The 115,343-nt window shown below is 47.4% G+C and carries 108 protein-coding genes and 1 tRNA gene (1 of these 109 running past the window's edge); 51 read left to right on the top strand and 58 right to left on the bottom strand.

Going from position 1 to position 115,343, the window contains the following annotated elements; genetic code table 11:
• Positions 1 to 908: 908 nt before the first annotated feature.
• The 15 genes from ON05_RS28360 (at position 909) to ON05_RS28430 (ending at position 17,538) form a co-directional block, all read left to right on the top strand.
• Positions 909 to 1,142: a CTB family bacteriocin gene (locus ON05_RS28360; protein WP_010467893.1), complete on the top strand. Its 234-nt coding sequence runs from the start codon at positions 909 to 911 to the stop codon at positions 1,140 to 1,142.
• A 273-nt stretch (positions 1,143 to 1,415) separates the two neighbouring features.
• Positions 1,416 to 1,649 carry a CTB family bacteriocin gene (locus tag ON05_RS28365; RefSeq protein WP_010467895.1) on the top strand — a complete coding sequence of 78 codons (234 nt, stop codon included), beginning with the start codon at positions 1,416 to 1,418 and terminating at the stop codon, positions 1,647 to 1,649.
• Positions 1,650 to 1,818: 169 nt separating this feature from the next.
• Positions 1,819 to 2,052, top strand: a complete 234-nt coding sequence (locus ON05_RS28370; RefSeq protein WP_010467897.1) for a CTB family bacteriocin — start codon at positions 1,819 to 1,821, stop codon at positions 2,050 to 2,052.
• 97 nt (positions 2,053 to 2,149) lie between these two features.
• On the top strand, positions 2,150 to 2,455 hold the full coding sequence (locus tag ON05_RS28375) for a CTB family bacteriocin (protein ID WP_262562452.1): 306 nt from the start codon (positions 2,150 to 2,152) through the stop codon (positions 2,453 to 2,455).
• A 226-nt stretch (positions 2,456 to 2,681) separates the two neighbouring features.
• Positions 2,682 to 3,986, top strand: a complete 1,305-nt coding sequence (locus ON05_RS28380; RefSeq protein WP_010467901.1) for an HlyD family secretion protein — start codon at positions 2,682 to 2,684, stop codon at positions 3,984 to 3,986.
• Positions 3,987 to 4,020: 34 nt separating this feature from the next.
• Positions 4,021 to 6,210, top strand: a complete 2,190-nt coding sequence (locus tag ON05_RS28385) for a peptidase domain-containing ABC transporter (RefSeq protein WP_010467902.1) — start codon at positions 4,021 to 4,023, stop codon at positions 6,208 to 6,210.
• Between the two features lie 24 nt (positions 6,211 to 6,234).
• The gene (locus ON05_RS28390) at positions 6,235 to 6,552 is read left to right on the top strand and encodes a hypothetical protein (RefSeq protein ID WP_010467904.1); all 318 of its coding nucleotides are present in this window, start codon (positions 6,235 to 6,237) and stop codon (positions 6,550 to 6,552) included.
• Between the two features lie 81 nt (positions 6,553 to 6,633).
• Positions 6,634 to 7,974 carry a hypothetical protein gene (locus ON05_RS28395; protein WP_029314922.1) on the top strand — a complete coding sequence of 447 codons (1,341 nt, stop codon included), beginning with the start codon at positions 6,634 to 6,636 and terminating at the stop codon, positions 7,972 to 7,974.
• Between the two features lie 154 nt (positions 7,975 to 8,128).
• Positions 8,129 to 9,496, top strand: coding sequence for a c-type cytochrome biogenesis protein (locus tag ON05_RS28400; RefSeq protein WP_010467909.1), 1,368 nt, complete (start codon positions 8,129 to 8,131; stop codon positions 9,494 to 9,496).
• A 363-nt stretch (positions 9,497 to 9,859) separates the two neighbouring features.
• Entirely contained in the window at positions 9,860 to 10,204 is a 345-nt protein-coding gene (locus ON05_RS28405; RefSeq protein WP_010467911.1) for a hypothetical protein, read from the top strand.
• A 108-nt stretch (positions 10,205 to 10,312) separates the two neighbouring features.
• Complete coding sequence (locus ON05_RS28410; protein WP_010467913.1) at positions 10,313 to 10,690, top strand: hypothetical protein; 378 nt, start codon at positions 10,313 to 10,315, stop codon at positions 10,688 to 10,690.
• A 2-nt stretch (positions 10,691 to 10,692) separates the two neighbouring features.
• On the top strand, positions 10,693 to 12,246 hold the full coding sequence (locus ON05_RS28415; protein WP_010467915.1) for a YcjF family protein: 1,554 nt from the start codon (positions 10,693 to 10,695) through the stop codon (positions 12,244 to 12,246).
• Positions 12,247 to 12,441: 195 nt separating this feature from the next.
• The gene (locus tag ON05_RS28420) at positions 12,442 to 13,809 is read left to right on the top strand and encodes an efflux RND transporter periplasmic adaptor subunit (RefSeq protein WP_010467917.1); all 1,368 of its coding nucleotides are present in this window, start codon (positions 12,442 to 12,444) and stop codon (positions 13,807 to 13,809) included.
• 113 nt (positions 13,810 to 13,922) lie between these two features.
• Complete coding sequence (locus ON05_RS28425; RefSeq protein WP_010467919.1) at positions 13,923 to 17,099, top strand: efflux RND transporter permease subunit; 3,177 nt, start codon at positions 13,923 to 13,925, stop codon at positions 17,097 to 17,099.
• Between the two features lie 274 nt (positions 17,100 to 17,373).
• A complete protein-coding gene (locus tag ON05_RS28430) occupies positions 17,374 to 17,538 on the top strand; it encodes a hypothetical protein (RefSeq protein WP_010467921.1) in 165 nt (54 codons plus the stop codon).
• Between the two features lie 237 nt (positions 17,539 to 17,775).
• Here the strand turns inward: ON05_RS28430 and ON05_RS28435 are convergent, their stop codons facing one another.
• Positions 17,776 to 18,264: a hypothetical protein gene (locus ON05_RS28435; protein ID WP_010467922.1), complete on the bottom strand. Its 489-nt coding sequence runs from the start codon at positions 18,262 to 18,264 to the stop codon at positions 17,776 to 17,778.
• Between the two features lie 919 nt (positions 18,265 to 19,183).
• Positions 19,184 to 21,481 (bottom strand): molybdopterin-dependent oxidoreductase, encoded by a 2,298-nt coding sequence (locus ON05_RS28440; RefSeq protein WP_262562453.1) that lies wholly within the window; start codon positions 21,479 to 21,481, stop codon positions 19,184 to 19,186.
• Positions 21,482 to 21,679: 198 nt separating this feature from the next.
• On the opposite strand from ON05_RS28440, the gene ON05_RS28445 reads away from it, so the two are divergent.
• Positions 21,680 to 22,939, top strand: coding sequence for a DUF2808 domain-containing protein (locus ON05_RS28445; protein WP_010467930.1), 1,260 nt, complete (start codon positions 21,680 to 21,682; stop codon positions 22,937 to 22,939).
• A 317-nt stretch (positions 22,940 to 23,256) separates the two neighbouring features.
• Here the strand turns inward: ON05_RS28445 and ON05_RS28450 are convergent, their stop codons facing one another.
• Complete coding sequence (locus tag ON05_RS28450; protein ID WP_010467932.1) at positions 23,257 to 24,894, bottom strand: GUN4 domain-containing protein; 1,638 nt, start codon at positions 24,892 to 24,894, stop codon at positions 23,257 to 23,259.
• 8 nt (positions 24,895 to 24,902) lie between these two features.
• Positions 24,903 to 25,262, bottom strand: coding sequence for a hypothetical protein (locus ON05_RS28455; RefSeq protein ID WP_029314924.1), 360 nt, complete (start codon positions 25,260 to 25,262; stop codon positions 24,903 to 24,905).
• A gap of 441 nt (positions 25,263 to 25,703) precedes the next feature.
• Here ON05_RS28455 and ON05_RS28460 point away from each other — a divergent pair, with 441 nt between their 5' ends.
• Positions 25,704 to 27,923 carry an SPFH domain-containing protein gene (locus ON05_RS28460; protein WP_262562454.1) on the top strand — a complete coding sequence of 740 codons (2,220 nt, stop codon included), beginning with the start codon at positions 25,704 to 25,706 and terminating at the stop codon, positions 27,921 to 27,923.
• 130 nt (positions 27,924 to 28,053) lie between these two features.
• Here ON05_RS28460 and ON05_RS28465 read toward each other — a convergent pair whose 3' ends face one another.
• From ON05_RS28465 to ON05_RS28495, 7 genes are all read right to left on the bottom strand, one after another.
• Positions 28,054 to 28,620: a Uma2 family endonuclease gene (locus ON05_RS28465; RefSeq protein WP_029314925.1), complete on the bottom strand. Its 567-nt coding sequence runs from the start codon at positions 28,618 to 28,620 to the stop codon at positions 28,054 to 28,056.
• A gap of 182 nt (positions 28,621 to 28,802) precedes the next feature.
• Positions 28,803 to 29,873, bottom strand: coding sequence for a RuBisCO accumulation factor 1 (locus tag ON05_RS28470; protein WP_010467939.1), 1,071 nt, complete (start codon positions 29,871 to 29,873; stop codon positions 28,803 to 28,805).
• A gap of 24 nt (positions 29,874 to 29,897) precedes the next feature.
• Entirely contained in the window at positions 29,898 to 31,148 is a 1,251-nt protein-coding gene (locus ON05_RS28475) for an AAA family ATPase (RefSeq protein WP_010467941.1), read from the bottom strand.
• 116 nt (positions 31,149 to 31,264) lie between these two features.
• The gene (locus tag ON05_RS28480; RefSeq protein ID WP_010467943.1) at positions 31,265 to 31,891 is read right to left on the bottom strand and encodes a GDSL-type esterase/lipase family protein; all 627 of its coding nucleotides are present in this window, start codon (positions 31,889 to 31,891) and stop codon (positions 31,265 to 31,267) included.
• A 215-nt stretch (positions 31,892 to 32,106) separates the two neighbouring features.
• On the bottom strand, positions 32,107 to 32,454 hold the full coding sequence (locus ON05_RS28485; protein ID WP_010467945.1) for a ribulose bisphosphate carboxylase small subunit: 348 nt from the start codon (positions 32,452 to 32,454) through the stop codon (positions 32,107 to 32,109).
• Between the two features lie 52 nt (positions 32,455 to 32,506).
• On the bottom strand, positions 32,507 to 32,908 hold the full coding sequence (gene rcbX / locus ON05_RS28490; RefSeq protein ID WP_010467947.1) for a RuBisCO chaperone RbcX: 402 nt from the start codon (positions 32,906 to 32,908) through the stop codon (positions 32,507 to 32,509).
• Positions 32,909 to 33,040: 132 nt separating this feature from the next.
• The gene (locus ON05_RS28495) at positions 33,041 to 34,471 is read right to left on the bottom strand and encodes a form I ribulose bisphosphate carboxylase large subunit (RefSeq protein ID WP_010467950.1); all 1,431 of its coding nucleotides are present in this window, start codon (positions 34,469 to 34,471) and stop codon (positions 33,041 to 33,043) included.
• Positions 34,472 to 35,115: 644 nt separating this feature from the next.
• Here ON05_RS28495 and ON05_RS28500 point away from each other — a divergent pair.
• A complete protein-coding gene (locus tag ON05_RS28500) occupies positions 35,116 to 35,667 on the top strand; it encodes a GNAT family N-acetyltransferase (protein WP_010467952.1) in 552 nt (183 codons plus the stop codon).
• A gap of 72 nt (positions 35,668 to 35,739) precedes the next feature.
• Here ON05_RS28500 and ON05_RS28505 read toward each other — a convergent pair whose 3' ends face one another.
• The 3 genes from ON05_RS28505 to lnt form a co-directional block, all read right to left on the bottom strand.
• A complete protein-coding gene (locus tag ON05_RS28505; protein WP_010467954.1) occupies positions 35,740 to 36,642 on the bottom strand; it encodes a tetratricopeptide repeat protein in 903 nt (300 codons plus the stop codon).
• A 5-nt stretch (positions 36,643 to 36,647) separates the two neighbouring features.
• A complete protein-coding gene (locus tag ON05_RS28510; RefSeq protein WP_010467955.1) occupies positions 36,648 to 37,334 on the bottom strand; it encodes a molecular chaperone DnaJ in 687 nt (228 codons plus the stop codon).
• 129 nt (positions 37,335 to 37,463) lie between these two features.
• Positions 37,464 to 38,924, bottom strand: coding sequence for an apolipoprotein N-acyltransferase (gene lnt / locus ON05_RS28515; protein ID WP_050857413.1), 1,461 nt, complete (start codon positions 38,922 to 38,924; stop codon positions 37,464 to 37,466).
• 300 nt (positions 38,925 to 39,224) lie between these two features.
• Here lnt and ON05_RS28520 point away from each other — a divergent pair, with 300 nt between their 5' ends.
• Together ON05_RS28520 and ON05_RS28525 are read left to right on the top strand one after the other, a co-directional pair.
• Positions 39,225 to 39,548, top strand: a complete 324-nt coding sequence (locus ON05_RS28520) for a phasin family protein (RefSeq protein ID WP_010467959.1) — start codon at positions 39,225 to 39,227, stop codon at positions 39,546 to 39,548.
• 61 nt (positions 39,549 to 39,609) lie between these two features.
• The gene (locus ON05_RS28525; RefSeq protein ID WP_010467961.1) at positions 39,610 to 40,143 is read left to right on the top strand and encodes an FKBP-type peptidyl-prolyl cis-trans isomerase; all 534 of its coding nucleotides are present in this window, start codon (positions 39,610 to 39,612) and stop codon (positions 40,141 to 40,143) included.
• A gap of 207 nt (positions 40,144 to 40,350) precedes the next feature.
• On the opposite strand, the gene ON05_RS28530 is transcribed toward ON05_RS28525, so the two are convergent.
• The 9 genes from ON05_RS28530 to murC form a co-directional block, all read right to left on the bottom strand.
• Positions 40,351 to 41,001 carry an LON peptidase substrate-binding domain-containing protein gene (locus ON05_RS28530; RefSeq protein WP_010467963.1) on the bottom strand — a complete coding sequence of 217 codons (651 nt, stop codon included), beginning with the start codon at positions 40,999 to 41,001 and terminating at the stop codon, positions 40,351 to 40,353.
• A 106-nt stretch (positions 41,002 to 41,107) separates the two neighbouring features.
• Positions 41,108 to 41,425 (bottom strand): 30S ribosomal protein S10, encoded by a 318-nt coding sequence (gene rpsJ, locus ON05_RS28535; RefSeq protein ID WP_010467965.1) that lies wholly within the window; start codon positions 41,423 to 41,425, stop codon positions 41,108 to 41,110.
• Positions 41,426 to 41,570: 145 nt separating this feature from the next.
• Entirely contained in the window at positions 41,571 to 42,800 is a 1,230-nt protein-coding gene (tuf, locus tag ON05_RS28540; protein WP_010467967.1) for an elongation factor Tu, read from the bottom strand.
• 25 nt (positions 42,801 to 42,825) lie between these two features.
• Complete coding sequence (gene fusA / locus ON05_RS28545; protein ID WP_010467969.1) at positions 42,826 to 44,901, bottom strand: elongation factor G; 2,076 nt, start codon at positions 44,899 to 44,901, stop codon at positions 42,826 to 42,828.
• A gap of 97 nt (positions 44,902 to 44,998) precedes the next feature.
• Positions 44,999 to 45,469: a 30S ribosomal protein S7 gene (rpsG, locus tag ON05_RS28550; protein ID WP_010467971.1), complete on the bottom strand. Its 471-nt coding sequence runs from the start codon at positions 45,467 to 45,469 to the stop codon at positions 44,999 to 45,001.
• 209 nt (positions 45,470 to 45,678) lie between these two features.
• On the bottom strand, positions 45,679 to 46,053 hold the full coding sequence (gene rpsL, locus ON05_RS28555; protein ID WP_010467973.1) for a 30S ribosomal protein S12: 375 nt from the start codon (positions 46,051 to 46,053) through the stop codon (positions 45,679 to 45,681).
• Positions 46,054 to 46,134: 81 nt separating this feature from the next.
• Positions 46,135 to 46,491 (bottom strand): YbaB/EbfC family nucleoid-associated protein, encoded by a 357-nt coding sequence (locus ON05_RS28560; RefSeq protein ID WP_010467975.1) that lies wholly within the window; start codon positions 46,489 to 46,491, stop codon positions 46,135 to 46,137.
• Between the two features lie 131 nt (positions 46,492 to 46,622).
• The gene (gene murB / locus ON05_RS28565; protein WP_010467976.1) at positions 46,623 to 47,549 is read right to left on the bottom strand and encodes a UDP-N-acetylmuramate dehydrogenase; all 927 of its coding nucleotides are present in this window, start codon (positions 47,547 to 47,549) and stop codon (positions 46,623 to 46,625) included.
• Complete coding sequence (gene murC / locus ON05_RS28570) at positions 47,546 to 49,009, bottom strand: UDP-N-acetylmuramate--L-alanine ligase (protein ID WP_010467977.1); 1,464 nt, start codon at positions 49,007 to 49,009, stop codon at positions 47,546 to 47,548. The genes murB and murC overlap by 4 nt, the downstream gene beginning before the upstream one ends.
• Before the next feature lie 437 nt (positions 49,010 to 49,446).
• On the opposite strand from murC, the gene ON05_RS28575 reads away from it, so the two are divergent.
• The 5 genes from ON05_RS28575 to ON05_RS28595 all read left to right on the top strand — a co-directional run bounded on the left by ON05_RS28575 (position 49,447) and on the right by ON05_RS28595 (position 54,089).
• Complete coding sequence (locus tag ON05_RS28575; RefSeq protein ID WP_010467978.1) at positions 49,447 to 50,199, top strand: RNA methyltransferase; 753 nt, start codon at positions 49,447 to 49,449, stop codon at positions 50,197 to 50,199.
• Positions 50,200 to 50,350: 151 nt separating this feature from the next.
• Entirely contained in the window at positions 50,351 to 51,712 is a 1,362-nt protein-coding gene (locus ON05_RS28580; RefSeq protein WP_236618799.1) for a serine hydrolase, read from the top strand.
• Positions 51,713 to 51,750: 38 nt separating this feature from the next.
• Complete coding sequence (locus ON05_RS28585) at positions 51,751 to 52,125, top strand: Hpt domain-containing protein (RefSeq protein WP_010467981.1); 375 nt, start codon at positions 51,751 to 51,753, stop codon at positions 52,123 to 52,125.
• Positions 52,126 to 52,240: 115 nt separating this feature from the next.
• A complete protein-coding gene (gene obgE / locus ON05_RS28590; RefSeq protein ID WP_010467984.1) occupies positions 52,241 to 53,293 on the top strand; it encodes a GTPase ObgE in 1,053 nt (350 codons plus the stop codon).
• 148 nt (positions 53,294 to 53,441) lie between these two features.
• A complete protein-coding gene (locus tag ON05_RS28595) occupies positions 53,442 to 54,089 on the top strand; it encodes a response regulator transcription factor (protein ID WP_010467986.1) in 648 nt (215 codons plus the stop codon).
• On the opposite strand, the gene ON05_RS28600 is transcribed toward ON05_RS28595, so the two are convergent.
• The 5 genes from ON05_RS28600 to ON05_RS28620 all read right to left on the bottom strand — a co-directional run bounded on the left by ON05_RS28600 (position 54,086) and on the right by ON05_RS28620 (position 58,688).
• On the bottom strand, positions 54,086 to 54,364 hold the full coding sequence (locus ON05_RS28600; RefSeq protein ID WP_010467988.1) for a DUF3493 domain-containing protein: 279 nt from the start codon (positions 54,362 to 54,364) through the stop codon (positions 54,086 to 54,088). The genes ON05_RS28595 and ON05_RS28600 overlap by 4 nt on opposite strands.
• A gap of 81 nt (positions 54,365 to 54,445) precedes the next feature.
• Positions 54,446 to 55,813, bottom strand: a complete 1,368-nt coding sequence (locus ON05_RS28605; RefSeq protein ID WP_010467990.1) for a cytochrome c biogenesis protein — start codon at positions 55,811 to 55,813, stop codon at positions 54,446 to 54,448.
• Positions 55,814 to 55,846: 33 nt separating this feature from the next.
• On the bottom strand, positions 55,847 to 56,584 hold the full coding sequence (locus ON05_RS28610; protein WP_010467992.1) for a cytochrome c biogenesis protein CcdA: 738 nt from the start codon (positions 56,582 to 56,584) through the stop codon (positions 55,847 to 55,849).
• Between the two features lie 50 nt (positions 56,585 to 56,634).
• Complete coding sequence (locus ON05_RS28615; protein ID WP_010467995.1) at positions 56,635 to 58,086, bottom strand: FtsW/RodA/SpoVE family cell cycle protein; 1,452 nt, start codon at positions 58,084 to 58,086, stop codon at positions 56,635 to 56,637.
• Positions 58,087 to 58,196: 110 nt separating this feature from the next.
• The gene (locus ON05_RS28620) at positions 58,197 to 58,688 is read right to left on the bottom strand and encodes a GNAT family N-acetyltransferase (RefSeq protein ID WP_010467997.1); all 492 of its coding nucleotides are present in this window, start codon (positions 58,686 to 58,688) and stop codon (positions 58,197 to 58,199) included.
• A gap of 257 nt (positions 58,689 to 58,945) precedes the next feature.
• Here ON05_RS28620 and ON05_RS28625 point away from each other — a divergent pair, with 257 nt between their 5' ends.
• Positions 58,946 to 59,164 carry a hypothetical protein gene (locus ON05_RS28625; protein ID WP_010467999.1) on the top strand — a complete coding sequence of 73 codons (219 nt, stop codon included), beginning with the start codon at positions 58,946 to 58,948 and terminating at the stop codon, positions 59,162 to 59,164.
• Positions 59,165 to 59,321: 157 nt separating this feature from the next.
• Here ON05_RS28625 and ON05_RS28630 read toward each other — a convergent pair whose 3' ends face one another.
• From ON05_RS28630 to ON05_RS28660, 8 genes are all read right to left on the bottom strand, one after another.
• On the bottom strand, positions 59,322 to 61,145 hold the full coding sequence (locus ON05_RS28630) for an iron uptake porin (RefSeq protein ID WP_010468001.1): 1,824 nt from the start codon (positions 61,143 to 61,145) through the stop codon (positions 59,322 to 59,324).
• 145 nt (positions 61,146 to 61,290) lie between these two features.
• Positions 61,291 to 61,758, bottom strand: coding sequence for a (2Fe-2S) ferredoxin domain-containing protein (locus ON05_RS28635; protein ID WP_236618800.1), 468 nt, complete (start codon positions 61,756 to 61,758; stop codon positions 61,291 to 61,293).
• Positions 61,759 to 61,843: 85 nt separating this feature from the next.
• Positions 61,844 to 62,236: a hypothetical protein gene (locus ON05_RS28640; protein WP_010468005.1), complete on the bottom strand. Its 393-nt coding sequence runs from the start codon at positions 62,234 to 62,236 to the stop codon at positions 61,844 to 61,846.
• A complete protein-coding gene (locus tag ON05_RS38760) occupies positions 62,142 to 62,492 on the bottom strand; it encodes an Asr1405/Asl0597 family protein (protein WP_396150333.1) in 351 nt (116 codons plus the stop codon). The genes ON05_RS28640 and ON05_RS38760 overlap by 95 nt, the downstream gene beginning before the upstream one ends.
• Complete coding sequence (locus ON05_RS28645; RefSeq protein ID WP_010468007.1) at positions 62,461 to 62,922, bottom strand: hypothetical protein; 462 nt, start codon at positions 62,920 to 62,922, stop codon at positions 62,461 to 62,463. Before ON05_RS28645 ends, ON05_RS38760 begins: the two co-directional genes overlap by 32 nt.
• A 414-nt stretch (positions 62,923 to 63,336) precedes the next feature.
• A complete protein-coding gene (locus tag ON05_RS28650) occupies positions 63,337 to 64,056 on the bottom strand; it encodes a DevA family ABC transporter ATP-binding protein (protein WP_010468009.1) in 720 nt (239 codons plus the stop codon).
• Between the two features lie 2 nt (positions 64,057 to 64,058).
• Positions 64,059 to 65,213, bottom strand: a complete 1,155-nt coding sequence (gene devC, locus ON05_RS28655) for an ABC transporter permease DevC (protein ID WP_010468011.1) — start codon at positions 65,211 to 65,213, stop codon at positions 64,059 to 64,061.
• Between the two features lie 9 nt (positions 65,214 to 65,222).
• Positions 65,223 to 66,407 carry an HlyD family efflux transporter periplasmic adaptor subunit gene (locus tag ON05_RS28660; RefSeq protein WP_010468013.1) on the bottom strand — a complete coding sequence of 395 codons (1,185 nt, stop codon included), beginning with the start codon at positions 66,405 to 66,407 and terminating at the stop codon, positions 65,223 to 65,225.
• A gap of 218 nt (positions 66,408 to 66,625) precedes the next feature.
• On the opposite strand from ON05_RS28660, the gene ON05_RS28665 reads away from it, so the two are divergent.
• Entirely contained in the window at positions 66,626 to 67,024 is a 399-nt protein-coding gene (locus ON05_RS28665) for a pentapeptide repeat-containing protein (protein WP_236618801.1), read from the top strand.
• Between the two features lie 158 nt (positions 67,025 to 67,182).
• Positions 67,183 to 67,572 (top strand): hypothetical protein, encoded by a 390-nt coding sequence (locus tag ON05_RS28670; protein ID WP_010468019.1) that lies wholly within the window; start codon positions 67,183 to 67,185, stop codon positions 67,570 to 67,572.
• 2 nt (positions 67,573 to 67,574) lie between these two features.
• On the opposite strand, the gene ON05_RS28675 is transcribed toward ON05_RS28670, so the two are convergent.
• From ON05_RS28675 to ON05_RS28685, 3 genes are all read right to left on the bottom strand, one after another.
• Positions 67,575 to 68,924 carry a GTP-binding protein gene (locus ON05_RS28675; RefSeq protein WP_010468021.1) on the bottom strand — a complete coding sequence of 450 codons (1,350 nt, stop codon included), beginning with the start codon at positions 68,922 to 68,924 and terminating at the stop codon, positions 67,575 to 67,577.
• 4 nt (positions 68,925 to 68,928) lie between these two features.
• Entirely contained in the window at positions 68,929 to 70,530 is a 1,602-nt protein-coding gene (locus tag ON05_RS28680; RefSeq protein ID WP_236618802.1) for a YcjF family protein, read from the bottom strand.
• A tRNA-Met gene (locus ON05_RS28685) sits at positions 70,504 to 70,580 on the bottom strand. Before ON05_RS28685 ends, ON05_RS28680 begins: the two co-directional genes overlap by 27 nt.
• A gap of 374 nt (positions 70,581 to 70,954) precedes the next feature.
• Between ON05_RS28685 and ON05_RS28690 the strand changes: the two genes are divergently transcribed.
• Positions 70,955 to 72,670, top strand: coding sequence for a SulP family inorganic anion transporter (locus tag ON05_RS28690; RefSeq protein WP_010468025.1), 1,716 nt, complete (start codon positions 70,955 to 70,957; stop codon positions 72,668 to 72,670).
• An 87-nt stretch (positions 72,671 to 72,757) separates the two neighbouring features.
• Here ON05_RS28690 and rpoD read toward each other — a convergent pair whose 3' ends face one another.
• The 3 genes from rpoD to dacB form a co-directional block, all read right to left on the bottom strand.
• On the bottom strand, positions 72,758 to 73,873 hold the full coding sequence (gene rpoD / locus ON05_RS28695; protein WP_010468027.1) for an RNA polymerase sigma factor RpoD: 1,116 nt from the start codon (positions 73,871 to 73,873) through the stop codon (positions 72,758 to 72,760).
• 656 nt (positions 73,874 to 74,529) lie between these two features.
• Positions 74,530 to 76,893: a cation-translocating P-type ATPase gene (locus ON05_RS28700; RefSeq protein ID WP_010468029.1), complete on the bottom strand. Its 2,364-nt coding sequence runs from the start codon at positions 76,891 to 76,893 to the stop codon at positions 74,530 to 74,532.
• On the bottom strand, positions 76,890 to 78,356 hold the full coding sequence (gene dacB / locus ON05_RS28705; protein ID WP_010468030.1) for a D-alanyl-D-alanine carboxypeptidase/D-alanyl-D-alanine-endopeptidase: 1,467 nt from the start codon (positions 78,354 to 78,356) through the stop codon (positions 76,890 to 76,892). Before dacB ends, ON05_RS28700 begins: the two co-directional genes overlap by 4 nt.
• 145 nt (positions 78,357 to 78,501) lie before the next feature.
• On the opposite strand from dacB, the gene ON05_RS28710 reads away from it, so the two are divergent.
• The 4 genes from ON05_RS28710 (at position 78,502) to ON05_RS28725 (ending at position 82,738) form a co-directional block, all read left to right on the top strand.
• Positions 78,502 to 80,091 carry a bifunctional aminoglycoside phosphotransferase/ATP-binding protein gene (locus tag ON05_RS28710; protein WP_010468032.1) on the top strand — a complete coding sequence of 530 codons (1,590 nt, stop codon included), beginning with the start codon at positions 78,502 to 78,504 and terminating at the stop codon, positions 80,089 to 80,091.
• Between the two features lie 137 nt (positions 80,092 to 80,228).
• The gene (locus ON05_RS28715; protein WP_010468034.1) at positions 80,229 to 81,734 is read left to right on the top strand and encodes a pentapeptide repeat-containing protein; all 1,506 of its coding nucleotides are present in this window, start codon (positions 80,229 to 80,231) and stop codon (positions 81,732 to 81,734) included.
• 34 nt (positions 81,735 to 81,768) lie between these two features.
• A complete protein-coding gene (locus tag ON05_RS28720; protein ID WP_175307169.1) occupies positions 81,769 to 81,912 on the top strand; it encodes a hypothetical protein in 144 nt (47 codons plus the stop codon).
• Positions 81,884 to 82,738 carry a neutral zinc metallopeptidase gene (locus ON05_RS28725; RefSeq protein WP_029314926.1) on the top strand — a complete coding sequence of 285 codons (855 nt, stop codon included), beginning with the start codon at positions 81,884 to 81,886 and terminating at the stop codon, positions 82,736 to 82,738. Before ON05_RS28720 ends, ON05_RS28725 begins: the two co-directional genes overlap by 29 nt.
• A gap of 30 nt (positions 82,739 to 82,768) precedes the next feature.
• Here the strand turns inward: ON05_RS28725 and ON05_RS28730 are convergent, their stop codons facing one another.
• The gene (locus ON05_RS28730) at positions 82,769 to 83,260 is read right to left on the bottom strand and encodes a hypothetical protein (protein WP_010468038.1); all 492 of its coding nucleotides are present in this window, start codon (positions 83,258 to 83,260) and stop codon (positions 82,769 to 82,771) included.
• A 390-nt stretch (positions 83,261 to 83,650) separates the two neighbouring features.
• Here ON05_RS28730 and ON05_RS28735 point away from each other — a divergent pair, with 390 nt between their 5' ends.
• On the top strand, positions 83,651 to 84,571 hold the full coding sequence (locus ON05_RS28735; protein WP_010468040.1) for an FHA domain-containing protein: 921 nt from the start codon (positions 83,651 to 83,653) through the stop codon (positions 84,569 to 84,571).
• Here the strand turns inward: ON05_RS28735 and ON05_RS28740 are convergent.
• Positions 84,545 to 85,813, bottom strand: coding sequence for an ATP-binding protein (locus tag ON05_RS28740; RefSeq protein ID WP_039778509.1), 1,269 nt, complete (start codon positions 85,811 to 85,813; stop codon positions 84,545 to 84,547). The genes ON05_RS28735 and ON05_RS28740 overlap by 27 nt on opposite strands.
• Before the next feature lie 158 nt (positions 85,814 to 85,971).
• On the bottom strand, positions 85,972 to 86,856 hold the full coding sequence (gene pheA / locus ON05_RS28745; RefSeq protein ID WP_010468044.1) for a prephenate dehydratase: 885 nt from the start codon (positions 86,854 to 86,856) through the stop codon (positions 85,972 to 85,974).
• Between the two features lie 121 nt (positions 86,857 to 86,977).
• Between pheA and ON05_RS28750 the strand changes: the two genes are divergently transcribed.
• Entirely contained in the window at positions 86,978 to 87,562 is a 585-nt protein-coding gene (locus tag ON05_RS28750; protein ID WP_010468046.1) for a DUF1997 domain-containing protein, read from the top strand.
• Between the two features lie 13 nt (positions 87,563 to 87,575).
• On the opposite strand, the gene ON05_RS28755 is transcribed toward ON05_RS28750, so the two are convergent.
• The 3 genes from ON05_RS28755 to ON05_RS28765 form a co-directional block, all read right to left on the bottom strand.
• Entirely contained in the window at positions 87,576 to 89,474 is a 1,899-nt protein-coding gene (locus ON05_RS28755) for a sensor domain-containing diguanylate cyclase (RefSeq protein WP_262562458.1), read from the bottom strand.
• Between the two features lie 18 nt (positions 89,475 to 89,492).
• A protein-coding gene (locus ON05_RS28760) for an ISAs1 family transposase (RefSeq protein ID WP_262561039.1) occupies positions 89,493 to 90,582 on the bottom strand; the annotation gives its coding sequence in 2 pieces (ribosomal slippage) (positions 89,493 to 90,041 and positions 90,043 to 90,582; 1,089 coding nt in all).
• Positions 90,583 to 91,313: 731 nt separating this feature from the next.
• Positions 91,314 to 92,054, bottom strand: a complete 741-nt coding sequence (locus ON05_RS28765; protein ID WP_175307202.1) for a precorrin-2 C(20)-methyltransferase — start codon at positions 92,052 to 92,054, stop codon at positions 91,314 to 91,316.
• A 176-nt stretch (positions 92,055 to 92,230) separates the two neighbouring features.
• Here ON05_RS28765 and ON05_RS28770 point away from each other — a divergent pair, with 176 nt between their 5' ends.
• Positions 92,231 to 92,881, top strand: a complete 651-nt coding sequence (locus ON05_RS28770; protein ID WP_010472408.1) for an ABC transporter permease — start codon at positions 92,231 to 92,233, stop codon at positions 92,879 to 92,881.
• Here ON05_RS28770 and ON05_RS28775 read toward each other — a convergent pair.
• The 3 genes from ON05_RS28775 to ON05_RS28785 all read right to left on the bottom strand — a co-directional run bounded on the left by ON05_RS28775 (position 92,878) and on the right by ON05_RS28785 (position 94,821).
• Complete coding sequence (locus tag ON05_RS28775) at positions 92,878 to 93,534, bottom strand: pentapeptide repeat-containing protein (RefSeq protein ID WP_010472409.1); 657 nt, start codon at positions 93,532 to 93,534, stop codon at positions 92,878 to 92,880. The genes ON05_RS28770 and ON05_RS28775 overlap by 4 nt on opposite strands.
• 53 nt (positions 93,535 to 93,587) lie before the next feature.
• A complete protein-coding gene (locus tag ON05_RS28780; RefSeq protein ID WP_010472411.1) occupies positions 93,588 to 93,854 on the bottom strand; it encodes a hypothetical protein in 267 nt (88 codons plus the stop codon).
• A gap of 205 nt (positions 93,855 to 94,059) precedes the next feature.
• Complete coding sequence (locus ON05_RS28785) at positions 94,060 to 94,821, bottom strand: YebC/PmpR family DNA-binding transcriptional regulator (protein WP_010472413.1); 762 nt, start codon at positions 94,819 to 94,821, stop codon at positions 94,060 to 94,062.
• A gap of 366 nt (positions 94,822 to 95,187) precedes the next feature.
• Here ON05_RS28785 and ON05_RS28790 point away from each other — a divergent pair, with 366 nt between their 5' ends.
• From ON05_RS28790 to ON05_RS28800, 3 genes are read left to right on the top strand one after another with little or no spacing between them, the layout of a single operon-like run.
• Positions 95,188 to 95,928, top strand: a complete 741-nt coding sequence (locus tag ON05_RS28790) for a WecB/TagA/CpsF family glycosyltransferase (protein ID WP_010472416.1) — start codon at positions 95,188 to 95,190, stop codon at positions 95,926 to 95,928.
• A gap of 2 nt (positions 95,929 to 95,930) precedes the next feature.
• Complete coding sequence (gene ftsE, locus ON05_RS28795; protein WP_010472418.1) at positions 95,931 to 96,695, top strand: cell division ATP-binding protein FtsE; 765 nt, start codon at positions 95,931 to 95,933, stop codon at positions 96,693 to 96,695.
• Positions 96,695 to 97,630: an ABC transporter permease gene (locus tag ON05_RS28800; RefSeq protein ID WP_010472420.1), complete on the top strand. Its 936-nt coding sequence runs from the start codon at positions 96,695 to 96,697 to the stop codon at positions 97,628 to 97,630. The genes ftsE and ON05_RS28800 overlap by 1 nt, the downstream gene beginning before the upstream one ends.
• A gap of 4 nt (positions 97,631 to 97,634) precedes the next feature.
• Here ON05_RS28800 and ON05_RS28805 read toward each other — a convergent pair whose 3' ends face one another.
• The 4 genes from ON05_RS28805 to ON05_RS28820 all read right to left on the bottom strand — a co-directional run bounded on the left by ON05_RS28805 (position 97,635) and on the right by ON05_RS28820 (position 101,321).
• Entirely contained in the window at positions 97,635 to 97,967 is a 333-nt protein-coding gene (locus ON05_RS28805; RefSeq protein WP_010472422.1) for a hypothetical protein, read from the bottom strand.
• Positions 97,968 to 98,119: 152 nt separating this feature from the next.
• A complete protein-coding gene (locus ON05_RS28810; RefSeq protein ID WP_010472424.1) occupies positions 98,120 to 98,857 on the bottom strand; it encodes an HpsJ family protein in 738 nt (245 codons plus the stop codon).
• Between the two features lie 45 nt (positions 98,858 to 98,902).
• Positions 98,903 to 99,736 (bottom strand): cyanoexosortase A, encoded by an 834-nt coding sequence (crtA, locus tag ON05_RS28815; protein WP_010472426.1) that lies wholly within the window; start codon positions 99,734 to 99,736, stop codon positions 98,903 to 98,905.
• A 121-nt stretch (positions 99,737 to 99,857) separates the two neighbouring features.
• Positions 99,858 to 101,321 carry a serine/threonine-protein kinase gene (locus ON05_RS28820; protein WP_010472428.1) on the bottom strand — a complete coding sequence of 488 codons (1,464 nt, stop codon included), beginning with the start codon at positions 101,319 to 101,321 and terminating at the stop codon, positions 99,858 to 99,860.
• Positions 101,322 to 101,408: 87 nt separating this feature from the next.
• On the opposite strand from ON05_RS28820, the gene ON05_RS28825 reads away from it, so the two are divergent.
• On the top strand, positions 101,409 to 102,074 hold the full coding sequence (locus tag ON05_RS28825; protein WP_010472430.1) for an SDR family oxidoreductase: 666 nt from the start codon (positions 101,409 to 101,411) through the stop codon (positions 102,072 to 102,074).
• An 18-nt stretch (positions 102,075 to 102,092) separates the two neighbouring features.
• Here ON05_RS28825 and ON05_RS28830 read toward each other — a convergent pair whose 3' ends face one another.
• On the bottom strand, positions 102,093 to 102,560 hold the full coding sequence (locus ON05_RS28830) for a DUF3565 domain-containing protein (RefSeq protein ID WP_010472431.1): 468 nt from the start codon (positions 102,558 to 102,560) through the stop codon (positions 102,093 to 102,095).
• 179 nt (positions 102,561 to 102,739) lie between these two features.
• On the opposite strand from ON05_RS28830, the gene ON05_RS28835 reads away from it, so the two are divergent.
• The 4 genes from ON05_RS28835 to yidD all read left to right on the top strand — a co-directional run bounded on the left by ON05_RS28835 (position 102,740) and on the right by yidD (position 105,093).
• Positions 102,740 to 102,883 (top strand): hypothetical protein, encoded by a 144-nt coding sequence (locus tag ON05_RS28835; RefSeq protein ID WP_175307203.1) that lies wholly within the window; start codon positions 102,740 to 102,742, stop codon positions 102,881 to 102,883.
• Positions 102,867 to 103,919, top strand: coding sequence for an NAD(P)/FAD-dependent oxidoreductase (locus tag ON05_RS28840; protein WP_010472433.1), 1,053 nt, complete (start codon positions 102,867 to 102,869; stop codon positions 103,917 to 103,919). The genes ON05_RS28835 and ON05_RS28840 overlap by 17 nt, the downstream gene beginning before the upstream one ends.
• A 109-nt stretch (positions 103,920 to 104,028) precedes the next feature.
• Positions 104,029 to 104,505 (top strand): hypothetical protein, encoded by a 477-nt coding sequence (locus ON05_RS28845; protein WP_236618927.1) that lies wholly within the window; start codon positions 104,029 to 104,031, stop codon positions 104,503 to 104,505.
• Positions 104,506 to 104,610: 105 nt separating this feature from the next.
• A complete protein-coding gene (yidD, locus tag ON05_RS28850) occupies positions 104,611 to 105,093 on the top strand; it encodes a membrane protein insertion efficiency factor YidD (protein ID WP_010472436.1) in 483 nt (160 codons plus the stop codon).
• 212 nt (positions 105,094 to 105,305) lie between these two features.
• On the opposite strand, the gene ON05_RS28855 is transcribed toward yidD, so the two are convergent.
• The gene (locus ON05_RS28855; protein WP_010472437.1) at positions 105,306 to 105,857 is read right to left on the bottom strand and encodes a DUF2854 domain-containing protein; all 552 of its coding nucleotides are present in this window, start codon (positions 105,855 to 105,857) and stop codon (positions 105,306 to 105,308) included.
• Between the two features lie 51 nt (positions 105,858 to 105,908).
• Positions 105,909 to 106,400: a YajQ family cyclic di-GMP-binding protein gene (locus tag ON05_RS28860; RefSeq protein ID WP_010472438.1), complete on the bottom strand. Its 492-nt coding sequence runs from the start codon at positions 106,398 to 106,400 to the stop codon at positions 105,909 to 105,911.
• A 293-nt stretch (positions 106,401 to 106,693) separates the two neighbouring features.
• On the opposite strand from ON05_RS28860, the gene ON05_RS28865 reads away from it, so the two are divergent.
• From ON05_RS28865 to ON05_RS28895, 7 genes are all read left to right on the top strand, one after another.
• The gene (locus ON05_RS28865) at positions 106,694 to 108,067 is read left to right on the top strand and encodes an NAD-dependent succinate-semialdehyde dehydrogenase (protein ID WP_010472439.1); all 1,374 of its coding nucleotides are present in this window, start codon (positions 106,694 to 106,696) and stop codon (positions 108,065 to 108,067) included.
• Positions 108,068 to 108,077: 10 nt separating this feature from the next.
• Complete coding sequence (locus tag ON05_RS28870; RefSeq protein ID WP_010472441.1) at positions 108,078 to 109,715, top strand: acetolactate synthase large subunit; 1,638 nt, start codon at positions 108,078 to 108,080, stop codon at positions 109,713 to 109,715.
• Between the two features lie 160 nt (positions 109,716 to 109,875).
• On the top strand, positions 109,876 to 110,865 hold the full coding sequence (locus ON05_RS28875) for a hypothetical protein (RefSeq protein WP_029315141.1): 990 nt from the start codon (positions 109,876 to 109,878) through the stop codon (positions 110,863 to 110,865).
• 179 nt (positions 110,866 to 111,044) lie between these two features.
• Positions 111,045 to 112,208 carry a GuaB3 family IMP dehydrogenase-related protein gene (locus ON05_RS28880; protein WP_010472446.1) on the top strand — a complete coding sequence of 388 codons (1,164 nt, stop codon included), beginning with the start codon at positions 111,045 to 111,047 and terminating at the stop codon, positions 112,206 to 112,208.
• A 275-nt stretch (positions 112,209 to 112,483) separates the two neighbouring features.
• Positions 112,484 to 112,807, top strand: a complete 324-nt coding sequence (trxA, locus tag ON05_RS28885; protein ID WP_010472447.1) for a thioredoxin — start codon at positions 112,484 to 112,486, stop codon at positions 112,805 to 112,807.
• Positions 112,808 to 112,964: 157 nt separating this feature from the next.
• Positions 112,965 to 114,062: an LOG family protein gene (locus ON05_RS28890; RefSeq protein ID WP_010472451.1), complete on the top strand. Its 1,098-nt coding sequence runs from the start codon at positions 112,965 to 112,967 to the stop codon at positions 114,060 to 114,062.
• Positions 114,063 to 114,371: 309 nt separating this feature from the next.
• A protein-coding gene (locus ON05_RS28895; RefSeq protein ID WP_010472454.1) for a GAF domain-containing protein crosses the window boundary here: on the top strand, positions 114,372 to 115,343 show its 5' end (the start). The gene runs 3,573 nt beyond the window's last position; 972 of the gene's 4,545 nt are visible here — the first part of the coding sequence; it begins with the start codon at positions 114,372 to 114,374; its stop codon lies beyond the right edge, outside the window.

The following is a 115,343-nucleotide window of genomic DNA, read 5'->3' on the forward strand; positions in this document are numbered from 1 at the left end:
GAACAAAGAATACAGAAGTCAGAATAATTGTTTTCCTTATCAGCAAGCAGAAGAGTTTCTGTCTTGCCAAAAAGGTGCTGGATTTTTTTAAGATCTAAAAGACTCATTATCAGATCTTGCGAAAAATTGGCAACCAACCTATACCACTTAAGAATATTTCCAGTATCTAGATAGCTTTCTCCAATAGTCCTTGTGTTATGGAATCAAACCTAGATTCTGGGCATATATTTGCACCAATTTACTTAAAGGCCAGCACTGTAAGACGGAGACTCTGAACGGAGACAGCTCTGTCCTAACTGCCCAGTGAGTCAGGAGTTAAAGCTGAGCTATCATAAGCTATTCACTGCATTTTAATCCTCATAGCTTTGTCAATGCATCAACAGCAATGAAAAAAAATCAGATATAAAGAAAATATTTAGAAGAAAAATAATAACGCATCTAGATGTGTATCATCAATTTAGATACGCATACTGTAGGAATAAAATATATCTCCTATATACACTTCTAAAAACTAAAAAACTAAATATCCATAGATAGTGCAGTTGCAATAATCCACTATCTACACAATTCAAACCTGAATATAGTCCAAGAATACCAAGATTCAAAGCGATCAAAAAAATCTTAGTATTCCTGGACTTTTATATTTTATATTCACATCAATATAGATTTAAAATAAAGCTCTCATATATCACTTGCAGACAATATTTCAATATTAATTTTTTTTCACAAAAAAAGCTTGACTTGAAATAATTACTACTGTATTAATATAACAAGCGATGAAAAGTATCCAACGGGAGCAAAATTAAATACTTTTCCAAACTCTAAACAAACAGACTTTATTTTCAATCCAAAAACAAAGTCTGTTCAACGTAAACGATTAAATACCTTAGTGCAAGTGAGGTCATATCATGTCTGAATTATTTACTGACTTGTCTGATCAACAGCAAGAACTCGTTGCTGGTGGTTCAGTCACTCTACTCAACGTCAACGCGACCAACTTCTACTCAAATACTGAAATCCTTGGGGCTGCTGGAGCTGCTGGCTCTACTCCAGGTGGATCAGTTGCTGTTGGTGAAATTGCTGGTGCGAACCAAGAAATTTATACCAATGCTCTTGGTGTTCAATTTGGTAATGTTTCCTAGGTACAGACTAACTCTAGTTTAATCATTACCAACATTCCGTTGTATTGAGAACAACCAAGAGCTGGTCTTAATTGTGAACCTAGTACTCCACCACATAGAAGACGACAGGTTCCTAAAAGCTAAGATGCATTGACATCAAGCATTTTGCTTGCGGTGATTTTATCGAAATCACTGTGGCACAGTCCTAGGATATTCACAATTGTTTTGATCCCAGCTTTTGGTTAGTTCCAAGCATTATTCACATTCATTTTTTTGTGCAAGTGAGGTTACATCATGTCTGAATTATTTACTGAATTGTCTGATCAACAGCAAGAGCTTGTAGCTGGTGGTTCAGTCACTCTACTCAACGTCAACGCGACCAACTTCTACTCCAATACTGAGATCCTTGGGGCTGCTGGGGCTGCTGGCTCCACACCAGGTGGATCAGTTGCTGTTGGCGAAATTGCTGGTGCGAACCAAGAAATTGATACTAAAGCACTTAGTGTTCAATTCGGTAACGTTGCTTAGGCATCATTTTTTGCCCTAACAACATAGTTCTATTTTGTAAGACTACTGAAAGCAAGTGTATACAATACCGAACAAACTAACAATAATTCTTTTTTAGTTTGAAATTAAGCTTTTCAGCAGTACTTACATCTAATTCCATTAATCTCTTAAGTGCAAGTGAGGTCATATCATGTCTGAATTATTTACTGAATTATCTGATCAACAGCAAGAACTCGTTGCTGGTGGTTCAATCACATTGATCAACGCCAATCTAACCAGCTTTAAATCCAATACTGAAGTCCTTGGGGCTGCAGGTGGAGCTGCTTCTGGCCCTGGTGGATCTGCCGCAGTTGGTGAAATTGCTGGTGCCAACCAAGAACTTCATACCACTGCCATTAACTTTCAGTATGGCAACGTACTATAGTCATCCATTTGACTGAGTTTTAAGTTTCAAAACCACACGATTAGGGCTGTATAAATTGCATGAATTCTTTGAGTGAACAATGCTTGTCAAGTTCATTATGGAATCACAATTTCATTCAGCCCTATTCCAGTTTGTCCCAACGTTCCAATCACCCATTATGTCTGGTCAATCCTCTGAGTTATTTATAGAGCTATCTGAACATGAGCAAGAAGGTGTTGCAGGGGGCACAACAACACTATTCAACTTAAATCAGACGGAATTCTTCTCTCAGTTAAACCTATATCAAGCGAGTGGCGTAGCCACTGCTGGCCCCAGCGGTGCTAGCGCATCTGGGTCAATCACCCACATGAACCAAACCATAGACACTAAGGCATTCAACTTCGCCTTCGGCCAGATTGATTGATACAAAAAATCGGGAAGGCAGGTATCTCAATCATCCCAGTGCAAGTGAGGTTTTTGGATATATCCTGCTTTCCCTTAAGTGGCTAAAACATTGAGATTCCAGTGTTTTAGCTATTCAGAGAGCTTTTAGCTTCTCAAGGATTTAATTATAACAGGCATTAAAGATTAGCCCGTTTCTTGACCTAACCCCTTATCAATCTCCTTAATGCATAGCCCCATAAGATTCCATGAATACCCTCCAACCTGATCAACTTCACTTTGTTCAGGAAGATGAATTTTTACCCTCCATTAGCCCGTGGATTTCAATGGGGGGAATGGTTTTGGTGCTGGTATTCGGTGCCGCTGTTGCCATTTCCTCTACCCTCAAATTCAGCATTACTGTCAAAGCCCCTGCAGCCATTCGGCCTGCAGGTGGCCTGAGTATCGTCCAAAGTGGCATTGACGGCACCATTACTCATATCAACGTGGAGGAAAACCAGGTCGTCAAAAAAGGCGATCTGTTTGCACAGCTAGACGATTCAGGGTTGCAAACCCGCAAAAGCCAACTGCAAGGAGATATCCAATCTATTACTCTGCAGAGATATCAGATCAATGCTCAACTCAGAGCGTTAGACCATCAAATTATTGCTGAAACCCGGTTAGTCAGCCGTTCCATCGCCGCCGCAGAAGCCAACTTAACCTCACACCGTCGTCGCTACCAAGATCTTAAAATCAGTACCGAAGCAGACCTAGAAGAAGCCCAAGCCGGGTACCACCTGGCTTCTGAAGAGTATCTACGCTTCAAAGAACTCGAGGAATCAGGAGCCATTGCCAAGCTGCAGGTCAAAGAGAAAGAAGCCTCTTTGAAAGCAGCATCCGCCAGGATTAAGCGTCTCAAGGCTGCAACCAATCCGTCAGACGCCACTATTGATCAAGCCTTAGAACAAATTGCCCAGGAGAAAGCCAGAGGTAGTGTCACCCTTGCAGGCCTCAATCAACAAAAAGAACAGCTGATGCGCACCCGCATCGAAGCCCAAAAGCAGCTCCAACGGACTCAAAAAGAGCTACAGCAAATCGATAACGAACTCAAAGGCACTAAAATCCGGGCTCCCATTGATGGCACCGTTTTACAGCTCAATCTGCGCAATCCCGGCCAAGTGGTGCAGCCTGGAATCCCCATCGCTCAAATTGCCCCCCGCAACGCTCCTTTGATTATCAAGGCTAGGGTCAACGCCCAAGATATCAACCAGGTGAAAACAGGGCAGATGGTTCAAATGCGCGTTTCAGCCTGCCCCTACACGGACTACGGCACCTTACAAGGAACCGTTATGAAGGTGTCACCGGATGCCATTCCGGTGAATGATGCTAGCGGTCCAGCCACCAGTCCAGCTTTTTATGAAGTTACCGTTCAACCTCGAACCTTATATATGGGCAATCAACAGCGCTGGTGCCGCCTGCAATTCGGGATGGAGGGTCGAGCCGATATTGTGTCACGCCAAGAAACCGTTCTCCAATTTGTATTGAAAAAAGCCCGCTTAATGTCCAACTTTTAAACTTGCCTGATCAAACGATAAAGGCACCTTGTCCATGCCCTCTTTAATGCTCCTCAATCCCCTACTCAAATCACGCAAAAGCTACCAGTGTGTCAAGCAATGGAGCGAAGAAGATTGTGGAGCCGCCTGCCTAGCCTCAATCTGCAAGTATTATGGCCGTCTACTAAGCATTACCCGTAGTCGGGAAGTGGTGGGAACAGGACAACTTGGCACCACCCTTTTAGGTCTAAAAAGAGGCGCTGAAGCTTTAGGGTTCAATGCCCGTTCTGTGAAAGCATCAGAAGCTTTGATTGATCGGCTGCAGGAAATCCTACTGCCAGCCATTATCCACTGGAAAGGCTATCACTGGGTCATTCTCTATGGCAAACGCGGTCGCAAGTATGTTGTGGCCGATCCAGGCGTGGGGATTCGGTATCTCACCAAACAGGAACTTCTCGAATCATGGAATGGCATCATGCTCTTACTGGAGCCTGATATCGATCGGTTTCATGATCGAGGCGAAGACGAGGAAAAGTCCGGTGGATTTTCTCGCTTCCTGGGTCGAATTTGGCCCTATCGTACGATTCTGAGCCAAGCCCTTTTGATCAATATTGTCCTGGGATTATTGGCCCTCTCCAGTCCTTTCCTCATCCAGATTCTAACCGATGATGTCTTGGTCCGTCAGGATATGGAGTTGCTGACGGTCGTAGTAGTGGGGGTTGTCATCTCCCAAGTGTTCAGTAGTAGCCTACAAATCATGCAGTCGAACTTGATAGCTCACTTTAGCCAGCGGCTGCAGCTAGGTTTAGTCTTAGAATTTGGTCGCAAAATCCTGCAACTCCCCTTGAACTACTATGAATCGCGCAGAAGCGGGGAGATTGTCAGCCGTTTGCGCGATATTAACGAAGTCAATCAACTCATATCGCAAATCGTCGTTCGGGTGCCCAGTCAAGTTTTTGTTGCCTTGATTTCCATTGGCTTCATGCTATTTTACAGCGCAAGTTTAACCCTTGTTGCTGCAGTGATTGCCATGATCATGGCAATCTCAACCTTGCCATTTTTGCCGATATTGCGAAAGAAAACTCGCAATTTACTGATTCTATCTTCTGAAAATCAAGGGGTCTTAGTTGAGACGTTCAAAGGAGCGTTAGTCCTGAAAACGACTAACGCAGCGCCCCAGTTTTGGGAAGAGTTTCAATCTCGATTTGGCCGACTAACCCACCTCACCTTCAGCACCATCCAACTGAGTGTCCTCAACGGTACCTTTACTCAGTTGATTTCTAGTATTGGCAGTGTCGCCCTTTTAGCCACGGGTAGTTTGCTAGTCATCAGGGAAGAAATCAGTATTGGCCAGTTGCTGGCCTTTAACACCATGCAAGGCAATCTGCTGGCCTTGATGACGACCATCATTGGCCTAACGGATGAATATTTTCGGGCTCAAACGGCAATTGGCCGTATTTTAGAGGTCATTGATGCCACACCAGAATCCGTCGGAGAGGCTAACAAACCCTTTGCCCAGCTCTCTGGAGACCATGATATTACCTGCTCCCATTTAAACTTTCACCATGCCGGGCGAGTCGTTCTCCTGGATGATTTTTCCTTGACACTACCTGGGGGGAAGGTAACCGTCATCATTGGGAAATCCGGCTGTGGTAAAAGCACCCTGGCCAAGGTGATCGCAGGCCTTTATCAAACCCAGTCTGGAACCGTCAGAATCGGTCCCTATAATTTACAGGATTTATCTATCGTCGCTCTCCGGCAGCAAGTCTCGTTTGTCCCCCAAGAACCTCATTTTTGGAGTCGCTCCATTATCGAGAACTTTCAGCTAGGCAACCCGCAAGTCTCGTTTGAACAAATCGTAAAGGCCTGCCAAATTGCGGATGCTGACAGCTTTATCAGCGAATTACCCAATACGTACCAGACCGTTTTAGGTGAGTTTGGTGCCAACTTATCGGGTGGGCAGCGGCAGCGGTTAGCCATTGCTCGGGCCATTGTTAACGATCCACCCATCTTGATTTTGGATGAATCCACTGCAGGCTTAGATCCCGTGAGCGAGGCCGAAGTCCTAGATAAGTTACTGGCCTATCGCCAAGGCAAAACGACCATCATGATTTCCCACCGCCCCAGCACCATTAAACGAGCAGAGTGGTTGATTCAAATGGAAAAAGGCCAGCTGCTTTTGGAAGGAGACTTTGCCTCCCTAGCTACTCAACCTGGAGAACATCAGAAGTTTTTAAACCACTAATCAATCATCATTAGGAGAAAGATCATGGCTCAATTACAAAACAGTCCGCAACTTCCGCAAATCATCGATCCACCATCAGACTTATTTGTTGAATTATCTGATCCAGAACAGGAGACCATTTCAGCTGGATTTGGCTTAACCTATCTCTATTTTGAGCAGGAAATCATTTCGTCGTCATCGTCCAATACGACGGAAATTGACAATCTATCTCCTGGCTCCGGTAGCGGTCGTACCTCTCAGCAAGCCAACTATGATTCGAAACGCACCACGTTTGCCTTCGGCGGATTAATTCCCATTCGTTCGGTTTCTTCGTTTATTGCCTCCATTCTCAAATTGTTTTAGCGGGGTCGCGCTGAAGCTGCATCATTGCGTAAATTGGCTATTCCGGTTGCAAGACTACTTCCCTATGAGATTGAGTTCAACATGACTAAGACGCTGGTGACAAATACTGTTTTAAGGCAGGATAGTGGAGAGAGTGACGTTTCATCTCATCAGGTGATCCGATTGGATCGCTCCCTGAGTTCTTTGAGCACAGGTGAAGCGTCTGTATCATTAGGCCCCATCATGTTGCAGTCTCTTGGACAACTTGTTTACACCAGTTTTCCTAACGTCGGGTTTAGGCACTTATCGAGTCCCCACATCCCGCAAGAGATTCAACATGCATTTGTTCATCAAGTCGTCTACTTACGCTGGAACTCGTACAATCCCCCAGCTGCTGACTATCGGGCGGCCTACCTCTATCAAATTAATACAGACAATACCTTATTCGGGTGGTTGTATGGCGATGCCACCGATGATGTTGGTCGTCATGTTCCCTATTTTATTGGCTACCACCTGGCAGAACCGTTGACGGAAGATTATCTAAATAGTATCTATATCTGCCTACAGCGAGGACCAACAGCGATTTCTAGCAAGGAAGAGCTGAGTCAGGGGGTTTTAGAAAATATCTCTATTCCCGATATTCGCGGTTATCCCCCTGCTCGGATTGGCGTTGATATCCCCGATGATATTCGCAACTACAGCTGCACGTTTTTGCAAATGCAAGAGTTGCTGAATATCTTTGTGCCAGCCAGTGAACGTCAGTCCAGACTTTCCTCCCCGGCTGTCCCCTCTGAAGAAGTAGACCTCACCCAATCCCTCTCCAAGCAAAAAACCGTTATTCAGCCCCAGAAAAATCAGCCTGGGACGACGCTTCAACCCCGCCAATCTCAGCCGGCCCAACCTCAGTCGGCCCAGCTTCAACCGGCCCAGCCTCAGCCGGCCCCCATGAACTATCTAGAGCAAATTCTCTATGAATTAATTGCCAAACCCATTGGGATTCAAAGCGCATTTTTAGTGTCCATAGAAGGACTACCCATCACCTCTCCCATTGGTATTAGCGAAAATAGCGCCCTGATTATTGCTGGTACTATGCTGTATCTCGCTAGAAGTACTCACGAAGAATTGCAGTGGCAAGGCATTGAGAAAATTTCAGTCCAGGCCCAAGAAGGATACGTCATTTTAGCGAACTGTACATCAGATATTTTTCTGCTGGTCAAAGCAGCTAAGGCTTTAACGGGCTTACTAGATGGCGAGATCAACCGCACGATCAAGCGTCTCCAAACCGCCCTCCAAATTGAACATTTGGATAAAGATACTGAGTTATCTCCAGAAGCCCAGCATGAGTTAGTGACCCAACTTAATTTAGATCAGGCCGCCTCAGACTTCTTAGAGGAATCCACCGATAACTTTGACATGCAATATCGGGGCAACTCTATCCAATAGAGACTCGCTTTAGCCCTCCATGGGTATCGGTTTTCCCATGACTCTTCTATCATCCATGTCGAATCGTAGCCTCTTTAGGCTTCTATTTTTGGCATTTCATCACATTCAATTTTCTAGTCCCCCCTTAATTTCTAGTCGTTAAATCGTTAAGACCATGAGCTTATTATTTGGAGATGATCCTAAAACCCTGAATTTGCTGAGCATTGGTGAGCGGGGCGTCGGTAAAACTGTTTTTTTAGTCGGTAGCTATACCGAGTCAAACCATCGCTACGAAGGAGATCAGCCCAAAAAACGATGGTTTGACTGTGACGATCACGGTGCTCATAAAAATATCCAAGGGGTCTTGAACTATATTGCGCAAACGGGCCATTATCCCCCTCCCACCATGAAGATCGCTGACTTCACCTTTAGCTTGAAGCAGAAACGGCTGTGGGGGACACAAACCCTCTGTCACTTCCGGTGGTGGGATATGCCCGGAGAAATCTGTGATTTGAACAACCGTCAATTTCAATCGATGGTGTTGAGTTCCCAGGGTTGTTGCGTCTTTATCAATGCTTATTCCCTGATTCACGAACCGGCCTATTTAGAATCGGTCAAAGACATGATCGAATTGGTGACTGCGATCTCATCTTTGATCAAACATCACAACCTGCAGTATCCGATGGCCCTGATCTTCACCCAATGCGATCGTTTAGAGGCAGGCCCCTTAGGCCAATTGCAAATTGAGAAATGTCTAGAACCCCTGATTATTCGCCTAGAGAATGCCCGCACCAACTATCGACGGTTTTACTCCTCTATCCCGATTGTGCGCATCGACGGCACCCCCGTTCTACGGGCCAGTGGCTCTGCCGATGGCCTGGTGTGGGTCACCTCTGAACTGTGTAAAGCTCGGTCAGTCCAATCTGGACAAGATTTGGCCACGAGTTTATCCCAAAGTACCTCCCTCGATCATCAATTTGTCCCTACAGTGCGACGCCCCGGCTTTACTCTGGGACTTATTTCAGCTGGCGTGGTTGGCTTCTTAACCGTGGGGTTTGCCCTGACATCCCTCTGGTCCACCCAACCTCCCCAACAGGCACAAGCGACCCAAAGAACGCTCCAAGATCACCACAATGTGTTGACCCGAGATCCGAATAATTTAGACTCCCTGATTTCGGTCTACGACCATTATGTAGAGGTGGGTCAACTGGCTAAAGCGGTGCCGTTATTAGAGAAAATTGTGGCTCAAAAGCCGACCCATCTCGATTTAAAATTTAACTTGGCCGACCTCTATGAATTAACCGGAGAAAAGCAAAAAGCCGAAGCGACCTATGATGGGATTCTGACAGCCCAGCCCCAGGATGTTAAAGCCATTGTGGGGAAAGCAATTCTCAGGGGCGAAGCAGGCGATTTATCCACCGCTCAATCCCTATTTCAGCAGGCCGAAAACATCGCAGCGACTCAAGAGGCCAAAGGCAAAATCAAAGAGATTGCAGCCCAAACGCTGCAGACACAAGCGCCCGTCAACCCCAAAACGGAATAATGTTCTCACCGTCTCCATTCGGCGTTGAGGATAAGGGGCTATCCATCGCCCTGCAAACACAACATATTGCCGATGGGACTGCTTAACCCTGCATCACTTGTTTAATTCCTACGATTTTTGGTACACACTAAAAAAGCAAAGATTCATCATCTTTTCTGTTGATGATAATCACAGCGTTTGATAATCACAGCGTTTGTCATCAAGACAAGCTATCTTAGTGGCGTTTGGCCTTTCAGGTGATTCAATCTAAGTGGTTAACCCTTCGGATTGTAGCTCAGACTGAGCGGTCCCCAAGGGTAAAGCCCCCACCCTCTTGAGTTCTCAAGCCAACTATCCTCAAAATAATCGTGGAGAAAGCATCTTATGTCCTGGAGAAAAATTGTTGAGATCCTAGCTGGTGGACTCGCAGGATATTTGTTAGGGAAATATGCCAGTCTAGCCTTATACACCACCGTTGTTGGCCCGATCAAACTCGGCAATACAGGTCTCTTTCCAATTCTTATCTCTACGGTACTCGGATTAATTTTTTGTCTTATTCCTTTACTCCTCGGCAATGGCTTATTGCTGTCGTTCCTACCGAAGGTAGGGCTCTGGTCAACGGGAATCTCGGTGGTGATGAGTTTATATACGTTGGCCCTGGTGATCATTGCCATCGCCTTTGGCGTTTTTGGTAATAATTCGCCTTTGCCTTTGCCATTCTGGTTATAATTCTCTTCAATTTAGGGCTGGGGCTCAGCCCTTGCTGTAACCCCCGAGTATCAGGCGCTGAACATCAATGTTTTAGGATAGGGGTATCAACACGCCAGCGCTAACGCTATGGAAGATTCTCGCGACGTTTTAGAAAATAGAACTTTAAAGCGTCTTTTTCTATTCATTTATTTGGTCCCTGTGTTTGGCGTCGTCCCGGCCCTCTGGACCCTCAGTCGACGAGATAGCGATCGCAAGCAGCGAGAAGTGAGCCGAGTAGCCACCCTGATCGGCTTGGCCTGGCTGATCGGCACCCTACTTCTGACATCCGGTGTCGCCATTACTAGCGGTGAGAATGCCCAGAGTATGGGGATTTCGCAATTATTGTTCAACAGCTTATTTACATCCAGCTATTTTCTCAGCAACCTCTGGCTGATGGTGCGAGTTTGGCGACGTCAGTCCCTCGACCTTCCAGGGCTAAAACGCATTACTAAATATTTACCCTAACGATGGCCTGGCCCCGCCTCCTTATTCTGCTATTAGGCCTCGCTATTATTTTGGGGCTGATGCTCTGGCTGATCAGCTCACTGCAATGGCTATACGCCCAAGTGGCCCTGACCTCGCCTTTTTTAGCCAACTTACTGGTGTTCTGCCTGATTGCCTTAATGGCCGTTCTGATCGGGGTTTTTATCTATTACGGTTGGCAGTTTCGAGGCCGAAAAAAGCCCAAGCAACAGCGTCCGCCTCAAGTCCCCACGGATAAGGTCGATGCCGCTGCCTCCAATCTCCGTGCCGTGCATCGTCAGATCCAGCAGATCCAAGACGAAGTCACCCGCCAAGCCCTACTGAAAGAAACGCGGCAAATGGCGAAGACCTTTACCCGCCGGGAACTCAAAATCGTCGTCTTTGGCACGGGGTCCGCAGGCAAGACCTCTTTGGTCAATGGGATTGTGGGACAAATGGTGGGGGAAGTCGGCGCAACCATCGGCACCACGGCGATAGGACAAACCTTTCGCTGTCAGCTACGCAGTGTTGATCAGGCGTTACTGGTTACGGATACCCCAGGATTATCTGAACCGGGCGTTGCCGGTACCGAGCGAGAACAGGCTGCCCGGAAGCTAGCAACAGAAGCCGATTTACTGCTGTTTGTGGTTGATGGTGATTTAACCCAGTCTGAATATCAGCCCCTAAGGGCCTTGGGCCGAATGGGTAAACGGTCTCTGTTAGTGTTCAATAAAACAGATTGCTATACCCAAACCGACCAAGACCTGATTCAGAAACGCCTGCATGAGCGTGTCCAGAACTGGATTCAGCCGGAAGACGTGGTTGCGATCGCAGCCCGTCCCCAACCCATCCGATTAGCCTCTGGGGAGATCCTAGAACCGGAGCCAGACCTCAAAGCGCTTCTCCAACGCATCTCTCGAATTCTGCGGCAAGAGGGAGAGGACTTATTTGCCGATAATATTCTGCTTCAATCCCAACGTTTAGGGGCAGAAGCTCGACAGCAGATCGATCAAGAACGTCGTCAGCAAGCCGACCAAATTGTCGATCGGTTTCAATGGATCGGCGCTGGCGTGATTTGGGTCACCCCGGTCCCCGTCATTGATTTGCTAGCAACCGCTGCCGTCAACACCCAAATGGTGATTGAGATTGCCAAAATTTATGGCTGCGATCTGACCCTCGATCGAGCCAAAGACTTGGCCCTCTCCCTCGCGAAGACCATGGTCAGTTTGGGCATAGTCAAAGGTGCGATTGAAGTATTTGCCCGGGCCTTGCAGTTTAGTGTGGTGGGATTTGTCGTCGGTAAAACCATTCAAAGCGTGGGAGCCGCCTATCTAACGCGAATCGCGGGTAAGAGCTTTATTGAATATTTTCGCAACGATCAAGAGTGGGGAGATGGCGGTATGACAGAAGTCGTCCAGCGCCAGTTTCAACTCCATCGCCGTGATCGGTTCGTCAAAGCCTTTATCCAAGAGGCGATCACCAAACTTCCAGCCGAATTCGGCCGTCGCGTCCAGGAGCAGTTAAGCCCGACTCGTTCTGAGCCGACCGACCATCCTTAACCTACTGCGCTCAAATTAAACAGGACAAGGTTATCCAGCTTACCCCCCATCCTGGGAAATCCACATTAGAATGGATTTTATATTCTCTTTATATTCTCCAGTGGATCAAGAATTGGGTAATGAGTGCCTCAATGTGAATGCATTTAGATCTAAGTCAGAGTTCCACCTCCTGTCCCGCCACAGTAGCGTCGCCTTATGGAAACATCTGAAACCTCAAATTTACAAGAACCCGTTGAAGCACAAATTGCAGTCGCGGAACGATCGTTCAACTCCACCATCAAATCCTTGAAACAACGTAGCAGTCGGAATTGGATCATTGCCGGTGTCGCCCTTGTGGGGACGGGACTCGTGGTCTGGCAGTTTTGGCCCAAAGGGGCACAACCCACGGCTCCCCAAGGACCACCACCGACGCTGGTCAAAGTTCAGACCGTCCAAACCAGTCCAGTCAAGCAAACCTCCGCCTTCCTTGGCACTTTAGAAGCCAAGCAGGGAGTGGTACTACGCCCCGAAACAGAAGGGCGAGTCACTCAGATTTTTGTCTCATCGGGGTCGAGGGTGTCCCCTGGCCAGCCTATTGTTCAACTCAGTCCAGAGAAATCTCAAGCAGACTTCGGCGCAGCGGTGGCCAATATCAACGTAGCCACCGCCGCCAGCAGTAATGCCCAAGCCCAACTTCGAGCCGTCCAAGCCGATCGCGCTAGGGCAGTTGCTGAGTTGGAGTTGCAAAATACAGAGTTTCAGCGCACCCAGACCTTGGTCAAACAAGGGGCACTGGCCAAGCAAGTATTGGATCAAGTCCGCCGCGACCGCGCCTCTGCCCAAGCGGCTCTCAGAGCAGTAGATGAGCAAATTCGTGCGGCTAAAGCCAACTTAACCCAATCTAGAGCCAGCCTCAATCAAGCCAAAGCCAGCGCCTTATCGGCTAGAGAGGATGTACAAGATACACGCATCACAGCTCCCATTGCGGGGATGGTGGGGGATATTCCCATTAAGTTGGGTTCCTTTGTACAGGCCGGTGACACCCTTACCACCATTATTCAAAATCAAACCTTAGAGATCAATCTCAATATTCCAATTGAGAAGCGCGAGCAGCTCGCAGTGGGATTACCAGTCGAACTCAGCCAAGCCCAATCCCAAGACATCCTGGCCCAGGGACGCATTAGTTTCGTCTCACCCACGGTCAATAACGAGAGTCAATCCGTCTTAGCCAAGGCCACCTTCGCCAACCCCAAAGGCACATTACGGGATGGTCAACGGGTCGAAGCTAACGTGGTTTGGCAAACCCGTCCGGGGGTATTAGTGCCCACCACCGCTGTGACACGATTGGGAGGTAAAGCCTTTGTCTTTATCGCCGATCAGCCACAACAACCAGACGGTCAAGTACCTGGGATGGTGGCTCGCCAGCAACCCGTTGAGCTAGGCAGCATCCAGGGCAACGACTACCAAGTGTTGGAGGGTATCCAAGCCGGTGAAACCATCGTTGTTTCTGGCCTGCAAACCATCAGGGATGGGGCCCAACTGCGCCTCGACACCGGCAAACCCAGCGGCAAACCGCCCCAGTAAGCTGTTTGCACTCCTGATTGCCTGATTCGATAGTCTCTCCCATTTAGCCTCTCTCCTTGGCCGTGCCTGTTGATTCCTAGCCTCCCCCCTCGCAACCGTCCTTCCCCCCTCTTATGCTTGTCAATTTTTTCATTAAGCGGCCCGTCCTGACGACCGTTTGTGCCCTCCTTATCCTGCTGATGGGCCTTGTTTGTCTCCCCACCTTACCCATTGCCCAATATCCAGATATCAGCCCAAAACAGGTCAGTATTCAGGCCAACTTTATTGGTGCCGATGCCGCCACTGTCGAAGATGGCGTGACGAGCATTCTGGAACGGGAGATTAACGGGGTCGAAGGTCTCCGCTACATGACCTCAAGCAGCAGCAACAGCGGCTCTAGCTCTATCACCGCCACCTTTGAGAATAATCGTGACCAAGATTTAGCAGCGGTGGATGTGCAGAATCGCGTCTCCAGTGTGGAGTCCCAGTTACCTGCGGCCGTCCAACAGACCGGGGTTCGGGTAACGAAACAATCCAGCAGCATTCTCATGGGCTTTGGCCTCTTCAGCGAGGATGACGAGTACGACAGTATTTTCCTGAGTAACTATGCGGACCTATATCTAACCAATGCCCTGAAGCGAGTTAATGGCGTCGGCAATGTCACTATTTTCGGGGAACGGAAATATGCCATGCGCCTTTGGCTCGACCCTGAGCGGTTAGCCAAGCGCAATCTAACCGGACAAGATGTGGTGGATGCCCTACAAGAACAAAATATTCAAGTGGGGGCGGGGCAAATTGGTCAACCGCCAGCCCCAGAAGGTCAGCAGTTCCAAATTGATATTCGCGCCGAAAGCCGATTAAATACGATTGAAGAATTTGAAGCGTTAGTCGTTGACTCCACCGACGGTAATCTGATTAAGCTCCAAGATGTCGGGCGGGTTGAATTGGGGGCTGAAAATTATGGTTCATTCTTACGGTTTCGCGGTAAAGAAGCCGTCGGTCTCGGGATTTCCCAAATCCCTGGGAGTAACGCCCTAGACGTTGCCCGAGGCGTCAAAGAAACCATGGCAGCCCTGTCTGAAGACTTCCCCCCAGGGATGACCTATGACATCGGTTTTGACACCACAGATTATGTGGAGCAGTCCCTAACGGAAGTGATCTGGACCTTAATTCAAGCCGTTGGTTTGGTGGTCCTGGTGATCTTCGTCTTTCTACAAGATTGGCGCACCACCATTATTCCCGCCGTCACCATTCCCATTTCCCTAATCGGGACGTTTGTCTTTGTAAAGCTGTTTGGCTTTTCCATCAATAGCTTGACCCTATTTGGTCTCACCCTGGCCACAGGCATGGTGGTGGATGATGCCATTGTGGTGGTCGAAAATGTCGCCGCCAAAATTCAGAATGAGGGCATCGAGCCTCGCCAAGCTGCCATTGTTGCCATGGAAGAGTTAACGGGAGCGGTCATCGCCACCTCCCTAGTATTGATGGCGGTGTTTGTACCTGTAGCCTTTTTCCCCGGTACAACCGGGGCACTATATCAACAGTTTGCCTTAACGATTGCATTTGCGATCGCACTCTCCACCTTCAACGCCCTCACCCTGACTCCCACCCTATCCGGATTACTCCTCCGTCAAAATCCCAGCATTCCTGGCTGGATAGCACCAGCCTTCAATTGGTTTAACCGCCAACAAGATCGGCTGAGTCAGAGTTACGGCAACATTTTGGACTGGATGAATCGGTTTAAATATTTCATCTTGGCGATTTTTGCGGCCCTGCTAACCTTTACTGCCTGGATTTATACCACCGTTCCTTCAGCCTTTCTACCGGAAGAAGACCAAGGGTATTTCCTCACCATTGTCGGCGCCCCCGATGGCGTATCTCTGGAATACACCAGCGATGTCATGAAAAAAATCGAAGAGGTCATGCTTCCTCTACCTGAAGTGCGGGCAACCTTTGCGGTAGGTGGATTCAGCTTTGGGGGCAATGCGTCCAATAAAGGGATTGTGTTTACCACCCTCAAACCTTGGTCAGAGCGGCGTAGTGCCGAACAATCTGCTCCAGCCATTATTAATCGAGTTCGCGGTCAATTATTCCAAATTCCCGAAGCCCGCATTCTAGCCATCAACCCACCCGCTATTCGGGGTCTTGGTAGCTATGGGGGATTCACCTTCCAACTCCAAGACCGCTCAGAGAATTTAAGCCTCGATGAGTTTGTCAGCAACTTGGGACCAATCTTGGGAGCCGCTAACAGCAATGACGCCCTCGAAGGGGCATTCACCACCTATGGGGCCAATACACCGCAACTCAAGGTCGAAGTCAATCGTCAGCGAGCCAAAGCCTTACAAGTCGATGTGGACGAAATTTTCAATACCCTGCAAATCTATTTAGGGTCTCGGTATGTCAACGATTTCAATCTAGGTCGCCGCACCTATCGGGTCTATGTGCAAGCCGATCAGCAGTTTCGCTCCAATCCCGATGACATTGGCAAGCTATACGTGCGCTCTGGCACGGACCAAATGATTCCCCTCAGTAACTTAGTCACCATTACGTCCGTAACGGGTGCTCAAACGATTAATCACTATAATCAATTCCGGTCCATTGAGATTAACGGAGCCGCCAAGGCAGGCGTAAGTTCGGGGCAAGCCTTGCAAGCCATGGAAGAAATTGCCGCTAAAGTTCTCCCACCTGGGCTAGGGTTTGAATGGTCCGGTATCTCCCTAGAAGAAATCGAGTCTGGGGGTCAAGCAACGATTATTTTCAGTTTGGGTTTGGTACTCGTTTTCCTAGTTCTGGCTGCCCAGTACGAGAGTTATGTGGACCCAGTTATCATCATGCTCTCCGTTCCCCTAGCAGTGTTAGGGGCGTTGGGAGCTCAAGTCTTACGGGGCTTTTCCAACGATATTTACTGCCAAATTGGTCTCGTAATGTTGATTGGTCTCGCGAGTAAAAACTCAATTCTGATCGTTGAGTTTGCCAACCAACTCCGCGAGGAAGGACTCCCCATTCCTAAAGCCGCCCTGCAAGCAGCCCAACAACGACTCCGACCCATTTTAATGACCGCTATTTCCACCCTCAGCAGTATTTTCCCCCTCGTGGTGGCGTCTGGAGCTGGGGCTGGCAGTCGGCAATCCTTGGGAACAGCCGTCTTTGGCGGCATGTTTGTGGCCACATTTCTAAGTCTCTTTGTTGTGCCTATCCTGTACATCATCATTAAGGGCTTTAGCGATCGTATCTCTCCCAAAACAGCCGAACTAACGCCAACAACAGAGGTGCTAGGGGCAGAAGAAAATCTAACCGTCATTCGCAAATAAAACCGCTAACTGCCAGGTCAAATCGTCAAAAAGTGGGCTCACCCTAGTTTTATTGACATTGGTATTGCCATCAAAAAATTCTGTTTTATTTGTATTTCATGACACAAGGGATTCCAGCCGCCTAGATCTACTGGACCATCACTCATTTTTAGAGGCATTAAGCAGATTTCTCTCATTAAAGTCTTGAAAAAATGCACAACATGTGATCCATAGAAGAAAACATTGGGAACATTCAGTAGTATTCCAATGCTGTTCGTAATTTCAAGGAGAAATTATGCCGCAACGATATCGAGAGGAAGTTGAAGCATTAGCTAAAGCTTTATTAAGTAGTCACGAAAAAGATGGCCTGATTTATAGTGGGATTGCAACGCTACTTATGGTTGCCTTAACCATTTATTGGGTGGATGGACTCATTAGGCTAGGATTGATTGGTGGATAGGGTTTGAGAGTGCAAGATGATCAATTACGAAGCCCTGAGAGATCTTTCTTAAAGGGCTTTTATACACTTATTTATATCGATTTATATATAAAAAATTCAGGTCAGCAAGAAATCATTAGCTACCCTTCATCAACGGGAATCAATCAATTATTTTTTTAGCTCAGATTGTCCACAGTACTCTCCAATTTTTCTCTCGCTGTGGAATGAGTAAAGCTATCAATCTCTCCCTAAGAGTTGTTAGAGTACCCCTTGATCATAGGTTGAGTACTCTAATCCTAAAATATTGCGCAAGGCGGGTAGTTGATGAGTTTGTAGAAACTCAAAGTTAGAATAATTCAAGCTCTTAAAAGGGACTTGCCGCCCATGTTCAACACCTGCACTAAATTCTTCTAGTTCCCTTTGACTTAAACAATAGGGGCTAGGGTAAAGAAACCGAGCGACAAACTGGAAGAGCACAAGATGAAACCAATGGGTATTAGGGTCATTACCCATGGCAAATCCAAGGACATAGGCTTCACCAAAGGAGTCGAATCCTTTTTTCAACAAGAGGTGTAGACAGTCATGCTGGTACAAGTCAATTTTGCCGGGTAGCGCCAAGGGACTCCTAGGATTTTCAAAAAGCCACACGAAGAATGGGATCTTCGAAGGGGGATCTCCAGCTAACGTTAAATATGCATCATGCAGAGTTAATACTTCAAGTTCTTCTGGATAGATATCCCAAAGCATTGACTCCTCCTATTTGAAATGTCAAAAATTTACTCATGTTAATTGAGAATCCAGCGAAAAATTCCTAAACAGTCCACACACAGAAAAAGGGACGCCGAATAAAGCACCATCGACTGGTCTCGAAGCAACATGCTAGAGACCAGCATTTGGCTTGAGCTAACAGCCAGAAAGAGAAAGCCATAACCACTGATCTCAGTATTCGAGGCAAGGATAATTCCTCCCGTTATGGCAAAAGCTGTACTAGAGAATTTTAATCGCCGAGCCCACCTCAAATGATTCCGAAGTAACACCATTCGTCATTCTCTAAATAGACAATATCCATGCCAGTATGAACAGTTAAAAATATGCATTGTTTTTATCTGATTTTACAAAAAACAACTCAATCCTCTATTCACAAAAACACTAGTACAGCTATCACCTAATAGAATAAACATAGCCAGAATAGCTTTCTCAGAAATCATTTCTGATAATCTTACTATTCGGAATAAAAACTATTCACTCACACAAAAATATAATATTCAGCAAAGAAATTCGTCTGTAACACCACAATATTTTCATAAATCAATATTATGTGGGTGTATCTAATTTTAGGCTAATCACTTTGTATCATAATTTACAAAATTTTTCTCCGCTTTTTTTAGATTTTCCAGTTCAATCCCAACAAAATAGTCTGTTTTTCTAGCTCAATATTATTGAAGCCATTCCTATGAACATAAGTCCTGAACTATTTTTCGCAATCAAGACAAGAACAGCCACAATATTTTTATTAACTTTATTTACATAAATATCTATTTTTTTAGAGAAAAATTCAATAATCATCACTAGATAAAATCCCTGGCACAAAATCTAGAACTTCAGACAAAAAAGAGATCCAAGATAATCCATAAAAAACCTGATAAGTCAATACTCTAGAACTAATTCACGGCAAACTTTCTTCCAAGCTTGCTGCCCTCGCCATATCAATGGGCCTTAATCTCACAGGTACATTTTTATGGAAAGGGGTGGCACTGATGGTGTCGCAATGTTGGGCGTCGGTCAACAAATTTAAGAGTGGGCCGTAGCGGGTGCGCTTTCCATTCGCATCGGGATAGTCCAATCCATAGCCGTGGGGCAAACTGACCACCCCCGGACGGAGGGTATCGCAAAGTTTGACCTGTACCGTCACCTGTCCCCAGGGGGATTCACAAACTGCCTTTTCGTCTTCAGCTAGCGCTAACGCTTTAGCATCAACGGGATGGATCTTGAGTACCCCTTCAGCGTCATTTCGCCGCCATTGGGGATTGCGGTAGATGGTGTTGGCGTTATACATGCGGCGCTCACCTGCTATCAGCATCAAGGGATACTCTGGCCAGGAATGGTGGGAGGGGAGTGTCCGTAACTCTGCCAGTAATTCAGGAATCGCTAGCCGCACTTTTTGATCTTTGTAGCCCATCAATGACCAGGTCTCTTCATAGCGATGTTGGCTAATAGTTGTGCCACTATGGCCATGCAAAATCCGCTGAAATAATGCTTCTGCCAATTGCCCCCCTCGTCCGGGCAACCCCGTCCGAGCCACTGCTTCGCCATGGTGCTGGACATAAAGCTGGCTCACCCCCCAAAACGGTGCAGTGCTAGCATCGGGTAAGGTTTTACCTAAGGATCCTTGCAAGGCAAAAGCAACGGTACGCCGCAGTTTGGGGTTTAGAGCCATAGCTGTCACCAAAGCTAACCTAAACAGACCGAGCTGAGGCCACCGCCCATGCCAACGGGCCACCTGTTCCAACACTGGATAGCGTTCAGGAATCGCCCCAATCGCAACCGCTAATCGCCGATAGATTTCTGACTCTGGCAGAGTATCGGCTAAAGGAGCAAACAGAGGCTTTCGTAAATGAAAGGCATTGGTGGGAAACTCCAAATTAAAAAAGGCGGCTTCCCATTTTTCAAACTGCGACGCAGCGGGCAGGATATAGTCGGCATAGCGAGCCGTCTCCGTCATCGCCACATCTACAACCACCAGCAGATCCAGCTGGGGAAAGGCCCGCTGATAGGCTTGGGTATCTGCCCCTGACACTACTGGATTAGCGCTATCGACGATTAAACCCCGAAGCCGCTGGGGATGATCGGATTCAATTTCAGCGGGCAACACATTGGGGGGAAATAGCTGGGCAATTTCTGTGATACCCGTGGCCTTCGTTTGGCATAGCGGTTTAGCCTCGGCATCGGAATGACCGACCCAGGGCAGGAAAAAAGTATGGAAGTTGTTGCCACCAGGTTTGCCTAAATTGCCCGTTAGCAGCAAGAGCAGTTTCTCTAGATATGAATTGAGGGTACTGTTGAGGCTTTGCTGTAATCCTAAATCCACCCGGACCGTGGCAGACTTCGCGGTGGCAAAACGGCGCACAGCCTCATGGACCTGCTCAGCATCTACCCCAGCCCGTTCAATATGGTCCGCAATGGGAATGGTTTGGAGACAAGCCCGTACATCTGCAAATCCAACGGTATGCTCCTGGAGAAAGGCTCGGTCTTCCCAACCTTCCTGCACCAAAATTGCCAGCATGGCTGATAGTAAAAACGCATCGGTTCCAGGCCGCAATTGCAGATGGATATCCGCCAACTCCGCCGTTTCGGTCCGGCGCGGATCGATCACAATCATGGTTCGTTGATCGTCCTGGGCCAGCTGTTTGAGGGTGGGGCGGGCATTGCGGATGCCGTGGGCCTGCCAGGGATTGGTGCCAATAAATAGCACGCACTCTGCCTGTTCAATATCTTCGGTGGTATGGCAGTTTTGGCGGCCAAACAGCTTGCCATTGACCCAGAAGTCCCCCGGTTTTTCCTGGGCTAGGGCGGAATAGTAGTAGGGAATCTCCAAGGCATCGCGAAAGGTACTGCTATACATGGAGCCAAGGTGATTGCCTTGACCGCCCCCACCATAAAAGGCGAGACATTCTTTGCCATAGGTCTGCTTTAGATCCAGCAAGCGATCGGCAATTTCAGTAATGGCGGTTTGCCAGTCAATGAGCTGATAAGATCCATCCTCCTGACGTTTAAGGGGTTGGGTAAGGCGATCGGCATTGTTTTGATAGTGATCGAGTTGGGCGGCTTTTTGGCAAATATAGCCTGCACTAACGGGGTGATTTTTGTCACCTCGAATCTTGGTGAGATGGCCGTCTGCGACTTGGACCTGGAGGCCACAGTTTCGGGAACATAAAATACAAGCCGTTGGCTGCCAATCGGTCATGATTCAGGTCAAGTAGAGGAGAACTACTGCCAGCATAGGGGCCTTTGGGCTGCAATCCAATGCCCTGTGATAAGCCTCTTGCCGGGTCACCGAGACAGATCACAGTGGCGCTTATGGTAACGATGATTCAATGGAACTGAAGTCGTCATCTGAATAAACTTCGCCGATAATGAATTCAAGTGAGTGAGGGTTATCCCCATGCAGCGATTTAACGTTCTATTGCCTGCTTTAACCGTGGGTACTGCTTTGGTCATGGTGCAGCCAGCCCAGGCATTGTCTGGGGCTGAGGTGAATCAAATTGCCAAGGAGTCCACCATTTTGGTGAAAGGTCAAAATCCTGGCTCTGGGGTGCTGGTGGGGAAAAAGGAAAATACCTACTATGCCCTGACAGCAGAACATGTGGTCGCCACGCCGGATGAGTATGACATTGTAGCTCCCGATGGGACGGAATATGCCTTGAATTATCAATCGGTGCAGAAGCTGCCGAATGTGGATTTAGCATTGGTGAGTTTTACCAGCCAGAAGTCGTATCAGTTAGCAAAACTCGGCAACTCGGATCAGTTAACGGAAGGCGATAAGGTTTTTATTGCAGGTTGGCCGTCTTCGGGGGTTGCGCTCCCTCATATCTATCAGTTCACTTCTGGCGAAATTTCCGGTCTGCCGCCCCAATCCATCGGCAAGGGCTACAAGATGGTCTATACCAACGTCACCCGCGCAGGGATGAGTGGCGGACCTGTGTTTAATGATGATGGCAAAGTAGTGGGGATTCACGGTTTAGCCGAAGGCAGAGAGGTGGTTTTACCGGGCTATCAAGGGGACCGCAGCGTGATTAAGGCTGGGTTCAATTTGGGCATTCCCATCAATACGTTTGTGCGGCTCTCTAAAAAGATGGAGGCCAAGCCCCAGGCGACTCCACAGCCAACGCCTAAGCCGATTCAAGAGTCAACGGCGGTGGCACAAGTGATTGATGCCCCCGCTCTTCCAGCTCTCCCCAGAGGTCCAAAGGTTACCTTTGATCGCCCGCCTCAACTTGTCGGTACTTCTACAACAAATCGAGATGCCCGATCTTTAGGAGCCACGTACTTCTTTACGATTGATATTCCACAAGATGCAGCTCAACCATTGCAAAAAGTGGAGTTTATTCTGAAGCAAGGGGTGCAATATCCCCGTTTTAAGGCAACCTCTGTGAAGGCGTTTGAGGGGACAAAGCGGGATAAGGGTGAGGCATTGCCGATTAATATTGTGGTCAGTGACCCATCAATTCGGACATTGACAGTCACATTTGATCAACCTGTTGCCCCAGGACGGACGATTACAATGGCCGTTCGCCCGGTGCGGAATCCTTCAGTGGGAACCTATATGTTTGAGGTACGGGGAACGCCTGCTGGCTCAACTGCTGAAGGTCAATATTTAGGGATTGGTCGTTTAGATTTTTCACGCAGCTCCTTGGGCAAATAAATCGTGTCTAGTACAGCACAAAGAGTTGAGGGGTTAAAGCCATGATCATCGAGGCAGAATGCCCTCAGAAGGTGATTAACTTCTACCAAATAGTTGGTAACTTCGTCATTACCGAGTCTTCATGGTTATCCAGGAGCTACAAAAAAATTGTTCTGGTAGGGATCAGACCGTCTTAATTTAGGATTTTTGGGTGATTTTGAGTTGCTATCTTGCAAACATAATGGACATAGAAAGTTTGCACTGTTTCATTTATAGGTCGATATCAGACAGTAAAAATTATTCAGAATCTAATTGTATGGTAGTTAGGTGGGATTATCTCATCTCCTATTCAGAAAACAGGTACAAATATATGGAAATAAATTGTGAAAGCTATCTCTCCAATTATCCCATCTCTGTAGCGCATACCCACAAGTTGGAAGATGTCCCGCTGGAGCTTTTACACTGAAATTGAAGTCATCATATCCTGACAACCAATTGTCGTTTTTTCGCCATCCTACATGGTCGCTAAATTTTCGGAACACTGAATTGCTAAATTTGCCTGCCTGTCCACCTACATCATTACTGCACCATATTTTCTGCTGTACGCAAAAGCCAAATTTCTGTTCGCTATTGTCAAACCACAATTGGTTAATCGCAAAGATAACTGCGCAAGGCAACTGCAACTGATCACTAGCAGTAAAACAAGATTCTGAATCCTTCCCAACTGCCTCGAGGATTAACTGATATGTTACGGAATCAGCTTCTCTCCAATTTGAATTTTTAAACGCACGCTTTAAGTCGTTATAATCAAGTACTTCTTGTATAACAGTTCTTTCACCAGTGGAAAGAGTTTGATCAGGATTTAGATCTCTTTCAGGTAAAGAACAAGAAATATTACCTGACTGAAAACTACTCGGATTTTTTAAGCTTTTACAATTATTTTTAGAGGTCTGATTTATATGACTTAAAAAATCATTTAATCTATATTTTTCACTATATTTCAATGATTCATCTTTTTTCAATTCCATCATTTTAATTCCCAGCCGTTGAATCGCCTTTATTGCATCATTATCTTGACCTGCAGTAACAGCATTCACTTGAAGCCAGCATTGCTCTGCTAATTGCAGAGATATAAGTTGGTTCTCTATATCTAATTGCTCAATATATTCAGCACGATAAGCATCATTCTTCAGCGCTGATATATCTAGTGGTGTAGCATATTTAGGCATCAAAAGGGCATGAGAACGCTCAATTGGTTCGGCAATAATATAGGGAATTTGTTGAGAGCTAGCAGAACTATAAATCTCCAAAATTGTAGGAACTTGCCTTTTTAAAAAATGATTTAACTGCTTTACAGTAGCACATCTGCCTTTAGCTCCCAATCCTTCTAAAAGAGCAAAAGTAAAAGCTCCTTGCTGAAGCGTATCAACCTCGTATGATGACTGATTAGGCTGACAAGAAAAAATACTAATGATGCCTGTACTACGTACTTCTGTTTCAGTCTGACGACCTATTCCTTCTCCTTTGATACCTTGACTACGGCAAGCATCCAGAATTAAGACAACATTACCGACATTACAATGTCGTAAATAATCAGTAATGTCATGAATAGAGATACCTGTATTTTCTACGTCTTCTGGATCTCCGTCTAAAGGCATTAGATAATCCCGATCACAATGCCTAATTCCATGACCACTGAAGAAAAACCAGAAGTTATCATCCTCTTTTAAGGAAAATTGAGATAACCTATCAGAAATCTGTCGCAAAACTCGTACTAAGTTCGATCTAAAAGGCTTAGTAGATTTTCCATCAAGATTGGGCGAATTAGAAGTAAAAAGGAAAATATTCTCTTGCGTAAAACCCGCTTCAGTAGCAAGAAAACTTGAAAAGAGTTTCGCATCTCTTTCTGCATATTTCAAAGGCTGCAAAAAATGATATTTATTAATGCCAATGACAATTGCTCTATTATCTGCCATTTAAAACTTTATTTTACGCTTCGCTTAAATTTCAAATTTATCACTCCATTAATTCCTGTTTTTAGCCCTGCTATCAACTTAATTTCACCTTCAGCACTAATACTAACTGATAAATCCACCTCATCAAGTTGTAGGTTGTTTTTATTAGTTGAGTATTGCTGTGACTTTTGTTCAGCTTGTTGAAACAGACGACCAACAACTGTTAAGAACGCAGCCATTCTTTGCTCTAATTCTAGAGCATTTATTTTGACCCCCTTTCCTCGTTTAATATCTGGGCTGACCGCATCACCCCAACTCCCTTTCTGAGTATCATTGACTACATACTCAGATAAATCATCTGGCACGATCCAAATGAATTCTTCTTGCATGTCATGGATTGTCATATTTTAAATACTATGGCTATAAATTTCTTGATGGCCAAATAATATTCCTGGAGAAATTATTCGAACAGGATAAAGTAGTATTATGGTTAATATCTAAGCATTTTAGATATTAAATTCTATCTTTTTTAGGTTTACTTCAACACAACCCTTCCAATCAAGATTTGGCTTGAACTAGGTTTTCCTGCACTGATAAGTTTCATTGCTATCCATCTAGAATTTATGTTTAAACGAAGTATTAGATATAAGCTTCTCTCCGCAGGTTCATATCCCGTATGTATGAATTTTCCGAATGATGATATCACTAAGCTTTTTCGATCCCAAACAAGGCTCCAAATTTCATATGTTACCTAATAGGAATCAACCTCTTTAAAAAATATGAAGTCCCTTCATCGTGCATTCCGTTCATCAGCGCTGGCAGGCCTATTTATGGCTATATCTATGTGCAGCTTAGGCCTATGGCAGAGCTTGAGGGTATATGCTAACGTGCCAAGTTCAAAAATTTCGCCTGAAGAAACAAATCTTGAAAAGCAGCCTTTTGACTATTGGAAGCTTGGTAGGCAGATCGTCTTGGTGTTTGGGGTTATTGGAACAGTTTGGTTTGCAATAGTTTTTTTTCAAAAGGGATGCGTTGTAATTGGAGAAGATGAAGTTGGTATCAAGTACAAGAAATTCAGTCTTAATCCCTTTCAGCCAAAGTCTTCTCGCAGACAATTAATTTCTAGGAATAAAGAGCCAGGATATCAACCCGATACCATTGATAGTGGTTGGACATGGTTGTTTCCTGGCATGTATACCATATACAAGGAGCCTGTAGTTGAGGTACCTCCTGGAGAAATTGCTCTTGTTTTTGCCCATGATGGAGAAGATATTCCTAATGAACGCATACTAGCAAAATACGTTAAATGTAATAGCTTTCAAGATGGTGATATCTTTTTACAAAAAGGTGGTGAAAAAGGACGGCAGTTAGGTATTTTAACAGGAGGGACTTCTTATCGAATTAACACGAAACTATTTACGGTAATTACTCGCTCTAACTTAGCTGACCATGATTCAACACTAAAGCCTGAAGACCTACTAGTTTACAAGATAGACTCAGATAAAATTGGGATTGTAACTACCTCAGACGGTGCACCCCTCGAAACCGGAGAGATAGCAGGTCCTACTATCTCAGGTCACGATAATTTTCAAAGTCCCCAAAAGTTTATCGATGGAGGAGGTAATAAAGGACTGCAAGAAGATGTTCTCTCTTCTGGACCATGGAATTTAAATCCTTGGTTTGTGAAAGTAGAACAAGTGCCCCTAACGGAGATACGCGAGGGAACAGTCGGTGTTGTAGTTTCATTAATTGGTGAGGGGAAAATGGGGAGGAGCATTGAAAACTCTTCCTCTGAGTTGAGCCTATTTACCAATAGATATGATTTAGTTGATCGAGGAAAGAGAGGTGTTTGGAAAGAACCTCTTGATGTTGGTTCATACCCAATTAATACGAAAGTCAGGCGAATTGTGCTTGTTCCAACACATCAAATCACTTTAGATTGGTCAAACGATGAAAGCAAGCCGGATGAAAACTACGATAAATCGCTGGGCACCTTAACTCTGCGACTTAAGGATAGAATTCCTGTAGATATAGTAGTAAGACAGCGCTTTAGAGTACCTAAAGAGAACGCGCCTCTTATGGTTTCACAAATCGGCTCCCCAGGAGACATAACTACAAACTCGATAATCACTGATTATAGTGCGACTGTCCAAAAATATAAATCTATTCGAGATCTCATCGTCAGAGTGTTAGAGCCAACAGTCAGGAGCTATTTCTATAATGCGGTTCAAGACTGTGAGGCGGAGGATTTTTACATTCACCGAAGCGACCAACAGAAAGATGCTGCTCAATATCTAAAGGGAGTCTTGAGAGAGCATGGAGTGGAGGCAATTGACACGCTAATAGGCGAGATAGATCTGCCAGATGTATTCGATAATCTTGAAATTAAGCGCAAGTTAGAGGAAAAAAAGAGGAATCTGATAGAACAAGAAATATTAACTGAGGATCTCAAACGGAAGTTGGCTTATTTGAAGGCAGTTACAGGGAAGCAAGAAGAACTAGTTAATTCTCAAATGAGTTTAGAATTTGCCGAGCGAGAGGCTCAGGTCAAACTTCAAAAAGCACTTGCTGACGCGAAAGCTATGCGAGAACAGGGACGAGCTCAAGCTGATGTGGAACTAGCTCTTAGACAAGCAATTAGTGACGCTCTTGGTCAAAGGGCTTATATCGAGATAGAAAAACTAAAGGAGATAAGTAAGTTTAAGCTGCCTCCCATTGTTGGAGGAAATGAAGGCTCCGGTGCTGGATTATTGATTGATACGTTGTTGGCTTCAGTAATGGAGAACTTAACAAGTGGCAATTCCGAAGCAATCAGTGGAAGCATTATTGAACAGGTTGCAGCTTTATTTTCGATAGATTTGAATGAACCAGAATCTAAGCAGCTTAAAAGTTCGTCAGATATACAAGTTGTTAACTCTGAGACGACGGCTTCATTGTCTGAAGATACTTCAGTTGTTTGCAACAGCTGCGGAACTCTGAATCCTCCTAACCATAAGTTTTGCTTTGAGTGTAGTAGTCCTTTGGTATACTCCTCAGACTCAAAAAAGTGAAATGTGAAGTGGTCCCCACTGATTGGACAATTTTAGAGGGGAGCTAAGCTCTGATAATAGATTTAATCAACCCAGTCAGAGTTACGCCTAGTTTTGTATCCTAAGGTAGCGGGTAATATATGGATGCCATTCAGCTTAGCTCCAGCGCAAACCCTGGTAGTACATCTTCCCCAGACACAGTAGCCGGAAGCAGCACAATTTCGGCCTCTTTCCCCGCTCGATATATCTCTACTGTTTGATCCTGAGGATTAATCAACCACCCCAGCCTCAAGCCACTGTCTAGATACTCCAACATCTTTGCCTGTAAAGGCCCCAAGCGATCGCTTTTTGAGCGGAGTTCAATCACAAAGTCGGGACAAATGGGCGGAAACTGCTCCTTTTCCTCTAGGGAAAGCGCATCCCAACGTTCTTGGCTCACCCAGGCAGCATCAGGAGAACGATCCCCTCCACCAGGCAGTTTGAACATAGTGGACGAACTAAAGACTATACCTAGGCCAGCTTGGCGATTCCAGAGATTGAGGTCAGTAATATAGTCTGCTTCCTTGCTTCCACTTCCACCACCAACTGGGGGCATAATGATCAATTCTCCCATTGGGCTACGCTCCATAGCCACGTCTTTATTGGCCATACACAGTTTATAAAACTGCTCATCGGTCAGTGTCACTACCGGTTCTAAGTTGAGCGTGATAGCCGTCATAACTGGAATTCGCGATCTTACGGATTCATTATTTGTAGAAGCGCTGACTCTAAGATTACACACAATGCCTACTGATTGGCTTTTGCTCACAATCTCAACCACAGATTTGGGAGCAGCATACCCCGTCTGCTTGGCACAGGGTAGAAGTTTTTCACAGGCTGAATCGAAAGTTCAGCAGCTCTCTACTCATCCGTATGCCAAGGATCCTTCGTAAAATTCTCATCCAAAATCCGCTTAGGCCGCATCACCAAAACCACCTGCCCATAAAGCTTCTGCTCAGGAGCCTCCGCAAACCACTGCACCTGTAACTGCCCATCCGCCTCCACCAAAAAATAGCAGTCCTCATGCCACTGCCGCTGATCGCGATCAACAATCACCAACACCTCCTCCGTTGGCCGAGGCAGATCCAGGCCTAAATCTTGCACCTGCGCTAACAACGCCACCGGATCCTCCGCCCGCAAAATCACCTGCCACCCTGGCACTGGCACCCAAGCACAAGTTCCTGAAAACTGCACCATCCCAAACGGCTCTTCCTCCTCCACCACAGGCACCGCCTTCAAATCCGTCAGAGTCAACGGCAAGTGCCCCATCACCGGCATCAATCGGGGCAACTCCTCCTCCGATTCCAACCGAAAAAACGGTAGGCGAGGAGCCTCTTTCGCCTTCACCACCGAGAAATCACTCAACAGCATTTGTAGCTGCTCTCGTGCTGAATCACTATGGGCAAACTTTAGCCCCTGGCCAATTAAACGAGAGCGCTCCTGCAAATCATCCTTTTGACGGGCAAAATACCAGCATCGATAGGCCATGGCATCTCCCGGTGTATCGGTGAATCCCACCGGAGTCTCCGAGAGACGACTGAACTCCTTCATCGCTTTTGCGATCGCACGGGCTTCATCTGCATCCAACTGCTTCTCAGCCGCCAGAGTAGCTGCTGCCGCTCGTTCCACCTGATTCAACACCCGAAACTCATAGAGAATATCGCTACGGCGCTCACCAAAATATTGGCAAGCCGCCTCTGCCCCCTTATCCTTCAGGTTTTGATAGACCTGTCCCGCCACAATAATTTGGTTCTGCTGAATCGGCTCAATCCCAGATTCTTCAAAAATCTGCTGGGGACTATAGCCCGCTTTCTGGAGCTGCTGACATGCCATGCCCCAGTCCACCCAGGTTTTCTCCTTACGGCGCAGCATCAGCAAAAGCTGGTCAACATCAATATCAGGGCTAGATCCAGGGGGCGTAAAGGAAGTCATGGGCAAAGGTCGCGATCAACAGAATTACTGGGGACGAACAATCAGTTCTTCTAGGGTACGGGTTTGGGTACGCGGATCATACCCAATCAACTTAATGTAACTTTGGGGATGATCTTGCAGACAGGTTTGCAACCCCGCCATGGCATCCGTCACCGTTCGAGGCGCTTGCGGCCAAGTCCAGCTGCGCCAGACATTACCCGCCTTTTCCCGAGATGTAGCAGTTTCTAAATTCAGTTGGCTACCCTGGCGCATGGCCTGTTGAAACAGATGCTCAATCTCATGATGGGCAATATAGTCCGGCCAGTCACCCTTAGATTGAGATGCAATATCAGCCTGGAGGTAATGGTTTGCCTCTGACTCAGGTGGGGGAGGGGAAGGTTTAACAGGTTCAGCCTTTGCTCCCGACAGATAAGCTTGAGCCAAACCAGCATGGTGCAGACGGTCTTGTTCACCCACCATCGCCTCACCCAGCTCTATTAAATAGTCTAATGCCAGGGCCGGGGGCTGGATCTGCACCTGTCGCTCAGGAGAATTGACCAAATAAGTAGAGACGTTGCCAATACCAAGATTGCGAATAAAGTCTCGCACCTGTTCGTCATAGATGCGCGATCGCAATGCCCCAAAAAAGTCGATAGCCTGGTCGGCAAAATGATTGACCAGCTGTTCAATCACAGAACTGGATAACCGATCCGGCTCAAAAATCCCCTGGACTATCCCCAACCGATCTTCATCACTAGGCTGCCAATAGAACTTATCCATCCGTCCATCCCGCACCAGGGGTGCATAAAGGGTGGAAAAATCATTGCCCGTCACCAAAATCGGCACCCGGCGAATGGGCTGAGTATCGTAGCTACCCGGTAGCTGCACATCCGTGGGGTTATCGGCAATATTCATCAAGGTGCCGTTCACTAACTGGGTATTAACGGTATACTGCGTGGTCTGATCCATCCGACTCGCCCCCGCATCCAGATCGTTAATCAGCAGTACGCACATCTTGCCCCGCACTTTGATCAGTTCTGCTGCTTCTCGATAGCGCATCCGAATCAGGCGCACTGGATCTCCTGCATCAGGGCTTTCCAGCTCACCCGCCGACATACGTACGGGCTCAATGCCCATCTGCTCAAACAACAGCTCACATTGGAAAGATTTTCCTTCTCCCTTGCGACCATGAATCCCTAAGATCAGAGGCACTCGCAGCCCTGGCAAGTCCATAAAGTTCTTGGTGATATGGACGGCCAGTCTATCTAAAAATCGAGGCGATAGGTAATAACCCATGGTCAAAGCTCAAATATGGGGAGAGGCCAGGTGGATCAAAACTAGGGATATCACACCTAAAAATTGGGCCCACTTGAATTAATAGGTGTAAACAAAGCTCGCCTATTCTCCTATGACTACTCCTCTGAACGATCGCGCTTAAACCAGTCCAGCCAAGCAGACCACTTCTGAATAATCACAGCCATTTCTGTATAGCCCGTACTGCCAGGATGGTAGCCATCTCTCGCTTTGATATCGTTTAACCAGATGCTGGAGCGGGAGAGAGGTGTCCAAATATCCAAATAGGGCACATCTAACTCTTGACTAAGAATGCCAAGGTTCTCGGAGAGATCTTTGACTCGCTCATTATGGTCAGGATCTGCGATCGCAGGCGGACCAATCATCAGAATCGGATATCGTAGCTTTGCCGTTCTAAAAATGCGCCGCGCATTCTCCAGGGACAGAGGCATATCAACCCGGCAGTGATCATATTCTTGGGCCGTATCATTTACCCCAAAGCTAAAGACCACTCGACCATTCGTACCCGCCGGACAGCGCGCTTGAACTTCCGATAGCCACCGGTCTTCAATATCAGCACTCGTACTTTGGCGAACTCCCAAGTTATAGCTGGTGAAATCATATCCTCGCCGATACATTGTGGCGCAGATGCGGCCTGTCCATCCCAAACAGCCCAGATCACCCACCCCGTTCACAAATGAATCTCCCACAAAACAAATCCGCAGATCCTTGTCGTCTTTCGGCATGATCCAAATACCCAATCACTATTGCTAAGTCATATAGGCTTTACGGCAATTGTCAAGGTATTGGCAGCAAACTTTTACAAGTATCCCCCTTACCTTGTGCATGAAGCCTTATCCACTTGTGCCAGTTTCCAGCACTCCTGACAAAAAGGAGGAGAGGTAGGTTAACCTACCTCTCCGTTCAGCTTAGAAAGCTAAGACCCTATTCACACTAGAGTTTAGTAGGGGCGGTACCCACTATTGCTACCCGGCTTATGAACAATAAAGCTCATGACTTGGCACTGGCGGATATTGTCAAATCCAACCACCCGCACATACTTATCAGAGTACTCAGAGCGGCACTCGCCAATCTCATACAAAACATCCTGAACAGAAGGATTTTTGAAAAGAGGCAACTTCCACATGGTCCAGTAGTATTCGGTTGGCTCAGGAGTATCGTTAAACTCAATTCCTGCAATATAGCCCTGATCCAAGATGTACTGAATTTGTCGACGAATCTGATCGTCGTTCAGGGGAGGCAAGTAGGAAAAGGTCTCGAAACGTCTTTCTATGGGTAAAGTTCTCATGGTTTTATCCGTAGTATTTCCATCAAAAAACTGCAAAAAAGTTTATGGGCGTTCAATCCAGCTCTTCATCAGCATCTGCTTCAAGCTCATCATCATTAGAAGGTGACTCGGGTGTAGACATTTGGGTCATTCGCTCTAGGAGCTGACGTCGATGACCTACATTCGATTCTTGAATTCCGGTCTTGACCATTTCTGGCAGGAACTCAACGACTTCCTCTGCTAAATGCTCTCTCACCGTTAACAACCGCAACGCTAACTCTCGATTTTCTTGCATGAGGGCTTCGAGGTAAAACTCACCGTCTTGAATTCGATCCGTAGAAGAAAACTCCGACAACCAAATTCCAAGACCGGGATTGGTCTCATAAAGCTGAGTCACCACTAACTTGGCCGCTTGATAGGTCAAATAGCTGATCAGCACTTGGGCTGTATCTTTGGCAACTCGTTTTTGATCCATGCAATCCAACACATCCCCAATTCAAACAGGGATAGAATAATGCGTTGAACAGTTAAGGGAGAAAGGAAAGGAACGTCCATCTTCCTCTATCTGTTCAGGGCAAAGGCACCCTTTGCCCTGGCTTCAAGGGGATTAGACTGTATCCATTGCCTCGAATTCGAACTTGATCTCTTTCCAGACTTCTAAGGCAACAGCCAGTTCAGGACTCCACTTAGCAGCTTCACGGAGAATGTCGCCACCCTCACGAGCCATGTCGCGACCTTCGTTACGAGCTTGGACACAGGCTTCAAGAGCAACCCGGTTAGCCGTTGCACCCGGTGCACAACCCCAAGGGTGACCCAAGGTTCCACCACCAAACTGGAGCACAGAATCATCACCAAAGATCTCAACTAGGGCAGGCATGTGCCAAACGTGAATACCACCGGAGGCGACAGCCATAACGCCGCCCATAGAGGCCCAGTCCTGAGTGAAGTAGATACCACGAGACAGATCTTTCTCCACATAGTTCTCACGCAAGAGATCCACGAATCCCATGGTGATGCCTTTTTCACCTTCCAACTTACCCACAACCGTACCGGTGTGGATGTGGTCACCACCAGACATGCGGAGACACTTCGAAAGAACACGGAAGTGCATACCATGGTTCTTCTGACGGTCAATCACAGCGTGCATGGCTCGGTGAATATGGAGCAGCACACCATTATCACGGCACCAGTGGGACAGGGTTGTGTTAGCGGTAAAACCACCGGTAATAAAGTCATGCATGATGATGGGCATTTCGAGTTCTTTCGCGAACTCAGCCCGCTTCAGCATCTCCTCACAGGTGGCAGCGGTAACATTTAGATAGTGACCTTTAATCTCACCGGTTTCAGCTTGGGCTTTATGAATCGCTTCAGCAACAAAGAGGAAGCGATCACGCCAGCGCATGAAAGGCTGAGAGTTAATGTTCTCATCATCCTTAGTGAAGTCAAGACCACCGCGGAGACACTCATAAACGGCTCTACCGTAGTTCTTTGCGGATAGACCTAACTTGGGCTTAATGGTACAACCCAACAAAGGACGGCCATACTTATTGATCTTGTCACGCTCAACTGTGATTCCGTGAGGAGGACCTTGGAAGGTCTTCATGTAGGCAACCGGAATACGAATATCTTCAAGACGTAAGGCCCGAAGTGCTTTGAAACCAAACACGTTACCCACAAGGGAGGTCAACAAGTTGACGACTGACCCTTCCTCAAACAAATCGAGGGGATAGGCAATATAGGCAATGTACTGATTATCTTCGTTGGCAACTGCTTCGATGTCGTAGCAACGGCCTTTGTATCGATCCAAATCGGTTAACAGGTCAGTCCACACAGTGGTCCAGGTTCCTGTTGAGGATTCAGCCGCAACAGCAGCACCAGCTTCTTCGGGAGGAACACCTGGTTGAGGGGTCATCCGGAAGGCAGCGAGGATATCTGTATCTTTTGGGGTGTAGTCCGGCGTGTAATAGGTTAGCTTGTAGTCTTTAACGCCAGCATCATATCCGGCCTTTGACTGAGTTCTAGTTTGTGAATAGGACATGTTGCTCTTGAACAACCTCATCTAAACGTGATAAATCCCGGACAAAACAACTGAGGCTAACTTTTCAGGTAGCCCGCAAAAAAATGTTGAATTTTATCCTGCAAAAATCGCCTAATGCCAACTCTTCAACGGCAAGCGAATCATAGCTTTCCTTAAGATGGCCGCCTTGAGAGGAATACTGGAGAAAGATATTTCCAACAGAAATACTCTGGAATTGGCTAAAATTCAATTTACCAGAGATTGCATAAGTTTAACTTTGGAGGTTTTGAACCTTTTGATAAGTAAATCTTATTCAATATAAGTGGATTAAGCGTATTTCATCTTTACAAGGATTCACATTAGCAAATGTAATCACCCTCGCACAACTCAGGCTTCGCTTAATTTATTTCAGGTCGACAAAACTTTACTTTTATTTAAGTATCATCTCTAACCCTTACATATACTGGGCCAGCAGGATAGGCGACTCAAATCCCCCGATTACATGAGTGTGTAGTAATGTTACGACTCCTCACGGCCCTCAGAAAAAGGAGTAATTCCACCATGAAATCCCATGCCGACGGTGACCTGGCTTATACTAACTTAAGTGGCCTTTTGTAAAAAAAATTGAGGCCATTCGTTACACTTAGCACTTAAAACACTCCTGCATGGGTTTTTGGAAAAGCTTATTTGGAAGTTCAAACGGGGCGTCTGCACAGACCCTAGCCCCTGCGAATGGCTCGATCGGGACGGCTCTGTCAATTTCCAGCAACGGGCGAGGCTCCAAATCGACCCAATCTAAAATTACTTTTAGTAAAGATCGTGAAATCGATCTGTATGAACTGGAAGAGCTTTGTGATGCCGTAGGCTGGTCCCGTCGCCCCATTCGCAAAGTCAAAAAGGCCCTCAAACATAGCTTTATTGTGGTCTCCATGTGGGAACAACGGGGTAGCTACAATCGCCTGATTGGTTTCTCTCGGGCCACCTCCGATCACACGTTTAATGCCACCATTTGGGATGTCGTCGTCCATCCTGACTTTCAAGGCCAAGGCCTGGGCAAAGCCTTGATGAAACAGATCATCAAAGAGTTACGGCGAGAGGATATTAGCAATATCACTCTTTTTGCTGACCCCCATGTCGTCAACTTTTACCGAGATTTAGGCTTTATGCCTGACCCAGAAGGCATTAAAGGGATGTTTTGGTATCCCAACTTTCGGTAATCCAGCGTTGCAGTTCTCTGGCACTCCATGTGACGACTCATAGCTGCTGCCATCCCAAGGAATCTCTCAGTTTCAGTGAGAGCTATCCCCTAATACATCCACAAACTTCTGCAGCCTGAAATAGGCTTCGATATAAACGGGGTTTAACTTCATCGCCTGCTCTAAGGCGAGGCTGGCCTCCTGATACTCTCCAAATTCAAAATGGGTCACAGCCAATCCCAGAAAGCTCTCGGCATGCTGCACATTCAATTGGGTGGCTTGTTCAAAGGCTGTCATCGCTTCTTCTTGAAATCCAATTTGAAACTGGGCTAGTCCCAAACCATAATAGGCAGCATGCAAATAAGCGTTGTAATAAATCGCTTTTTGATAAGCTAGGGCCGCTTCATCATAATTCTGAATGCGATAGAGAGCACTTGCTAGATTGCAATAGAGCTCGGCATTCTCAGGGGCATAGTCCAAAGCTTGGTTATACACAACAACCGCTTCGACAAAGTCCCGAAATTGATACAACACGCTACCCAAGCCGTTGTGAGCTGCGGCCAAAGTGGGCTGCTTTTGAATCGCCTGCTTAAAATTATTTTTTGCCCCAATATAGTCTGCTTGCTCATACTTATGTAGTCCGCGCCGCAGCCACACCATCGCCCAAGAGGTCTCATCTGTTGCTTCTGGGTCGAGGGTTGGTTGACTCGTGACGGTCGGTTGAACCAGGGTCAATCCCTCTAAAGGGTCGGGTGGGAACGGAGATTCAGGGTGTTTAGAACTTTGATGGTTTGCCTCAACGGGCTCCGTTTCATCTGGCAGTGGACTGTCCTGGCCTTCGGATTCAAAGACAGAATGGATCAGATCGGCTTCTATTTCATTGGCCAGATGTAGTCCACGTTTAATCAACGAAGACATCTGATCATCAACACGAGTATGAAGAGATGGAAGATTGAACTTACCCTGTTGGGACTGCTCACTGGGCCCCTCCACCATAATCTCTATCCCATTTTTTTCTTAAGCTCTGTTAACTGTCGCTGCGCCATCAAGATTTCTTGGTCAAAGCGATGAGACATTTCTAGCAAAAGATCCTGTCCAAGTTGCTCTAGCTTCACAGCTTTTATCCGCAATTGATGTAAATCGGATTGGGATAGCTGCTGTAATTTATCCTCAATCGACTGCAACCGCTGTCGGCTTTGAGCTATTTGGCGAATTGTCCGGATTAAATCTGCTGTTATCCCTTCCCCTTGAACCGAGTCGGGACTACTTTCCCAGTCATGCAAAATTGCCCGGAGCCGATCTTCATCCCCCGCTTCATAGGCTCGATTCACTAAGGCCATCAGTTGCTCGCGGCGATCACGCTCTTCAGGGTCTGTCGCTAGGTCAGGATGAATCCGTTTAGCCACTTCTCGATAGAGTTGTTTGAGGCGGGCGGAGGGCCGAAAGTTGTGATTAGAGGCCATCAACGTTAAGTATTTTGAAATTTGGGCATTAATCCGCTCTAATTCCTCTTGACGGATGCCCACAACCTGCATGTAGCGATATTCAAACGAGTGGAGTTCGGCCTGAAACGTAGCCAACTCCAGCTCCCGTTGCGCTAACTGAGCTTCCAAATCCAATAGCTCTGACTGCTTTTGCTGGAGTTCTAGCTCTTCTGGCGTCGATTGACGAACAAGACTACTACTCATTGACTTTGAATCGTGATGGGAGGAGATACTATTAAATCGAGTTGTGTTCAAGATAGAGAGCGTACCCTAGGGAAATGGCAAACGATGCTGCCATACCTCAGTTGAAAAGCCAGTTTTATCTAACTTAGCTTACTTACTGGTGTTGATGAAAGAGGGAAGGCCCGCAATCATACTGAGTGCCACCAAGCTAGGTAAGAACCAATTTCCCCACTGTACATATAAAGTCTGAGTTTGACGGCGGTAAATGGTGGCAGCATGGGTAGCAAACACCAGAGGCTGTGAGCGCCACAAGGTTTGGCCATGGGGGTTAATCACACCAGAGTAACCGGTGTTCGTCGAACGAACGGTCCACCGATCCGTTTCTATCGCTCTCATGACGTCATGGGCATGGTGCTGAGCCATCATCCGAGTATTGTAAGGATCGTTATTGGAGGCCGTCAGAATAAACTCTCCGCCTTGAGCGGCTTGTTTTTGAAACAGTTGCGGAAAGGCGGAATCAAAACAAATCCCTGCGATCGCAGGTCCCCAAGGAGTCAAGAATTGTTGATCAGGCTTCCCTAAATTCATCTGGGTACTGACGGGGGTCAACCGACCGATTAACCCACCCAATAAGGATTCAAAGGGAATATATTCACCCAAGGGCACCAGCTTAATTTTGTTATAGCGGCTAAAGATGCTGCCATCAGCCAAAACGGTAATTAAACTCTGGGTAATGCGATGGTCTTCGGGCATAAAACTCCCCAGCCAGGCCACTACCTGTTTATCTTGAATAGCCTCTACTAAGGGAGGCTGACCTCGCCATAAAAAGGGAAATGCCCCTTCTGGCATCAGCACCGCATCAACGCCTTGATCGGCCAACTGCCGATACCCCGCCTCATAATTCTGACGCCCCAGTTCAAGACCTTGCTTAAATAATTTGATCCGCGTGGGGATATTGCCTTGAATAATGCCGATGTTAAGGGCAGTGTCCTGCTCCATCTGCAATGGCTGCAGGTAAAGGCTCAAGCCTAATAGATGTAAACCGATAAAAAGTGCGATCGCAACACTGCGATACCGCCATCGATAACGAAGGGCTACCCAGCTTTCTGCCAAACAGCCATTAACCATGACTAATGCAGCCACAATAACAGTCGGGCCGGATATCCGACCCAAATGCAGAATGATCAGGTTTGTTGGGCTTTGGGTATAAGAAATCGGGGTCCACCACAAGGGCGATTGAGTCCAGAGCCACTCCAAAACTACCCAAGCCGTTGTTCCCACCAAAATTCGATGATAAACAGGGAGTTTTGCCCCTATCCAGGCCATCCACCCAGACCAAAAAGCAGCAATCAACGCCCCATAAACCGTTACAAACATCCAGCAAGCCAATGCAATCGTCAGACTTGTCCACCAAGACAGCCCCATCCATGTCAAAGGGTGCAAGCCCGTTACCCACGACACTGCAGCCCCCTGATACCCCAGTCCCCATACGAACCCCAGCCGCATCGCCAGCCACACCCGCCCCTGAGCACGGTTAATGTATATCCACAGGGGGACCAAAGCAATCCATGCGAACCACCAAGCTCCCACGGGGGCGGGAATAATACCCATCCCTAAGCCCGAGAGAAAAACGATACCAAACCCTCGCCATTTAGCCGTAGAGATTTTCGGTCGAATACGATCTTGAACAATATATTTCACGTATCTTCTGATAGCTTGCAGTAAAGTCTGCTGGCAGTTTAACCTGATTCAGTTTTTCCTGATTCAGGCCTCCATTACGTGCGTTAGGCCAAGCTCTAGGTCAATAGCCACCGTACTATCCCTACTTTCGAGAAGACCTTTAACTTCGCTATGCTGAAGTTCAACAACCATCGTAATTTTCACACCTTCATTCCCAAACCCGAGGTTTTCATGGACAACAACAATTTCCTCAAGCAAATGTTGATGATTGGGGTCGGAACCACCTCCTTTGTCGCGGATAAACTTAGGGAAGTCAGTGATCAGTGGGTCAATGAGGGAAGGCTCAATCCCGAACAAGCCAAAGCCTTTGTTGATGATCTTTTACAACAAATGCGCTCAGACCCAGGAGACTGGGAAGCTCAGATGGAGCGACAGGTTCGCAACATGATGCAAGATTTAGGCTTAGCCAGACAAGCCGAAGTGGACGAATTACGCGGTAGGATTGATCGACTGGAGCGACAAGTGCGAGACTTAGAAAATAAGCTTTGGCAATAGCCTCCTCAATCAAAACCAACCCTTCAAAGCATCACCGTCCTAAAACGATCGGAGGAATACCTTGCGTAATATCTTAATCAGTTTCGGGATTGTCCTTGTTTGTAGCGCCGTTTTGGTCATTGCCCAAATCACTAACGATACACCTGAAGTATCCGCAGAACCCTTACAAACAGATAATCTGACAACCGTTGCTGCGATTCCTGTTGCCCAAACTCCCACATCTGATATGAATTCAACTAACACTGAAGATTCCGATTACACCACCACCGCATCTGGCTTGCAATACCGTGACTTAGTCGAAGGTACAGGTGAGCAACCGATGCTAGGTCAAATGGTCGTCGTTCACTATACTGGCACCTTAACTGATGGGAGTAAATTCGATAGCTCTCGCGACCGCGGACAGCCATTCTCATTCCCCATTGGTAAGGGACGAGTCATTAAAGGTTGGGACGAAGGCGTTGGCACCATGAAAGTAGGTGGGCGTCGAGAGCTAGTCATCCCCCCCGATTTAGGTTACGGCTCAAGGGGTGCCGGTGGTGTCATTCCGCCCAATGCCACCCTAGTTTTTGATGTTGAATTACTGAGAATTCAGTAGCTTTTAATCTTAGTTACAAGAAAAACACGTCTAAGCTATTAGACCTCTTGCAATATTCGTTTCACGATGTGCTACAGACGAACAAAATACAGCGATCTGACTCGGATTTTAGACCGCTAGCATATCGTTAGTTGAATTATGCAAGAGGTCTATATAATGGTTCAGACGTGTTTTTTCTTTATAAAGAATTGAAGGCTGTCAAGCCAGTTAGGGCTCTAGTGTATCTTTCAAAACTGTACGCGCTGCCAAATGGTTGCGGGTAGACATCAAAATCTCAGCTTCTCGTTCTAGCCGAGCCTGGGTATCCTGCATTTCTAGCAAAGATTGTTGCTCTAACGCCGCACCATAGAAATTACTGGCAACCCAGTAGGATAGGTCTACGGGGAGGCTAGGAATATCATCTGGAAGGTTGATATCTTGTTCAGTTAGCTTTGCAGAGAGTCGAACAACATCTTGCAACAGCTGAGTAACATCTGTAGTCAACGCCTGTAGGTCTTGATCCACGGGCAAAGGTTGATCTTCAATCCACTCTACTAGTCCAACACGGTAGGGTTTTTCACGAACGTAATGGAGTACCTTAAACCGCTGCCGCCCCAGCGTTAAAATCATGATTCGATCATCAGGCAGCCTTTCATGTTTTGTGATTTCAGCACAACAGCCTACAACAGCTGCCTCACCTTTGTTCGGATCCCACATCAAAACACCAAATTGCCGATCTTCCTCCAAGATAGTGTTCATCATTATCCGATAGCGATATTCGAAAATATGCAACGGCAATGGTCGCCCTGGAAACAAGACTACATCAGGTAGAGGGAATAGCGGTAGCTCACGAACAGCAATTGAAGAGGGAATAGCCATTGGCAACGGAAGAGGTGGGATAGGGAGTACTCTTATTCACTCTAGCCCATGTCTCCCGAAGAATTCACAAACAACTCAGACAAGCGCCTATCAACTGTGGCGATGACTAAAGCTTAACTTCAATATCAACACCAGCAGGTAGATCAAGCTTCATCAACGCATCAATTGTCTTGGGGGAAGGCTGATAAATATCAACAATACGACGGTGGGTGCGTGTTTCGAAGTGCTCACGGGAGTCTTTGTCTACGTGCGGAGATCGTAGAACACAATAAATACGTCGCCGAGTCGGTAAAGGAATAGGTCCAACAGGGGAAGCATTCGTCCGCTTAGCAGTTTCAACAATTTTGTCACAGGATGTATCAAGCAAACGGTGATCAAAAGCTTTTAGGCGAATGCGAATTTTCTGTTGCTGGAGAGTGGTCATATCTTAAGTCAGTTGTTAAGTTGTCAAGGTTCTGAATATTAGCAAAGCCGTTTAGCAGTGCCATTGGAATCGGAACTGTTTGGATGAGCTGAAGGTGAGCGTTATCGCTGTACCTCCAGCTCCATCTTAAGGGCTGCTTAGCAGACTATTTAAGAATTTTGGAGACAACACCAGCTCCAACAGTCCGTCCGCCTTCACGAATTGCAAATCGCATCCCTTGCTCAATCGCAATGGGGTTGATTAATTCAACCGTCATTTTAATGCGATCACCAGGCATCACCATTTCAGCCGCACTGCCATCATCAGCTGTAAAAGCACTGATAGTACCCGTTACATCTGTTGTCCTGACATAAAACTGAGGACGGTAGCCAGGGAAAAACGGTGTATGACGCCCTCCCTCATCCTTCTTCAGGATATAAACTTCAGACTCAAACTGAGTATGAGGGGTAATGGAGCCAGGCTTAGCCAATACCATGCCGCGCTCAATGTCTTCTTTCTGAACACCTCGCAAGAGCAAGCCGACGTTATCACCAGCCATTCCTTCGTCAAGGGTCTTTTGGAACATTTCAACACCAGTCACCGTAGTGCTGCGTGTGTCTCTAATCCCAACTAACTCAACGGTCTCACCAACGACAACCTTGCCTCGCTCAATCCGGCCAGTTGCAACAGTTCCACGACCTGTGATAGAGAAAACATCTTCAACTGCCATTAAGAAAGGCTTATCAACATCTCTTTCAGGAGTAGGGATATAAGCATCCACTTCTTCCATCAACTTATAAATCTTATCCACCCATTCGTTATCCCCTTTCTTCATGGAGTCAGCATCGTTGAGCGCTTCCAACGCCATTAGGGCAGAGCCTGAAACGATGGGAATATCATCGCCTGGAAAATCATAGTCGTTTAAGAGTTCTCGAACTTCTAGCTCAACCAACTCTAGCAACTCTTCATCATCTACCTGGTCTTGCTTATTCATAAAGACCACAATGTTGGGAACTCCAACTTGCTTAGCCAATAGAATATGTTCACGGGTTTGGGGCATAGGGCCATCAGCAGCCGAGACGACTAATACTGCCCCATCCATCTGGGCAGCCCCAGTAATCATGTTCTTGACATAGTCAGCGTGCCCAGGACAGTCCACGTGAGCATAATGACGATCTTCCGTCTCATACTCAACGTGCGCTGTATTAATGGTAATGCCTCTTTCCCGTTCTTCTGGGGCCGCATCAATGTCATCGTACTTCCTGGCTTTAGCTTGGCCAAGGGCAGCGAGAGACATGGTAATTGCTGCTGTCAAAGTGGTTTTACCATGATCAACGTGACCAATGGTGCCAATGTTGACGTGGGGTTTTGTTCGTTCAAATTTTGCGCGTGCCATGTATCAACTATTCCTTTTCGATGAATTATGCGTTCCCTTTGTTTTTTTCGATAATGGGTTCAGCCACATTGCGAGGAACGTCCTCGTAGTTGCCAAACTCCATTGTAAAGATACCTCGACCCTGAGTCATAGACCGGATATCTGTGGCATAGCCAAACATGGTCGCCAATGGGACTTTGGTCGTCACTTTGGCGAGCCCTTGGGCCACTTCTTGACCTTCGATTTGGCCTCTTCGAGAAATGAGGTCACCCATTACAGGGCCTAGGAAGTCTTCAGGTACTTCTACCTCAACTTTCATCATGGGTTCTAATAGCGCTGGGGAGGCTTGCATTACCCCCTCTTTGATTGCCATTGAGCCCGCGATTTTAAAGGCCATTTCAGAAGAATCAACATCATGGTAAGACCCGTCCACTAATGTCGCTTTGACATCAATGAGGGGATAACCAGCTAAGATACCAGATTCGCAAGCTTCTTTCATCCCTTGCTCAGCCGGACCAATAAACTCTTTGGGGATAGCCCCCCCGACAATTTTTGAGATAAATTCGAAACCAGTGCCCTCTTCAGCAGGTTCGATCTCAACAACCACATGACCATATTGGCCTTTCCCACCGCTTTGCCGCACAAACTTGCCTTCTGCCGTCACTGCTTTGCGTATCGTTTCCCGATACGCAACTTGGGGGGCTCCAATATTAGCCTCAACTTTGAATTCTCGCAGCATCCGATCAATCAAAATCTCCAAATGCAGCTCACCCATCCCGGCAATCACCGTCTGATTGGTTTCCGGGTCTACACTAACGCGAAAGGTAGGATCTTCTTGAGACAAAGACTGTAGAGCTTTGGACAGTTTATCCATATCCTGCTTAGTTTTAGGCTCTACCGCCACAGAAATAACAGGCTCAGGGATAAATAGAGACTCCAGAACAATCGGTTCAGATGCATTACACAGAGTTTCCCCCGTAAACGTATCCTTAAGGCCCAGGGCTGCACCTAAATCTCCTGACCGCAACTCATCAACCTCAATTCGATCATCAGCTTTCATGATGATCAACCTAGAAACTCGCTCTTTTTTATTTTTGGTTGGATTGAGAATATAGCTGCCTTTGGTGAGAACACCTGAATACACACGAATAAAAGTGAGCCGTCCATAGGGATCAGACATCACTTTAAATGCAAGGGCAGCTAAAGGTGCTTCATCATCAGCCGGACGCTCAGCTTCAGTGCCATCCAACAGCTTCCCTTGAATAGCAGGAACATCAATCGGTGCCGGCATATAGTCAATAACAGCATCTAGTAAGAGCTGAACACCTTTATTCTTGAAAGCAGAGCCGCAAAGCATGGGCACAATAGTGCCTGCAATGGTGCCACGGCGCAAAGCCGATTGAATTTCTATTTCTGATAAAGATTCACCTTCGAGATACTTCTCCATCAGGGAATCATCGGCTTCAGCCACTGCCTCAACTAGCAGTGTTCGATACTCTTGAGCCTGTTCTTGAGTGGACTCAGGAATCTCGGTCTCTTGAATATCAGTGCCCTGATCATTGGTGTAGATGAAGGCTTTCATATTCACCAAATCAACGATTCCCTCAAACTTATCTTCACTGCCGATTGGAAGTTGAACGGCAACAGCATTAGCTTTGAGACGATCACGAATTTGTTCATAAACTCTGAAAAAATTCGCACCCGTTCGATCCATCTTGTTGACGAAGACAATTCGGGGAACTTGATAGCGATCTGCCTGACGCCAAACTGTTTCTGACTGAGGTTGCACCCCTCCCACAGAGCAGAAAACCGCAATCACACCATCCAAAACACGCATCGAGCGTTCCACTTCGATCGTGAAATCTACATGCCCAGGCGTATCAATAATATTGACTTGGTGATCCTGCCAGGTTGTGGAAATGGCTGCAGCGGTAATAGTAATGCCACGTTCCCGCTCCTGATCCATCCAATCAGTAACTGTATTGCCATCATGAACTTCTCCGACCTTGTGTACCACACCGGAGTAGAACAAAATACGCTCAGTTGTCGTCGTTTTTCCCGCATCAATATGGGCCGCAATGCCAATATTGCGCACTTTTTCTAGCGGGACAGAACGTGCCACAGCTACCTCCTTCGCCCTAGCAAGTCATTCGCATAAGGGTATACAACATTCTTGCTGTAATGATTCTATAACTTATCTCAGATGAACTTCACAAAGCTTAGTACCGATAATGGGCAAACGCTTTATTAGCTTCCGCCATACGGTGGGTCTCTTCACGCTTACGAATCGCTGCACCTGTCTCATTCGCAGCATCGATGAGTTCGTTAGCCAATTTGCTCACCATAGACCGCCCAGGACGCTGGCGCGAAAAACGAATAATCCATCGCAACGCCAAGGCAATACCTCGATCGGATCTGACTTCCATCGGGACTTGATAAGTAGCACCACCCACTCGGCGTGCTTTCACTTCTACTAATGGCGTCACATTGCGAACTGCCGTTTCAAACACCTCTAACGGGTCCTGATTCGTTCGCTCTTCAATGATTTTCAACGCATCATAAAGGATACGGGATGCCAGAGATTTTTTCCCACTCGCCATCAAGCGCCGAATAGTCATACTAATGAGGCGGCTATTATAAACCGGATCGGGGGGAACAGGGCGCTTTTGGACACGAATACGACGAGACATGAGAAATCCTACACAAGATAGTAATAATTAAGGGCTTAATAAATCCCCGCTATTTCGAGGAATGCATTTTTAAGACTACGATAACCGCAACCATCTAGCCTAATGCTCACACTGATGAGAGAAATAGGATTAAGGTCAGCATGTTCCCAAAACATAAGCCACCGCTAGGGAACTCCGCTCTATCTCAACTTAAGATCGCGGGTAGGTTACTAACCTTTAGGACGCTTCGCCCCATACTTGGAACGACCTTGGCGTCTATCTTTCACTCCAGCAGTATCCAAAGTGCCGCGGATAATATGGTAGCGAACACCCGGCAAGTCTTTAACACGACCACCCCGAATCATAACAACGGAATGCTCTTGCAAATTATGGCCGATTCCAGGAATATAGGCTGTAACCTCAAATCCAGAGGTCAAGCGAACCCGGGCGACTTTCCGCAAAGCAGAGTTGGGCTTTTTAGGGGTCGTGGTATAAACGCGAGTACAAACACCACGGCGCTGAGGACAGCTTTTTAAAGCCGGCGACTTTGTCTTTTTCTTTGTGTTGTAACGCTCGCTGCGGATGAGCTGCTGAATTGTGGGCATAGATGGGCGATGGTAAGTTAAGTTAGGATTTGGGATTCTTCCAAATCCTAACTATATAGATCTTTACGGTCTTGTGTCAACTTAACCACCTAAACCTGGCAAATTAAGATCGCCTGTCAAGTCTTCCATGCGCTCACGCATGGTATCGGTGGATTTTTGATATGCATCTTTCATTGCTTCAGCAACCAGTTCAGACAATGCATCTAGACCTTTATCGACTGCTTCTTGGGTAATTTCAGCACGAATAGGTTCTTGGTTACCGCTCATGACCACCTTAACTAAGCCGCCACCAGCTGCACCCTCGATCTCCATTTGTTCAAGATCTTCTTGTAATTGCTTTGCGCCTTCTTGCACTTGTTGTGCTTTCTGAATAGCTGCGGCTAATTCTTTCATTTTGCCGAGGCCGAAGCCAAAGCCTTGTCCTTGCTCTTTTGGCATAGTCTTTATGGTTTGTTAATGTGCTTGAATCTTTGCTTTGCTCTAGATGAGCTCCTCTAAGGAACCTCAAATCGAACTGTTTACTATGATACTGAGAGTCTACCCCAAGAGGCGTAAAGGGAATCCACTTTCTATGTGATCTGTGGAAATTTACCCAACATTTTTACCTCTGGTTTGAGCAGCAGTGACCAATTTTCCTCAACTTTTTGCTGAACATAATGAATCAGATTGAAGATGTCAGTCGCCGTGGCGTTACCAGAATTAAGGATAAAGTTAGCGTGCTTTTGAGCAACTTGCGCCCCTCCTAGTGAGTATCCTTTCAAGCCTGATTGCTCAATTAGCCAACCTGCCGTTCGCGGCAGAGGATTGCGAAACACGCTGCCACAGCTTGGCCAATCATAGGGTTGTGTGCTGAGGCGATGGTCTAAGTGGGACTGAGTTGTCGCTTTGACCTGTTCAGCCGATTGGTTGGCATGAAGCTGGAACACCCCCAGCAAAACAGGCCTGGGAGATTGCTGTAAGATAGATGACCGATACTGAAAGGCCATGTGTTCAGGCTTCAATACCTGAATCGTTCCATCTCTGTCTAGGGCATGAACCTCAGTTAACACATCTGCCGTACATCCACCGTGCGCTCCAGCATTCATCACTAATGCTCCGCCTACCGTTCCAGGAATACCGACGGCCCATTCCAAACCAGACCAGCCCTGTTTAGCAGCTTGCCAAGCTAGTTTAGGTAACGATTCCCCAGCATAGGCTGTAACTTGACAAGTTACAGGATCGAACGTTCTTTGCCGCAAGTACCGCGTTGAGATGACTAAACCTGGTAATCCCTGGTCACTAATAAGCAGGTTTGAACCTGCCCCCAAAAAGGTGATGGGCAGATCTTGCTCATTAGCCCAAGCATAGCTAGCTTGTAATTCTTCTAGATTATGGGGAGCAATAAACCACTCCGCTGCTCCCCCCACGCGGAATGTCGTCATACCGGCCAAACTCACATAAGGCTGAATTTCGCAGTTACCATTATCAATAAAGATGGAGGGTGAAGACTGAGTCATTGTAAAACAACCTCAGGAGAAGGTTTTGATGAAACCTGAAAATGGGCAAGTAAACCCGGAATGATGCGGTTCAAATCTCCTGCTCCCAAGAATAGGACTACATCACCCGATTGCAAATGTCCTTGCAAAAAATCGATAACCTTGGTCAAGGTGGGTTGAAACGTTACGGCAGAATGGTTAGCCGTAATTGCATCTGCCAACTTTTTACCATTAATGGTGCCTGGATTTGCTTCTCCAGCACTATAGATATCGGTCACAACAACTAAATCGGCATCTTGAAAAGATTGGCTAAACTCTTGAAAGAAGGTGGCTGCGCGGCTGTAGCGATGGGGTTGGAAGACCGCCACCACCCGTGATTGAGAATAGGTTGAAGCTGCTGCCTGAGCTTGAAGCTTTGCAGATGCTAAGGTCACTTGAATTTCACTAGGATGATGCGCATAATCATCGATCAAACAAATCCCTTGCGCTTCTCCATAAATTTCGAATCGGCGCTTAGCGCCTGAGAAAGTCTGCAATGCTTTCGCAATGGCAGAGAATTCTAAGCCGACATAACGGCCAACCGCAACAGCAGCTAGGGCATTACTGAGATTATGTTCCCCAAGCAGGGGAAGTTCTAACTGTCCTAAGCTCTCGCCACGTTCAAGGACCTCTACAATTGTTCCTTGGCCTGAATAGTCAATATTTTGAACCGTATAATCTGCCGATGCTTTACTACTCAAACTGTAAGTAATCATGGACTGATCGGTAGCCAATGCGAGAAAACGATCAGCAATGGTTGGGCAGTCAACCGAAACAATCAGAGTATGGCAATGATCGACAAACTGTTGAAAAATGCTCACCACTTGATCCAGTGAGGTGTAGTGATCAGGGTGATCGAGTTCAATATTAGTAATAACACCAATGTGAGGGAAGAACTTTACGAGAGACCCATCAGATTCATCGGCCTCAGCGACTAAATAGGGACTTTCACCCGTGCGGGCATTCCCACCCCATGCAGCAACTTCTCCGCCCACAATAATGGTTGGATCTAAACTCGCTTGCAACAATAAATAGCCCACCAGGCTACTGGTTGTTGTTTTACCATGGGTTCCAGCAATTGCAATGCTTTGAGAAAATTCTTGCATGAGCGCTGCCAGCACATCAGAACGATGAAAGATAGGGCATCCTGCCTGAACAGCGGCCTGATACTCAGGATTGTCCTCATGAATGGCCGTTGAGCAAATCACTTGAGGGGGAGTAGAAGACGCCTGACAAAGTTGCTGAATGTTAGAGGCTTCTTGACGGGAGAAGATCTGAGCGCCCTGGGATTCTAATTTTTGAGTGATATGGTTAGCGCGAGCATCTGAGCCCGATATAGGCAATTGTCGTTTCAGTAGGATATGGGCTAGTGCAGACATGCCGATACCGCCAACACCAATGAAGTGAATGGGACGACCACCTAAATCGACTGCACTTTGCATTACTGTATTTCGCTCCTTCTCGGCCCACACCTAGTTACACGCGACATCATAGCAGGAACTCTAAAAAATTCGAGTTCTTTTCCTTGCTTCCCACACATCTCCCTTGGATCTATGTCAATCTTGATGCTGCCGACATTGCCAGCATTTTTCAATCTCTATCCTTCAGGTAAAAGGTTAAAGCTAATAGATACACCAGCATCCTAAGTCCTATAGAGTTTCAGGTTCCATTTTGTTTGCTATCTGGTTATATTGCTAAGCATCACCATAATTTTCTTCTGTAAAATTTTTAATATCTTCTCGCTGATGATGTCAATCTGGTGATGGTCGAACGCTCCACTAATCAATTTGCAAAATCCGAATCTGTAATTATCTGTAATAGCCGGCATGGTATTGTTTGCGATCGCATCTCCAAGACATCCATCTGAGTTAAGTTACCCATGAGCGAACCACGGTTAGCCTCGATCAAAATTGTTTTAGTCGAACCGGCTGGCCCCCTCAATGTGGGGAGCATCGCCCGAGTGATGAAAAACATGGGATTAGGGCAGTTAGTGCTCGTTAAACCCCACTGTAACCCTTTAGACCCAGAAGCCAAACAGATGGCGGTTCACGCCATTGACGTCCTATACCAGGCTAAAACGGTTCAAACGTTATCGGAAGCACTCGTGGGATGTCAGCGAGTGGTGGCTACCACCGCTCGACAACGGCGATTACAGGTGATGACTCAAGCCCCTAAACAAATCTTGCCCTGGATACTAGAAGGTGAAGCCGCCTTGATCTTTGGCCCCGAGGATCGAGGGCTCAGCAATGAAGAGCTTTACCATGCCCAAGCTTTTCTTCAAATCCCGACAAGCTCTGACTATGCAGCATTGAATCTCGCCCAGGCCGTCACAATTTGCTGTTACGAGTTGCGTCAATGCCTACTGATGGGCCTTGACAACCGGCCCACTGAGCCTAGAATTGCAGAGTCTGATCATCCTCAAGTAGAATTGGCCCCCTTTCAACAAATGGAAGCGTTCTATCAAGCCCTAGAAGCGGCTTTATTAGACATCGGCTATCTACATCCTCATACAGCAACCGCAAGGATGCAGAAACTGCGGCAGCTCTTTAATCGCAGTCAGTTGTCAACCCAGGAATTAGCTATGTTAAGAGGGATGATTCGTCAGGTACACTGGAAAACTCAGGCAAATTGATTAAAATACTCATAATCTTTTGCTATTGGCAATGCATTAAAGATTACATAAAACTTTGAGGCTTGCCGATCCAGATTGGATACAGCTTCAAGTCTTCAGCTCATTTGCTCCATCACGTCCATAGCCAAATTTGTTGATTCAGGAGAGGGTGGTGCTTCAACACTCCAGGCAATCTTTAACTTCACGACAACAGCGCCAGTTATGGCAGCAGCGCCGGAGGATGCATCGAACGCGCCGAGCAATGCGCAAACAGCTTGTGCAGCAAACTCAGCATCGCGCCCCATCTAATCGTCTTCGCTCTCCTTCTTCTCCACAGCCCAAAAGATCCTCTGGTATTTCTCGAAAATCAGCCAAGAGAAATTCGTCTGTTCCAAAAGCACCGATTCGATCCGCCCGTCCGAGGAAACGTTCCAGCTCCTGGGGGTGGTTTGTATATCTCACTCGTTTAGCCATTGTTGGATCTGGGGTTGCTGCGATTGCTGGCACCGTTCTAACGGTCCTTGATCCCAAACCTAACTCATCAGTTTCTCGGTCTCCTGCTGTATCCTCTGCCCTAGCCCCCGCTCCACTAAACGCTGAAACACCAAACAATTCTGAGCAGTCGGTTCAACCGAAAACCTTTGACACCCAGCCTGATGGACCTCAGTCTCTATTTTATCGCTGGTCCCAAGAGCCACGGATGCAGCGGTTGGTACGCGAGGGGCAAGAGCTAACGACGATCAAGCGACAAATCCAGGCATGGTCTGCAGCTCAATCGGAGCTTAAGCCTGCGATGTTTTTCCTGAATCCCAGCACTGGCGAATATTTAGATATCAATGGGGCGAAAAGCATTTCAGCCGCCAGCACGATTAAAATTCCTGTCTTACTTGCATTTTTTGAAGACGTTGATGCAGGCATCATTGATCTAGATGAGCCCTTAGTGATGCGCCCAGATCTAGTGGCATCTGAAGCTGGCTCTATGCAATACGAACCGGTGGGCACAACGTTTTCTGCCCTGGACACAGCAGAGTATATGATTGCAATCAGCGATAACACTGCCACCAATATGTTGATTGATCGCCTCGGGGGTGCAAAGAAACTCAATCAGCGGTTTAAATCCTGGGGTCTCAAACACACGACCATCCGTAATCCTTTACCAGACTTAGAAGGCACCAATACCATCAGCCCACAAGATATGGCAGCCTTAATGCTCAAGCTCAAGGATGAAGATTTACTCTCGTCTATCAGCCGCGAGCAAGCGTTAGATATTTTGCGTCAAACTGTGACAAATACCCTTCTCCCCCAGGGGATAGACAAAGATGCGGATATTGCCCATAAAACGGGTGACATTGGCTCTGTTGTCGGGGATATCGGCCTCATTGACATGCCCAATGGCCAGCACTACGTTGCCGCTATATTAGTGCAAAGACCTCACAATGATCCCCGTGCCCAGGAGCTGATCCGTAAGATTTCTAAACTCACTTACAAAACATTTCGGAAACAGGTCGCCCCTGCAACAAGATCAGACAATTAGCAGGTGTACGTTGGGACTATGGGGTTTAAAGGACATCCATGAAATCATGGCCATCTATCACTCCCATCAGCATTGATCGGACCCTTCTTCATGAATACTCCGACGGTGATCGAAACTTCGAACAAGAGCTGTTGCATTTGTTTGTGGATGACACTCAGCAACATTTGGCCAGATTGAAAGCTGCCATCTCAAACCAAAACTTCGATATGGCAACACGGGAAGCCCATCACATCAAAGGAGCGAGTGCTCATGTAGGTGCCGTAGCCATGTTTGCGATCGCAGCCGAGATTGAAACCCTCATCAAGCAAAAAAGCACGTCTCCAAGTCTATTACTCAGTCAATTGGAAACAGCCTATCAAGACGTCATTGGCATGACTGAGCAATGGGATCAAGAATCAACAACACTCAGTTAAGCTGTAGATTAGCTCTCCCCTCTAGAATTGCTCAAGCAGCACACCGCTTTGGCGATGGGCCAGAGGAGTGACAGAATAGCTATTCCCCCGATATTTCTTCCCAGGCATTACCATTATGCGCTTCATTGACCAAACCGAAATATTCGTCAAAGCCGGAGCAGGGGGAGACGGAATGGTAGCCTTCCGACGGGAGAAATACGTGCCTGCGGGGGGGCCTGCAGGGGGAAATGGGGGTCGAGGTGGCTCGGTTATTCTCCAGGCTTCAACCCAGCTCCAAACCCTGCTGGATTTCAAATACAAACATCAATTTGTGGCTGAAGATGGCAAACGGGGTGGCCCCAAAAATTTAACCGGTGCATCGGGACAAGATCGCTTAATTGAAGTTCCCTGCGGCACAGTTATTTATGAAGCAGACTCCATGAAGTTGTTAGGGGATTTAACCACAAATGGGCAAACCCTGACCGTTGCTCAGGGCGGTAAAGGGGGACTAGGAAACAAACATTTTCTGAGCAACCGCAATCGAGCCCCAGAACATGCGCTACCGGGACTGCCTGGCGAGGAGTTTCGGCTGCATTTGGAATTGAAGCTATTAGCGGAGGTTGGCATTATTGGGTTGCCTAATGCGGGTAAGTCAACCCTGATCTCCGTCTTATCCGCAGCTCGCCCCAAAATTGCCGACTATCCTTTCACAACGCTCATTCCCAATCTGGGTGTCGTCCCGAGAGCCACAGGAGATGGCACCGTCTTCGCTGATATTCCTGGGCTGATCGAAGGAGCCCATGCGGGAGTCGGTTTAGGCCATGACTTCCTAAGGCATGTTGAGCGTACCCGGCTACTGGTTCATTTGGTGGATGCCACCGCTGCAGATCCAGAGCAAGACTACCAGACCATTCAAAAAGAGCTATCCGCCTACGGTCAAGGCCTACAAAATCGACCCCAATTATTGGTATTGAACAAAATAGATGCCATGGATTCAGCGCAACTGCTGAAAAAACAAGCCAGCTTAGAGCAAATGAGCGGCAGCCCAGTGTATTTAATCTCTGCCGTAGCTAAACAGGGTCTAGACACACTACTTCAGCAAGTCTGGGAGGAACTAGATCGTCTACCTAACGATCTTCAAGAGGCTCCCATACCTGTTCTGGACTCACTCATCTTAAGAGAAACGTAAATTTCAGCAGAAGGAAGTTGAATTATCATTCAATTTGGGAAAGATTAAGTAATAATACGGTATACATTAGCGGTACTCGGCAACTTTAACTACGGTGACAAGATTTCTGGGTAACGCTAAGCATAAAGACATGGGTGGCTTCTAGAGTATGCAAGACGTTATCACAGCTGATCAAAATCAACTGCTACTCATTGATGATGATCCGAATCTGATTTTATTAGTGAAGGATTACCTAGAATTACGTGGGTATGAGGTGACAACGGCCAAGAATGGTCGGGAAGCCCTGCGCGTTCTAGAGAAGAGTATTCCTAATCTAATCATCTGTGATGTGATGATGCCCGAGATGGACGGCTATGCGTTTGTCAAACGTGTTCGGGATAATCCTCAGACCAGCTATCTCCCCGTTCTCTTTTTGTCAGCTAAGGGACAAATTCAAGATCGGGTCACCGGACTCAACACCGGGGCTGATGTATATATGATTAAGCCCTTTGAACCCGATGAATTAGTGGCACAAATCGAAGCATCCCTAAAGCAAGCCTCGCGAATGATGCAGAAACAAGCGAACTCCCTGGAAGGAGAGCTGTCGGTTCAGGTTCCCTTTGATGTCGATTTGACCCCCACAGAGACAAAAGTCATTCAGCTTGTTGCCAAAGGCATGTCCAACCGAGAGATTGCAGATGACCTGAGCGTTAGCCAACGCACGGTCGAAAGTCACGTCAGCAATATGCTCGGGAAGACAGGCTTAAACAACCGTACAGAACTTGCTCGCTGGGCCATTGAGCAACGCATGGTTTAAGCACGGTTACGGGAGCGCTCAAGCCACAACAGCCACAACATCAAAGACAACACACCAACCTGCAACGCGAAGTTAGGCAGTGTAGTGGTAATCTCTTTCCCCGCCAATAGCTGAAAGAAAAACACCACTGCCCCCACAAAGGCCGAGCCAGCAAACGCAATGTAAAAGAATTGTCTCAACCCACGATACGGAGACTTTAATTCGGCACGCAGTTGTTTAAGCTGCTCTGGGTTTAAGGAAGACCGGGAAGACTTAGGTGTCGGGGGTTGAGACATGAATCACAATCAAGCATCGTCGTAAGGTTTTTATTAAGGTGTGCGTTCGTAGTTCCCTGAGCCGAATGGCCCACTTTAAGTTTAAGCAACTTCCTGAGGTTGGGGCTGAGTGGTAGGGGATGGCACATCGGATGCAGAACTCTCAATCATTTCCACCAGTTCTCGTTCAAAGGTCAACAAAGCCCGATTCGTACGCCCACCCACATACAGTTGATCATCTGCCGTTAATAGCCAGATTTGCGAATGAGAGACATAACTCATGATCACACCAATCATTAACAGTCCGAATCCAGCATAGATCCAGGGAATGCCAGGGTCAGACTTAATTTGTAGCCCTGTACTGCCTACCAATTCCACTAATTTGAGGCTAATGTCATTCACATCCGTTGACATGCCCGTTCTTACGGTTGACACGAGCTTACCAGACTCATCGTAGACCACGACTGTGCCCTGCAAATCTGTGGTCAGCAAGGTCACCCCTGCACTGAGATCCGGTTTTGTGGGCACCCATGTTCCCCAGATTCTGCCGCCCGCTGCCTCTAAGGGGGCCATGGGTAATTGCAAAATAGGACTGTTGTTGAGCTGAACCCGCACTCCCGCAATGGACCAGTCTGCTTGGTAGAGGGTCACGCCCTTATGTTTAAGGGGTTGATTCACATGAATCGTTTGCCGATCCAATTCATTTTTTTCTTCATCGACAATCGATAAGTCTGAGTAAAATTGGTCGATTTGGCCTTCAGGGGTGTAATCAATCCAAAAACGATTCACCTGCACCGCCCAATCTTTGGGGATTTGAGCTCCGGACCATGGACCAGATTTAACAATATTGCTGACCTTAGCAGTAGTGCCACTGGGAATCATTTCTTGGGCCATAAATCCTGTCAGGGAACCCCATATGGAACCGAGTAGGATCAAGATCATGCTGGCATGAACAATGATTGGACCAATACGCCCAGTCATGCCTTTGCGGGCATAGATACTCTGATCTTCTTCAAAAACCTTGTAACGGTTCTTTACCAACGCCTTTAGCAGCGAAGACTTTTGGTCTGGGTCAAGGGTTGTACTTAGGGCCAGTTTCCCAAACTGACGAGGTTTCTTATAGAACTTCCAGCTGCGAGCCGCTTTGAGAGCCGGAAGCTGCCGCATAAAGGTACAGGCCGTCAAGCTGGTGCCGAACAATATCAGGAGTGATAAAAACCACCAGGTGGCATATACATGATCCAACCCGATTGTTACCAACACTTTCCAAGTCAAAAAACCAAACAATGCTGGGTCTTCAGGATAGTTGGCCTGGTAAAACTCTAGGGATTGGCCTTGCTCAATAACGGTGCCTGAGATGCTAAACAGTGCGATCGCAAGAAGCAATACAATTGCCAACCGCAAATCTGCCAAAACAGGCACTAAGGTTTTTTTGAAGAAAGCTTGAGGTTGGCCGAGGTTAGAGGTCATGGAAGTGGGTCACGGAATTATAAATCGACAGGATTAAACGCTGGGCAAGACATGGTTTAGCAAAGAAAATACGCCAAAGGCGACCAAAATAACGCCACTCGTGGGGGTAATCCAAGCAGACCATTTACGAATAGAGAGAAACCGCTTGATTGCTGCTGTAAACGTTCCTGCAATGATGAGGGGAGCGGTATAGCCTGCCGTGTATGACAATAACAGACCACCGCCCAGAATAGGATCCTGGGTACTAGAGATCCAGGCCAATAACGTCGCTAACACTGGGGTACTACAGGGGGAAGCAACGAGGCCAAAGGTTAGTCCTAACAGAAATGAGCGTACTCCCCTCGGCAACTGATCCGAGATCAGTTCCACCCCTGAAAAGCTCGGTAATCGGAGCGGTAACGCTTCCAGTAAATTAAGCCCCATGATAATGGCAACCAGACTGACCCCAATAGCCAGTCCTACACCGATTTGCCCATAGACTCGCCCCAAAAGCGCTGCACCAATTCCCAAGCCTGCCAGCGTTGAAGCCAAGCCTAAACAGAACCAAACGGATTGAGCCATGGCTTGCCAACGGTTCTCCGTTTCATAGCCACCGATATAGCCCACCGTGATTGGCAGCATCGACAAAGTACAGGGGGTAAGACTAGTTAACAGCCCTGCCAAGAAGATAATGCCAACACTCAACGCAGAAAGATGAGAGAGTTGGGTCGAAACAATTGTATTCGCAAATTGTTCAAGATGATAAAGCTGAATTTCCAGCGTTTCCAGCATAAGGAGAAGCTGCTACGACGCAACTAACAATCAGGTGTTCGCTATTGATCTTAACGAAGTCTGTGTTTTCGGCGTTGTTTTAGTCGTTGTTTTTTGGCAGCCAGTGCTGCTTTGGGATCATTTTTTCTAGCGGTTGCAGACGCTACACCCTTTGATGAGCGAAGTTTAGCGAGTATTCTGCGCCATAAAGAAATTGGTTTCCGTTTACGGACTAACTTTAAAGGGTCATTTTCGCGAGGATGCAGAGAAGCTTGAGGACCGGATAGTGCATTGGCAGAAGAACCATGTCTAGCTGTTGCCACGGAAGAGTGATCGCCGACCAGTCGAATCAAAGAAGGAGACTCGCCCTCATGGTGAGGAATAGCCACCACATCGGCACTTTGGCTCTCTCGAGCAGCCCGGATCAACAGTCCTGCGATTAATAAGCTAGCGATCATCGAATTCCCCCCATAGCTAAACATGGGGAGGGGAAGACCTGTCGTGGGCAATACACCAATCACTACACCGATATTAATCAAGGCCTGACCGACCAAGAAAATCATGGCCCCAATAGCCACCAAACGCTGAATGACATGGGTAGATTTCATGGCTACTCGTAGGGCTAAAAAGCTGTAAGTACCCAGGAGCAACAAAAAACAAAATCCCCCCAACAAACCAAATTCTTCGGCAAAAACCGCAAAAATAAAATCTGTGTGCTGAATAGGTAAATAGGAAAGCTTCAATTGTGACTCACCAAAGCCAACGCCCAGGATGCCCCCGGAGCCAACGGCTAGCAAGCTCTGATGAAGCTGAAAGCCATCTCCAAGGGCGTCGGCCCAAGGGTTCAAGAATGAGAGGATCCGACTTTGCTGATAGGGATTACGCAACACACTAATCGCTGCTAGACCTACCCCTGCCAACGCCGTTAAGAAAAGAGACTGGTAGCGTAACCCCGCTGCCAAAGCAATCAACCAAAGGGTCATACCACACAAGGCCGTGGTGCTTAGATTCGGCTGGACCAAGATGCCCAAAAGGGTCAGAGAGAATAAGAACAACCACCATAGTCGCTCACCCAGAGTTAATCGAGACCAGCGATTAAAAATATAGGCACTCTGCAGAATCAGGAAAGGTTTGATTAATTCGGAAGGCTGAAGTGGAAAGGGGCCAATATCAATCCATCGGGTTGCACCATTAATCGTGATCCCTAGCCCTGGAATTTTTGTGGCAAAAATCAACATCAAAAACAGAAAGAATCCAAACGCGGAGACTTTCATGAGTTTGTATAAGGGAATGTGGATCACCGCACAAAAACCCAACAGTCCCAAAATCACCCCTAATAGCTGGCGTTTGGAATAGTAGAGGCCATCCCCAGATTCAATCGCCCCCGCATGGTAGGACGCTGAGAATAGAACGACAAGACCAATGCCTAACCAAAAGAGGGTTAGCCAATGAAGAAATCGGGCTTCAGCAGCCCATTCTTCTGTTGAATAGGGGAGGGAGGGAATGAGGCGACGTATCTTCACAACCAGTAATTCCCAGCGTTAAGTCGAGGCCAGTATAGCAGACCCATCTAGGAATTGAAGGGGGTTAATGATCAACCCATCACATCAACGATTAGTGATCAAATTTTTAATTACTGTTCTGGCAAAGCTTCAGTTTGGGGATGATCTAAGGATATAGAGAGAACATCTACGTCCTGATTGAGCACCATGGTCGTACTAGAGTTACTGACGAACCCGATATGCTCATAAAAACGCTGTTGGTGAGTGGTGGTTAAGTAAATGCGTTCAACCCGGTTCATCCGTGGATGAGCCAGTAGGGTCTGCACAAGTTGTCGCCCCAGCCCTTGGCCGCGATAGTCAGGATGAATAACCACATCCCATATCATGGCGCGATAAATACCATCTGATGTGGCTCGTGCGAACCCAATCAATTCTTCACGATCCCACACACTGATAATGGGGTAACTATTTGCGATCGCAACTCCCCAATCTTCTAGGCGGCGCTCACCAGCCCAAAAGGCCCCTACCTGAAACAGCCGCTGTAATTTTCGCAATACGGTAGCGTTGACCGGCTGGTCTGCCTCGGTTAAGCCGTCTCGGAACTGAATATGTCGATTATCCATAGCGATGATTATGTCTTAGAAATCTGAGAATCACAATGGCGGTCATTTCCCTTGTTTAGACGTAAAAGAGTTCATCTAAAGGGCGGATAATAATTAAATACGCTACAGTGTACAAGCAATACTTAACAAAAGTACACTGATTTTTGTACTTCTTGATACAATAGCCTCATGTCGTAACGCTTCATTGCAAGATTCAAAGGTTGTTAAGGCAGAATGGTAGGTTCGTTTTATGTCCTTTGAGTGATTGTTTGTTTGGTATGGAGACCCCTGTGCAACTCAATTCACAGCCCCTTTCAAAAAACTCTAATCGAAGAGAAGATTTAAGCGAATATGTAGCTCATCTACAGCTCCATATGACCTTGCAAGCTCGGAATCTAGTTCCCACCTTGACTCGTCCTGAAGATAGCCGCGAGGAAATGCTTCAAGAGACCCAGGCAACCTTTGAAAAACATGTCTCTCGCCAAAGCGTCCAATAAAACGATTGACTGCTTAACGTTATAAAATACAAAATTTAATATTTCAACCCACAAAAAGGAGTGTTTCTTAACACTCTTTTTTTGTTGAGCTTAACAAAAACCGCCCTCCATAGAGGGCGGTTATGGCAAGTGAGGGAAAAACTAAAACATAAATCCGTTAGAAGGAGAACGTGGCCCGAACTAATCCCTGAATAATGTCATTGGGGTTGCCGTTACTGACATTGAAAGGGTTCGTAATCAGCATGACAGTCGGTGTGATCGTAATGTTCTCATTCACGGGAAACCGATAAAACGCCTCAAAGTTAGTTTGGGCAGAATAATTAGGATCCGTAGTGCTGACAATAAACGGCTGACCGGCTGCTACCGCAAGCAGAGACCCTGGCACGAGTAAGTCATTAACACCTACGCCGGCCATCCAGGTTTGAATGCTGCTGTTATTGCCAACAGGCAGAACATTTTGGAATAGATCATTGTTAACCCCACCAAAGGCAAGTTGAGGATCAATGGAAATTCCATAGCGACCAAAAATGCCGAATTGTCCCAGGGTCAACTCAACGTTGGCACCAATGATATTTTGGTTAACGTTATAGGTTTCAGCATGGGTAAACTGGGCCCGAATCGCAAAGTTATTTTGGTCATCTTCACCAAAGTCACTGGAATATTCAATCTCAGCAGAAGCTTGGAAGGGATCTCCAAAGAGCCCCCCCTCACAGGTATTGAGGGGATCAGTACAGGCATTCGCTGCATTACCAGACGCAATGCCAGCATCTGCGGCAATAAATAGACCTCGAACGCTCACGGGTCCACCGTTAACATTCCAGTCAAACGCAGCACCGGCACCACCTGGCCCATCAACTGCTTCAGAAATAATCAACGGGTTATTGATAAAGAATCCAGAACTGAAATCAGCTGCTTCATCGTTGGCGTAGCTGTTGCCATCAATGAAGGCACTAGGATAAATCAAGGGACCAACCGTTACCGCTAGGTTTTCGACGGGCTTGAAGGTATATCCCAAGTTATACAAAGTAACGCCAGGACCAGAACCGGTATAGTCCACCACACCAGGATCCCCTAAAGTTGTGGCAGTTCCTGCGCCAACAACGGGAGGAACAGGAAAGAAATTAGCGGGACCCGCAACCCCTGCAGATGAGAAGAAGTCAGAACCGCCGTTGCCCGTTTCCAATGTCAAATCGAGGACATCATCTCCATTAAAACTGGTGAGGAATGACATCCGTACTCGGGAAATGGCACTCACTCGAGAATCCCCAGGATCAACGTTGGCAATGCCTGGGACTCCTGTATCTACAGCAGCAACGCCTGTTGCCGCGGCATTAGGGGTCGGAATATTATCTCCAGGATTATCTACAAAATCTCCAAACTGAGCAGCCATGATGACTTGCGCTTGCAGTTTAGTCGTAGTTGAAAACTGCTGTGCTTCTACGGTGGCGACACGAGCTTCTAAACCGTCAACACGACCTCTTAATGTTGCCAGCTCAGCCGCAAATTCATCTTGAAGGGCCTTGAGCGCATCTAAGTCTTCTTTAGTAGCGAACCGATTACTGAGATTATCTAAGCAAGCGTTAACCAGGGCAGCTGCTTCCCGACGAGACATGGCTCGGCTGGGGCGGAAGGTGCCGTTGGGATAACCTGCAACACAACCATAGCGCTCGACTAAGGATTGAATCGCTTGAAAAGCCCAGTCATCGGGCTGGACATCTGAAAGCTGAGACACTGACGTGACCTGGCCAACAGAATCGGCTTCCGTTTCAGCCATAAGATCAGATACAGCGGGCGTATTATCAGCAACTAATAACGGCTGTTGCTGGCTCACCTGGCTGTTGGCAGGCGCATCGACAGCAGCACCTGAAACATCTAAATTCTCGGAAACTTCGGAAGATGTAGTACTAGCACTCGCCATGCCAGTCACGAACAACGCACTAGACAAGCCAATGACGCTGGCCATCAATCGAAAATATTGCATATTAATCCTCACACACATGTTGTTGAAATAAAGTTGGGCTATGTCAGAAAAACTGAAAACCCATACCAAACTGTATCAGAGAATGATAATCATTCTCTGACTTTCTTCAGTTGAGAAGAAACTTAACCACATTCACCCATATACTTCAAAAATGCTGCTGAAGTATGTGGGTGATGTTCTTGGGCTTAACCCTGGTGTAGCGAGTCTTATCTGGTAAGACAACCAGATTGGGTCCAGCTTTGCATTTGCCCACACAACCCATCGGTTGCAACTGAATCTCTTTATCTCGGCCTGATGTTTGCAAGGCCGTATTCAAGGCGGTTAAAACTTGCCGACTGCCGCGTTTACGACAACTCGATTTCTGACAAATTCTAATTTTGCCTTTCTGTACATTACAAACAGCGTGAGGACTTGGCTCAATATCGTCGTTGGAAGAACTACCGGGTAGAGCAGGCATGATTGACTTAGCTTTCAGTTTGACCTTGCCTGTTTTGGTATTCACTTTCTGACAACCCTGAATTTGGATCCATGTTCCAGGTTGTAGAATTTCAGCACAGGCTGGCCGTAGCGCTTTAGTTAGCTTGATATATTGCTCTCCTCGGGAGGTCGACAACCGAATGCCCTTGACGTTACAACCTTTTGACAGAACATAAGTTAGAAACCGACCACTAAGGGTGAAATCAGATTTCTTTGTATGCTTACCCATAAAACTTAAACTGTGTATTCCTATAATGCTGCCGATCAATCCCTTTCAAATGGTGCTGCTCTTGCAAAGACTCCCATAGATAACCAGGGATATCTGGAGATGGGCAGGTCATCATGGCGATATTGGCCAACTCACTTTTGCAATAGTGAAGCCCTATTTTTGCACTGCCATCCAGAACGCTTTGGTATGGAATTTGAGCCGTATTGGCCCTACCAATAAAGAAGTCGATCCATCCCTCCTGTTCTTGTCGAATACAGGGTAGTACTTCTGTGGTAGACCGTTTGGTCTTTTCAAGGCCAACACTGTTCCAGCCATTCCACCAATTCCGTCCTCGAAGCCACAAATTGCTGGAGGACACTGTAAACTTGAGCGGCTTCCAAATCATTGTTTATCTCCACTCGCAACTGCCCATCTAAAGAACACCATGCCTTGAGAGAAAGCTCCTGTAACCGCCGTTGGACTTGCCGATGGTCCCCAGGGCAAACTCTCCCAAGGAGTGATTCAATCGTGGACTGATATCCAGATGGGCGCATCCATAACCTCCAAACGGCTTGATAGCGGAGTAACGAACTTGAAACAAACGATCCCCTCTTAGCTAAACAGTCACGTCTAAGTGACACGACCTGACAACTGCCATCCATCTATAGTGATAGATCGATCAGACAGAAAAATTTTTTGAGTGGTTAACGCCACACGCTCAGATAGATTACGGGCAGCGGACTGATCAAAATCAGCGGCTAGGACAGCTTGAGATCGCAACCTCAATCCCCTCTGCATCAATCGCTCCGTAAACCGATCGCCAATAGACAACTGAGTTAGGCGTCTCAAGTGAGCTAGAACAATCACGGTAAATGCGGATAAACAGTCCCGACCGGAGGGCAGAATGCCTTCCAAAACTAGCTTTTGCTGTTTAAGATTAGCGTCTGTGCCATCAGGGCAGGTCATACAGCGCTTAGAAGAGCTCAATAGATCACCTTCTTTTCCCTTAAAACCCACCGCCAGTTCCTGTAAATGGGTCAGCCTTAATCCCTCTCGTTCGCTTTGTTGGCTCACAATTGGCAACACTGACATCCTGAATCTTTGCTTAGGTGAGGCAATCAATTGAAAATTGATATCAATTAATCCCTATCAAAAAATTAGCAGAGAATAAACTTTACTGCAACTAATTTGCAACAAAGTCGTCACCATCCAAGGCAAGGTAGTACAAAATAGCTAGGGTAAAAAGCAATCAGTCTGCTTAAAACCTTTGGCGAGAGAAGACCTCGCCCGCCATTCCGTCATTTCAATCATCCATGACGTTTCATCCTAATTACATATTATTGATGAATATTCCTATAAGAAATAGTTGTACTATTTTGAAGCAAAATATGTTGTCTGGTAAAAAATTTCATTAACTAGCCCGCTCTCCCAGATTCAGTCTCACCCGATCTTCAGAACCGAAACGGAGTCAATCAATCTTTTAGATGTGGAAAAATTGGATTCGGATTAAGGGCTTGCGGGTGCGGGTAAACCAGAAGCCTGATCTTGGGTACTGAGCCGACCATCTTCCATATGAATCAGTCGATCAGCCACATCTAAAACCCGGTTGTCATGGGTGACCATGAGGATAGTACAGCCTTGCTGTTTAGCCAGACGTTGCATCAGCTCCACCACATCTCGCCCCGATTGCTTATCGAGGGAAGCTGTCGGCTCATCGGCCAAAACAATTTTGGGATGGCTCACGAGAGCACGTGCGATCGCAACCCGTTGCTTTTGCCCCCCCGATAATTCTTGGGGATAGTAATTGGCCCATTCTGCTAACCCAACTTCAGCCAACATATCGATGGATCGCTGATAAGCCACTTTCGCATCGATCTCAACATGCAAATCTAAGGCCATCTGCACATTCTGGCGGGCTGTCAGGGACTGGAGCAGATTATGAGCCTGAAAAATATAGCCAATATAGCGACGAACCTTGACCAACTCACGGGTGTTGGCCTCTCTCAACTGTTGGTTTAAGACCTGCAAGCTGCCCGTTTGAGTTGATCGAAGCGCACCAATCAAAGTCAGCAGAGTTGTTTTGCCTGAGCCTGAGGGGCCAGACATAATCACAACTTCTCCAGGATAAATATCGGCATCAATATCAAACAGGACTTGCTTGCGCAGTCTACCTCTGCCAAAGAAATGGCTGACCTGATGAATAGCAATGACTGGAGAAACGCCCATATCTAAAAAATATCTGCTGGATCAGCGGCTTGAACCCGGCGCATCGCAATGACTCCTGAGATGACGCACATCATTAACGTCAACACAAATACCGTCATCACTCGATCGACGGTCATAAACATGGGCAAAGAAGTACCGTCACGCACCAGCTTGTAGAGCCCTAAGCATAGAGCAACCCCCGGAATAAATCCTAATACTGCCAGAATAAACGCTTCTTGCAAGACGACGGAATAGAGAAATCGACTTTTGTATCCCATGGCTTTCAAAGTGGCATACTCCGCCAAATGATCGGACACATCGGTATACAGGATTTGGTACACAATCACCATGCCCACAATAAATCCCATCATGGTCCCTAGGGTAAAAATAAAGCCAATGGTGGTACTCGTTTCCCAATACTCTCGCTCAAAGCGGACAAACCCTTGTTTAGACAGCACTAGGACATCATCAGGCAACGTTTTTTTCAGAGTCGAAATGACTGAACTGACATCTACTCCAGGCTCGACATTGATCAGACCGATATCAATTAACCCTAAGGTACGTGCAGGAAATAATCGCAGTAAATTAACATCGCTCGTAATCAAATTGCCATCGGCGGAAAATGAGGCACCTAACTGAAATAGCCCCTTAACGGTCACTTTCCGACCTGATACTTCCGTGGATACGATTTTCCCCTCTTTGAACTGTTCCGTAATGGGACCATATTCAGGCCGGGAATTTTCATCAAAGAGCACGACATCTGGCAATTTGATTTGGTTCAGGTACTCTGCTACGCCGGGCAATGAAAAGACGGCCTGATTAGGGTCAAAGCCGATAATCAGAATCTGGCGGGTCTTACGAGTTTCAGGATTTCGCCAAAATCCGAAATCCAAATAGAGGGGCGTCACCGACTCAACCCCATCTACACCAGCCGCTTGATAGAGCCGCCGACGGCTAAAATTCTTAATAGCAAATAAGGTGGTGGTTTGGGGGTTGATCAAGACAATATCAGTCTTGAGATTAACATGAAAGTTAACGGCAGCAGTAAACAGGGCCTCTTGAAAACCCAGCTGCATCATCATCAATATTACGGCAAACCCAATCCCTGCCAGGGCCACCAATAGCCGTACCTTTTCACGGGCTAGCTGTAACCATGCGAGGGGAATCGCAAGCAACATTTTCGCCGCCTAACTTTCAGTTTGAATCGCCACATTCACTTGTAGGTTGGTCAATCCGGAAACGGCAATACTGTTGTGAAGCCGCACCTTAACTTCTACCACGCGAGAATCAGTATTCGCTGCCGGATCTGTCCCCACTACGTCATTCTTACCAATTTTCAAGCCAATTTTGTCGACGGTACCCTCGATCTCACCTTTAATGACAGGACTATTAATCTTGGCCAGTTGGCCGATTTGGACCTGATTGATATCCGTTTCATACACTTCAGCCACGACATACATTTGCCGGGTATTTCCCATTTCTACAATCCCTTTTTGGACCTCACTACCGGAAGTTGATACTGCGGGAATGGCCTCGCCTTGGCGAATATGGACTTTTAAAATTTGCCCTGCATTGGGAGCACGAATAATCGTACGGGTCATGCGGGCCTTGGCCAACTCAAGGTTACTTTTGGCCGAAGCTAAGTCGATTTGAGCTTGCGATCGCAACGTCCCTACTTTAGTCCGGGTAATTTGAGCTCTAGCGTTATTGCTATTGGTTTGTAGCTCTTCTTGCAGCATCGCCAACGTTGCGATCGCATTATTGAGCTGCTGCTGTTTACTACGAAAAGAGAGAAAACGATCATCTAGCTCCTGCTTAGAGACCGCCCCTGCCTTTTGTAAAAACTCATACCTCTTCAGGGTAATCTTGGCTTGTTCATACTCCACCTTAGATTGCTTGACTAAGGCATCTTGAGCCGCAATTTCTCGCATCTTAGGCGTTTCCGCTTGATTCCGGCGCGTCCTTGCTTCTTGTCCTTGAGCTTTACCTAATTCACGCTCTGCAATAAATCGGTTTTGGGCTTCGAGTAAGCGGCTAGCAGCCAATTTCACTTCAGCTTGCCGCTCAGGGTAGCTTTCTAAAAAGGCAATCGTTTCACCCTTCTCTAGCTGTTGGCCTTCTTTCACTAATAGTTGAAGAACTCTTTCCCCAGTTGGACCACCAACTTGAAGGACCTGCCCTGCAGGTTCAATGCGACCAAGAGCAGAAATAGCGTTGGATTTCTCAGAAGCAGCCTTTGAATCGTTATTAGCGGGGTTGGGTTGTGGCTGAAAAGCTTGGAAAACCCCAACTCCTCCGAACCCCAGAGCTAAAACAACGGCTCCAGAGATCATCCATTTCCCAGATGATTTTAGTAAGGGTTTATCGCCCACACTGATGGCTCAATTCAACACCTCCCAATTGTAAAGAATTTTTCCCCAATAATCTGTTTTCATTCTCTTAAATTAAATATCTTTACCCAGGCAAAAGTCGATTTTGATAGATAGTAGAACGTGAAAACCCTTTTTCTCATCCTCATTCTTGTACCTAACTGTACAAACACTTTCGTCTTTGTCCCGTAGAATGCGAAATATGCATTCTATGTAACTCAATGAAACCTTTTCTCCTTGGTGTGGCTCTATTTTCAACCCTTTGGGTTTGTCCAATGGCCCAGGCAGAAAACCCTGAGCATCTCAAACGACTCATGAAATCACGATCTTGTCCTAACTGTGATTTACAGAGTGCCGATTTATCTGCCATGAATTTGCGCAAGGCTAATCTATCGGGCGCTAACCTGACAGGCGCTAATCTTAATTTGGCCGACCTCACCGCCGCTAACTTATCAAACGCTATTTTGACCGGAACAAGCTTAGCTTGGACCACCTTTACCGATGCCAATTTACAGGGGGCGAACCTGTCCCAGGCTAATTTCGAAGGCGGAGAAAGATTGGGTCAAGCATTAAGTTTTGAAAAAGCAACCTTGCCGGATGGAACGATTGCTTTTCCATAAGTTCTTTAAAACTATAAGCTTTCAGTGAAGGGGGCTTGTCTCCTCATCCTATACTTTAGTTCCGCATCACTATTCTTTATCAAGGTTCAGTGGGCACTTTATAAAGTAGGCATTTCTGCCGGATAGGATAACTAGCCCTTTAGTGTGTGGGGTGTGTGATGAAACGAATAAATCTTTTAGGGTTGATATTACCCGTTCAACTGATGGCTGCTCCCGCTTTTGCAGCTAAAACCTGTAGTCCTTATCGAGTCAATTATGAAAGCGCCATCTCCCAGGGATTGATTACTCGACCGTCATTAGTAAACAATGCCGGGCAATCCTGGAATTTATTTCAAGTGGCCATGCGACGGAACGATCGCATTGAGGCAGCATCGCGAGCCGCTCAATATCTCGTGATCTTGTCTGAGTACGCAGGAACCCGCCAAGCGAATCAGGCTCGGCATAATATTGAGCAAGAAATGGTGGGCTACTACCAACAGCCTGTAGAAGTGGCAATGCCCATGTTCGAAGTCATTCTTGAGAACAGTCCAGATTGTCTCAAGCAATAAACCTACGTCAGTTGATCAGATAACTCTTGCCGCAGGCGATAAAGCACCATCTGCGGCTGCAATTGCTTGATAATATTTAGGATTAAGGTACTAGAACCCAAGGGTCCCCAAGTATAGCCATTGAATAAATAAGCTTGTGTTTGTTGCCCCACCCGCTTCGCTCCATATAGACTCACCCCGCCTTGAAGGAGTCCTGTGCCCACCCAAGGTAGCCATCCGAGAGATATATGCCCCACCCAACTAGACAGAGTTGGCGTACTCATCTCTACCAAAATCAAGCTGGCAAAACTCAGCGAGATTTGGCCCCAAAGTTGATTCACCTGATGCCGATGGGTGGGGAGGCGATAGAGTTTGACGAGGGTGCCAATCAAGAGCAAATCTGCTAAAAGGCCAATAGCAACATCGAGGAATAACAGGGGGCAAACCGCAATTAGAGCTGCCTTTAATCGGGCATACTGACCAATACAGGCTTTGCCTGAGGGTGCCTCATAGGTCTGTACATGTTCGGCAATATCGCGCTCTACACTTTGGACTTGTAGCAGCGTATTTAAGACTAACAGTGTACGACCTTCTTTTTGTATCAATTGGAGCAACGCCGATCGCAACGATTCAATACTAGCCGGTGGCGTTTCCCAATCATGGGTCGTTCGACCATCTGGCCATTCAACCCGAATTTCTACAGGCGCTGGAGCCGCAGAGGTCAGTAAAATATCTTCCGGAGTGAGCACTTTTTGTAATGGCTCTGCTAATCGCTCATAGACTCCGGTCGCATCTAAATCAGGATAAAGGTCGGCCTTATTCACCACAATCAAAAGAGGACGGCCTGATTGTCGTAAGGCTTTGAGGGCTTCTAGTTCTAAGGCAGTGGGAGGCCCCGCCGTGATAAATAGAATTAGATCGGCCGCTTTGGCAATTTCCTGAGCCATGTGTGCTCGCCCCTGTCCTTCAATTTCATCGAGACCAGGAGTATCAATCAGTTCAATTTGTAAGGTAGATAGCCCCTGAGCTATCACCGGTGACCAACGAACTGAACGAGGCCATTGGGTCTCACCATTCAGGGGGCCTACAGGGAAAATAGGCTCATCAAAAAGGGCATTCAGAACAGCCGACTTTCCCCGACTCACAAATCCAAACGTCGCAATTTGAAAGATCCCTTGATTAAGCTTCAAGCTTAAGCTGGATAGGGAGCCAAGCTGATTTTGCAGCTCCGTTTGCAGGGGAACCGGGAACGTCTCAACTTGCTGAATAACGTTCTGGATACTGAGATGAGCACGCTGGTAAACGGTCACTGGCTCGCTGGCCAGGATATTCTCCCTAGGTGCAGTCTGACTGTCCGGTGGGGACTGAGCCACGGGTTTAGGATGCAGGAGCTTCTAACAGTCCACCTTGACGGCGGAAACGACCAATGGATTGCTGTGTAAAGTCTTTAAGCGCATCCACTTTCTGATGTTCTTGAAAGACCTTGGCCACAATCTGCTTCAGCTTTTCAGGATCCCAATTCGATTCAGGAGCCGCTACAGCCAGGTCACTGAGTTCTTGAAAGTGCTCTAGCAAACTCAGCCCTGCAATGCGGGTCAAATGGGCAGTACTCACACCTTGGACCAGTCCCCCAGCGACAAATGTAAAGTGATGACCTTTGAGTAAAGAACTCAGGGCCTGGGTCGAGACTTCGACTAAGCCGAGTTTGAGCATGGCCGTCGCTAAGGTACTCGCAACGGCTTGAGCCTGGGCCAAAGAAAACTTTAAGCGATACAAAGAACCCAGTTCTATCACCATTCTGGCGCTGATCGCGGCTGCAGCCAACATATCCAAGGTAGGGACTGGATTAGCAAACGCAGTCGCCCCTGTAATCCACTGATAACGCTCAATGATGGGAGTAGCAAGCTGACGGCGAACACCATTCAGTTCCTCTTGCACTTGGGTGCGCAAAGCGACAGTCTGTTGATAGGTCTGAAACAAGATCAGCTGTTCCTTCTCAGCTGCCAGCACTTGATCCAGGCGCTGGGTCAAGCTTGACACATCTGGCTGGGGTCGCTCTAACTCTTCTTGACAGGAGCCATCCTCTCTATAGCGACGAACCTTAACCGCTTGGGGATAGGCAGAAGTGGTCACAACATCTGACTCTGATAGCCAAGGCTGCAACCGTTGCTGCAATTTCTGTTGCAAAATTAAGCGCTGAGTCGGCAGGTATTGATCCTGCTTGTTAAAAACGACTAAGACTCGCTGTTTATGGGCCTGCAATGTTTGCAAGCATTGGTACTCAGAATCTGTTAAGTCCCCTTGAATGACATAAAGGATCAGATCCGCAGCCATCACAGGTGGAGACATCTCTAAGATCGCTGAATGAGATAGGGAGCCTATTTCATGAATGACACAAGCTTCTTTTGAGGCCTGGTAGTGAGTTTGCAGTAGCTCCATCAAAGTGGATTTACCGACACCCGGTGCGCCCGTTACCAAAAGGCAAGGTTCCTGTCGATGCAAGTTGATGTGATCAAGCTGCTCCTTGAAGGCTGCAGATTGAGGAGTCGGTTCTGCAAGGGTTTCTAGCTGCTCAATCAACGACGCGCTAGTGGTCACTGTCTTTTCGACAATGGGTCGAGTCATTTGGGTTGCATCTAGGTCTGGAACTTGGCGTCTCAACCCTGGGAAAAATTTGAGGCTAACGGCCAAGCTACCTAGGCCAACAACCATCCCCGCTGTTAGGAATTCAGAAAATCCGTGATTACCACCGGGGATCAAGAACCAAATGCATAAGACAAGGGTGCCAGCACCCCAAAAAATCCGTTGTGATGATTGAGCAGACATAGACTTGAGATCCTCAACAATCTTGACATCCCGTCCTCGCCATTCTCGCAGATTGCTCGGAAAAATGTCAGGATTTTTTAAAAAAGAATACCCCAGAGATAACAATCTCTGGGGCACCCTAAGCACTGGTGGCGGGGCACGGATTTGAACCATGGACCTTCGGGTTATGAGCCCGACGAGCTACCAGACTGCTCTACCCCGCGACGCGAAACCTAAGTATAGACATCAATGAGTACACTTGGCAACTTTTATCTACAGATTATTGATCGATTTCTATCTCTATAAGGATATTAAGGACCTAAATGGGTTGAGCAAACTGCCAAGGGCTAGGAGCCTAGCTGAGTTAAGAAGCGCTTAACAAGCTGTGTATATTCATCTTTCAATCCATATACAGCCACGCACCCCGTGATGTTGAAGAATGTGATAGACAAGCATTTTTGATTTTTTTTGCACAACTCTATTAAGTTCAATGAATACTCACGTTTTACGTCAAGATTGCTAGGGAGTTGACCTTCTCTTCCATGAACTTGGGCTTATAATCTTACACACCCAAGAATTAAATACAGGCTCCGCGTAAATGGCAATAGCTCAGTTTAGGTTGGTCAATCACCTACACTTTCGCAACTTTCGAGGCGATCTGTTAGGTGGAATGACCGCCGCAATTGTTGCATTACCCTTAGCCCTAGCTTTTGGGGTCTCCGCTACTGCAGATGTTCCAACTAACTCCGGTGCTATCGCTGGATTATATGGTGCCATTAGCGTCGGTTTTTTTGCATCCCTATGTGGGGGAACCCCTTCACAAATTTCAGGCCCCACTGGCCCCATGTCTGTCGTCATGGCGACCATTTTTGCAGCCTTGATGAAGGAGGATCCTGACGCCGGACTAGCAATGGCCTTCACGGTCGTGATGATGGCAGGCCTGTTCCAAATCTTATTTGGGGTCTTGCGGTTAGGGAAGTACATCACCTTAATGCCCTACACCGTGATTTCGGGCTTTATGTCGGGTGTGGGGTTAATCATCATCACGATTCAAATTGCGCCGTTACTAGGACATAAAGCCTCTTCTAAAGTCGTCAATGCAATTCAACAGCTTCCAAGCGTGTTGACGGATATTGATCCAGTCGCCCTTGGCTTAGGCTTGCTCACTCTAGTGATTGTATTTGCCGCCCCACCAAGATTGAATCGGATTCTGCCTGCACCACTGATCGCATTGGTGGTCTGCACTTCAATTTCGGTTTATGGCTTTCCTGAGAGTGGTATTCCAGTCATTGGGCATATCCCTGCTGGGCTGCCCGAGCCGCATATGCCAGTGTTCCAAATCAAACATGCCAAAACCATGCTGGGCTATAGTGTGATGCTGGCCATGTTGGGGTCCATCGACTCCCTCCTCACTTCTTTAGTGGCTGATAACATCACCCATACCCAACATGATTCTGATCGAGAATTAATCGGCCAAGGGCTGGGCAATCTTATGGCTGGGTTCATGGGTGGGTTGCCGGGGGCCGGGGCAACAATGCGGACAGTAATTAATGCCAAGTCAGGCGGTCAAACGCCTTTATCCGGCATCATTCATGCCGTTGTTCTGGCTGTTATTGTCATCGGCGCATCCCCAATGACTGAACCTATTCCCAATGCCGTTTTAGCTGGGATTTTGATTAAAGTCGGCATTGATATTATTGATTGGAGCTTTCTCAAACGGGCTCACCGGCTGTCTTTAAAGGGAGCCGGAATTATGTATCTCGTCATGTTCCTGACGGTGTTTGTGGATCTCGTCACTGCAGTGGCCGTTGGTGCTTTTCTAGCGAATCTATTGACGATTAAGAGTCTGACTGATTTACAAGTCCAAACCATGCGGACAATTACAGGCCCCACTGATGACCAGCAAATGAGTCAGGAAGAGAAAGATATTATTGCCAAAGCCCATGGCCAAATTCTGCTCTTTTTCTTTAGTGGACCCATGAGTTTTGGCGCTGCCAAGTCTATCTCTCAACGGCTGTCTATCGTTAAAGCCTATAAAGTCCTGATTTTAGACATGAGTGATGTGACCCGGGTGGGGATTACGGCTTCTTTAGCCATCGAGAATATTCTCAAGGATGCTGAGAACACGGGGAAAGTGGTGTTTTTAGTCGGTGTGCATGGGCAGGTCGCGGAGCGTTTGCATCGAATTGAATCCATCCATACTCTCCCCAAAGATAGTTGGTTTAATCGTCGATTAGATGCCCTGAATGAAGCGGCCGCATTGCTCTATGTCCCCCTATCCCGTAGTCGGCTGCCTAAAGAAAAGGAAGTCTAGCTGTTTAATTGATCATAATGTTGTCATGAGAAAGAGGCTGCCATTCGAAGAACAGCAGCCTCTTTCTTGATGGATGAATGATTGAAACTAGCGGATATACTCTTTCAAAACACTATTACGGTTAGGATGGCGCAACTTGCGCAAAGCCTTGGCTTCGATTTGGCGAATCCGCTCACGGGTAACATTGAAGATCTGACCAATTTCTTCTAGGGTCTTCATTCGACCATCATCTAGGCCGTAGCGTAACTTCAACACATCACGCTCACGCGGGCTAAGGGTATCTAGAACCGTTTCTAGATCTTCTCGAAGTAAGCTCTTGGATACCTGATCCTCAGGCGTTTCACCATCGGACTCGATAAAGTCACCTAAGCGGGAGTCTTCTTCTTTACCGATGGGGGTTTCTAAGGAGATGGGTAATTGGGCAGACTTGGCGATGAAACGCAGCTTCTCGATGGTCATTTCCATGCGAGTGGCAATTTCTTCTTCTGTCGGCTTGCGGCCCATTTCTTGGGACAGCAATTTTGTAGTTTTCTTAATGCGAGAAATGGTTTCGTACAGGTGGACGGGGAGGCGAATCGTGCGGGATTGATCTGCGATCGCACGGGTGATCGCCTGACGAATCCACCAGGTAGCATAGGTGGAAAACTTGTATCCTTTCTCGTGGTCAAACTTTTCAGCGGCCCGGATCAAACCCAGGCTACCCTCTTGAATCAAGTCTTGGAAAGACAGGCCCCGATTCATATATTTCTTAGCGATGGATACGACCAATCGGAGGTTGGACTGGACCATCTTGTCTTTAGCTCTACGGCCTGCATGCAGACGATGGCGGAAACGGTTAAGGGGCATATCCACTTCTAATGCCCACTCTTGAAGCTGAGGCTCACGCTCTAGTCGATCAAACAGATCGTCATAAATGCGCTCTAGCTCTAGCAAGTCTGCAATTTTACGAGCCAGTTCAATCTCTTCATCAGCTCGGAGTAATCGAATTCTACCGATTTCTTGTAGATACAGCCGGATGGAATCTTCCGTGTAATGCTTCTTCTTGGATTGACCGCGTCGACGGGCAGTACGAGCTTTTGTCGTTTTCCCACCTTCGCCAGCTTGGTTATCCTCACTAGTGCTACTGGCAGCATCCTCAACCAGATTATCTAAATCATTAGCCGGAGCTTGGATAGCTTCTAGTACATTATTGGCTTGGGTCATGCCGGATTCCTCAATACTCCCTAATTAAGACGATAGGAGAACCATTTTTTACTCACTACAACCGAATCTAACAAATTCAGTTAGGGATGTGGATCTAGATGCCAAATCAGCCTACCTCAACAGTATATGCAAGGCAATTCAAAGCCTGAGCAAAAGACAAAACGCAGTCCTGCATTGGGCTTTGGCCGTTCGACTATTGCTAAACCTCCACGATTGTAGCCTTTCTCACAAAAATTGGGGGAGTCTACAACGACTTCCACCGCAATTATGACTTAAACCTTTCAAAACGACATCCCTTGCCCTATTTTCCAGAATGCGTTATGGAACCCATGGCAAGCCCCCCACCGTCGTTTGAGCTTTATATCTCTTAGTAGAGCATTTATTGATGTGGATCACCACAACCCAGTGATCTAATTCACTGTGGTCTTAACAGGCCGTGCCCCTGAGAGCACTAGATGTAGCGTATAGAAGTGGGTCAAATTCACTAGATTTAGGGATTGATGGGTTAATCTATCGTCGAAAAAGCCTCAGGGTGAAAATAGCAAAACTTAACTTTACTTGAAGTATATTAAGATTTCTTAATTGTTGTGGTAGAGATTTGCTTAGCTCATCCAAACCCTAGAATTTGAAATGTGTCAGTGAGAACTATATTGTGCCTACAGGGAAAGCCGCCTTAACTGCAGAGAATTCGTCACGACACTGACAGAGCTGAATGCCATCAGAGCTGCTGACGAAGCAGGACTCAGCAAAATTCCAAATTTAGGTAGAAGGATTCCTGCCGCGATGGGCAGCCCTATGAGGTTATAAATCAATGCCCAAAACAGATTCTGCTGAATTTTGCGAAAAGTTGCTCGACTCAGGCGTAAAACGTCTACCAGGCGATATAGAGGATTAGCATCTCCAGACATCAGGATAATTTGGGCCGTTTCTATGGCCACATCTGTCCCCCCACTCAGAGAAATGCCCACATCAGCCTGGGCCAAAGCAGGCGCATCATTAATCCCATCTCCAACCATGCCGACTTGATGGCCTTGTACTTGCAGGTCGGCAATGACTGCCGCTTTATCCCCAGGGGTCACACCAGCCCGCACTGCCGTTGGATCTAACCCCAGTTCTTGGGCCACGATATGGGCTGTCTCAGCTTGATCACCTGTCAGCATCTGTATCCGCAAACCCAGGCCTTTAAGATCTTTCAGGGTTTGTGCTGCATCAGATCTCAAAGTGTCTTGAACGGCCAGTCCCCCCACATAGGTCTGGTCAGTAGCCAAATGAATCAGCGTCTTACCCGCTTGGGCCAGCTGATGGCCCTGGTGCTGATCCTGGGGTGGAATCACAATGCCGCAGTCTTGTAGCCATTGTGCAGAACCCAAGCGAATAAAAGTCCCCTCCAGCTGGCCTTTAATGCCACATCCAGGCACCGTCTCTAAGGCAGTTGCTGAGGCGTAAGCAAGATCCTGGGCATCGGCCTGTTCCACAATCGCAGTGGCCAGGGGGTGGCGACTGCCTTTTTCCAGACTGGCGGCTAACTGCAAAACGGTCTGGGATGAGAGAGGCTCTGCCAACGGGAGTGCTGGCAAACCTTCGGACACCCAATAATCTGTGACCTGGGGATGGCCTGTGGTGAGGGTACCCGTTTTATCAAAAATGAGGGTATCGAGACGATCCACTTGCTCTAATACATCTCCCCCTCGAATCAACAAACCCCGCTCTGCCCCAAGACTCGTTCCGACCAAAATGGCTGTGGGAGTTGCTAAGCCTAAGGCACAGGGACAAGCGATGACGAGTACGGCAATCGCCAGCTTGAGTCCCAGTAGAATGCCAGCGGATCGGGGGGCCATCTCTGCCATACCGACATCTGGGCTATGCATCATTGGCAGGGTGCCTGAGGCTAAAACTTCAGGCCAAAGATGAACGCCAATCCCTACCCAAAACAGGAAAGTCAGGGTTGCGATCGCAAGGACGCCATAGGTGAAATATCCAGCGACCCGGTCAGCAAATTGTTGAATTGGGGCTTTGCGAGTTTGGGCCGTTTCCACCAGATCAATAATTTGGGCGAGGGTCGTTTGTTTCCCCGTTCGTGTGGCTTCAATCGTAACCAGGGCCGATTGATTAAGAGTGCCTGCCACCACTTCATCGGCAGGAGCTTTAGAAACAGGCATTGCTTCCCCCGTTAACATGGCCTCATCTACTAGGGTGTTTCCCTCTAGAACTCGACCATCTACAGGAAACTTATCTCCAGGTAAGACCTGCAACCAAGCGCCAATCTGGACATCTCGAACCGGAATATCTACGGCTTGGTCTGGCTGGGTCTCTGGATTGGGGAGCCATCGAGCCACCATCGGTTGCAGGGCGAGGAGCTTTTCCAAGGACGCTTTAGTCCGTCCCCTAGCCTGAGCTTCTAAGGCGCGTCCCAGCAGAATCAGCCCCACAATCATCACCGGGGCATCGAAAAAGCAGTCCCAATATAATTGCGGCCAAACCACTGCCACGACGCTGGCTAGATAGGCCGTTACACTACCTAAGCTAATCAGGGTGTTCATATTGGGGCGATTTTGCCACAAGCCCCGCCAGCCTTCCTGCAGAATGGGACGTCCAGGTCCGAGTAGGGCGAGGGTTGCCAGTCCCCAGTGAAATTGGATACTGGTGAGCCAAGGCACGGTGAAGCCAGGGATATGCCCCAAATGCCCTACCCCCGACAGTACGACCAGTACCGTCGCGAGTACTAGAGGTTGAATTTCTTTGAGGGGTTGTGGCGGCAGGGGTTCAGCCTCTTCTTCGCGGTTCTGAATATGGCTGGGGAACCCTGCGGTGGTTAAGACCTGCGCTAAGCTAGCTGGCTCAATTTCTTGGGGAACATATTCAATTGCGGCTTGTTCCGTGACTAGATTGACCACCGCCGTGGCCACACCAGGCTGTTGCTGCAGGCGTTTTTCCACAGCCTGGACGCATCCTGCGCATTTCATACCAGAAACCGTGAGAACCACCTGTTGGGTGGAGGGGGGAGGTGATAGAGAAGTCATCCGTTTCTACCCTGACAAGATTGCCAACGATTGATTGATAACAGCAGGGCATCCATGGCTTGCCGCCGTTTGCTGCCCGATTGATTGTATTGATTAAACATCAGACTAAACAGCACCGGTGAAGATTGGGGGTGTTGGAGGTAGCCCGTTAAGGTCGAAACCCCGCGCATCCCCCCACTTTTACTCCATAGGGTTGAGGGTGAATTTTGCCCAATAGAGTCTTTAGGTAAAGACGTCTGGAAGGTAGAGGCGTGGGGAGATTTGAGAATGCCTTTTAAAGTTTGAGTTAGGGCCAGGGGACTGACCAGGTTTTGTCGAGATAAACCAGAGCCATCGGCCACTGCATAGGTGGACGCATTGACCCCTAGTTGGGTTAGGGTTTGTTTGAGAACCTTCAAACCTTGCTGATGGGTATTTGGCGAGGATTGCTGCTGGACTGCCCCCAAGGTTTTGACTAGAGCTTCCGCATAGAGGTTATTGCTCTCTTGGTTCGTGGTTTTAATTAGCGTTGTCAGGGGGGGCGATTGGATTTGCGTGAAGCGCTGTTCTGATTTGCCTTTGAGAACAGCATCGCGCTCTTGAGAGGTCGATAAAAGTGATAGTTTCCCCACTGTTATCTGGTGAGCCGCCAAGATAGCTCGAAACCGCTTGAGTAAAAACCAGCCTGGATCAATGACGGCTACGGCGAATCGATCGTAAGGAGCTCCGGCTCGCAGCTGTCCTGTAATCTCAATTTCTAAAGTATTGCCCTTGAGGCGGCGGACAATTTCTATATATTCTGGAGCATTTTGAGCCACGGTGCGGGTGCGATTGATCTGCCGCCAAGGACCAATGGGGTGAGGCGAGAGCCATTCGACTCGGAGGGGCTGGCCTAAGGCTTGGGGCCAGATTTTTAGCTCATAGGCATTTTGATTGAGGATCAGGCTATTGACGGGAGCGCCATAGCCCGCCTGCAGATCTTCCCATTCCCAGGACGGAACAATGCCTGGTCCTTGAAAATAGGTGTCATCTCCGAGGAGATGGTTGATTTGGCGGATGCCTTTTTGCTTAAGTTGGGTGGCAATTTGTTGTAGCTGCTGATCAGAAAGGGTGGGGTCACCTCGACCCACAATGCGCAAATGGTCGAGGGTGGGTCCTGAACCCGCTCCATAGAGGTCGGTTTGGATGCGGAATTTAGGGCCGAGCCGAGTCAGTGCCGCGGCTGTCGTCATTACCTTTGTGGTAGACGCAGGCAGGAAATAGCGCTGGGCGTCTTTGGTGTAAAGCGGTTGGGAGGCTTGAAGGGGTTGAACGGCGATCCCTAAACGAGCTTGGTTAAAGAGGGGTTGGGATGCGATCGCATCCAGGTCTCGCTGCAGTTGTGTCCTGCATTGGGGCTTCAGGGATGGGGCACCTTGGGCCGCGACGGGCATACTTAGCAACCCAACGACCAAGCCACCCTTAATAACATTGTCCCCAGACATTCCATGCTCTCCTGATGATAGGAGCCAGCTTAACGTGAATTGAGAAGGGGTTATCCTGCCTTCAGACCGGCTTTAGGATTGGCATTCCTCACACCTTCTTCAGATGTGCCTATCTACAATAGAAGTAGGACAATCATAGGAAATCATGGATGCTGCCTTACCCCTCCTCGTTCAGCGGATGCTGCAACCGGAATTCTATCCCCATCCGGTTCAGACCCCAGTGCAGCTTTTACAAACCCATATTTCCTATGTGTTCTTGACGGGAGAGTTTGCGTACAAAGTTAAAAAGCCCACCCAATTTGGACTACTAGACTTTTCCACCCTGGAACAGCGAGCCTTTTTCTGCCAAGAGGAATTGCGTCTGAATCGCCGTTTATCCCCAGCCCTCTATTTGGCTGTACTGCCGATCTATGAGAACGATGGGAGCTACGACCTTAAAAGCGCTTCTGATCCTGGCGCTGAAATTGTGGACTATGCCCTACAAATGCGACAGTTTGCTCAAGAGGGCTTGTTTAGCCACCTATTAGACCACGGTCAATTAACAGCAGCCCACATGCAGCAATTAGGGCAAAGCGTGGCTTGCTTTCATGCTACTGCGGAGACCAGTCCCGAGATTCAGGCCAATGGGACCTTAGAATCCCTGCAAGCTATCGATGAAGAGAACTACACCCTCACCCAAGCCTTTATGGGTAAATCCCAAACCCAGGAGCAGTGGCAACAGACCCGAGGGTTTACCCAACAGTTCTGGCGAGATCATCAAGATTGGCTACAACAGCGCCAAGACAAAATTCGAGAATGCCACGGTGATTTACATCTTAATAATGTGTGTTTGTATCAGGATCACATTCAAATCTTCGATTGCATCGAATTTTGTCGGGAGTTTCGCCATATTGATGGGATGTATGATGTGGCATTTATGGTGATGGATTTAGACTTTCACCATCGAGGAGATCTCGGCAATGTCTTTCTGAATACATATCTGGAAAAGACCGGGGATTATGAAGGCGCTTTGTTGTTACCCGCTTACTTGAGTATGCGAGCAACGATTCGTGGCAATGTTAATAGCATGACAGCCCAGAATATAGCCACTGCAGAGGGTAGTTCTTCCCAGAAACTTCACTGGCAAAAGGCCAAAGATTACTTTGCCTTAGCCCATCAATATACTCAACCTCAGCAGGGACAAATTATCCTGATGTCTGGCTTGTCGGGATCGGGAAAAAGCACGGTCGCTGATCGTCTAGCCCCTGTGCTCAATGCCGTTCATATTCGCTCAGATGCAGTGCGCAAACACCTAGCGGAGATTCCTTTAAATCAATCAGGTGTGGGGCCGAACTCGATTTACACCCCAGCCATGACCGAACGAACCTATCAACGCTTAGCTGAACTGGGAACATCTCTGGCACAAATGGGATGGACCGTAATTTTAGATGCGAAGTACGATCGAGTGCAGCTCCGTGAACAGGTTATGACCCAGGCGGAATTAGCCCAAATCCCTGTACAGATTCTGTACTGTACTGCTCCGGTAGCCGAGTTGCGATCGCGCCTCCAAAACCGTCAAGGAGACATTTCAGATGCCACACCAGACCTGTTGGTCCACCAACAACAAACATTCCAAGCTTTTACGACGGCAGAAAAGCCAAAGGTGACTCAATTCGAGACTCAACAAGATTTGGATGCTCAATTAACATCTTTTTGCCAGCATCTCGCCAAAAAGGATAATGTCAGGTTAATCTGAGGGCAGTACGAAGAAAAAAAGATTATAGTTCAGTCAGAGTGTAAATCATCATTTGGCACTGACCGGCCTAACTATTGCATCTTTGAAGGCGGGGGGGAAACGCTCGAGTGCAGTAAATAAAAAGGACGATTATCCCTGTGGCAAACACGGCCCACCTCCGACTCATTAAACGCGGAGTTAAACATTGGAATAACTGGCGCAAAGAGAAGTTTTCCGATCAACCCGATTTGTCTGAAGCTGATCTCAGTGGGTTAGATCTACGAGGCGTTAATTTGATTGGCGCAGATCTGAACCATGCAAATTTAACGGGAGCAGATTTAAGCGGGGCCTATTTAAGCGTTGCCAATTTATCCCATGCTTATCTCAGCGAAGCCAAACTGACAGGCGCTAATCTTGGCAAAGCCAATCTAGAAGCGGTGGATCTCAGCTTTGCAAATCTCGAACAATCTATTCTTATAGAAACTCGGCTAGCAAGAGCGTTGCTTGTCGAAGCCAACTTAACCCAGGCTGTTCTCAATTTTGCGGATTTAAGCCGCACCAACTTAAGTAAGGCAAATCTCCGTAAAGCACATCTGATCAAAGCAATTCTGCTTGAAGCAAACTTAAGTGATGTCAACCTGAAAGGCGCGAATCTCAATCGAGCCCTATTAAGTGAGGCAGATTTAACCCGGGCCAATTTGAGCAACATTAACCTCAGCAAAGCAGACCTCAGTTTTGCCCGGTTAATTGAAGCCGATCTACATGGTGCCAATCTGAACGGTATTATCCTGATTGAGGCCAACTTGCGCGGCGCCAATCTCCAGGGCAGCACCCTGAAAAAAGGCCAACTCTGTCGGGCTAATTTAGGTGCCGTCGATTTAAGCAACGCTGATATCAAAAGCACCAATCTCAGTGATAGTGATTTAATTAACGCCAATCTCAGTAAAGCGCTACTGGTTGACACCAACCTGAGTGATGCGCAACTGGCAGGGGCTAATTGCCACAAAGCCAGCTTTCTCCATGCCAATCTCAATAAAGCGAATTTATGTGAGACCAACTTAACGGCAGCGGATTTGAGAGAGGCAGATTTACGCAAGGCCGATCTGACCCGGAGCCAAATTCAGGCGGCCAACCTATCCATGACCAACTTGACAGCAGCCTGCCTGGAAGAAGTGGGCTTAAACCGCAGTACCAAGTTTGACCATGCGATTTGTGAGCATGTCTACTTAAAAAGGCATGAGCAAGACCGTCAGCCCAGCCACGGTAAATTTCTGGCTGGCGAACTTGCACAACTGCTATGGACCAGTTCTGAAACCATTAACCTTAACTTTCATAACGGGGTTAATTGGGCGGCCTTTGCCAATTCTTTGAAACGAATCCAACGGACCTATCCCCAGGCCCAAATGGGTATTCAATGTATTGAACATAAAGGCAATGGAGTCATCCTGGTTAAGGTTCATACGGCTCCGAATGTGGACCAAGAAAAGGTGCATAAGGAACTGATGCTGGCCTATGTCAACACCCGCCGCCAAATGAATCAAGATCAAAAAGATAAAGGGATGGGTAAGGTCACCACCCAAGAATCTTTGCAATTACAAAATCCCCAAGACATCATCAATAACTTGTTTGATTTACTCAATCCAGCCGTCAGTACTCTCCCCTAAATATCCGCCCTAGTCACGAAGGAATGGGGCAAGCATGGGGATTGATCCCCATGAATGGAAATTTGGCTTAATTAATTTAGTTTTTGGCAAAAAATTACCTAGGATTATTGCACGCAAGGAGCGACATTTAAATCCGGAGGAAATTTGTCATGCGCTGGAAAATGGGCCGAAGAAGTAGCAATGTCGAGGATCGGCGGGGTGGTTCTTCAATGCCGACAGTGGCAGGAGGCGGGTTAGGCGTCTTGGTGATCGCCCTGGTTGCGGCCTTTTTTGGGGTAGACTCGAGCTTAATTTTGGACCAAGCAAATCAGTTTGAGAATCAGCCAACCTCCTCAGCACCGGGAAATCGGCCTGCGGCTGAAAATGAGCTAGCCGACTTTGTCTCTGTCGTACTTGCTGATACGGAAGACACTTGGGAGACCTTATTTCGCCAAGGTGGGCAAACTTACCGAAAACCCAAACTAGTGTTGTTCTCAGGTCAAACGTCGTCTGCATGCGGCTTAGGGAGAGCGGCGGTGGGGCCGTTCTACTGCCCTGCAGATCAGAAAGTGTATATTGATCTGAGCTTCTATAACGACCTCAAAGAACGGCATCAGGCTCCTGGTGATTTTGCCCAAGCCTATGTGATCGCCCACGAGGTGGGGCACCATGTCCAAACCCTACTAGGCATTTCTCGTAAGGTCCATGAGTTAAGAAGCCGGGTCAGCAAAGTAGAAGGTAATCAGCTTTCCGTGCGACAAGAACTCCAAGCAGACTGTTTTGCAGGGATTTGGGCTCACCATGCCAATCGAACCCGTCAAATTTTGGAGCAGGGCGACGTGGAGGAAGCCTTAAATGCAGCCAGCAGTATTGGCGATGATCGCTTACAGCAGCAAGCAGGCGGCCGTGTCACCCCTGAGTCTTTTACCCATGGCAGTTCTGTCCAACGTGTGAAATGGTTCAAGGTGGGTTTGCAAACAGGAAGTCTCAAAGATTGTGACACCTTCGCTGCACGCAATCTTTAAAGAAAAATGGATGGACACCTTATCTGAGGTCTAAGCCGCGTGTCCCCACCGAGGCGTTAAATTATGCACTTTAGGCGGGGAAGCTTTGCTAGAGGTCACTTCATAAAGTTTAGGGATTTCTTTACTGTTGTACACTCGGAATTCTTTCTGAATCGTTGTTTCAGCAGCTCGAACAGCTTGATTCAGTACAACTGAACCGTCAGCATCGGAAATGGAACGATGAAACGTTCCCGGTGGAATCCGTAATATTTCCTTACCTGCTTCTAGTCTGACAATATGAAATGACTTTTCCCATTGAAAATTGACAAGATAGAAGGTGCGACCACCGGATAAAGCTAGTAAATTATCTTCCTGATTAGGGTGCAAGTAAAACTGCCAAAAATCATCGGCAGTGTTGTGAGGGCTAATCGCTGGACCCTCGTGATAAACCAAATCCCGGGCATTGGACTTAGGGATAGTGACATCAAAAAAACGAACCTTAGGTGTATCACGAAATCTCTCATAGGAGATGAGTTCAAACATAGATTTAAAATATTGCTTCAATACAGAATGCGATTAGAAAAAGAAAAATTAATGCGAAAAAATTGATTCTTCCTGTTCGGGAAAAACCAATTCGCTATATTTACATATATTTACGTTTTTTTGGATATCAGAAAGTAGCTAATTACACAATTTAGAAATTGCATCAATAGCATTGCTTCATTGAAAATTATGCATAATCATTCAATATCCTCCTGGATGAAGCGCATGTCTACATGTGGAGGTTTCTTTCGGGCGTGTTGAGTCAACTGTCATGAACCGAATAGCAGAAGTTTGCCGTTCCACAAGAATTTTATGGCTAGACGTTCAGTCAAAGGCTTGACTTGCCCATACTAAGTACAGTGTTTACTCAGACTTAGGATTGGATGTAGTGTGATTGCCACCTCCTTCGAGATACCTCAATTATTGATTCAGATGGGGAGCAACTGCGAACCCTTTGAATTTCAATCCGGTTTGGAGTGGACGGTGGGACGCCATCCCAGTAATCCGATTCAACTCGGCGATCGCTGTGCCTCTCGGCAACATGCCAAATTAGTGCGGTTGCAAGATCATCACTACTGCTATGTCGATCTCAATAGCCGCAACGGCTCTAAACTGCGCGGTCGTTCGATCAAATACCCCGTTCTGCTACAGAATGGCGATCGCATCAAAATTGGGGATACATACCTGATTTTCCAAGACATTCCCACCCATCGGACAACGGGCAATGGTACACCGGATAAAGCCCAGGTCTTGCTTCTACAGGCGGATGCACTCCAAGGAAAAATCTGGCAAACGGTGTTGCATTCTCAAACCATAGATAGCTATTGGGAATCGGCTGATATTGATCTCAAAGCCTACTTGCCGCGACGTGTAGCCTCCGGTTCCCTCCCGCAATTACTCGTCCTTGATACTCAAATTCTCGGCGATCAAACCTATGAGGTCTGTGCCTGGTGCGCTCAAACCTTCCCGCAACTCAAGATCATTGTGAATAACAGCCAGGAACGCCAAATCTTGATGTCAGAACGGCAAAAGGCAGCACAGGCAGGCTGTTTAAACTGGTTCCCCGCCTTCCGAGAACCCAAGTTGATCGATAATATCGCCGGAATTGTAGTGCAGGCCAACGGAGTCATGAACATCCTGGGCGGTACCCTCCGTCAAGACACGTTATTCACAGTTTTAAAGTCCTTTGAAAAACTACTGGGCGAAGTAGCAACCCTGCAGCCACCCCCTAAACCCGTTGCCCCCTCGCAACCCTCTCCTGCGACAGCTGACCAAAACGGAGACCTAACTCAGGTCAGCCGCAAGGGCTAATTCAGCTTGTAGAAAGTCAATAAATTGACGCGCCGTGCGGCCAGATCGGCCATTATGACGGGTTGCCCATTGCAACGCCCGAAATTTGAGATCTTCTGCGCTGAGGGCTAATTTTGCTTGGTCTGCTAGATGGAACACCATTTTGAGATAGGTCTCTTGATTAGCAGGGACGAAAGTGAGGGTAAGACCAAAGCGATCGCTGAGGGATAATTTTTCTTGAACCGTATCCCAGGAATGGATTTCATCGCTGTCCTGTGGGCGCGGACGATCATCAAAGAACTCCCGAATCAAATGCCGACGGTTGGACGTGGCATAGACAATCACATTGTCGGGTCTAGCAGCCACGTTACCTTCTAGAACCACTTTTAAGGCTTTATAACTCTCTTCGTCTTCCTCAAACGAGAGGTCATCCACAAAAATAATGAACTTTTGCGGGCAGTTCTGAAGCTGGGCCAAGATCTGGGGTAGTTCAATCAGGGCAGATTTACGAACTTCAATTAAACGCAAGCCCCGATTGCCGTAGAGCGGTAATAGGGCCTTAACCATGGCCGATTTACCAGCACCTCGACTGCCATAGAGCAAGATATTCAGGGCAGGATAACCACGCAGCAGTGCTTCGGTATTTTTCAGAAGTTGATCTCGCTGATCTTCATATCCCACTAGCGCATCCATCGCAATCTCATCGGGATAGGAATAGCCTTGGAGTTGACCTTCATGCCAACTAAAGGCCCGATATTGAGCCATCCGTCCACAGCCGACTTGGCAATGATACTCCGCTAACGCAGGCAAGGCCTCAGCCCAATGATCGTACTCTTGTAAAAATGACACGGTCTGAGCAGTATCTGCTTGAGTAGTGCTGGGTAACGGTGGCAAGGCAGGTCCCCCCAAGTGACCAATGGCTTGGGTAAGGTCTTCTGGGTTCCACTGCCACAGGTGCTGTAGAACCCCCAAATCGTACCGGACGGCCTCTAGAAGTTCAGCAGGGAGTTGCTCTAGGGGGTAATGCTGAACTTGCAAGGTGAAGGGGTTGTCCGAGTCCGACATTCGTTTTAATAAGTAATCCGGCCAGCTGTGTTGCGTCGTGGATAAGGCCTTAAATAACTGTCCGTAGGCCCAAAGTACCTGAGATAAATCCGGCTCAGGCTGCTGCAGGACATTTAGAACGGATAAAAATGCTTGCCCTACTTCATCTTCCCAAACGGAGGAATAGAGTAACAAGGATGATACCTGCTGCTCAAGCATCGCCCATGAAGGTTCAGAGGAAGTATTTGGCCGATCAGATCCCAAAATATGCCCCGGAAAGAGTACTGCTTCAGTTTATTTCACAACTGGTGTGCGAATTCGTGACCAACACACCAATCACTGGCTGGTTGCTGATATCTTCTGTTAGCTGGCATTGGCTATGGCCCAGCGGTTCCCACTACTTGCACCAGGGGATAACTGCCAAATACCTTCAGCACTTCAGTATGAGAGGTTAACTCATCTAAAGCAGACTGAAAAAAGCTAGTATGTATGTCCGCCTCTGCATCCACAAAAAAGACATATTCCCCTAAGGAGCGTTTGCTGGGACGAGACTCAATCCGACTGAGATTAATATGTCGGTCATTGAAAATCTTTAGGGGCTGCAACAACGCGCCGGGAACATTTGCTGGCAAGCTAAACGCTAAAGACGTATACACCGGGCTACCCTCTGGAGCCGTAACGGGATAAGGCGTGTCTTTTTGACTCACAATCCAAAATCGGGTGCAGTTATCGGGATGATCTTGGATGGACCGCTGAATCACCGGCAGTTGGTACAGCTGAGCCGCTCGTTCTGACGAGATCGCCGCAATTGAGCCGTCCTCATCCACATAATTAAGGGCCTCCGTCGTAGAGCTGGCAGGCACCAAGGTCGCTTGGGGCAAGTTAGTTTTCAGCCAGGTCTGGCATTGTCCAAGGGCTTGCGGGTGAGAATAGACCGCTTGAATCGACTGCAATTTTTGCGCTTTGGCAATCAAGACATGCTCAATGGATAACACTAACGCTTGACGAATCTGCAGCATTTCTAGCTGCCAGACCGTATCTAAGGTAACGGAGACACTGCCTTCAATGGAGTTCTCGACTGGGGAAACAGAGAGTTTAGTATCGCCAGCAGCAGTCGATTGGAGCGCCTGGGCAATACTGGGACAGGGACAGAGGATAGGGGTTGGCTGTTGGGTGAGATTAGCGTACCAATCCGCATATGCGATCGCAGCTTGTTCTGCATAGGTTCCTGCAGGCCCCAGGTGGGCAATGGAAAGCGACATAAACATCCCTGATCATTACAGACAGTTTATCTGGGTTTGTGAAAGTTCATCTGAGGAATCTACCCACGAATCAGCCAAAGAAATGTAAAATTACCTTAACAGTCCCGTAACGTTCTCGTTTATGCAACTTAACTTTGCAGCCTCCCATTCCGTTTTAATCACTGTCCCAGAGGCATCGGTGCCCATCCAGCACTACTTACGGCAGCCCCGTCGCTTGGTCTATGCCCTCACGGATCGCAGTCGAGTTGAGCGTCTTGCTGATGACTGTTTTCGCCTCACCATGCGCCCCCGAGAATTTCTGGCCATGAGTTTTCAGCCTGTCGTCGACCTGAAAGTCTGGGCAGAACCCAACGGCACTGTACATCTACAGTCTGTGGGCTGTGAAATTCGCGGCATTGAATATATCAATAACCGTTTTGATCTCACTTTGAACGGTAGGCTCTATCCCCTAGCGACCGATGGTCCAACCCAGCTGATGGGTCAGGGAGATGTCAGCGTGAGCGTTGAACTCCCCCCCATTTTCTGGATGACGCCCCAGCCCATTTTGGAAGCAGCCGGTCAGCGGATTCTGCAAGGCATCTTTTTAACCTTTAAACAGCGGCTTGGGCATCAGCTAGTTGAGGATTACTTGAGGTGGGCAGGCACCTCTCAGCCGTCTGCGACGGATTCTGTTCATAGTTTATCGGCCAATCCTTCGAGCTACTAAAATCCCCAAATAGTCACGAAATAACCCGATTGCGACCTTGTTGTTTAGCCCGATAAAGGGCAGCATCCGCCGCTTCCAATAATTCTGTGTAGGACTGTTGAGTATTGGGGATAACAGCTGCTACCCCTAAACTCAGGGTAACTCGCTCGCTAGCAGATGAGGTCTTATGGGGAATCCTGAGGGCTTCAATCGCCGTGCGTATCATCTCAGCAATGTGGGTGGCACCAGGAAGGGGCGTATTGGGAAGCAACACTACAAACTCTTCCCCGCCATAGCGGGCTACCATATCCGCAGGGCGTTTAACGCTTTTATCAATGGCTAAGGCAACTTCCTGCAAACAGGTATCTCCCGCCTGATGCCCATAGGTATCGTTATATTGTTTGAAATGGTCTACGTCACACAAAATAATGGACAAGGGCTGTTGTTCTCGCCGCAGTCGCCTCCATTCCTTGTCTAAGCATTCATCAAAACTACGGCGATTATGGATCGACGTCAGTCCATCAATGCGGCTGAGCTGTTGTAATTGCTGATTCAGCTGTTTCAGTTTGGCTTCTGCACGATGGCGCTCTTCAATTTCTTGTTGTAGCTGTAAATTACGATCATGTAGGGCCTGGGTCCGCTCTCGGACTTTGTCTTCTAAATCGGCATTAATGATGGCACGGTCTAAAATACTGCCGGCTTGGGTATTAAAGGCCATCAAGAAGGTCTCATCTGTCTTACTGAAATTTATCCGATACCGCTCCGGCACTTCTCCTCGTCTAGGCTCCGCGTTAGCAATACTAGGACGATATTTGTTCGCCAATTGTGCAATGGCGATCAGTTTACCATGGGCATTTAAGACAGGCATACACAGCACGCTATAGAGGGGGATATTACACCCAAATTGATGAGTGGATAAGGGCGGATGATTAAACGCATAATTCAGAGGTTGCTGAGTCTCCACCAATTTGCCCAGAAGCCCTGTCCCTAGAGGAATTTGTTGATGGGGAATATCAGCATAGGTCCACAGCCGATGATGATCTTGATCCACGAGCCACAAAATGGAGTGCTCAGCCTGCATTAACTGTTTGGCTTCCGCCATGATGTGAAGAAGAGTCTCCTGTAGAGATAAGCCGCTTTGGCCTAGGACTTGAGTAGACGCCATCAATGCATTGGCAGCTCGCTGTTTTTGGGCTGCGGCATAAAATGCTTTAGAACTCTCTAGTAAAAGGCCGATCACTTCTACAAATTCTGCAAAAATTTTCTCATCAGCTGCCCCAAATCCCTGGTGATGAATACGATCCTGGATGGGAAGGGTGGGATGTACACCTGGACGGATTTTGTTCAACATTTGGACAACGGCCAGTAGCTGTCCCTGTTGATCTAAAACCGGGATTGCCAATAGGGTATAGGTTCGGTACCCTGTGCGCTGATCTTGCTTTTTGGCTTCTTCGGAGCGGGGATCATCGTAGAAGTCATAGGGAATATTAAGGGTCTCTTGGTGAGTTGCCACATGCCCCGCAATCCCCCGGTCAGCAGGAATACGAATTTCAATGGAGTTCGACCCACTCTCTTCTTGGACCATAGACCATAGCTCTTGCTGCTCCGCATCAAACATAAAAATAGTGGTCCGATCTGCATCGAGCAGTTCACCTATTTTGAGGGCCATGGAATGGAGTAAGTCATTCAAAACGCCCTGGAACCCCTGATCCTCCAACATGCATAGGGTTTGATGGACAATACTGAGCTCCTGTTGGACTTGCTGAACCACTTGGCGAAAGGTTTGTTGGGTTAATGGAGCCAACAGTTCTGCAAATCTACCAGGTATGGGCGTGGCCTTAGGTTGACTAGCTTGTATCAAAAATTGCGGTGTGTTTTTGGAACAACGGTGAACCGCGAGTTGCTGAGATGAATGTGTAGAAATAGCCTTCATACCAAACCCAGGGCTGTTTTAAGTTAGCAGCGAAAAAATAATATCGACCCGATTAGCCAGCTTAGTCATCGCGGTTTTGAGGGATTGATAGTCGTTTAGCCGCAGGATATTAATCCCAATAGTTCTAAGCACTGACCAATTGAGCAGTGCTTGTTCATCTTCGAGTCGATAATCATCTTCGCCAAAAACAACATCCTTCGGCCAATGCAACCGATTTTCAATGCCCCAATGTTCTCGGACCAGAGATTGCCAATGCTGGGGTGAGGTGGCAGCTGAACTGATGTAATAGGCCGTATTGTGATACTCCTTTCCTTTGCGAGTGCCCCATCGTTGGACACAAAGCACAGAGCGAATTGCCTCCCATTCCTGTAAGGCTATGCCGACAGGCTCATAAACCTGTATACACCGATGTTCATCTCGTCCTCTACTTTGGGCGGAGTGGATGTGCTCAGCCATGGGTTTAAGACACTCAAAGTAAGTCTGGAGGTGGTCGTAAAGTCTTCCCTGATTGGATTTGACCGCCACAAGATAGTCGTTACCCGAGGCCACAATCTTCTCAAGTGTTTTTTTGGGCGTGTAAGGCATCCATGGTAATCAGCAAGCCATCGAGTTGAAGGGTTTCCAACAAAGCCTGGACGACTTTGATTTCGCTATTATCCTCCTGAGTGAGGGCTTCGAGCTTGAGGGTGATGCCTGCTTCCACCGCAAATAAACTCACCAACCCTACAAAACGCTGCTTCCCCTTGGCATCTGTCAGCCCCTGACGAATCCGTTTGCCATCAATGGAGGCTGCATAATTATCGGGAGAGTGAGTCTGGGCTTTCGAGAGCATCCATGCTTCAAATTGGTGGCTCAACGCTTGGAAGTCAAGACCCTTCATCACTCGACGAAAGGTACAGTGAGACGGAACTTCGAGGCTCTCAAGCCCCAATAGCTCACTTAAAGGCTGGCGATAATCGCTCACAAAGGTTTCTAACGGACGGTACCCTTGATATCCAGCAAGCATGCCCATCACCATCAATAGCAACAGCAGCCATAACGGATGAATACGGCCATGGGCACTGCGGAAATCCGGGACTTGCTTCAAAGTATCGATTAGATGGCTCATCGGTCTCTCTACTGTTGGTCAGTAGAACCATCCTATTTTTTCTAGGAGGAACGTAAAACAACCCTGATACCAAACCTATGCGCAAGACCAGCAGACTGTCAGGTAAGGACACAAGGCCACCCACCCAGGAACAATGCAGATGAGAGAGTGCTTAATTTGAATCGAATCGATATTTTTCAGAAAAAAGCCAATAATTAGTATGTTTAAGAATGCAAATACGAATAGCTCTAGCATGCCCAATGGAGTACCAGGCTTAACAAGAGAATGCGGTCATTTCCTTTGGCGATTCATCCCCAAAAGAGCGATCTGGGAACCTGACTTTGTCTAAAAAAGTAGTGATCTGAACTTTAAAAAGCGATAACTAAAACAAAACTAGAAAGCTCTATAGTTTTCACTCTGACGAATACCTGCAATAGACCTCTTGCAATATTCGTTTCATGATGTGCTACTTACGCAAAAAATGTCGCGATCTGACTCGAATTTTAAGTCCTCTACCATATCGTTAGTTGAATTATGCAAGAGGTCTAATACCAGTCTTTATTCGTCATACATCTAGCAGAACTAAGCTGGGGAATCGATCAAGCCTCTCTTCATGGCAATCAATTAAATTTCGAGGGCTTAGAAGATACAACAGAAATCATCCCTTTCCAGAAGCATAATAGATGCCCCAATTAAAGCAAAATAGAATTTCTTGGATGAGGTTTCTGATAGGAATAAAGATGACCTGAACATCAGCCCAAGGTGGATTTCGAACCGCCAGGCTGGGTAATGATCAAGAGTGAAAAATAGGGCAATTCTAAGTCTGGGTATGGCTCAAGATTATGATAGACTTCTTGCTCAGCCGTACTGGCTCGGATGACGATAGAACTCGACTGTAAGAGATCGTGCTGTTTTAAAACTTGCCAAACCTGTGGATAAACACTGCTCACTTTGAGCAAGACCACGACATCAGCCCAGGTTAGTGCTTCTGTTAAACTTTCTAGTCTTTGGAGCGTCGGTAAAATGGCTAATCGATCGCGCTGGTAGGTCAGGGGCAAATTCAAGGCTGCCGCTGCCGCCATCGGTGAGCTTATCCCCGGAATCCGTTGGATAAGTGCTTGGGGATGGAGGTTGATCAGGGTATCAGCGAGATAGTTGAAGGTACTGTACATGCCAATATCGCCTTCACAGGCAAAGGCAATATCTTGCCCTTTACCAAGAAACTTCCAAACAATTTTTGCCGCTCGCTGCCAGGCTTCGTTCAGTTGTTCAGGCTCCTGAACATAAGGAAAGATTAGGGGTAAGCGATATTGTGAAGACAGCCAAGGGGAAATAATTTGTTCGGCAATTCCAGGCTTACCCTGAAGACCGGCAGGATAGGCAACAATTGGACAATTTTGTAGACGATTGAGGCCTTTAACACTGATTAAGTCTGAGTCTCCAGGACCTACACCAATCCCATATAACGTACCAATCTGAGGGGATATTGCCAAAATAATGTTGTCTCCCAATAGTGATAGCCAAGTGATGGGGAATCGTCACCAAAGCTTGAGTTTATAGGGTATCTTATCGGCGGTTTGTTCCCAATACAGTCTAGTCTGGAAGAAAACTGGGGTGATCGGCCCATCTGCAGGGAATATATTCAAGAAAACGTTAGGTCGAACTGGCTATGGTTCTCATTGATGCCTCTCGTTATGCAGCCTCGCACCAAGAGCAAGTGATGGAGGCGATCCAACAACATCTGCTGTTGGTGAGTGTGCCCTTAGGTTTCGCCCTCCTGATTGGCGGATATGGGGGATGGCAATGTGTCTGTTGGTCTAGACAACACTCAACCACGCTGCCGCTTGTGCTGCTGAGTATATTTAATGGACTGCGAGTTATTCCAAGTCTGGCCATCCTATTTTTGCTTATTCCTATCTTGGGTCTCACCTTTCAAGCTGCGGCTTTTGCTCTCTGTCTATTAGCTATTCCTCCGATTTTATTAGCGACGGAAGTGGGCTTTAGAACTGTTCCAGCTTCGGTTCGAGAGGTGGGTTTAGCGATGGGCATGACCCGGTGGCAACTTTTTTCCCAAGTCGATTTACCTCTCGCCTTACCCGTCATTCTTTCAGGCATAAAAACAGCCACCCTAGAAGTTATTGCCAGTGCAACTTTAGCCGCTTTTATCGGTGCTGGCGGATTAGGATCGTTTATCACCCTCGGGTTTGCCCTCAATGAACCGGCGATTTTGCTGGTGGGGGCTATCCCCGTTGCCGGATTGGCTATTTTGGCGGAAGGGTTGTTAAATCGTTTGCAGCAATTCTTGCGGGTGCACGCTTAGTCATGAATGGTGCCATCGGGCATGGTCGTCCCCTTCAGCAAAGCTTCATAGGGATTCGCACGACACAAGTTAGCACGATATAAATTGGCACGGCACAGATTCGCTTTACGCAGATTGGCTTCCAGAAAATTGGCCAAGCCTAAATTCGCTTCAATCAGATTGGCCCCTTCTAAATTGGCCTGGTTGGCGTTGGCCATATAAAAATTCACCCGCATCATATTGGCTTGAAAATAGTCAGTGAGTGAGTTCTCTGTCGCTTTCAGATTGGCACCGACTAGGCTCGCTCGCCGGATGATGGCTTTGGATAAATTGGCTTTATGGCATTTAGATTGAGACAGGTTTGTTTTATACAAATCAGCCCCTTCCAAATTGGCGCATTCCAGATTAGCCGACTCAAGGTTGGCATGAATCAGATCGGCCATTCGCAAGTTAGCCCCTTGTAAGCTGGCTCGCTGCAAGTTGGCTTGTCTGAGATCGGCCCCTTCCAGATTGGCATAGGTCAAGTTGGCCTGTCCCAGATTGGCTGCTTCGAGGATACATCCACTTAAGTTCGCCCCCTCCAAATCAGGGCGGACCAAAAGATTTTGTCCTCGCCAATTGTTCCACACTTCAATGCCTTGCTTGATCAAGTCGAGATGTTCTGCATTAGCCATGAGCTAGGACGTTCTCAGTGAGGAGGGCAAAATTAATGCCGGACGTAGGTAAGTTAACGCTTTTTTTTCCGGGAATAACTGGTTTCAATCAGGCCAGACTTCAAAGGTTCGCCTATTTCGCGCTCCATCCGGATAATTTTGCGCGTTAAGTACTCAATGGTTTGGCGCTTAATCCACCCACGCTCAACGAGGATATCACCAAAACGCATCCCCGTCGCCTCTTGATCATTCAAGGCTACATCGACTTGAGATTCAGAGAGTAGTCCAGCGTCAATGAGATAACTTCCCAAGCGCTTAGTTAACGGATCATAGGACAGCATAAAGGTACTATTTGCAGTGAATCGACGTCAATAAATGAGTTTACGGCCTAAACAATTTCTCTCTTTTGGGAAAGAGAAAGATCGATATTCCTAAACCTAAAATGCCCCTTTTCCCCGATCAAAAGATCATGAGAATCGATTTCTGTTGGTTCCTAACAGCAGGAATGTTGTCTGACTCCTTACGAACGACCTAGAATTTTCAGCTTTACAGGCTGGCTAAGGCGTTATCCATAAATTCAACATTGGCCGTGACGGATTGCACATCGTCTAGATCTTCTAGGGCATCCATTAGGCGAATCAGCGATTTGGCTTGATCGGGATCTGCGATCGCAACAGACGTCTCCCCGATCCAGCGTATTTCAGCATCCAAAACCTGGAAGTCTTGAGCTTTGAGGGCTTCTGTCACCGTTTCTAATACAGTCACATCCGTGCTCACCTCAGCAATGGCTTGATCATTTTCTTCCACAAACTCATAAGAGTCCGCTCCTGTTTCGACTAGAGATTCCAGGAGTTGATCTTCATTAACCGGCCCAAGAATGGAAATAATACCTTGCTGATGAAACATCCAGCCCACGCATCCCGTTTCACCTAAATTACCGCCATACTTATTGAATGCCGCCCGCAGATCAGCTGCGGTCCGATTACGATTATCGGTCATGGCCTCAATTAAAAGGGCGACGCCGCCAATACCATATCCTTCATAGCGGATTTCCTCCCACTGATCGCCTTCCGCATCCAGCTGCCCTGAGCCTTTCGCAATAGCCCGGTCAATATTTTCGTTGGGAATACCAGCGGCTTTCGCTTTATCGATTGCAGAGCGCAATTGAAAATTACCGTTAGGGTCAGCCGAACCATGGCGGGCTGCCACAATAATGGCCCTGGAGAGGCGAGCAAATACCTTCCCTTTCTTTGCATCTACCCTTGCTTTTTGCCGTTTAATATTGGCCCATTTACTATGTCCTGCCATGCGTAGCCCAAACACTTAATCCTATAGAAGCGGTCACGGTTTTCATTATGGCACTGCCCAGACCCCTGAATAGGAGGTGTCAAACCTGCATATTTATTCCTTTTAGAACAGATAACTGCATAGGAGCAAAGAGACAACCTCCCCGATGCATTGAGCGAACCTTATGAACGGGATGTCAGTTGGATGACGTCACCAGTCGTCGAGGTTAAGGGATAATGGCAGGATGAGTAAATCCAATGGGTAACCTACAAATACAGTTCCCTCTTTTCTTTAACAGGAAAGAGGTTTGTTACTGCCATCGCTGGTTCCACCCCAAGATTTAGTCATCACCCATGGCCACACCACTAGGGACGATAACTGATACCCATGCAGCTAGCTTCTGAGCAACCCAAATCTTTACCCATATTGGGATTAGCAGTCGATATTCTGCCAGACTATACCCAATGGTTGGCAGCTCGAATTGCTCAGAACGCAGGACTTCATGTCGTCACACTCAATGCCGAAATGACCATGCAGGCCCGGGAAAATCCTGAGTTAGCTCAGATCATTCAAGAGGCAGGTCTTGTGATTCCAGACGGGGCTGGTGTCGTTATGCATTTTCGCCTGCGGGGTCGGAAGATTGATCGTTGTCCAGGGATTGAAATGGCTGAGGCCCTTTTACAAGCCTCTGCACAAGAACCTTGGTCCTTTTTCTTCTATGGTGGTGCCCCGGGTGTCACGGAACAGGCAGCTCAAAAATGGCAGCAGCAACAACCTACGATCAATATCGTAGGAACACAGCATGGTTTTATCTCTGACGAAGAAATGGATGATTTTTGCCAGACCCTAAAACAGCTGCAACCTCAAGTGATTTTTGTGGGTCTGGGGGTTCCCAGACAAGAATTCTGGATAGCAAAGCACCGCCATCTCTGCCCCCATGCCATTTGGGTGGGCGTCGGCGGCAGCTTTGACATCTGGGCAGAAACGAAAACCCGCGCACCGAAATGGCTCTGTGACAACAATCTGGAATGGGTCTATCGCCTATACCAGGAACCTTGGCGTTGGCGGCGTATGCTGGCGTTACCACAGTTTGCCTGGTGCTCTTTATTGGACACCCTGAGTAAATAGCAATGACCCAAGCGACCTTTTCCACCCCTACCATGTCTTCGACTTTTAAGCGATTGAAAGCCCAAGTGGACACTCCGGCTCATGCCCATTACACCGTGCAGTTAAAAAGCGTTTGCAAGGTATATCCTCAAACGCGGTTTAGCTTATTGGATATTAATTTAACCCTAAAGCAGGGTGACTTCCTATTTGTAACGGGGGCCTCTGGCGCAGGTAAGACCACCCTTATGAAGCTAATTTATGGGGCTGAACAAGCTGATCGAGGCGAAGTTAGGGTGGTCGGCACAAATGTAGGATTGCTGAAGGGCAATCGCCTGTCCCATCTACGCCGGAAACTCGGGGTGGTGTTTCAAGACTACAAGCTGATTCCCCGCTGGACCGTGGCTGAAAATGTGGCATTTGTGTTGCGATCCCAAGGGGTTCCCAAAACAGAAATCGACCGACGTCTATATCCCACCCTTAAATTGGTCGGCCTGCAACAACGGGCAGATTGCTTTCCCAGTCAACTCTCTGGGGGAGAACAGCAGCGGGCCAGTATTGCCCGGGCAATTGTCGGCTCCCCTAAATTGCTATTGGCTGATGAGCCCACTGGGAATTTGGATCAAGACAATGCCTTACAAGTCTTGGGAATTCTCAAGAAACTGAATAGCCTTGGCATTACAGTGGTCGTAACAACCCATGATATGGGACTGATACAAACAGTGAAAGCGCCCGTTGCTCAGCTCGATCAGGGGCGTTTACAGGTGGTACCCGCAGAACAGGTAATCTAATGCGTTCTCATCCGTTCCAAGTTCCTGAACAACTCAAGGTGGTAGCAACAAAACTCACCTATTTGTTACAAGAAACGGGGCGAGGTCTCAAGCGAGGCGGCTGGATGAATTGGGCTGCAATCAGTACCGTGACCGTCTTGCTCTTCCTCCTCGGTATCAGCTTGCAAACCTCCTGGCAGGTGAGTGGATTACTCAATAATTTAGGATCTCGATTTGAGGTGGCAGTTTATCTAAAGCCAGAGGCCACTGGCACCCAACTCAAATCTTCCATTGCTCAATTTCCCGATGTCTCCAGAATTGAAGTAATTCCTAAAGATCAGGCTTGGAAAGAATTGCTAGCGGATCTAGGCACCACGGATATTGCTGGGGCCACGGAAGGATTAGGGGAAAATCCCTTGGTCGATGCCCTAAAAGTACAGGCCAAATCTGCAATAGCGGTCCCAAATCTGGCGAAAAAGATTGCGCGTTTACGCGGGGTAGAAACGGTTCAATATTTGGATGAAGCCCTGAAGAATCTCACCCAGCTGAATCGAGGATTTAGTCAGATCAGTTTGGGAGTCGTGGCATTGCTGACGTTGACAGCGATTGCAGTCATCACTACCACGATTCGACTGATTGTCGTGGCTCGCAATCAAGAAATTGAAGTCATGAAATTGGTCGGGGCAACTACAAGCTGGATCTATTTCCCTTTTGTCTTGCAAGGGATCACCTTTGGGTTAGTGGGAGCTGTCATTGCCTGGCTATTTCTGGTGGTCATACGACAGCTGATGCGCACCGCCTTTGCACAGCAACCTATTTTTTTACAAACCTTGGGAGAAGGGTTACAGCTAAGTCCGTGGCAAGTCGTCGTGTTGCCTCTAATTCTGTTAGGGTTTGGCAGTGTTGTCGGGATTATCGGAAGTTTATTTGCGGTTCGCCGATTTGCCAGCAAGTAGCGGCTTATCCCCCAAATAGCCTCTGCCACCAGCCCTGCTTTTTGGCAGGCTGTGGGCGCTGGGCAAGCTCCTGGATTAAACGCTGGTTTGCTGCCCGTAACTGGGCTATTTCAGCCGTCAAACTGACATTGCGCTGAAAAATTCTCTTCTGTTGTAGTTCTAATTCAGTAATTTTTTGCTGAGCCAGCTCTAACTCTGGATTAGGGGGAGCAGCTTCAGGCTTGGGCCATTGAGCGTCAGACTTTTCCACTAATCGTTGAGAGGTTTCTAAAACCTCAACATCCACTTCAGCGGCAGGTGTTTGCCAAGGATCATCACAATTATCAACAGATGGCATGGCGTCAGTGAATGAAAGCGAGAGAAACTATAGGCATTCTACACATATATACCAATATATGACTCCGAATAGGGATAATAGTCTATTCGTTCAGTAAAAAGAGGAGAATAATCTAAATTTCCTAACTGAACTATCCAGTATTGTAGCTTGCCTTACAAATAGGACTTTTTGCGGGCCCACCGAGTACTTTGCCAAATGCGGAGGCCCACAACAGCACCAATTAAAGCTCCTAGGGACCATTTTATCGTTCGTTTCAATAATCCAGGTTGCTCATTGCGAGCTTGCTCTAGAGCATCTTTTGTTTGTTTCTCAATCGCAGACCGGGCAGGGGATAGTAAGCTGGGAATTTGAGCCTTGATATCCGGTAGGGTCTGATTAGTATCTACTGTGATCGAGGAACGATTCGTGAGAGCCCGACTAAGCAGGCGCTGGAATTCGTCCACAGAATTAGTCTGATCGAGCTTTGTCTCTAACTGCTGAACCAAGGCCAAACGTTGCACTTTAAAGGTATTAATTTCTTCCACTTTTAGATTGTGTATCCGCATAGAATTCACAAAACATAAGGGAATCATGGCTACTAACACGAGGGTTAGAGCGAGGGTAAGCCAGGTTAGGACCTTGAGAATCAGTTTCTCAGCGGGACGACGATACTCCTGCTCCCCCCAAAACACCATGACAAAGCCAATAAGCGGCACTGGAATCCGTTCAACGATGGACCCGATACTACGAAATTCCCAAACAGGATTCATCAAGTCAATCGGAATCAGAATTGCCCCCAAATCCAGTAGGGCTAATAGAAGTAGGCCGTACCCTAGCCAACGAATCATCGTGATGGAACGAGATTGAGTGGCATAGGCCCGCCAGAGGCGATCCAGTTTAGGTTGAGTCATGGAGATTGTGATCTGCTTCCGCCCAATCTTACGCCTTTAAAGCACTTATTCAGGATTATCTTCCTGAGCTTGATGAACAATCCACCCACAAAACAGGCCAAAGAGTAAAACTGTCACCACCACAAAGACCAAGGCGCCATCATTACTATGCCAATAGTCAAACAAAGCGGGGTCGTTTTGGGTCGAGAGGAGGGCTAATAACGCCACACGGATGCCATTAATCATGAAACCTAGAGTAACGGCCACTACGGGAGCCACAATCTTTGCAGAAGTGGGGAGCGGAAACATCAGCAAAAAGATCATTGTAATGGCAAACATATAGGTCATTAAGTTCAAGCCCGAGCAAGCGGGAACCACCTTCACCGCTCCATCTGGCAACTGAATTAAATCATTGGTGAGTTGAACCGAAAAACCTGAATACCACAGTAAATAAGTCGAAAATTGAGCCGTGAAGGGAGAAATATCGGGAATAAACTTTAACAGCAGTTTCGGCAGACCGAGGCAAAAGAGGGTGAGCAATTCGATTTGATATTGCCCCAAAGTTTGCCAACCTGAGGCCAGCAGCATAACACCAATAGCCGCGATAAACGGGGCGAATGCCAGGTACCAACCAGTCGGCGACCGTAAGCTTTGGAACAGGATTCCCCCCACCATGCAAATGCCAAACCCAAGGGACAGGATGTTGCTGCCCAGTTGCAGCTGCAATCGCCGATCCCAGAGGCTGGACAAGGCCGCAAATAAAAATACCAAGCTCATGGCTAAGTGGGCCACCTTATCCGCTCTTAGATTAGCGGTAAAATACAGTGCTAGAAAACAGCCTGTGACCCCTAACAGAGCCATAACCGGGATTTTGATCTGATGGCCTGTATAGATGGACATACCCCTAATCGACATGGACTGATATCACTCTCTTTCACCAGCAGCTAAAGAATATTCTCTAGATTAGCAACTGTGAGAAGAAGACGACTCCTCCAAACCTTGGCATGCAGCTTGGAGGCTGTTATCCATAGGGAGCAATCCACTGCCGCAGTGTTTGGGTGAGTCGTTGGCTGTCTTGGTTGTTCAAGCTATGGGCCAGGGCTAACGCTGATCGGCTTTTAAAATTAACCATAACTGTTTCTTCTTCCTGCGTCAGAGGCACTGCATAGATATCAGTAATGTCTCTGTGGGGTTGGGACTGTTGCCAATAGGTCAAGCCCGATAGCTGATATTTGATAATTAGCTGGTGGTCCACACTCTCGATGACAGTGCTCGTCAAGTTCTGCTTCAGCCAATTGAACCCGGTGAGCCAAGGGATACTGCCTAAACAAAGCAATAGCACACCAATACTAATGCCACCTACATCTCCGGAGGCAAGGGCTTGGCGCGTATAGGTCAAGCCAATAGGCAACAAGGCCAGAAGAATGACAGCTAATGGCCCCAAAAGCGTCAGCAATGTCATCCCGGCCAGATCCTTCAATCTGGGTAAGGGCGCGGACCAAATGGGGTGAATCTGTGCTTGTAAATGCTCAGGATTAGGATCAATTTGGAGCCGATGGACAGAGCCTTCATCTGTTACCGGGACTACTCTACTAGCACCCAGAGAGGTTAAGGCCGATAATGCTGTTCTTGCAGACTTAAATCGATCGGCTAGGGCAGGAGCTGTCATTTTCTCTAGCCATGACGTGAGGTGGTTTGTAAGGGTAATGCGATGACCGTCCCTTGCTGTTTGTAGAACATAGGCCAGCCCTTGACCATCACCAAATGGTAACCGCATATCTGTCTGGGTGAGTTGAGCTGGAGCTAGCCCTGTCAGCAGGTGTAATAAGGTTGCTCCTAAGCTATACAAATCTGAAGCAGGGACAGCTTGGCCACCAAACTGCTCTATGGGGGTATAGCCATAAGTGCCCACCACCGTAAAGGAGCCATCGGCCTGGGGTAATCGATTTTGAACGCTTCCAAAATCCACCAAAACAATTGTTTGGCTAGGGGTCAGGATTAAATTACTGGGCTTGATATCTCGGTGGAGGATGGGGGGATTCTGCTCATGCAGGTAGATAAGAATCTCTAAAATTTGAGCGGCGACGTCATAAATCTCTGACTCCGAAAACCGTTGTCCCTGGGCAATCAACGTTTGTAAGTTATTGCCTGGAATATATTCTTCAATCAGCCCCAGCCAAGGTTCGGGAGCCTGGATATGAAAGGAATCGAGATACCGAGGGATTTGAGGATGATTCAGCTGCTGGAGAACCTGAACTTCCCGTTCAAAGAGTTTCATCTCATCCCATGCCATTCCTCGCCCAAAGGCCAAAAACTTGATAATGACTGGCTTGGGTTGGGAGGTGGGCTGATGATCCATCGCTAACCATGTCTGTCGGGTCGGTTGTGCCCTCAACTGCTGCTGCAGTTGATAGCGTTCCTGGATGACTTGCCCGACCGTTAGCATAATGGGTGGAGGGACTGGATCTGAATCAACATCTCCCATCTTAATGATGATGGCTCGACCAAACAGCCTACTGGTTCCAAGATCTTGTAATTTATGTAACTTGATAGGGGTATACAGAATTATCCTATGGCGACTTATTTAGTGACCGGTGCTAATCGCGGTATTGGCTTAGAGTATTGCCGACAGCTTCAGCAACGGGGTGACACGGTCATTGCAGCCTGCCGCTCCTCATCACCTGAGTTACAAGCTCTTAGCATTCAGGTTGAAACTCAAGTGGATATCACCTCAGACACCGCTGTAACCGATCTCAGGCAACGTTTAGTCGGACAAACCTTGGATGGATTAATCAATAATGCGGGGATTATTGATCGAGTTACCTTAGAAGCCTTGGATATTGGGAGTATTCGCCGCCAATACGAAGTGAATGCCATTGGCCCCTTACGTCTGACCCATGCTCTCTTGCCCAATCTTCCATCAGGCTCCAAGGTGATTCTGATGACAAGCCGGATGGGCTCGATTGGTGACAATACCTCTGGTAGCTCCTATGGCTATCGCATGTCTAAAGTCGCTCTTTGCATGGCGGGGAAATCTTTATCTCATGATCTCAAGCCGAAGGGGATAGCTGTAGGGATTCTGCATCCTGGCTTAGTTCAGACCCGAATGACCCGTTTTAATCCCCAAGGAATTACCCCGGAGCAGTCTGTCAATGGATTATTGGAACGCATCGATCAGTTAACCCTGGAGAATACGGGATCATTCTGGCATGCCAATGGAGAAGTATTGCCTTGGTAGAAGTTTGAACAGCAGGTGTTACCCTTGTGCTCGCCGCCAAAATTCAACATAAAACGCTACATCTTCCCTAGGTTGAACATCATGTTGAACTTCGGGCAGAACGATACCAGACATCTGAGAATCTAAAATTTCTTCACTATAAAACGGGTGGTGAATGCGATAGATCAATGTCCCTTCCACAACGTGGATGAGGCCCCACACCCCTTTTTTGGTTCCATGGTGCTGGCGTAATCCTGCAGGAATCGTTTCAGCATTAAAGACGGGGGTGCGTTTGTAGGGAGCATATCCATCAGGTATTGTTTTGCGATCGCACCATCCACAACCCAATTCAGTCCCTATCCGGGATTCCCGACCAGCAGCCGTCATCACCCAAGGACGGGGGAAAAACGGTGGATCATGACGGGTATGTTGGGCATGGCCACAGTCTAGGTCTGCCACCCAATGGGAGTCCTGATCTTGATGAAAGCCTACGATTGTCCGCAGCAACTGCTCTTCCCTCGGTTCTAGACCACTATCAAACTGTAGGCCAATTTAAAGTTTTACGAGTCTCATCCTAGAGAAGCCTCACCAGGCAAAGTTCTCCAAGATCTGAGCCGCGTAAAAAACACGATTTGGGCTGATAAGTCTAAAAAGAAGTGCAATTTTTTATGCGGGGAAGTTCGGCAATGGCGCCCATTGAGGACGTTAAACGACAATGTGATGGTCAAAACTCGGCCAGCAGCCATCACATTGTCCTATGGGTAGGGACCTTACCCTATGTACGGGTCAACCACAATCTGGAGGACTGGCTACGTGTCATCACTGACTAAAGCCGATGTCGTGATCGTCGGCGGAGGACCGGGCGGCACGGCAACAGCCATTCACTGCGCCCAAAACGGTCTTAAGGTGACTCTCCTAGAACAAGCCGAGTTTCCCCGTTCCCATCCAGGCGAAACCTTACATCCAGGTATTGAACCGCTACTCAAAAGGTTGGGGGTAGCGGAACAGGTGCTTAATGCAGGCTTTTTGCGTCATCCAGGCCATTATGTAGAGTGGCAAGGGGAGCGAGAATTTCAAGCCTTTGGTGAAGATGAGCAGGGACCGTGGTTGGGGTTTCAGGCGGTGCGATCGCAGTTTGATTCCCTACTACTAGAACAGGCCCAAACCCTGGGGGTCCAGGTTCTTCAACCCTGTCGAGCCTTAGAACCACTAGTTAACCAGGGACAGGTGCAAGGGCTCAATACCACCTTAGGTCCCATAGACGCCACCTTTGTGGTGGATGCTGCTGGCAGTTGTCAATGGTTGGCGCGAAAACTGGGGCTTAAAACCACACCTTATTCTCCTCCCCTCAGAGCCTATTACGGCTATGTGACCGGAGAATGTCCGGAACGGGACCAAGCCCCTTTAATCATCTCTGATGCAGAGGGATGGACCTGGATTGCCAAGGTGGAACACCAACGCTATCAATGGACGCGCTTGTCCTTTGATCGTCAACCCGATGCCCATTGGCAGCCCAAAGATTTAGCGAATCTCTGTCCAGAAGGTAAGGCGCGGGCTGTGGACGTTACCTGGCGACTGGTCAATCCCGCTGCAGGTCCCGGTTACTTTTTGGTGGGGGATGCCGCTGCTGTCTTAGACCCAGCGTCTTCCCATGGCGTTCTTAAAGCAATGACTTCCGGTATGATGGCAGCCCATCTTATTGTGCAAAGTGTTCAAGGGGAACAACTGCAACCATCGCCAGCTCGTCGCTATTGTGCATGGTTACGCACCAATTTTTATCATGACCTGATTCATTTGCAAGGTTTTTACGCCCCCATCCTATCCGTTCTCTCTTCCGCGCCCACCTTGCAATCGGCATCACTGTAGACTAGGAATCATTCAAGCTGGCAAAGCCTGATCTTCAAATGTCGAGACCTAGATGGTGCAAATAAACAAAGAGAGGCTATTACTGTGGATCTCAAGATCGATCTTGGTGATGCCGTTCTTAGTCATCGGTGGACCGATGCTCTTGTGGGTATGGGTTGTAACGTCTCACACCCTTGAGAACAATAAAATTCTCCATAAGTATGAAACTTCTTTTCAGGGGCTCTTACATCCTAAAGGCACCTCAAAAATTGATGCCTTTGGAGAGGTTAGGCGCCCGCCTGGCAATGGTGATAATTGTTTCTATTTTGTCGGTCAACTCAGAGAATATTCAGGCAGCCCCGTACCCATTCAAAATTTCTATTCCGCGGATGTTATGGCTGAGAAGTTTTCGCAGGGTGGGTTTCATGTCGAGTTCGCAGTAAATGGCAAGTTCAGCGACAGAGTGCCCTATGGATTAAATAATCTGGCTCAATGGCCCATCAACCAGCCGACATCCCATCATCACCATATTTATATTGTGTACTGGCTGATTTCTGACTATCTAACGCCCTATTCAACCAACCTATTAGATCTGCGCTGTCACTAATATGGCTGTCAGCCAAGACTTATCCCTACCATTGGACACAATCCTAGATATTGATTTCTAGTGGGCACCATAATCCATATATTCGTTTCTGAAGGCATTTGACTTGTGAATAGAGGATTTATCTCCCGTTCTGCTGCTGTGATTGTTCCAGTCGCCCAGATGGCAGAACGCCTTCACCTCAGTCAGTTATTGCGATGGTTCGTGTTGATGGGTGTCCGTGACTACCAGCGCTATCTATCTCCCTACAAAGGATTTTCCTGTGCCCACAGGCGCTTCTATGGAGGCTTATCTTGCTCAGAATACTTTCGACGCGCTGTCCATGATGATGATTTAGCGGGGGCGATGCCTCGCTTTCAACAGCGGTTACGAGCCTGCAAAGGAGCAAGTCGCATTTTAAACGCAAGTTCGCCTAATTCAAAGAAACGTCGAAAGCAGCAAGAGTCCTGTGGAGATTGTAGTGCCGGATGGTGTGATAGTGCTTGCATTCCCCTAGATATTTGCGACGTATTTGAATTCTGCGATCTAGATTGTGATGTATTGGGCGGTTTAGACGGCTGTGGGGATTGTGGTGGATGTGATTGTGGTTAAGGGCATCCAAAATGCCTTTTGCCCACAATCATGCGGAGCAGGAACCCTGCCCCCAAAAGCATCGATGGAGATTGCAACGATGCAATCTCCATCTCGTTAGCCTGATTAATTTGCAGTCTGATTAATCTGGAATAGACTGGTTTCTTTTGATCAATGAGTTACCGTTGTAGCCAATGGAGAGGTGTTGTCACTCTCCCTGTGAAGGGAAGGGCTTACGCCGCCTTAACAATCAATGAAATATCCACACGATCTTTACTTGGCTCTTCGACTAACGCATCAATTCCAGGACCAAAGAAGCTGGCAAATCGGTCTTCTTTCTTCTTCCAGTTTTCAAACGGGACGTAGGGAGATTCAAATTCTAAAACCAAAGTGTAGGCACCCTCGGTATTCGCTTCACGGATACCCACCAAGACAGGACATTCGTCGACAAAACTAGGTTTAAGCCCTAATCGATCTAGAGCAATATCCAAATGTACCGTTTGTCCATAGCGATAGCGGGTCACATCCTGAACCACTTGCTTTAATGTGGGTGTGGCTTGAGCATCTCGCAAAGCCAACATTTCATCAGAGGGCTCTTCTTTCAGGTAAACAGGTTCGAGTTCAGCCGCTTTTAAGGCCAAAGCGCCCACTAACACAGGTACCCCCACAAAGAATGTAATCACATTCAAAGTGGTTTCGTTATTGATGTACCCAGCCATCCCTACGACTGAGAGAATGGTTCCAATAATTAAGCCAATGGTTGCGACTGAAGTCCGGCGCAGCATAATACCTCCATAATCGGGTCAAGAAAAAAGTAGAATCGCCCACTCTTAAGATTAACGGTAATTTGTAAACTGCAGGGCAACGGGCCAATCTTCTTGCTTCAGATCTTGCATGACTTGCTGTAGGTCATCCTTGGATTTGGAGGAGACTCGGACGACCTCTCCTTGGATACTGGCTTGAACTTTTTTATAGTCTGTGCGGATCAGCTTAGAAATCTTTTTCGCCAATTCGGTGTCAATGCCCTTTTGCAGCTTAATGGCCTGTCGGACCCGATTACCACTAGCCGATTCGATGGTGCCGTAATCAAAAATTTTCAAGGAGAGCTTGCGTTTAACTGCCTTGGTTTGCAGTACGTTATGTACCGCATCCAAGGTAAATTCGCTATCCGTACTGATGGTGATTTCCGTTGGATCTAGCTTGATCTCTGTTTTAGTATCTTTTAGATCGTAGCGAGCCTTAATCTCTCGATTGGCTTGATCAATCGCATTGACCAATTCCTGCCATTCAAAATCACTAACAATATCAAAAGAACAAGTTGAAGCCATAATTTTCTCAACAGATTTGGAAAGTCTTACTTAAGTCTTAATTGAGGCCCGAAGACCGCTCTTTCCGCTACTCTCCCGAATAACGTCCTGACTCAGGGGTCAGTCGAAGTCATTTCTCATGAATTCATAGCCAAAAGTATCCGGTCTTGCAAAAGATTTTACCAAAAGCGATCAGTCTACTTTCAATCCATCCTCTTTTACAGATTCCATCCACAAGTCGAACATTTTTTTGCGATGATTGACACTATTAAGCTTGCCTTTACGGGTTAGAGACTGAATTTAGAGGTTGAAACATGGGCATCGCCACCGTCAATCCGACAACCTTAGAAACACTGCAATCGTTTTCAGCTCTTACACCTGAAGCCATTCAATTAAAGTTAGCCCAATCTGAAGCGGCATTTCAGTCTTATCGTCAGACGAGCTTTACGGATCGGAGTCAGTGGTTATTGAAAGCGGCCGATATGTTGGAAAACCCTGACAAAAGTCAGGAATATGCTGCCCTGATGACTTTAGAAATGGGTAAGCCGATTCAAGAAGCCCTGGGCGAGGTGAAAAAATGCGCTTGGGTCTGTCGTTACTATGCGAAACAGGCCCCCCTATTTCTAGCGAGTCAGACCATTGAAACGGATGCCCAACGCTCCTGGGTCTGTTATCAACCTCTGGGAATTATCTTGGCGGTTATGCCGTGGAATTTCCCCTTCTGGCAAGTCTTCCGGTTTGCGGCTCCAACCCTGATGGCTGGAAACGTAGGTGTCCTTAAGCATGCCTCCAATGTCCCTCAATGTGCATTGGCAATTGAACAAATTTTGTTAGAGGCAGGGTTCCCTGAGCATGTGTTCAAAACCTTACTTATCTCTGCTCAGCAGGTAGAAATGGTCGTGAAAGATGATCGGGTCAAAGCAGCAACCCTGACTGGGAGCGAACCAGCCGGAGCCAGCTTAGCGGCAATCGCCGGTCGTCAGATCAAAAAAACAGTCCTAGAGCTAGGTGGCAGCGATCCGTTCATTGTCCTAGAGAGTGCTGATTTAGACGCAGCGGTAGCGACAGCGGTAAAAGCGCGAATGTTAAATACGGGGCAGTCCTGTATTGCGGCAAAACGATTTATTGTGGCGGATGCGATCGCAGATCTGTTTCTAGAAAAATTTACAGTAGCGTTTAGCAAACTGACTCTTGGGGATCCCATGGCCCCACAAACCGAGGTCGGTCCCTTGGCAACCGCCAGTATTCTGGAAGAACTGGAACAGCAAGTTCAAACCGCTGTTTCTCATGGTGCTCAAATCCTGGTGGGTGGCCAACGCTGGCCAGACTTACCTGGGAATTTTTACCAGCCCACCATTCTGTCCGGCATTACCAAAGACAACCCGATTTACGCCCAGGAATGCTTTGGTCCAGTTGCGTTAGTCTTTCGGGTGGCGGACATGGACGCTGCCATCGCGTTAGCCAACGATAGCCCCTTTGGATTAGGAGCCAGTGCCTGGACCACCGATCCCCAAGAACAGGACCACCTGATCCAGCATGTGGACGCAGGCGCTGTCTTTATCAACGGCATGGTCAAGTCTGATCCTCGTCTTCCCTTTGGTGGCATCAAACGCTCTGGCTATGGCCGAGAATTAGGCATTCAAGGCATTCATGAATTCGTTAACATCAAAACCGTATGGGTGAAGTGAGCCATTTTTAATGAATACAGCAGAATTGTTGGTCAAATGTCTGGAAAATGAAGGTGTGGAGTATATTTTCGGGTTGCCAGGGGAAGAAAACCTCCAAGTCTTAGAAGCCCTGCGAGACTCCTCGATCCAATTTATTACCACCCGCCATGAACAGGGGGCTGCGTTTATGGCCGATGTATACGGTCGATTAACCGGTCGAGCAGGGGTTTGCCTCTCCACCCTAGGCCCGGGGGCCACCAACTTGATGACAGGGGTTGCCGATGCTAATTTAGATGGCGCTCCTCTGGTTGCGATTACAGGACAAGTCGGTACCGATCGGATGCATATTGAGTCCCATCAGTATTTAGATTTGGTGGCCATGTTTAATCCCGTCACTAAATGGAATGCACAAATTGTTCGCCCCAGCAACACCCCAGAAATTGTGCGGAGAGCCTTCAAACGGGCTCAAACAGAAAAACCGGGAGCGGTGCATATCGATTTACCCGAAAATATTGCTGCCATGCCCGCTGAAGGTATGCCATTACAGCAGGATAGCTTCAAGCGTAGCTTTGCCTCCCCTCGTACTCTAGAGCAGGCAGCCGAAATTATTTCTCAGGCCACTAATCCTTTGATTTTGGTTGGAAATGGAGCCATTCGAGCCAATGCCAGCGAAGCCCTCACCCAATTTGCCACCGAGTTAAATATTCCTGTAGCCAATACCTTTATGGGCAAAGGGGTGATTCGCTATACCCACCCCTTAGCTCTGTGGACCGTGGGATTACAACAGCGAGACTATATCAGCTGTGGCTTTGATCGGACGGATCTCGTCATTGCCGTAGGCTATGACTTAATCGAGTTTTCGCCTAAAAAGTGGAATCCGGACGGCACCATCCCCATTGTGCATGTGGGAGCAGAACCCGCTGAGATAGACAGTAGCTATATCCCTAAAACTGAAGTCGTTGGCAATATCTCTGACTCTTTGATAGAAATTCTCCGGCGGGCAGATCGTCATGGCAAACCGGATCCCTACGGGGTCGAGCTTCGGCCCCAAATCCGCGCCGACTACGAAGAGTATGCCAAGGATGAGCACTTTCCTCTACGTCCGCAAAAGCTGATTTACGATCTCCGAGACGTTCTCGAATCCGAAGATATTGTGATCTCTGATGTGGGGGCTCACAAAATGTGGATGGCTCGTCATTACCATTGCGATCGCCCAAATACCTGCTTAATTTCCAATGGATTCGCCGCCATGGGAATTGCTATTCCGGGTGCCTTAGCAGCCAAATTAGTCTATCCCGATCGCCATGTTGTGGCTGTAACCGGTGATGGTGGCTTCATGATCAATATGCAGGAACTGGAAACGGCATTGCGTCTCGGTGTTGCTTTCACCACAATTATTTTTAATGATGGCGGCTATGGTTTGATTGAGTGGAAGCAACAACAATATTACGGAGAAGCTTCTTTTATAAAGTTTGGCAACCCTGATTTTGTGCGGCTTGCAGAAAGTATGGGCCTCAAGGGTTATCGAGTAGAATCTAGTGCTGATTTTATGCCTTGTCTAAAGACTGCATTGGCACAAGACGTGCCAACAATTGTGGACTGTCCAATTGATTACAAAGAGAATTTAATGTTTAGCCAAAAATCAGGTGAGATTGCTTGTATTAACTAAACTTTTTATCCAGGGTAGAGAAACATTTGTTTGAGTTTTGTAGGAAACGATCATTTTTTAATTCATCAGGGATTAGGATTTGATCGACAGCCCGGTTAGGATGGTAAAAAAATACAATCAGGTTTCACCCACCTGCTGCTCGATTATCATTCCGAAGTCTATGAGTTCCTCTAGCGAACAGCCACCTAAGTCAACTCGTCACACCAAGAAAAAATCTGTTGATATGGACCCTCAAACGGTTTCAGATGAACAGTCCAATCCCCCCAAGGGTGAGACTCAAGAGACTCATGTGGACAATATGCAATTAAAAGGTCCACCCCGGCGCCCTGTGGCTAAAACCCCTCCGCCTCCAGCGCCTGAGATAGTTGCCGTAGAAAAGCAAGAACCTGCTGCAGATGTAACTATTGACGCACCTGAATCCGCAGGACAACAACCCATTCCACCACCCAGTGAACCGATGCAATATCGGGCGATTGGATTAATCAAAGGGAAGTACCGACCTTCGGAAGAGCAATTTAATCGAGGAGACCTGATTACAGAAGATGGAACCCACTTGGATGCGGTTTTGTTGGGTCAGGTCATGAGTCTAGTCAAAAAGTATCTAGATTTAGAGCAAACCTATTTATGGGTCGTTTATCCTCGAACCCGCGAGAAAGAAGAAACGCTACATATGCAGATTGTCGGCGTTTGGTCAACAGAAGGGTTTGGTCCTATGGCTGCGACTGAAACTCCAGACACGCCTGAAGAACCTAGCCAGCTTGCTGCCCCCCTCCAAGATGGTTATTTTTCCATTCGGGGTGAGATTGTTTTTCAATCCACGGAGAGAAATTATTTATTGGTAAAAATCCAGCAATCTCCTCGAAAAAGTTCAGATCGACCCAAAGCCTTTAAGCTCAAGCTCACTGGCAATCTAAAGGATAAAACTTTAGGCTATTTCTGGGATTTACATGTGCAGCGTCAAGGGGGAGAATTAGCGATTGTCAATGGGCAAAAAGTGGCCCTTGTCCCTCCCAAACGCAAATCAAAGCAGGAAAGAAGCGAGTCTCGCAAACCCAGGAAGTTCAGCTCTCCTCGTCCTCAAAACACTTCAAACAAACCTCGCCCAGTGAGCAAGCCCATTATTAAGCGACGCTCCTCTCCAGAATCATAATGATTTAGTTAGTTCTAAGGGAGGTAGAATCGTCACCCCCTTCAACGCTCTGGAAGCTGTAGCGAATAGGAGCTAGCTGGCGATATGCCACACCTGCTAATATTCAAGTCTTTGTAAGACTTTGACAGGGCAATTTGGCTTTGTTAGTCTAGCTAAATCGTTCTGGAATGGTTACTGGTGTGGATATTCAAATTGGCCGTAGCAAAACGGCGCGTAGAGCATATGGAATTGACGAAATTGCCCTTTCACCAGGACAACGAACCCTAGATCCACAACTGGCAGATACCCAGTGGCAAATTGGTGGTATTCAACGGGAGATTCCCATTCTAGCGAGTGCAATGGATGGGGTTGTGGATGTCAAAATGGCCGTTCGTCTATCAGAATTAGGCGCCCTAGGGGTATTGAATTTAGAAGGGATTCAAACCCGGTACAGCGATCCAGAGCCCATTCTGGACAAAATCGCTGGAGTTGATGTGAATGGCTTTGTGCCACTCATGCAAGAACTCTACGCAGAACCCATCAAACCGGAACTGATTCGCGAGCGCATCACCCAGATCAAGTCTCAAGGAGGCATTGCAGCGGTGAGTGCAACACCGATCGGGGCCAGTAAATTTGGTCAAGCTGTGGTTGACGCAGGTGCGGATTTATTCTTTATCCAGGCAACGGTCGTTTCCACGGATCACGTGTCTCCAGAAAGTGTGACCCCTCTTGATCTAGCTAAGTTTTGCCAAGACCTCCCGATCCCTGTGGTGATGGGAAATTGTGTAACCTATGAAGTCACGAAAAGCTTAATGCAGGCCGGTGCTGCAGCAGTACTGGTGGGTATTGGTCCCGGTGCAGCTTGCACAACCCGAGGCGTTTTGGGAGTGGGGGTTCCGCAAGCAACTGCGATCTCAGACTGTGCTGCCGCTCGTGATGACCATTTTCGCGAGACCAACCAATATATTCCGATCATTGCGGATGGGGGCCTGATTACTGGCGGTGATGTGTGCAAATGTATCGCCTGTGGTGCCGATGCCATTATGATGGGCTCGCCCATTGCTAGAGCAGCGGAAGCACCCGGACGAGGGTTTCACTGGGGAATGGCAACGCCTAGTCCTGTGTTGCCCCGAGGGACCCGAATTCGGGTCGGGACAACCGGTACCCTAGAGCAAATCCTGCGAGGACCGGCTCAGTTAGATGATGGCACCCACAACTTTCTTGGATCCTTGCAAACGAGCATGGGTACTTTAGGAGCCAAAGATATTAAACAGATGCAGCAAGTAGAGGTAGTGGTTGCTCCATCTCTGCTGACAGAAGGGAAAGTCTACCAAGCAGCCCAAAAACTAGGCATGGGTAAATAACAAAAATTTGCCAAACTTAACACGTTTAGACGCCGATCTTTGCCAAAAAAGGTATGGCAAACGTGAATTGGTTGCCTAGAATGGGTATAGCGGAGACGCATGTTTCCGTTCACTCCTCACACCACACTCCGCCTGAGCAGTTGTTCGGGCGGCTTCCTCATTTTAGGCGCTGATATGGGCATTTTGATTGTTAATTTTCTGTTTATGTCTAGGTGGGGTTGAACCTGCTATGGTACAAATCGTAGATAAGCTACAGTCGATAAAGGTTTCTAAGCATGTCATCAGCTGCCCCAGTCACAGATGCCACATTCAAAGAAGAAGTCATTGAAAGTGATGTTCCTGTTCTTGTTGATTTTTGGGCACCTTGGTGCGGACCTTGTCGGATGGTTGCTCCCGTCGTTGATGAAATCTCTGAGCAATATAAAGGCCAAGTCAAGGTTGTAAAAATCAACACGGATGAAAATCCCAATGTTGCCAGTCAGTACGGAATTCGTAGTATTCCAACTTTAATGGTCTTTAAAGGCGGGCAGCGTGTCGATATGGTTGTAGGAGCTGTTCCTAAAACCACTTTGGCCAGTACTTTAGATAAGTATCTCTAGTTTTTCGGGTTTTTCGGGTTCTAGCATGGAATCCGTATACTGCAACCCATGTTTGCAGTTCATTCAAGTTATGGAAGCGGTCCTTAGCCAATAAACTAAGGGCCGCTTTTTTGTCGTTAAATTGTTATCGTTGAGCTGACCTAGCCTAGAGTGACACATGCTTATGACTCAGTCTCCTGATCCATCGGTTGCTTTACATCAGCGCCTCGATCATTTGCTAGACATTTTACCCCAACTCAAGCATGGTCCTCTGATAGTGCAGGCCCTGGAAACTTTGCTGAATATGGCAGAAGAAGATCTTGATCGCTTAGATTGGAAAATTCTGACGGCGGCCTTACAAGATCTAGAGCAAGGGTTTCAGGTTTTTCACCGCTATCGACACATTCGTAAGATCTCCATTTTTGGGTCTTCTCGCCTACCACCGGATAGTCCGGCCTACCAAATGGCGGTAGATTTTGCCCGCTGCGTTACCCAGCAAGGCTTTATGGTAATGACAGGAGCGGGGGGCGGCATTATGGAAGCAGGTAATCAAGGGGCGGGGGCAGAAAAGTCTTTTGGCCTCAATATTCAGCTGCCCTTTGAGCAAGATTCAAATCCTTTCATCGCTGGGGATGAGAAGCTGATCGACTTCAAGTACTTCTTTACGCGCAAATTGTTTTTTCTCCGGGAAACCGATGCGATCGCACTTTTCCCCGGTGGATTTGGCACCCAAGATGAAGCCTTTGAATGTCTGACCCTGAGTCAAACGGGAAAGTCTCCTCCCGTACCGGTGGTCTTAATCGATCCGCCAGGAACTCACTATTGGCAAGACTGGAATGCTTATATACACAAGCATTTGATCGCTGGTGGGCTCATCAGTGAAGATGACCATCGCTTATATACGATTACGGATAACCTAGAGACCGCTTGTGCTGCGATTTCGGGATTCTACCAGGTTTACCATTCCAGCCGTTATGTCGGCGATCGCTTAGTGATGCGTCTCAATCAAGAGCTCTCCGACTCAGATGTAAAGTGGCTAAATCAAGAGTTTACAGATATCCTGCTTCGTGACCAAATTCGCAAAAGTGGGGCGTTGCCAGAAGAATTGGATCATCAAGAACCTCAACCTCAACAAGTTGAGGATGAGACAGAACATTTACCCCGATTGGTGTTCTATTTCAATCAGCGGGACCATGGGCGGTTGAGCCAAATGATTGCAACCATTAACCAGATGGGTGACACCAACCAAACCCTTTACCATCCTGAACGAAAATAGCACTACATAGAATGGCTGAACGGATCACGATTGGGAATCAATATTTTGATCTATGTCTGTGATAAATCGTCTTATGAATGGGCACGTTAGGGCTTGAGACAGTTAACGCCTGTCTATCCGGTAATTTTTTGTGAATTGACCTCATAACCAGAAACAACAGCAGCACTCAAGCCCCTGACACTTGGCTGAAATAGGGGTGTTCATCTAGTTACCCCCTGTTCTTGTTCTGTAGGTTACAGTGAAACTGTCACAGAAATTGCCTAAATCGAGTCAATAGCGGTTCCAAAGACTGTATTCGGGATTTAGACGATGGATGTATCCTCCTCAAAATTAAATGCTGACTGTTCCTACCCGGACATACCATCTAAATTGACTCAGCAAGCTCTTCTCAATCGCATTACGACTCGCATCCGTCAGTCGTTGGAACTGAATGAGATCTTGTCCGCAACAGTGGCTGAAGTCAGGGCATTCTTAGGCACCGATCGCGTCAAAGTTTATAAATTTTTCCCGGATGGCCATGGTCTGGTGATTGCCGAATCCATTCGTGAAGACCATTTACCCTCGTTATTAGGACTGAATTTTCCGGCAGATGATATTCCCCTGCCGGCGCGTGAGCTTTACTTAAAGGCCCGGCAACGCTCTGTGGTGGATCTCTCCACCCAACAAATTGGTTTTAGCCCTCTCAATTGCACAGAAACGGGCTCAGAGTTAGAGAGTCGAGATATTCGTTTTCGGCCCATCGATCCCTGCCATGTCGAATATTTGAAAGCAATGGGGGTGCAATCCTCGGTGGTCGTCCCCATCGTGATTGAGCAGTCCAGCTTAGAGCAGATCCAGAGTGAACCAGAGGTCACCACAGGCTTAAACCAGGGACAACGCCTTTGGGGACTCCTAGTTTCCCACCATGCGCAACCCCGTCAAGTCGAGGGATCAGAACTGGAGCTGATTCAGGCCGTAGTGAATCAGATGGCCGTGGCTATTGGTCAAGCGACTCTTCTAGATCGGGTGCGAGAGCAGGCCGCCCAAGAAGCAGGGGTAAATCGTGTGACGGCCTTGTTATATACCAAACCCACCGTTCAGCTAGAGGTTGCCTTGGCAGAGATGGTGGCGGTGATGCAGGGCACTGGCGGACGGCTATATCTCAGTCATACAACCTCTGAGCAATCCGCAGAACTTTATTGTTGTGGCGATCAACCTAGCAAATTAGACCATGACAGGTTAATTGAAGAGAATGCCCTATGGCAAAATTACCTGAATTCAACACAGTCTGTCGACACCCCT

Source organism: Acaryochloris sp. CCMEE 5410 (assembly GCF_000238775.2).
GTDB lineage: Bacteria > Cyanobacteriota > Cyanobacteriia > Thermosynechococcales > Thermosynechococcaceae > Acaryochloris.

Bases quoted from the DNA above. Each gene is read 5' to 3' on its own strand.
- ON05_RS28360 (WP_010467893.1), top strand. From the start codon at position 909: ATGTCTGAATTATTTACTGACTTGTCTGATCAACAGCAAGAACTCGTT.
- ON05_RS28365 (WP_010467895.1), top strand. From the start codon at position 1,416: ATGTCTGAATTATTTACTGAATTGTCTGATCAACAGCAAGAGCTTGTA.
- ON05_RS28370 (WP_010467897.1), top strand. From the start codon at position 1,819: ATGTCTGAATTATTTACTGAATTATCTGATCAACAGCAAGAACTCGTT.
- ON05_RS28375 (WP_262562452.1), top strand. From the start codon at position 2,150: ATGGAATCACAATTTCATTCAGCCCTATTCCAGTTTGTCCCAACGTTC.
- ON05_RS28380 (WP_010467901.1), top strand. From the start codon at position 2,682: ATGAATACCCTCCAACCTGATCAACTTCACTTTGTTCAGGAAGATGAA.
- ON05_RS28385 (WP_010467902.1), top strand. From the start codon at position 4,021: ATGCCCTCTTTAATGCTCCTCAATCCCCTACTCAAATCACGCAAAAGC.
- ON05_RS28390 (WP_010467904.1), top strand. From the start codon at position 6,235: ATGGCTCAATTACAAAACAGTCCGCAACTTCCGCAAATCATCGATCCA.
- ON05_RS28395 (WP_029314922.1), top strand. From the start codon at position 6,634: ATGACTAAGACGCTGGTGACAAATACTGTTTTAAGGCAGGATAGTGGA.
- ON05_RS28400 (WP_010467909.1), top strand. From the start codon at position 8,129: ATGAGCTTATTATTTGGAGATGATCCTAAAACCCTGAATTTGCTGAGC.
- ON05_RS28405 (WP_010467911.1), top strand. From the start codon at position 9,860: ATGTCCTGGAGAAAAATTGTTGAGATCCTAGCTGGTGGACTCGCAGGA.
- ON05_RS28410 (WP_010467913.1), top strand. From the start codon at position 10,313: ATGGAAGATTCTCGCGACGTTTTAGAAAATAGAACTTTAAAGCGTCTT.
- ON05_RS28415 (WP_010467915.1), top strand. From the start codon at position 10,693: ATGGCCTGGCCCCGCCTCCTTATTCTGCTATTAGGCCTCGCTATTATT.
- ON05_RS28420 (WP_010467917.1), top strand. From the start codon at position 12,442: ATGGAAACATCTGAAACCTCAAATTTACAAGAACCCGTTGAAGCACAA.
- ON05_RS28425 (WP_010467919.1), top strand. From the start codon at position 13,923: ATGCTTGTCAATTTTTTCATTAAGCGGCCCGTCCTGACGACCGTTTGT.
- ON05_RS28430 (WP_010467921.1), top strand. From the start codon at position 17,374: ATGCCGCAACGATATCGAGAGGAAGTTGAAGCATTAGCTAAAGCTTTA.
- ON05_RS28435 (WP_010467922.1), bottom strand. From the start codon at position 18,264: ATGCTTTGGGATATCTATCCAGAAGAACTTGAAGTATTAACTCTGCAT.
- ON05_RS28440 (WP_262562453.1), bottom strand. From the start codon at position 21,481: ATGACCGATTGGCAGCCAACGGCTTGTATTTTATGTTCCCGAAACTGT.
- ON05_RS28445 (WP_010467930.1), top strand. From the start codon at position 21,680: ATGCAGCGATTTAACGTTCTATTGCCTGCTTTAACCGTGGGTACTGCT.
- ON05_RS28450 (WP_010467932.1), bottom strand. From the start codon at position 24,894: ATGGCAGATAATAGAGCAATTGTCATTGGCATTAATAAATATCATTTT.
- ON05_RS28455 (WP_029314924.1), bottom strand. From the start codon at position 25,262: ATGCAAGAAGAATTCATTTGGATCGTGCCAGATGATTTATCTGAGTAT.
- ON05_RS28460 (WP_262562454.1), top strand. From the start codon at position 25,704: ATGGCTATATCTATGTGCAGCTTAGGCCTATGGCAGAGCTTGAGGGTA.
- ON05_RS28465 (WP_029314925.1), bottom strand. From the start codon at position 28,620: ATGACGGCTATCACGCTCAACTTAGAACCGGTAGTGACACTGACCGAT.
- ON05_RS28470 (WP_010467939.1), bottom strand. From the start codon at position 29,873: ATGACTTCCTTTACGCCCCCTGGATCTAGCCCTGATATTGATGTTGAC.
- ON05_RS28475 (WP_010467941.1), bottom strand. From the start codon at position 31,148: ATGGGTTATTACCTATCGCCTCGATTTTTAGATAGACTGGCCGTCCAT.
- ON05_RS28480 (WP_010467943.1), bottom strand. From the start codon at position 31,891: ATGCCGAAAGACGACAAGGATCTGCGGATTTGTTTTGTGGGAGATTCA.
- ON05_RS28485 (WP_010467945.1), bottom strand. From the start codon at position 32,454: ATGAGAACTTTACCCATAGAAAGACGTTTCGAGACCTTTTCCTACTTG.
- rcbX (WP_010467947.1), bottom strand. From the start codon at position 32,908: ATGGATCAAAAACGAGTTGCCAAAGATACAGCCCAAGTGCTGATCAGC.
- ON05_RS28495 (WP_010467950.1), bottom strand. From the start codon at position 34,471: ATGTCCTATTCACAAACTAGAACTCAGTCAAAGGCCGGATATGATGCT.
- ON05_RS28500 (WP_010467952.1), top strand. From the start codon at position 35,116: ATGGGTTTTTGGAAAAGCTTATTTGGAAGTTCAAACGGGGCGTCTGCA.
- ON05_RS28505 (WP_010467954.1), bottom strand. From the start codon at position 36,642: ATGGTGGAGGGGCCCAGTGAGCAGTCCCAACAGGGTAAGTTCAATCTT.
- ON05_RS28510 (WP_010467955.1), bottom strand. From the start codon at position 37,334: ATGAGTAGTAGTCTTGTTCGTCAATCGACGCCAGAAGAGCTAGAACTC.
- lnt (WP_050857413.1), bottom strand. From the start codon at position 38,924: ATGGGTATTATTCCCGCCCCCGTGGGAGCTTGGTGGTTCGCATGGATT.
- ON05_RS28520 (WP_010467959.1), top strand. From the start codon at position 39,225: ATGGACAACAACAATTTCCTCAAGCAAATGTTGATGATTGGGGTCGGA.
- ON05_RS28530 (WP_010467963.1), bottom strand. From the start codon at position 41,001: ATGGCTATTCCCTCTTCAATTGCTGTTCGTGAGCTACCGCTATTCCCT.
- rpsJ (WP_010467965.1), bottom strand. From the start codon at position 41,425: ATGACCACTCTCCAGCAACAGAAAATTCGCATTCGCCTAAAAGCTTTT.
- tuf (WP_010467967.1), bottom strand. From the start codon at position 42,800: ATGGCACGCGCAAAATTTGAACGAACAAAACCCCACGTCAACATTGGC.
- rpsG (WP_010467971.1), bottom strand. From the start codon at position 45,469: ATGTCTCGTCGTATTCGTGTCCAAAAGCGCCCTGTTCCCCCCGATCCG.
- rpsL (WP_010467973.1), bottom strand. From the start codon at position 46,053: ATGCCCACAATTCAGCAGCTCATCCGCAGCGAGCGTTACAACACAAAG.
- ON05_RS28560 (WP_010467975.1), bottom strand. From the start codon at position 46,491: ATGCCAAAAGAGCAAGGACAAGGCTTTGGCTTCGGCCTCGGCAAAATG.
- murB (WP_010467976.1), bottom strand. From the start codon at position 47,549: ATGACTCAGTCTTCACCCTCCATCTTTATTGATAATGGTAACTGCGAA.
- murC (WP_010467977.1), bottom strand. From the start codon at position 49,009: ATGCAAAGTGCAGTCGATTTAGGTGGTCGTCCCATTCACTTCATTGGT.
- ON05_RS28575 (WP_010467978.1), top strand. From the start codon at position 49,447: ATGAGCGAACCACGGTTAGCCTCGATCAAAATTGTTTTAGTCGAACCG.
- ON05_RS28585 (WP_010467981.1), top strand. From the start codon at position 51,751: ATGAAATCATGGCCATCTATCACTCCCATCAGCATTGATCGGACCCTT.
- obgE (WP_010467984.1), top strand. From the start codon at position 52,241: ATGCGCTTCATTGACCAAACCGAAATATTCGTCAAAGCCGGAGCAGGG.
- ON05_RS28595 (WP_010467986.1), top strand. From the start codon at position 53,442: ATGCAAGACGTTATCACAGCTGATCAAAATCAACTGCTACTCATTGAT.
- ON05_RS28600 (WP_010467988.1), bottom strand. From the start codon at position 54,364: ATGTCTCAACCCCCGACACCTAAGTCTTCCCGGTCTTCCTTAAACCCA.
- ON05_RS28605 (WP_010467990.1), bottom strand. From the start codon at position 55,813: ATGACCTCTAACCTCGGCCAACCTCAAGCTTTCTTCAAAAAAACCTTA.
- ON05_RS28610 (WP_010467992.1), bottom strand. From the start codon at position 56,584: ATGCTGGAAACGCTGGAAATTCAGCTTTATCATCTTGAACAATTTGCG.
- ON05_RS28620 (WP_010467997.1), bottom strand. From the start codon at position 58,688: ATGGATAATCGACATATTCAGTTCCGAGACGGCTTAACCGAGGCAGAC.
- ON05_RS28625 (WP_010467999.1), top strand. From the start codon at position 58,946: ATGGAGACCCCTGTGCAACTCAATTCACAGCCCCTTTCAAAAAACTCT.
- ON05_RS28630 (WP_010468001.1), bottom strand. From the start codon at position 61,145: ATGCAATATTTTCGATTGATGGCCAGCGTCATTGGCTTGTCTAGTGCG.
- ON05_RS28640 (WP_010468005.1), bottom strand. From the start codon at position 62,236: ATGATTTGGAAGCCGCTCAAGTTTACAGTGTCCTCCAGCAATTTGTGG.
- ON05_RS38760 (WP_396150333.1), bottom strand. From the start codon at position 62,492: ATGGATGGCAGTTGTCAGGTCGTGTCACTTAGACGTGACTGTTTAGCT.
- ON05_RS28645 (WP_010468007.1), bottom strand. From the start codon at position 62,922: ATGTCAGTGTTGCCAATTGTGAGCCAACAAAGCGAACGAGAGGGATTA.
- ON05_RS28650 (WP_010468009.1), bottom strand. From the start codon at position 64,056: ATGGGCGTTTCTCCAGTCATTGCTATTCATCAGGTCAGCCATTTCTTT.
- devC (WP_010468011.1), bottom strand. From the start codon at position 65,213: ATGTTGCTTGCGATTCCCCTCGCATGGTTACAGCTAGCCCGTGAAAAG.
- ON05_RS28665 (WP_236618801.1), top strand. From the start codon at position 66,626: ATGAAACCTTTTCTCCTTGGTGTGGCTCTATTTTCAACCCTTTGGGTT.
- ON05_RS28670 (WP_010468019.1), top strand. From the start codon at position 67,183: ATGAAACGAATAAATCTTTTAGGGTTGATATTACCCGTTCAACTGATG.
- ON05_RS28680 (WP_236618802.1), bottom strand. From the start codon at position 70,530: ATGGTTCAAATCCGTGCCCCGCCACCAGTGCTTAGGGTGCCCCAGAGA.
- ON05_RS28690 (WP_010468025.1), top strand. From the start codon at position 70,955: ATGGCAATAGCTCAGTTTAGGTTGGTCAATCACCTACACTTTCGCAAC.
- rpoD (WP_010468027.1), bottom strand. From the start codon at position 73,873: ATGACCCAAGCCAATAATGTACTAGAAGCTATCCAAGCTCCGGCTAAT.
- ON05_RS28700 (WP_010468029.1), bottom strand. From the start codon at position 76,893: ATGACTTCTCTATCACCTCCCCCCTCCACCCAACAGGTGGTTCTCACG.
- dacB (WP_010468030.1), bottom strand. From the start codon at position 78,356: ATGTCTGGGGACAATGTTATTAAGGGTGGCTTGGTCGTTGGGTTGCTA.
- ON05_RS28710 (WP_010468032.1), top strand. From the start codon at position 78,502: ATGGATGCTGCCTTACCCCTCCTCGTTCAGCGGATGCTGCAACCGGAA.
- ON05_RS28720 (WP_175307169.1), top strand. From the start codon at position 81,769: ATGGGGATTGATCCCCATGAATGGAAATTTGGCTTAATTAATTTAGTT.
- ON05_RS28725 (WP_029314926.1), top strand. From the start codon at position 81,884: ATGCGCTGGAAAATGGGCCGAAGAAGTAGCAATGTCGAGGATCGGCGG.
- ON05_RS28730 (WP_010468038.1), bottom strand. From the start codon at position 83,260: ATGTTTGAACTCATCTCCTATGAGAGATTTCGTGATACACCTAAGGTT.
- ON05_RS28740 (WP_039778509.1), bottom strand. From the start codon at position 85,813: ATGCTTGAGCAGCAGGTATCATCCTTGTTACTCTATTCCTCCGTTTGG.
- pheA (WP_010468044.1), bottom strand. From the start codon at position 86,856: ATGTCGCTTTCCATTGCCCACCTGGGGCCTGCAGGAACCTATGCAGAA.
- ON05_RS28750 (WP_010468046.1), top strand. From the start codon at position 86,978: ATGCAACTTAACTTTGCAGCCTCCCATTCCGTTTTAATCACTGTCCCA.
- ON05_RS28755 (WP_262562458.1), bottom strand. From the start codon at position 89,474: ATGAAGGCTATTTCTACACATTCATCTCAGCAACTCGCGGTTCACCGT.
- ON05_RS28770 (WP_010472408.1), top strand. From the start codon at position 92,231: ATGGTTCTCATTGATGCCTCTCGTTATGCAGCCTCGCACCAAGAGCAA.
- ON05_RS28775 (WP_010472409.1), bottom strand. From the start codon at position 93,534: ATGGCTAATGCAGAACATCTCGACTTGATCAAGCAAGGCATTGAAGTG.
- ON05_RS28780 (WP_010472411.1), bottom strand. From the start codon at position 93,854: ATGCTGTCCTATGATCCGTTAACTAAGCGCTTGGGAAGTTATCTCATT.
- ON05_RS28785 (WP_010472413.1), bottom strand. From the start codon at position 94,821: ATGGCAGGACATAGTAAATGGGCCAATATTAAACGGCAAAAAGCAAGG.
- ON05_RS28790 (WP_010472416.1), top strand. From the start codon at position 95,188: ATGCAGCTAGCTTCTGAGCAACCCAAATCTTTACCCATATTGGGATTA.
- ftsE (WP_010472418.1), top strand. From the start codon at position 95,931: ATGACCCAAGCGACCTTTTCCACCCCTACCATGTCTTCGACTTTTAAG.
- ON05_RS28800 (WP_010472420.1), top strand. From the start codon at position 96,695: ATGCGTTCTCATCCGTTCCAAGTTCCTGAACAACTCAAGGTGGTAGCA.
- ON05_RS28805 (WP_010472422.1), bottom strand. From the start codon at position 97,967: ATGCCATCTGTTGATAATTGTGATGATCCTTGGCAAACACCTGCCGCT.
- ON05_RS28810 (WP_010472424.1), bottom strand. From the start codon at position 98,857: ATGACTCAACCTAAACTGGATCGCCTCTGGCGGGCCTATGCCACTCAA.
- crtA (WP_010472426.1), bottom strand. From the start codon at position 99,736: ATGTCCATCTATACAGGCCATCAGATCAAAATCCCGGTTATGGCTCTG.
- ON05_RS28820 (WP_010472428.1), bottom strand. From the start codon at position 101,321: ATGGGAGATGTTGATTCAGATCCAGTCCCTCCACCCATTATGCTAACG.
- ON05_RS28825 (WP_010472430.1), top strand. From the start codon at position 101,409: ATGGCGACTTATTTAGTGACCGGTGCTAATCGCGGTATTGGCTTAGAG.
- ON05_RS28835 (WP_175307203.1), top strand. From the start codon at position 102,740: ATGGCGCCCATTGAGGACGTTAAACGACAATGTGATGGTCAAAACTCG.
- ON05_RS28845 (WP_236618927.1), top strand. From the start codon at position 104,029: ATGCCGTTCTTAGTCATCGGTGGACCGATGCTCTTGTGGGTATGGGTT.
- ON05_RS28855 (WP_010472437.1), bottom strand. From the start codon at position 105,857: ATGCTGCGCCGGACTTCAGTCGCAACCATTGGCTTAATTATTGGAACC.
- ON05_RS28860 (WP_010472438.1), bottom strand. From the start codon at position 106,400: ATGGCTTCAACTTGTTCTTTTGATATTGTTAGTGATTTTGAATGGCAG.
- ON05_RS28865 (WP_010472439.1), top strand. From the start codon at position 106,694: ATGGGCATCGCCACCGTCAATCCGACAACCTTAGAAACACTGCAATCG.
- ON05_RS28870 (WP_010472441.1), top strand. From the start codon at position 108,078: ATGAATACAGCAGAATTGTTGGTCAAATGTCTGGAAAATGAAGGTGTG.
- ON05_RS28875 (WP_029315141.1), top strand. From the start codon at position 109,876: ATGAGTTCCTCTAGCGAACAGCCACCTAAGTCAACTCGTCACACCAAG.
- trxA (WP_010472447.1), top strand. From the start codon at position 112,484: ATGTCATCAGCTGCCCCAGTCACAGATGCCACATTCAAAGAAGAAGTC.
- ON05_RS28890 (WP_010472451.1), top strand. From the start codon at position 112,965: ATGCTTATGACTCAGTCTCCTGATCCATCGGTTGCTTTACATCAGCGC.